Raw genomic sequence first — 115,343 nt, 5'->3', positions numbered from 1 at the left:
GCTTCGGCGCCTTCGACACGCCCACTGAACAGGTCGATCTTGGGTTGGTACCAGAGTTCGAACTCATTGTTCTTCAACGCCCGGCGCAGATTACGCTCCAGGCACAGACGCTCCTGCAGGCGCTCGGTCATGTCCGGGTGATACAGCCGCCAGGCATTGCGCCCGCTCTCCTTGGCCGCATACATGGCGGTGTCGGCATGGCGCAACAGGCGGTCGCAGGTCTGGCCATGTTCGGGGTACCAGGCCAGGCCGATACTGCCCGTGACCAGCGCCGCGTTACCTTTGAGATCGAACGGTAGCTGCAGGGTCTGCAGCAATCCCTGTACCCGCTCAATACAGGCTTGTTCAGTGCCTGTAAGCAAAAAGGCAAATTCGTCCCCTCCCAGACGGCAGAGGCTGTCCGTTTCGTCGAGGAGCTGGACGAAACGCGCGGTGGCCTGTTGCAACAACAGATCGCCCATGGCATGCCCAAGGCTGTCGTTGACCTGCTTGAAACCGTCGATGTCCAGCACCAGCACGGCCAGCTGTTGTTCAGCATCGATGGCCGCTTGCAGGCGTTGATTGAACAACAGCCGGTTTGGCAGGCCGGTGATCGCATCGTAATGGGCCAAGCGTTCCAGCTGCGCCTGGGATTGCTTGAGTTCACGGTTGCGCAGATTGATCAGATGGTTGCTGCGATTGAGCTGGGCAACGAACACACTGAACAACCCGGTACAGGTCAGCGCAAACAGGAACAAGGGGGAGGCGAACAGACTCATCGACGGCCAGCCCCCCAACGGGGTCGCCGCCAGTTGCCAAAGCCCGCCCGGCACATCGACATTGACTGTTACCGCATGCTCCTCGAACAGTTTCGGATTGCCCCAGATCATTGCACCCGCCGAGCCTTTGCCGTCGGCGCCGCGCAGGGCCAGCTCAAAGCCCGGATCCTGGTCCAGACCGGCAGCGCTGAGCAAGCGGTCGATGTCAGCAACGATCGAGACACTGCCCCAATACAGCTTCACGCCCTTGTGGCCCTTGAGAAACACCGGCCGCCGATAGACCAGGCCACGACCGCCCTGGTACAGCTGCACGGGGCCGGCCAGCACCGGGCCGAAATGCTCGCGCGCGCGTTGCAGCATGGCGTACTGGCCCGGCAGGTGACGGTAGTCGACACCGATGATGCTCTGGTTGCCCTTGATCGGATAGACATCGGCAATCACATCGTCAGGCGCCACGGCGATATGGCGGATATGCGCAACCGAAGCGATGGCCTGGCGCGCCATGTCGTGAAAGTGCTCGGGGCTGATCTGGCCATCGGCGCTGATCAATTGGGCAATGCCTTCGGTCTCGCCAAAGGCCGAACGCAACTGCGCCTCCAGGGCGGCGCGCACCCCGGACAAGCGTGCTGCGGCGTTGGCCACCAATTCGCTTTCCTGGCGCTGAATGTCCAGGCGACCAAGCGCCACCGACAAGCCAATGCCGACCAGCGCAAAGCCAATCGGCAGCAAGCGATTGAGGGTGGTGCCCAAGATCGCGGGCAGGACCAGTTTGTCATCAAGGGCGAGGATTCTTGTGCTCATAGGTCCGTTGTTCGCGTCGGCTTACCGCTTTATCGGCGTGTTGGGCGCAATGTTGAGTGAGGCTGGCTTTTTTTAGCGCGCTGGCATTATGCTCGAACTGAAACGTTTCACCCATCATAGAAAAAGAGGTGCTGCGCCTATGGACCGTCTGCTCGATTCGCTGTTTCCCACCGCCAACGAGATCCCCGAGGCCTACCGCCTGGGTCAACCGCTGGTGCAACGCGAGTACCTGGTCAACGGCCAGTTGCAGCGCTGGGACGGGCCGCTGGCCACAGTGCGCAGCCCGGTATGGCTCAAGGAAGGTGATCAAGAGCGCCAGGTGATCCTCGGCAACACGCCACTGCTCGATGCCGACACCGCCCTCACCGCCCTGGACGCCGCCGTGCACGCCTACGACAAAGGCCGCGGTGCCTGGCCGACCCTGCGTGTGGCTGAACGCATCCAGCATGTCGAGACCTTCCTGGGCAAAATGCGCGCGCAACGTGAGGCGGTGGTCAAGCTGCTGATGTGGGAGATCGGCAAAAACCTCAAGGACTCGGAGAAAGAGTTCGACCGCACCTGCGACTACATCGTCGACACCATCAATGCCCTCAAGGACCTTGATCGCCGCTCCAGCCGCTTCGAACTGGAACAGGACACCCTCGGCCAGATCCGGCGCGCGCCGCTGGGCGTGGCACTGTGCATGGGCCCTTACAACTATCCGCTGAACGAAACTTTCACCACCCTGATCCCGGCGCTGATCATGGGTAACACAGTGGTGTTCAAACCGGCCAAGTTCGGCGTACTGCTGATTCGTCCCCTGCTCGAAGCCTTCCGCGACAGCTTCCCGGCCGGGGTGATCAACGTCATCTATGGCCGCGGCCGCGAGACCGTCAGCGCACTGATGGCCAGTGGCAAGATCGATGTGTTTGCCTTTATCGGCACCAACAAAGCGGCCAGTGACCTGAAAAAGCTCCACCCACGGCCGCATCGTCTGCGCGCCGCCCTGGGCCTGGATGCAAAGAACCCGGGGATCGTGCTGCCCGAGGTCGATATTGATAATGCCGTCAACGAGGCGGTAACCGGGGCCCTGTCGTTCAACGGCCAGCGCTGCACAGCGCTGAAGATCCTCTTCGTCCATGAGCAGGTGGTCGACAGCTTCCTCGACAAGTTCCAGCGCAAGCTGGCTGCGCTCAAGCCGGGCATGCCCTGGGAGCCTGGCGTAGCACTGACGCCGCTGCCCGAGGCGGGCAAAATCGACTACCTCAACGGCCTGGTGGCCGATGCCGTCGAAAAAGGCGCACAGGTCATCAATGAGGGGGGCGGCAGCAGCCGTGGTTCGTTCTTCTATCCGGCACTGCTGTACCCGGTGAATGCCCGGATGCGCGTGTACCAGGAAGAACAGTTCGGCCCGCTGGTGCCGGTAGTGCCCTATCGCGACCTGCAGACCGTGATCGACTATGTGCTCGACTCCGACTTCGGTCAGCAGTTGAGCATCTTTGGCAGCAACCCGGCCGAAGTCGGGCGCCTGGTCGACACCTTCGCCAACCAGGTCGGGCGTATCAACCTCAACGCCCAGTGCCAGCGTGGCCCGGACACCTACCCGTTCAACGGCCGTAAAAACTCTGCCGAAGGCACCTTGTCGGTACACGATGCGCTGCGCGTGTTCTCAATCCGCACACTGGTGGCGACCAAGTTCCAGGAAAGCAACAAGCAGCTGATCAGCGACATCATCCGTAATCGTGATTCCAGCTTCCTGACCACCGATTACATTTTCTGACCGCCGTCCGTCCAGCGCCGCAGATTTTGATTTGCCCAATAGCCGAAACTGTACAAACATACAGTTTCGCGCCATCCACCCTGCGGCGCGCTAAGGAGGATCTATAAAATGGCCGTCAAACCAATCCCCGAAGGACAGCACAACATCACCCCTTATCTGTGCATCAAAGATGCCGGCAAGGCCATCGACTTCTACAAAGCCGCGTTCAGTGCGGTCGAAATGTTCCGCCTGGACAGCCCGGATGGTCGGGTCGGGCATGCGCAGCTGAAGATCGGCGATTCGTCGCTGATGCTCGCCGACCCGTGCGACATGGAAGGCGGCCTGGTCAGCAGCCAGTCGCTCGCTGGCGCAGCGATTGGCCTGCACCTGTATGTCGATGATGTCGATGCGCGCTTTGCCCAGGCCCTCAAGGCTGGTGCCAGCCAGGTCAGGGCCGTGGAAGGCCAGTTCTACGGCGACCGTAGTGGCACCTTGAAAGACCCGTTCGGCAATCTCTGGTTCGTCTCGTCCCACGTTGAGGACGTCTCGGTGGAAGAAATCCGCGCCCGCGCCGCCAAGCTGTTCGGCGGACAGTAATCCCGGTGCTTCCCGGCTGGCGAGCCATGGTCGTCAGCCGGGCTTTGCATTAAGGTGGCAGGCATAGGAAGGCTGGCCAGGATCGCTCATGAGAATCATTGAAAAAAACACCACACTGGTACGTACCCTTACGCCTGCCGAAGATGAGCTGCTGCGTGGTTTTGTCCAGGGTACCCTGGCCGGTCCGCAGCTGTTGCAGGTCAATCAGCTGTTGCTCAAGATCCGTGCTGCCGGGCACTGGCTGGCGTGTGATTGCCAACCGCGAGCAATGCCGATTCTCAACGTCAATCTCAACGGCAACACCGGCACCCTGTTTCTCAAAAACAACCCTGGCACCGCCGAGCATGCCCCCGACTGCGTGTTCATCAAAGATGACCGCGAGATGGCTCGCCCCGAGGATGCCGAGGTTCTCCCGGCCGCCTGGTTACCCCCCGACACCCCCTTGCGCCTGATCGGCGATTTTCGCCGCCCCGCCCCGGGAGGCACGGGTGAAAGCAGCAATGGCAACGACAAACGTGAGCAGCATCGATTGCTGTCCTTGCTGCTGACGCTGATCGAAGCCGGTGGCCTGAACGTCTACGCCAGCCACCTGAGAAAAGACCTGAGCGGACAATTCGCCGAGCTGCGCAGCGTCGCCAGCCGTTACCCCTTGATCGAGCGGGTGCCGGCCAGCAACTACCTGGAAACCCGCCTGGACATGAAGCACATGATGATGCTCAAGGCACGGCTGCGTGACTCCAGCGCCTTTGGCAATCATCGTCGCTACGGCCTGATGCTCGACTGCGTCAGCCAGATCAAGGCACGCAAGGTGTACAACGAACGTAATGAAGACGGCTTTGACTTCCAGGGGCATCACCTGTTGTGGGGAGGCAGCAAGACCCCAGGGCCACTACTGGCCCTGGCTATCTATTCACCGGCCAGTGCTGGTAGTCATTTCTATGAATTGATTCATGTTGCAAGCGTCCCGGTGCTGTCGCGTGGGCAGCTGTTTCCGGTGTATCGCGATGAAGAGCGCGAGCCGTTGAAGATGCTCATATCCTTGATCGACTGGATGGCCTGCAAGGGTGTGCGGGTGATCATGCGGCGCCCGGTCATTGGTGGCCAGGGCATGGATGCACTGGTACTGAGCTCCGATCAGGACCGGGTACTTTCCGTCTCGCTGACCGAACAACCGCTGGGACCGGAGCCTGAAGGCGAAACCTTCAAGCGCTACGCCGACTTCAAGGGCCTGGACACCTTTCGCAAGTACGTAGCAGGCTTCTTCATGCGTGGGCGTGAGTAATCGCGGGGCAAGCCCGCTCTCACCCCAGATTCTATTCCCACCTCAAGACACAAGCGGGCTTGCCCCGCGATGATCTTTACCACTGCCGCTTATCCGGCCTGGTCAGGCCAAGCTTCTCGATCCGGTAACGCAACATGTCCCGGCTCAGCCCCAAAAGCCGCGCCGATTTGGTGACATTCCAGTCGGTACGATCAAGCATCTTGCGCACCATATCGCGCTCCACCTCAGGCAAGCTGGTGGAAACAGGAACTTCAGCACTGCCATGATGGTTGTCATGAAACGCCGGCGCCGGCATTTCAAACGGCTCATCAACCAGGCTCATGCAGACATTGAGCTGATGCGGCGCAATCTCCTCGTCAGGCGCAAGCAATACCGTCTGTTCGAGCATATTGCGCAGTTCCCGAACGTTGCCCGGCCAGCTGTAATTGAGCAGCAGCTCTTCGGCCTCCGGGCTGAAATACAGGTGCGACTTGCCATAGCGCTTGCCATGCAGGGCGAGGAAGTGCCGGGCCAGCAGGAGGATGTCTTCGCCCCGGGCATACAGCCTCGGGACTTTGATCGAGATGATACGCAGGCGAAAGAACAGGTCACGGCGAAACTTGCCCTGTTGCACCATCTGCTCAAGGTTGCAGTTGGTGGCACTGATGATGCGCAGATCGACCTTGCGCTCCTTCACCGCGCCAATGCGACGTATCGTCCGGTCTTCCAGCAACTTCAGCAGTTTGGCCTGCAGCAGCAGGTCCATTTCCCCGATCTCGTCGAGAAACAGCGTGCCACCATCCGCCGCCTCCACCAGACCGACCCGACGGTCTTTGGCATCGGTGAACGCGCCCTTCTCATGGCCAAATAGCTCCGCCTCCAGCAGGTTGGCCGGAATCGAGGCGCAGTTGAATTCGATAAACGGCCCCTTGCTACGCGCGCCGTCAAAATGCAGGGCACGGGCCACCAGCTCCTTGCCCGTGCCAGTCTCCCCCTCCACCAGCACCGGCGGCAAATCACCGCTGGCCATGCGCTGCTCGGCATCGAGTAACTGCGTGAGCGTGTGCTTGAGCCCGAGCATCGCCGGCGACTCGCCGATTAGCGACTGGCCACCGGATTTCTGTGCTTCGCGCTCCTGGTAGAACGACAACGTACGTTCCATACGCTCGGTCGCCAGGGCTTTGTCGAGCATCAGTTTTAGCTCGGCCAGCACTACCGGCTTGGTCAGGTAGTGGAAGGCCCCCTCCTTCATCGCCAGCACGGCATCTTCGACGTTGCCGTAGCCGGTCATCATGATCACCTTGAGCTCCGGCGCACGCTCGGCCAAGGCTTTGATCAGCTCATGACCGTTCATGCCGGGCAACGAATTGTCGGTCAGCACCGCATCGGGTTGACACTTGGGCAGTTGCTCCAGCGCCTGCTCGGCGCTATGACAAACGCTGACCTCGAAGCCTTTGCGCTCCAGATAGGTCTGGATATTTTCAGCAAGGATTTCATCATCCTCCACCACCAGGATGCTGTGCCCCATGATCCCCTCCCGCTGCAACATTGAAAGTCAGGCATACGCGGGTTCCTTCCTCTTCGCGACTGGTCAGGCTGACCGCGCCGCCGAAACGCTCCATTATTCGTTTGACCAACACCAAACCGACGCCCAGGCCGCCCTGTTTGGTGGTGAAAAAAGGTCTGAAGACCATCCTCTCCTGTTGCTGGCTCATACCCTTGCCAGTATCACTCAAGGTTAGCCGGACCTTGCCTTCGCCGGTCAGTTCAAGCACCTTCAGGGTCAACCGGCCACCGCCTGGCATCGCCTCAAGGGCATTGGAGAACAGGCTGTTGAGGATCTGCGTGAGCAACACCGGCTGGCTCACCACCAACGCCGTCGGCGGCACGCTGACTTCCAGCTGCACCTTGTTGCGCTCGGTCTGCTGGGCAAAGGCGCTGCAGGTGTCTTCAACCACCGCGATCAGGTCAACGGCTTCGGCATCGTCCTTCAACGGCCGCAACGACACCAGTAGCTCACGCACCCAGCGCGACATACGGTCGACCTGATCGATGATGTCGCCGATATTTTTCTGCGAGCGCTCACTGGCAATGTCCTGAGCCAGTTCAGCACTGGAGCGGATCGTGGCCAACGGATTGCGCAAGCTGTGGGCCACCGCAGAGGACATCTCGCCGAGGGCGACAAAGGTTTCGCTGGCCACCAGTTTGGTCTGCTGCGCTTGCAGCAGGCTCGCCGCACGGCGCACGATCCAGAACAGGCCGAAGTAGATCAGCGCGCCACCGAGCAGGGTCGACGTCCAGATCAGCACATAGCCACGCTGAATGCGCCGCACCAGGTCCCGCGGCTCCTTGTACACTTCCACCATCGACAGCACCTGAGTGCCACTCTCGTCGAACATCGGAATGTAGTTTTCGATGAACAGGTACTGCGGTTCACGCAGGAACTTCTGTTCTTCGCGGTCTTCATCGGCCTTGTGATAACTGGCCGATACCGGTACTTGTGATGTGAACGACTCGTCGAGGTCGTCATCGCCGACGATCTTCTGGCCAATCAGCAAAGGGTTGGTGGACCAGACAATGGTCCGGTCCTGGGCATAGACATTGGTCAGCAGGGTATCGGGCAGGTGCTTGACGTGGTCGAGAAATTCAATGCGCGTGGACGCCGCGAGGTCGGCGCTGATCCCTGGATGCTGTTTGTCCAGGCGCGGATCAAGCAATTGCGCCATGGTGATGCCCGGCGGAATCCGCGAATGGCGCACCTCGGCCTTGGCCATGGCCTGGATGAACTGCGCGGTGAGCATGGCATCACGCTCGACGCTGTCATCGACCACAAACCGCGTCGAGACATAGCCCAACCCCACCGCCACCGAGGCAATGATCAGTAGGCTGACCACAGAGAACCAGCGCAACAGGTTGAACTCGCGCAAGGTCCGCTCAGGTGAAGCTTGGTTTGGGTGACCCTCATCGGCCAATTTTTTATTCAGCACCTGCATCGATAGTTCCTTGCGGGCTGTTTTTTCTTACAACTTATAGCCCAGCCAGGTGACGACGTTTGGAATCAATACTAATGGCCAGTCGCCCACTAATAGTATTTTGCCTTTACTGCGTGCATGGCCACCCGGTTGAACTGCTGATAGAGCGTCACGGCCAAAACATCATGACTTTGCCTTCGGCTCGGGCTTCAGCACCCGCTGTATCTTCAGCCCGCCACTCGCCCCTGGCTCAACCGAAAGCTCAGCTGCACTTTAGTGCCCTCGCCCTCCCTACTACTCAGGCGCACCGTGCCGCCAAAGCGTTCCATAATCCGTTTGACCAGCACCAGCCCTACCCCCAGGCCACCCCGTTTGGTGGTGTAGAACGGTCTGAAGGCCATGCGCAATTGCTCGTCGGTCATGCCCTTGCCACTGTCACTCAGGCGCAAGGTCAAAGTCTTACGGCTCTGACGAACCTGTTCAATGCGCAAGGTCCCACCGTCGCTCATGGCTTCCAGGGCATTGGCAATCAGGCTATTGAAGATCTGCCCGAGCAAGACCGCTTGGCTGATCACCTGGACATTGGACAGCGGGTCAACCCTGACCTCGACGCCTTGGCGCCTGAGTTGCAGGCTGAAAGCCTGCAGGCTGTCCTGCAGCACCCGCTCCAGCTCCACCGCTTGCTCTTCGTCATTGAGCGGACGCAACGACTGCAGCAATTGGCGCACCCAGTGCGACATGCGATCGACCTGGCTGATGATGTCGCCAATATTCTTCTGCGCCGGCCCTTCCTCGATCTCCTGAGCCAGTTCGGCACTGGAGCGAATGCTGGCAAGCGGGTTACGCAGACTGTGAGCCACCGCTGAAGACATCTCCCCCAAGGCGACCAAGGTCCCATTGTTGATCAGACGCTTTTGTTGCTGCTGCAAGTGCCGGTTGGCACGGTACATCAGCCAGTACAGGCCGCCATAAACCAGCGCAGCCCCCACTGCGACAGCCATCCAGATCATCAACAGGCCGTGCTCGATGCGCGCGATCAGGTCATGGGGTTCCTTATAGATTTCGACCATGGCGGTGACGTTCTCACCATCGGCATCGAACAGTGGAATGTAGTTTTCGATGAACAAGCTCTCAGGGGGGGTGATGAATTTCTGTTCGCTGCGCGCCTGATCGACGTTGTGGTAACTGGCCGAGACCCGCACTTTGTTCTCGAAGGCGTGATCAAGGTCGTCGTCCGACTCGATCATCCGCCCCACCAAAGCCGGATTACTTGACCAGATCACCGTACGGTCCGGGGCATAGATGTTGGCCAGGAGCATGTCCGGCAAGTGGGCAATATGGTCAAGAAACTCACCGCGAGCATTGCGCCGCGCCTCGGGGTTGACCTCGGGAAAGCTCTGGTCCAGCCGTGGATCGAGCAGTTCACCCATGGTCCGCACATTGGGAATGGACACGTGGCGCACTTCGGCCGATGCGATGGACTGGATGAATTGCGCGGTAAGCAACGCATCGCGCTCGACGCTTTCGTTGATCACGAAACGGCTGGAAATCAGGCCCAGCCCTACAGCCACCGAGAGGATGATCGCCAGACTGACGAAGGCATACCAACGCAACATATTGAACGGCCGCTTGGCTGGCACTTGGTCATGCGCGGTTTGTTGCACGGAGAGTGAATCCAGGCGTACTTGCAAGTCCATCGCGAACTCCTGGCAAATGACTTCTTAGGTTATAGCCCAGTTACCTTCACTTGCCCCGCAAGCTTGCCCCAATTGCCCCCAACCCTGGGGCATCGCCCCCGCCATTGCTAGCCTCGGGCAGCGCGACATTTCCTTGCAGGGCGCGTCCCATAAGGCTTTTAAAACATTGGTATGGAAGTTGCCCAGCACTGTGCAGACGACCCAACCCCATGGGCCCGATTGCAAGAGGGAAGACTCATGCACCGTCCAACGCCCCACCCATTGGCTTTGCTGATCCTGGCTAGCCTGATTCAAGCGCCGGCTCAGGCCGCGCTGTTTGAAGTAGACCCCGGCCCTTACCTGCCGGCAACTGGTGGATTCGCCGCTTGGTATCAGGACACCCACGGCCGGGTGCTCGACCTATGCCTGTCCAAGGCTGTCAGTTCGCGGGTGGCCGGCGCTCCCGGCGCGCCGTCATACATGTGTGTACTGAACCCGGCGCCTGGGGTGTTCGACGACACCCAGCCAATCAGCTTCCCCACCAACTACCCCGACGAAACGTTCTGGTTCACCGCTGACGCGACAATTGTCGACGCCAACCGCGGCATCGACTTGAGCTACGGCACCGCGATCGAAGCGGCCTTCGCCGCCGAAGATGTCGTTGATGGCGACCAGGTCAGCTTCGCCCGGGTACGGATCCGCGTCGATGTGCCAACTGCCGGCACCTACATCGTCACCCACCCTTACGGTGTGGAAGTCTTCGATGTGCCTGCCGGAGGAGTGCGGGCAATCAACATGACCCGCGACATCGGCATCGGCTCGCCACAAACCTACACCGGTGCACTCAAAGGTGATGTTGGCCCGTTCCTGCGCGGTGTCGGCGGTCCTTACACTGAGACCAATCCGCAAACCGGTGCCAGCGAGCGTTACATCGGCGACCCGAACCTCAATGAAGCGGTGACCGGCAGTCCGTTCAACACCAACTTCGTACGCATCGAGGGCCCCAATGGCCTGGACCTGCGCACCACGCTGTTCTCGGTCTCCGGCAAGCTCTCAGAGGTCGTGCGGCCAACGCCGGTGATTGCCCAGCGCAGCACGTTCTCGCGCCAGAGCGAAAACGGCGACCTGCGCGCCCAGCAGGATGTCTTCGTGCAAGCGCCACCGCCACCCGGCACCGCCACCCTGATCAGCCAGACCCCGACGCTGAACCTCACCGAAGCCAATACCACCGGTGCCTGGTACGGCCAGTCGACACTCAATCCGGCACTGCCATTGAACCTGCAGGTAACCGCCGACAACCAGTTGGCGATCCCCAGCAGCACCCCGACCACGCTGAGCCTGCCGTTGACCGACCTGGTAGTGATCCAGCGTGCCGAGTACAGCCTGGCCTCAGGAGAGCTGACCCTGGTCGCCTCGACTAGCGACGAAACCAGCCCACCGGTGCTCAGCGCCACCACCGGCAATGGCGCTGCCATCGGCACCTTGAGTGGCACTGGCGCAGTCAAGACGCTCAGCACCGGGCAAACGCCAATCCCACCGGCCACGGTCACGGTGACCAGCGCCTATGGCGGTAGCGACAGCGAAGAAGTGGTGCTCGTGCCATGAACATCATCACGCCACGTCCCGTAGCAGGAGGCAGCATGAATAACTGGCCACGCCTGGCGCTCTGCGCAGCCGGGCTTTCCCTCTCGCTGGCCGGCACTGCCTGGGCCGGCCTCAAAGCGGTCGATCCGGGCCCCTACACCCTGGCCACCGGGCGCTACCCAATGTGGTACCAGGACCACAATGACCTGTCCATGGAACTTTGCCAGTCAAGGGCGGCAAGTTCACGGGTGCCCGTGTCGGTGCCACCGGCCTATATGTGTACGCTGCTGCCTGAACCTGGCATCTATGACGATGCACTGCCCCTGGTGTTCCCGGACAACTGGCCGCCAGAGATGTTCTGGTACCTGGCTGAAACATCGATTCCAGCCGTGGGCAACAACGGCTATGAACTGGACGTCTATGTCGCCGGTATCGAAGCGGCATTTGCCAGCGAGAACCCCGTCGACGGCGATCAGCAAAGCTTTGCGCGTATCCGCATCCGCGTCTCGGTGCCCCAGGCTGGCACTTACGTGATCACCCACCCCTATGGTGTCGAGACCGTCAACGTCACTACACCCGGACGGCGAGCGATCAACATCACCCGTGACATCGGTATCGGTGCCCCAGGCGATTTCAGCGGTGCGCTCAACGGCGCCCTGGGGCCGTTCCTGCGCGGTGTGGGGGGGCCTTACACCGAGATCAACCCGGATACCGGCGCCAGCGAAACGTTCATCGGCGACCCGAACATCACCGAAGCGGTTATCGGCAGTCCGTTCGACACCAACTATGTGGAGATCAACGGGCCGGCCGGCACCATCCGCACCGACCTCTTCACTGTGTCCGGCAAAGTCCTCGATGCCCGTGAACAGACCCCCGCAGAGCTGGAGCGTGCCAGCTATCGGCGTACTGCAGACGGTACCCGGGTAGAGGTATTTGCCAAGGCACCGAACAATGCCACCCTGTGTTTCCGCGAAACCCTGGCCCTGGTTCCCGGCACCCCGCCTTCGCCTTGCCAGTTCAACCTGCTGGCCGACAATAATGGTCTGTTCTTTGCCAACCACCTGAGCAGCGCTGCGCCACCGCCGGTGATCGTGGTCACTGCCACCGACCCTAGCGGAGCGACTCGTCCCACCGCGCTGTCGCGCAAGCTCAGCGATGTGGTCAAAGTCACCACTGCGCGCTACGACTGGGCTAACAAGCGCTTGCGTATCGAAGCCAGCTCCAGTGACGAAGTGCAGGTGCCCGATCTGGTCGCCCAGGGCTATGGCCGCCTGTCCAAGTCCGGCACTGTGCAAACCCTGACGGTCAACGATCTGCCACAACCTCCAGCCAGTGTCACGATCAAATCCGCCGCCGGGGGCAGTGATACCGAAGCGGTGGTGATTGTCGGCAATGCGCCGGTCGAGGCCGAGAACCAGGCACCGGTGGCGCAAGCGGACCAGGGCAGCACCAGCTTCGGCGTGCCGCTGACCTTGAACCTGGTGAGCAATGACAGCGACCCGGACAACAACGTGCCGCTGAGCATCGCCGACCTTACCCAACCCGCTGCGGATCAAGGCAGCGTCGCTCTCAGCGGCAGCGCTGCCGTGCTCTACACCCCACCGCCGGTGGTCAATGCACCGATGGTGGCAACCTTCACCTACCGGGCCCAGGACAACAAAGGGCTGAAGTCAGAGGTGACCACGGTGACCATCAACGTCGCTCCGAACCAGGCGCCAACGGTCGTCAACGATAGCGCTGCAACCTTGGGTGTCGCCCTGCCGATCAACGTCCTGCTCAACGACAGCGATCCGGAAGGCAACACCCCCCTGTCGATCGCCAGCGTGTCGCAACCTGTCGACGGGCGCGGCACGGTGAGCACCGATGGCAACCTGGTCACCTACACCCCACCGGCGACGGTCACAGCGACGTTCACCACCAGCTTCACCTACATCGCCCGCGATAACCTCGGGGCCCTGTCGGCGCCTGCCACCGTGACGGTGCAGGTCTCGCCACGGCCGGCGGCAGAGACGTTCACTGTCACCACCGCGACCGTCACCGCGCGCTCCAACAACCGCTTCAACTGGGACCTCTCCGGCACTTCGTCGGTGACCACCGGTAACACCGTCACCGTGCAGGTCACCACCCCCAGCGGGCTGGTCACCCTGGGCAGTACCACAGTACCGCTGACCGGACGCTGGCGGTTGACGGTGAGCAACAGCACCACATTGATCCCGACCGCAGCACCGTCGGCGACCATCCGCACCAGCCAGGGCACTGTCCGTACCGTGCCGGTTACCGTGCGGTAGAACGCAGGAGAAATGACCATGGCGCGCCTGACCACGTTACTGCTGTGCCTGACCCTGCTCGGTCAGGCCGCCCTGGCCGACGACTTGATGGACAACGCCGACCTCGGCCCCGGCGGCGACCTGGGTGAACCGCTGTCGATGCAACCGCTGCCCGTCAGCGCCGGACAGCAGGCGCAGATCGAGCAGCACGGTCAAGCCAACCGCGCCGCCATCGGCCAGGACGGTCAGGCCCTGCTGGGCCGCATCGTGCAGTCAGGCGGCGCGCAGGAGGCGTACATCCTGCAACAAGGCAACGACCTGATGGCGACCATCAATCAACAAGGCTATGGCAACAGCGCCTCAATTGCTCAGAGCGGCAGCAACAACCGCGCGAACATCGAGCAATACGGCAACAGCAATAGCGCCAGCATCGTCCAGGCCGGCACCGGGCTGCAAAGCTCGGTGGTCCAGGCCGGCAACGGTCAGCGCGTGCACGTCAACCAATACCGTTAAAACCTGGAGGCACCACCATGTTCAAGCTCGCTCCCTTAAGCGCCGCCATTGTTCTGTGCCTTGCTGGCCAGGCGATGGCTAACGAAAGCCAGTCGACCCAGAACCAGTCCGGTACCGAGAACATCGCTGAGGTCAAACAGACCGCCGCCGCGTTAAGTGTTACCACCCAGGATCAGGTCGGCCTGGGTAATAACCACGCCGCCAAGCAGGAAGGTGGCAACAGCAAAATCCAGCAGAGCACTGTTGGTGACTACAACGCAGGCTACGCCGAACAGCTGTTCGAGTATGGCAGCCAGATCAAGCAGCAATCGGCCGGTTCCCTGAACAACACCCATGCCAGCCAGTCCCTGGGTACCGAAAACCAGGCCGAACAAACCCAGGAAGGCAACGGCAACTTCTCGTTCGTCTACCAGGACAGCCAGACCGGCAGCACCGGCACTACGGTGCAGTACGGTGACGATAACCGTGCATTCGTCGAGCAACTGAACAGCGGCGGCGCCAACAACGCCTTGAGTATCCAGAGCGGTGTCGACAACTACAGCGCCGCCGAACACATCAACCACAGCGACGGCCAGATTGGCATCTATCAAACCGGTACCAGCAACTGGGCCTATGGCGACCAGCGCGAAGGTCAAGGCGGTACCGTCACCATTACCCAGAACGGCACCGGCAACTCCACCGAAGTCTGGCAGGACACCCAGGCCGGCAGCCACGCCACCCTGACCCAGCACGGCCTGACCAACGAAGGTGTTATCGACCAAAGCTTCGGCGGCAACAACACTGTCAGCGTCTTCCAGGGTGGCAGCCTCAACGCCCTCTATGCCGACCAGTACGAATCGACAGGTTCGCTGGCGACCCTGGCACAGTCAGGTAACGGCAACATCAGCTTCACCTACCAGACCGGCGACAGCCATGTGCTGGAGGTCAGTTCCAGCGGCGATGGCAACAAGGTCCTGGCCAGCAACTGGAAAGGCGATAAAGCCGGTGGCCAGTTCGGCACCAGCCAGACTGCGCTGATCACCCAAAGCGGCAGCGGCAACAGTGCCAACCTGACCCAGAAGGACGTCGCGCAACGGGCCCAGTTGAACCAGTACGGCACCGACAACACCGCCGAAGTGACCCAGGTCGACAGCAACAACGAGCTGTACTTTGAACAGAACGGCACTGACAACCTGCTGATCGCCGATCAGCGCGGCACCACCAACTACGCCACAGGTTCCAGTGCAGGCGAGAGCAACAGCATCAAGCTGGAGCAATCCGGCAGTGGCAACCAGAGCTCCACCTGGCAACTGTACGGTGACAACAACAGTGCCGTCATCAAACAGGCTGATGGCGTCAACGTCGCCTACGTGACCCAGGGTGGTTCCTACAACCAGGCAACGGTCGACCAGAGCGGCGCAAGCATGAACGCGACCGTCCAGCAGTACGGTTACGGCAACCAGGCCACGGTGTTGCAGCAATAGCTTCAGCGCAGGCTTGTGGAAACGGCGGGTGCGACGACTCGCCTTGCCCGGCGATAGCCCTCACTGGATTTTCCCGCTTGGCCGCAGTTACCGATGGGGGTGACTGCGGTCCTTTTTCCTCTCCCCTAGCCCCTGTCAACCCACCCCTCACCGCCAGAACCCTTGATTCAGAGCCTTTGACTGCGACTCGTTAATATTTTATTTTCCGCCTGAACGCTTTACATGCTAATGCTAATCCTTATCATTATCGACGCCTTGAGCGAGACCTGTCAGTCCCAGGCCCCGCTCACCCTTTGTTCAAGGAGACATTTGACATGGCGTCGCGCTTCAACCTCAGCCCCTTGAGTATTGCCCTGCTGGCAACACTGGGCTCCTCGACTCTCACCGCCGCTCCCCTGCAACTGCAACCCGATGAAGTGCAGATCCAGCCCACCGACTTGCCGGTCGCGGGCACTCGCCAGGCCATCGAACTGGAGAACACCAAAGTGCTGGGGACCGCCGAAGAGGAGCTCAAACAAGCCCCCGGCGTGTCGATCATCACAGCTGAAGACATCAAGAAGCGCCCGCCAGTCAACGACCTCTCCGACATCATCCGCCGCGAACCCGGAGTCAACCTCACTGGTAACAGCAGCAGCGGTGCGCGCGGCAACAACCGTCAGATCGATTTGCGCGGCATGGGCCCGGAAAACACCTTGATCCTGATCGACGGCAAGCCTTCCACCTCGCGCAATGCCGTGCGTTATGGCTGGAGCGGCGACCGCGACACCCGCGGCGAAACCAACTGGGTACCCGCCGAGGAAGTCGAACGCATCGAGATCCTTCGCGGCCCGGCTGCCGCCCGGTATGGTTCCGGGGCCATGGGCGGTGTGGTGAACATCATCACCAAACGCCCGACCGAGGACCTGCGCGGTTCCATGACCCTGTACACCATGCTCCCCGAGGACGATGCCGAGGGCACCGGCAAGCGTATCAACTTCAGCCTCAGCGGGCCGCTGACCGACAGCCTGATCTTTCGCGTCTATGGCAACCTGAACAAGACTGATGCCGATGACATGAAAATCAACTCGGCGCACCAGGCCTATGAAGAATCATTGATGGCCGGCCGTGAAGGTGTGCGCAACAAGGACATCAACGGCATGCTGAGCTGGAGGATAGATCCGGCCAACACGCTCGACCTGGAATCAAGTTACAGTCGCCAGGGCAACATTTTCGCCGGTGACACCATGCTCAACGCCGGTGGCGAATTCGTCGAAAGCCAAGTCGGCAAGGAAACCAACGTCATGCAGCGCTCCAGTTTCGCCGCGACCCATCGCGGCGACTATGACTGGGGCACCTCGACCGCATCACTGTCCTACGACCTGACCCGTAACGACCGCCTCAATGAAGGCCTGGCCGGCTGGGGTGAAGGTGCACCCTCAGACAGCGCCGGGCGCTTTGAATCACGCCTGCGCAACACCCGCGCCACGGGCGAGGTCAACCTGCCGCTGAGCGTCGGCCTTGAGCAAGTGCTGACCCTGGGCGGCGAATACCTTTATGAGTCGCTCAACGACCCAGGCTCGTTGCGCCCGCAAAGCTATGACCCAGGCGCCGAACTGCCAGGCTTCGACCGTACCCAGACCAAATCCACTGCACGCAGCTTTGCCCTGTACGCCGAAGACAACATCGAAGTCGGCGCCAACACCATCGTCACCCCCGGCCTGCGCTACGACCATCACGAGGACTTCGGCAGCAACTGGAGCCCGAGCCTCAACGCCTCGCAGCAGATCACCGAGGCCTTGAGCGTCAAGGGCGGTATCGCCCGCGCCTACAAGACCCCGAACCTGTACCAGGCCAACCCCAACTACCTGCTCTACAGTCGTGGCGGTGGCTGCAACTCCAGCGAAGTCAACGAAGGCGGCTGCTACTTGCTGGGCAACGCCAACCTCGACCCGGAAACCAGCATCAACAAAGAGCTGGGCCTGGCTTATGACAAGGGCAGCTGGCGCACCAGCGCCACCTACTTCCGTAACGACTACAAGAACAAGATCGAGGCGGGTAACCAGACCTTGTTCCGCCTGCCCAACGGGCGCCGCATCCTGCGCTGGGAGAATACCGGCAAGGCGGTGGTACAAGGGGTGGAAGGCAACCTGTTCATCGCGCTCACGCCAAGCCTGGACTGGAACACCAACTTCACCTACATGATCGAATCAGAAGACAAGAAAACCGGCGAACCACTGAGCATCATCCCCGAATACACGGTCAACTCCACCCTGGACTGGAATGCCACCGACAAACTCTCGTTCCAGCTCAACGGCACCTACTATGGCAAGCAGGAAGCACCCAGCTACAACGCCCGGGCCAATGAAACGCTGGACCCCAAGGTGCAAAAAGATGTCGACCCTTATGGGCTGGTCGGTGTCAGCAGTGGCTACGAATTCAACAAGCATCTGAGTGTGCGTGTCGGGGTCAACAACCTGTTCGACAAGCGTCTGTACCGCGAAGGCAACTCTGACGAAGCCGGAGCATTGACCTACAACGAAGCCGGACGGGCTTACTACGCATCCATCACCACTTCGTTCTAAAAGCCTATAGGGGCCGCACAACTCCGTGTCGCCCCTGGCTAGCTCCCGCCAGGCGAAAACTCGTCATCTGTAGGATTATTCGTCAAAGCTACCCGATTAATTCAACGCAACTGCACTTCACGTACTATCGTTCCTTGATTCGACGTATCGTTGGCGCCCTTCCGGCCCAGGCCAGAGACGCCCTCCTGAATGATTCGGGAATTTGCTTACATACTCGACAAGGAGCTGAACTTTGACCTCTGTGTTGATCGTTGACGACCACTCCACCGTCCGCTTTACCGTTCGCGTGTTGCTCGAACGCGAACACTACACTATCGTCGGTGAAGCCCACGACGGTGAAACCGCAGCACAGATGGCCAAGGAGCTGCGCCCAGATGTTGTGGTACTCGACATAGGTCTGCCACGCATTGACGGCCTGAATGTGCTGAAGCGCTTACAACTGCTCGACCATAAACCGCGTGTGATGGTGCTGACCGGCCAACCTCCCAATCTGTATGCTCGTCGTTGCCTTGACGCCGGCGCCTCGGCATTCATCCGAAAGGACGAAGAGCTGGAAGCCTTGCTGTCCGCTTTCAAAGCCATGATCAAAGGCTACTCAATCTTTCCTGATCTACCGACGCAGCTCGGCTCACTGCTTAGCGAACAGGAGCGTCTGGATAAACTTTCCGACCAGGAAGTAGCAGTGCTTCGGCTGCTGGCAGACGGACTTTCGAATAACGACATCGCCGATAGCATGCACCTGAGTGCCAAAACCGTCAGCACCTACAAGACCCGGATCATGGAAAAACTGGAGTCGGGTTCATTCGTGGAAACGCTCGATTTGTGGCGCCGTTATCTGCGCCAATCATGAACCTGCTCAAGACCCTGCTGGTGAGTTGTCTGTCAGGCCTAACGGCTCTCCAGGCCCTTGCCATGGACGTAGGTGAGCCGCGCCACCTTCTGCCCCGTTCGATCAGCAGCACAACGTTGGCACTGACCGCCGAAGACCGAAACTGGCTCAAGCACAAGCATCACCTGCTGCTCGGCACCACCATTCCGGATTACCCGCCGTTCGACATCAACGTCAGCCGCAGTGATTATGAAGGTCTGACCGCCGACTACGCCGGGCTGATCAGTGAACTACTCGGTATACAGATTGAGGTCCGGCGCTTTGCCGATCGCGCCCAGGCGATTGCCGCGCTGCATGCCGGCAAGATTGATCTACTGGGCAGTTCCAATGCCTTCGAAGCCGCTGACGCGCAACTGGTACTTAGCCGCCCTTACACCGACGACCAATCGGTGATTGCCATCGGCGCCGGGAAATCCCTGGGGCTCAACGACAAGCTTGCAGGGTTGCGCCTGGCCATGGTCGATCATTACCTGCCAATGTCCGTAGTCACCGCGCTTTACCCGCAGGCCAAGCTGCAACTTTACAACTCCAATCTGGCAGGCCTCTCGGCCGTATCACTGGGACAGGCTGACGAGTTTCTCGGCGACGCGGTCAGCAGTGATTACCTGATTACCCGCATTTACCTGGACAGCGTACAGATCGATCATTTTATCAGGGATCTACGCGGCACCTTCGCCTTTGCCGTGTCCCGCGACAACCCCAACGTACTGCGCCTGGTCAATCAGGCGCTGGACCGCATCGGTGACAACGATCGTTTGAATATTCTGCGACGCTGGACCAGCGGCAGCACCCGAGTGCTGCTCAACCGCAGCAGCCTGAGCCTGAGCGCCGCTGAGCGCCGCTGGATCGAGCAGCATCCACGCGTGCGGGTGGCGATCAACAAGTATTTTGCGCCCATGAGCTTTTACGATGACCATTATCAGTTTCGTGGAATCACTGCCGATATCCTTGACCAGGTCAGCCTGCGCACCGGCCTGAAGTTCGACATTCAAGTGGTCGATTCGATAGCGCAAATGATCAAACAGGTCGAACAAGGTAATGTCGATATCGCTGGTGTGCTACCGCCCACCCCGGCTCGCGAAGGCACTTTGCGCTTCACTCGCCCTTACTTGATTACCCCGCGAGTACTGGTCACACGTACTGATAGCCACAGTCTGAACAACGCCGAACAACTCAACGGCAAGCGCCTGGCGTTGATACGTAACGTCTCCCCGGTCGAAGCCGAACTGCGTCTGCGCTACCCGCAAACCACATTGGTAGCCGTCGATGACCCGCTGTCGCTGATGGAGTCTGTTGCGCAGGGCAAGGCCGATGTGGCCTTGAGCTCGCAGATCAACGCCGCCTATTTTGTCAGCCGCATGTTCAAGGATCGTCTGCAGATCGCCGCGATTTACGGTGACCAACCCGGCATTTACTCGTTTGCCGTGGGCCGTGACGCCACACACTTGCATTCGATCCTCGACAAAGTCCTGCTCAGCATCCCCCCCGACGAAATGACCGAACTGACCGGGCGCTGGCGAACCAATGCACTGATCAGTGACAGCCTCTGGTACAACTACCGCAGGCTTATCCTGCAGATCCTGCTGGGCGCCGGGGTAGTGATCGCGGCGGTGATCCTCTGGAACCGCTACCTGCGCAAACTGATCCAGCAACGCAGCGAGGCCGAGCAGGCCCTTCAAACGGAACTGGGCTTCAGCAAGCATCTACTCGAAGAGTTGCGCGTGGCCAAAGAGCAGGCCGAAGACGCCAGCCGCGCAAAAAGCACCTTCCTGGCGACCATGAGTCATGAAATCCGTACGCCGATGAACGCGGTCATCGGCCTGCTCGAATTGGCCGTCAAAGATGCTGAACAGGGCCGTGCCGACCGCGCTTCTCTACAGGTAGCGTTTGAATCAGCCAATGGCATGCTGGAGCTGATCGGCGACATTCTCGACATCGTACGTATCGAATCCGGGCACATGACCCTGGCACCGCAGCCGACTGACCTCAATGCCCTGGTCAACTCCACCGTGCGGGTATTCGAAGGCAACGCCAGGCTCAAGGGACTGAAACTGGAAAGCGATATGCAACCCACGCAGCATCTGGTCCTGGTCGATTCGCTGCGTCTTAAACAGATCCTCTCGAACCTGGTAAGTAATGCGATCAAATTCACCGATCAGGGCAGCGTCAAGGTCAGCCTTCGGCATCTGGTCCACGGGGATGGACAGCTGCAGGTGACGCTCGAAGTCAAAGACAGCGGCATCGGCATCAGCATTGAAGATCAGCAACGCCTGTTCCGGCATTTTGCCCAGGTCGGTGCGCAAACAGCGCGCCAGGGCACGGGGCTGGGCCTGATCATCAGCCGTACCCTGTGTGAGCTCATGGGTGGAAAATTGAACCTGCACAGTGCCCCGCACCAAGGCACATGTGTCCAGATCACACTGAACCTGGCCCTGGCCGAATCCGCCGCTGATACTGACAGCGAGCCGCAAGCCAGCGACGACAGTATGCCGACGCAGTCTATTCTGGTGGTGGATGATTACCCCGCCAACCTGATGCTGCTCGAACGTCAGCTCACGGTACTTGGCCACCGAGTGATTCAGGCCAGCAACGCTCAGCAGGCCCTGGTACTGTGGCAAGAAGGCGACTTCGATACAGTGATCACTGATTGCCACATGCCAGACATGGACGGGCATCAATTGGCCCGCCAGATCCGCGCACAAGAGCATCGGCTGCAGCTACCCGCCTGCCTGATTCTCGGCCTGACCGCCAATGCCCAGGCCCAGGAGCGCGAGCGCTGCCTGTCCAGTGGCATGAACGATTGCCTGTTCAAACCGATTGGCCTGGCTGAGCTGCGTCGTCATCTGCAGGCGGGTACTTGCCAGGCGCCACTGCCGCAAACCACCGACGATGACGGACACGCCAGCGGCTTCGACATCGACAACCTCCAGTACCTGACCTTGGGCGACCCAACGCTGGTCCGTCGCCTGGTAGGCGAACTGACACGCAGCAACCATGAAGACCTCAATGCCCTGCGCGCCCTGGGCCCGCAGCCTTCGCGCAGCAGCCTGCGCGCCCTGGCTCACCGGATCAAAGGCGGCGCCAAGATGCTCAAAGCGCGCGCTGTGGTGCGCAATTGCGAAGCGCTGGAGCAGGCCAGTCTCGGTGATGCCACGGATGAGCAGCTCAAAGTACTGCTCGATACCCTGGAGCACAGTTTACTGACCCTGGAAAAGCAACTCACCCAAAATCTGGTGCTTTGAAAGCAGCCTCTACGGTGGGAGCGGGCTTGCCCCGCGATTGCGATCTTTCAATCACATCGCATCGCGGGGCAAGCCCGCTCCCATCGTTCAGCTGCTCTCACGGACCACCAGTTCAAAGCCCAGATCCTGGTTGTGCACGGTGCCACGCTTGCCATCGAGCAAGCCCAACAAGGCCTGGGCGGCACAACGGCCAATGGCGGCGCGCGGGGTGCGGATCGAGGTCAGACGCGGGACCATGTGCGCCGAAGCCGGCAGATCGTTGAAGCCGACCATGGCCACTTGTTGCGGCACCTTTACGCCCAGGCGCAGTGCCTCAAGAAGCGCGCCCTGGGCCAAGTCGTCGTTACAGAAGAAAATGCCGTCGACATCGCCATGCTCAGTCAACAACTGCCTGAACAGCTCACCGCCCAGACCAATGGACGACGGCTGCGGCGACAGCACCTGTAGTTCACTGGCAAAGCGCCCCGCTTCGACCAGAGCCTGCCGGAAACCTGCGGCACGCTGCATCACCCGTGGGTCGAGCTGCGCGGCGATGAAACCCAGGCGCTGGCAGCCGCGCTCAAGCAGGTGACGTGCCGCCGCCGCCCCGGCTTGCTGCTGGGAAAAGCCCACCGACATGCCCTGCTCCTGCAGCCCCAGCTCCATCATGTGCACACAGGGCACGCCACTGGCGCTGAGCATTTGCTTGGACGCCTCACTGCGATCGAAACCGGTGAGCAGCATGCCACGTGGCTGATAGGCGAGGTAATTGCGAATCAGGTTCTCTTCTTCGGCGATATCGTAGTGATAGTTACCGATCAGCACTTCAAGGCCGCGCGGGCGCATGACCTCGTGGACGGCCTCCAGAGTCTCGATGAACAGCTGGTTGGACAGCGACGGAATCAACACCACAATCGACTCGCTCTGCGCCGAGGCCAGCGCCCGGGCAGCCGGGTTGGCGACATAACCGAGGGTGGTTGCAGCCAGCTTGACCTTCTCGACCAGCTCCGGGGCAACCGTGCTGATCCCGCGCAAGGCGCGCGAAGCGGTAATCGGGGAGACCCCGGAAAGCCTGGCCACTTCAGCCAGCGTGGGACGACCGGTAGTACGGGAGCCGATGCGGGTCATGGGCGATTTTATTTTCGACTTGCAAAGAATGGGGAATGGGCACTAAGGTAGCGCTGTCTCAGCACACAGGCAATGCATAACTGCAGGTGGCCTGAAATGAGCGTCCAGACTGCTGAATACAAGATCAATAACATCTGGGAAAGAAGCGCCCGAGGCTAATTCAGTCGCGGCCAAAGATAGCGCTATCTTGCCCTGCAGGAGGTACCGATGAACCCACCCCTATCCGCCATCGTGGTCATGGGCGTAGCTGGCTGCGGCAAAAGCTACGTCGGTGCCGCCATTGCCGGTTTGAGCGGCGGTCGCCTGATCGAAGGCGACGACTTCCACCCTGCCGCCAACATCAAAAAGATGAGTGCCGGCATTCCCCTGGACGACGACGACCGTGCCGGTTGGCTGATCCGCCTGGGTGAAGAGATGCAAGCAACCCTCAAGGCCGGCGAACGTCCGATACTGACCTGTTCGGCGCTGAAGAAGCGTTATCGCGACGCCTTGCGCCATGCCGTGCCGGACCTGGGTTTCGTGTTTCTCGATCTCACCCCTGAACAAGCCAGCCGCCGGGTGCTTGCCCGCCCAGGGCACTTCATGCCGGCCAGCCTGATCGACAGCCAGTTCGCGGCCCTCGAACGCCCCAATGGCGAAGCCCTGACCCTGCCCCTGGATGCCACACTGCCGGTGGCGCAACTGGCGGTGCAGGTCGACCTGTGGCTAAAGCCTTGCGGTGAGCCGGTGCTGGCGCGAACGGCCTGATCGGGCGGTTTTCCGGCTCACCAAAGATAGCGCTATCTCAACACCTAAACGCTGCAAATGCTCCGCCCACAACAATGACAAAATGAGGCACTGAACCATGTTCGGTTTGGCAACTGATACCTACCTGCTGCTCGATGCAGTGGTCACCATCGTCGGCTTGGTGCTGCTGATCACCCACTTCAAGGTCCACCCCTTTGTCGCCCTGACCCTGGCCGCCGGTTTTCTCGGCCTGACCTCGGGCATGCCGGTGGCCAAAGTCATGAAATCCTTCCAGGACGGTTTTGGTGGCGTGCTTGGCTTTGTCGGTATCGTCCTCGCCCTGGGTACCATGCTCGGCAAGTTGATGGCCGACTCAGGCGGCGCCGACCAGATCGCGCAGACGCTGATCCGTGCCTTCGGCAAACAGAAAGTGCACTGGGCAATGATGTTCGCTGCGTTCCTGGTGGGCATTCCGCTGTTCTTCGAAATCGGCTTTGTGCTGCTGATTCCGCTGGTGTTCATCGTCGCCCGGCGTTCCGGGGTGTCGCTGATCAAGATCGGTATTCCGCTGCTCGCCGGGTTGTCTGTGGTCCATGGCCTGGTGCCACCGCATCCGGGGCCGCTGTTGGCCATCGGCATTTTCAATGCCGATATCGGCAAGACCATTTTCTATGGCCTGATCGTCGCCCTGCCCACCGCGATCATCGCCGGTCCGTTGTACGGCAACTTCATCTCCCGTTACATTCCGGGATCGCCGTCCCAGGAACTGATGGACCAGATCGCCCGCGAATCCGAGCAAAAGAACCTGCCCAGCTTCAGCGTCACCCTGATCACCGTGCTGCTGCCAGTGTTCCTGATGCTGCTGAAAACCTTCGCCGATGTGGTGTTACCGGCTGAACACATCGTGCGCCAATGGATGGACCTGATCGGCCACCCGATCACCGCACTGCTCGCCGCACTGCTGCTGGCGTTTTATACCTTTGGCGCAGCCCGGGGCTTCTCGCGCCAGCAGATTATGAAACTGCTCGACCAGAGCCTGGCGCCGACTGCCGCGATCGTGTTGATCGTTGGCGCTGGCGGCGGTTTCAAGCAGATGCTGGTGGATACCGGCGTCGGCAACGTTATCGGCCAGATGGCCGTGCACGCGCAGATTTCACCGATCATGCTGGCCTGGCTGGTAGCGGCAGTGATTCGTATTGCCACGGGGTCGGCGACGGTGGCGACCATCACCGGTGCCGGAATCGTGGCACCGGTGATCGGCATGATACCAGGGGTCAACCGTGAGTTGCTGGTGCTGGCTACCGGTGCCGGTTCGTTGATTCTGTCGCACGTCAACGACGCCGGGTTCTGGCTGGTGAAACAGTACTTCAACATGACCGTGGCCGAGACCTTCAAAACCTGGAGCATGATGGAGACCATCCTTTCGGTGGTTGGCATCATCTTTATCATGCTGTTGTCGTTGGTGGTCTGAGGGTCTTATCGCGGGGCAAGCCCCACCAGTCTCCGGTGGGAGCGGGCTTGCCCCGCGATGCTGCTAAAAGGCAGCCTTGAAAATACCTTCAATCTCCTCCTGACCAGCCACCCTTGGGTTAGTCAGGCCACAGGCATCCTTGAGCGCATTGCTGGCCAACGTCGGCACATCCGTTTCTTTTGCGCCCAACACCGCCAACCCCACCGGAATATCAATGTCCCGCGACAGGCGCTCAATCGCCGCAATCGCCGCATCACTGCCCTGCTCTGCACTCATGCCGGACACCTCCACCCCCATCGCCTTGGCTACATCACGCAAGCGCGCGGCGCTGACCTTGGCATTGAAGCGCTGCACATGCGGCAGCAGCACCGCATTGCACACACCATGCGGCAAGTCATAGAAACCGCCCAGCTGGTGCGCCATGGCATGCACATATCCCAACGAGGCGTTGTTGAAGGCCATGCCGGCAAGGAACTGCGCATAGGCCATGTTTTCCCGCGCCTGCAAATCGCTGCCAACGGCCACGGCCTGACGCAGGTTCTGGCTAATCAGCTCGATGGCCTTGATGGCACAGGCATCAGTGATCGGTGTGGCGGCCGTGGAGACATAGGCCTCGATGGCGTGGGTCAGGGCATCCATACCGGTCGCTGCGGTCAAGCCCTTGGGCATGGCCGCCATCAGCGCCGGGTCATTGACCGACAGCAAAGGCGTGACGTTGCGGTCGACGATGGCCATTTTCACATGGCGCGCCTCGTCGGTAATGATACAGAAACGTGTCATTTCACTGGCTGTGCCAGCCGTAGTGTTGATGGCAATCAACGGTAGCTGTGGCTTGGCCGAGCGATCGACGCCCTCATAGTCGCTGATCTTGCCACCGTTGGTAGCGCACAGGGCAATGCCCTTGGCACAGTCATGGGGAGAGCCGCCGCCCAGGGAAATGACACAATCGCAGCGCTCGCGCTGCAACTGTGCCAGGCCTTGCTCGACATTGGCGATGCTGGGGTTGGGTTTGGCGCCGTCGAAAATCGACGAGTCGATGTCACGCATTGCCAGCAGTTCGGCAATACGCTCGGCGACCCCGGCCTTGGCCAGACCGGTGTCAGTGACGATCAGCGCCTTGCGCAATCCGTAACCGGCGATGGCGGTCATCGCTTCGTCGAGGCAGTCGATGCCCATGATGTTGACGGCGGGGATAAAGAAGGTGCTACTCATGGCGAAACCCTCGTGCAATATTCCATTGCTTTCAGGATCCGCCTCTATGCCCGGCCCCGTGTTGATCTGGGGCAAGCCTTGCTCAGCCGAGGAACAATCGATAGGCCGGGTTGTCGGTTTCATCCCAGTAGCGATAACCCATGGCATCGAGGGCCGCGGGCAAGCCGGCCTGTTCCTCTTCAGGCACCTCCAGCGCTGCGAACACCCGTGCCTCAGCCGCACCGTGGTTGCGATAGTGGAACAGGCTGATGTTCCAGCGCTTGCCCAAACGTTCCAGAAAGCCCAGCAAAGCACCTGGACGCTCCGGGAACTCAAAGCGCATCACCCGCTCGTTCGCCCCCGGGCCTGCATGCCCGCCTACCGTGTGGCGTACATGCAGCTTGGCCAGTTCATTGTCGGTCAGGTCAAGCACGTTGTAGTCTTGCGAGCGCAGGCTGGCCAGCAACTGATCACGCGGGTCGTGCTGTGGGTGAGTCTGCACGCCGACGAACAGACGCGCTTCCTTGCCCGGGTAGTAGCGGTAGTTGAACTCAGTGATCTGGCGTTTGCCCAGGGCCTGGCAGAAGGCACGGAAACTGCCGGGCTGCTCCGGGATGGTCACGGCGATGATCGCTTCGCGCTGCTCCCCCAGCTCAGCGCGCTCGGCGACATGGCGCAGGCGGTCGAAGTTGACGTTGGCCCCCGAGTCGATCGCCACCAGGGTCTTGCCCTGCGCCTGCTCGCGAGCGACGTACTTCTTGATCCCGGCCACAGCCAGAGCGCCGGACGGCTCGGTGATCGAGCGGGTGTCGTCGTAGATATCCTTGATCGCTGCGCACAATTCATCGTTGCTGACGGTGATCACCTCGTCCACATAGTGTCGGCACAGCTCGAAGCAATGCGCACCGATCTGCGCCACTGCCACGCCTTCGGCAAAACTGCCGACCTGCGCCAACACCACCCGCTCACCGGCCAGCATGGCGGCCTGCAGGCAGTTGGAGTCCTGGGGTTCGACGCCGATGACCTTCACTTCAGGGCGCAGGTATTTGACGTAGGCAGCGATCCCGGCGATCAAGCCGCCGCCCCCCACGGGAACGAAGATCGCATCCAGTGCGCCCGGCTGCTGGCGCAGGATCTCCATGGCCACCGTGCCTTGGCCGGCGATCACGTCCGGATCGTCAAAGGGCGGGACAAAGGTGGCGCCCTGGCTGTCGGCGAGTTTCAGCGCATGGGCCAGGGCATGAGGAAAACTGTCGCCATGCAGCACCACTTCACCACCGCGCGAGCGTACCCCGTTGACTTTCAATTCCGGGGTGGTGGTCGGCATGACGATGGTGGCGCGCATGCCCAGTTCACGGGCGGCCAGGGCCACACCCTGGGCATGGTTGCCGGCCGATGCTGTGATCACCCCACGGGCTCGCTGGGCCGGGTTCAGGCGGCTGAGACGATTATAGGCGCCGCGGATCTTGAACGAGAATGTCGGTTGCAGGTCTTCACGTTTGAGCAACACCTGATTGCCCAGGGCCGCAGACAAAGCTGGCGCCAGCTGCAGGGGTGTCTCGATTGCCAGGTCGTACACCGGTGCAGCAAGAATGCGCCGCACGTAATCGGACAGCAGGTTCAGCGACGCGGAGGGTGTACGAGGGCTAACGGCAAGGCTGGTCATCAGTGACTCCTGGTTTTTTAAAGTGCCCAGGAGAGAGAGAAAGAACCCGCCTCCAGGGCGGGTTCGGTGCAAGTGCCAGCTAGCCCGCCAAAACGATAATGGCGGTAATAATGCTGTGCTGAGGCGACTGCAGGAATGTGTTCATGACGAGGAAACTAGCGCAGGGCTGCAGTCAAAGTCAAGCGGGCTTGCCTCGCGATCAGGCCCGACTGGACATCCCTGCCTTCGGCTGCTTGTATCTACACTCTACAAAACCGCAGAAGCACACAACGATGGCCTACACAGTCATGCTGGTGTTTGGCACCCGTCCCGAAGCCATCAAGATGGCCCCCTTGGCGCAAATATTGCGGCTGTGGCCAGGCATCGAGCTGAACATCTGCGCCACCGGCCAGCACCGGGAAATGCTTCAGCAGGTGCTCCGGGATTTTGGTCTGAGTGTGGATGAAGACCTGCGGGTAATGGCGCAGAACCAGACCCTCAACAGCCTCTCGCAGCAATTGCTGGCACAGCTGGACGCCACATACGCCCGGATCCAGCCAGATATCGTCCTGGTCCATGGCAGCACCACCACCAGTTTCATCGCCGCCCTCGCCGCCTTCAACCGCCAGATCCCCATCGGTCACGTCGAAGCCGGGTTGCGCTCCGGCGACCTCAAGTCGCCCTGGCCTGAAGAAGGCAACCGGCGCCTGACCTCAGTGATTGCCAACTTGCACTTCCCGCCCACCAACCGTGCGCGCGACAACCTGTTGCGCGAAGGCGTGGCGCCAGAGCAGATCGAAGTCACTGGCAACACCGTCATCGATGCCTTGCTGTGGATGCGCGAGCACTTGATCAAGAGCCGCTGGAAGCCGGGCGCAGGCTCCCCGCTGGCGCAGTTGCGCGATGACCAGCGCCTGGTGCTGATCACCGGCCACCGTCGGGAAAACTTCGGCCAGGGCTTCGAGCGCATCTGCCTGGCCCTGGCGGAACTGGCCCTGCGCTACCCGGACGTACAGTTCGTGTACCCGGTGCATCTCAATCCGCAAGTGCAAAAAGCGGTGTACGCGTTGCTCTCGCACCGATCGAATATCCTCTTGGTGGCGCCTCAGGATTACCAGCATTTCGTCTGGTTGATGGACCGCGCCTACCTGATCCTCAGCGACTCCGGTGGCATCCAGGAGGAAGCACCGGCCCTGGGCAAGCCACTGCTGGTGCTGCGTAAAGTCACTGAACGGCACTCGGTGCTCGAAGGCGGCACTGTGAAGCTGGTGGGCACCCAGACCGAACGGATCGTCAAGGAAACCAGCCTCCTGCTTGACGACCCTGCAGCCTACAAGCAGATGAGTCATGTCTTCCTCCCCTATGGCGATGGCCATGCCAGCGAGCGTATCGCTGAGCGCCTGAGCCGCTGGCTTGAGGAAAAAACCCTGGAGCGCGACGCCCCATGAGGCGCCGATGACCGAATGCGAGTACGCACGGCTGGGTGGCAATGCCCTGATCAATGCCGATGAAGCCCTGTACCAAGCCAAGCATGAGGGCAAGCACCGCTATGTGCCGTTCAGCCCCGCGGCAGACGAATTCTGAACTGTGCGCCCCCCAACGCCGACTGGCTCACGGTCAACGTCCCACCCTGCCCTTCGATCGCCCGCCGACTGATCGCCAGCCCCAGGCCAAAGCCGCCGGTGGCGCGATCGCGGCTACGGTCCAGGCGGTAGAACGGCTGAAAGATCAATTCACGCTGATCAGCCGGAATACCGATACCGTCATCCTCGACGGTCAACAGGCAATGTCCTTCGGCATCCAGGCTCAGGCGCAGCAACAGTTGCCGGTCGCAATAACGCATGGCATTGCGCACCAGATTTTGCAAAGCCCGAGCGGTGAGCCTAGGGTCAAGGATGAAGCGCGGCAGGTTGTGTTCGGCAAGCACCTGCCATTCGATGCCGCGGCCATCGAGCTCTTCGGCAAAGCTGCCAAGGATGCTATCGACCAGCTCCAGCAACGACACCTCGACGCGTTCACGCGCCTGGTCGGCGTTCTGCAAACGGCTGTAGGACAACAACTCAAGCACCAGTTCGTCCAGCTCACGCACATGCCCGACCAGCTCCAGCAAGCGCTTGCGGCAGTGCGGCGGTACTTCGTCAAACAGCAGCACCAAGCCAAAATCAAGCCGGGTCAAGGGGGTACGCAGCTCATGGGAAACGGCGTTGAGCAGTTCACGTTGCTGGGTCAGCAAACCCTCGACATCCTGGGCCATGGTGTCGAACACCTCGGCCAGTTCACCGATGTTCGAGCGCGCCGGGATCTGCGTACGCTCCGACAAGCGCCCCTGGCCCAGGCTCCGGGCGGTTTCCTTGAGACGCTCGAGGTCACGCCAGTGCGGCCAGACCCAGAGCAGCAGACAGCCGAGCAAGGCGGCAACGATCAGCACCGTGACGCCCCACGAGATCAAGTTGATATCCAGTGGATCCGGGGGATTACGCAGCTCCACCGCCCAGGTTGCGTCCAGGGGGGCCAGGGCCGAGTTGTAATAACCCCAATCTCCCAGGCGTACGACATTCTCGCCGGCCGCCAGGCGCGCCCGGTCGGCATGCGCCAGGCCGATCTGGTCCTGGCGCCGAAGCTCGATCTGCAGAGGGGCAAAATCCGCTGCCAGCTCGCGCTCAACTGCCGGCCACTGCTCCACTGGTACCTGCTGAAAGCGTTCGACAATGAGCTTTTGCACGCCCTTGGCCTGGTTCAGGTTGTAGGCGATGAAGCGCTCATGAAACGCCCCGACAATGGCGTCGGGAATCAGCAACAGGGCACCGGCATATGCGGCGATGATCACCAGGTACAGGCGAATCAGGATCTTCAACATACCGCTGTCAGAACTCCCACTCGAGGCGGCTGAACAGGTAGCCCTTGCCCCACACGGTCTTGATCTTGCGCGCTTCGCCGGCGCTGTCGTCGAACTTGCGCCGCAGTTTGGAGATCGCCACATCCACCGAACGGTCGGTGCCATTGAACTCGATGCCGCGCAGTTGTTGCAGGATGCGGTCGCGGCTAAGCACCACACCGGCATTGCGCGCCAGTACCACCAGCAGGTTGTACTCACCGCTGGACAGTTCCACCCATTGCTCGCGCCAGAACACATTGCGTTCGGCCAGGTCGATGCGCAGGCCACCGACCACGATCAGGTCACTTTCCAGGCGCGGCTCATTGATGCTGCTGCGGCGCAGCAAGGTCCGCACCCGGGCCAGCAGCACCCGTGGTTCGCAGGGTTTGGTGACATAGTCGTCGGCACCCATCTCCAGCCCGAGCACCTGATCATGACTGTCATCTCGGGCGGTTAGCATGAGGATCGGCAAGGACTGCGACTCGGCGCGCAACAGGCGGCAGACCTGCAGGCCATCAAGGCCGGGCAGCATCAGGTCGAGGATCACCAGGTCCGGTTTGCTGCGGCGGGCCTCGGCCAGCACGTGATCACCACGGGCAATCACCGTAACGCAGAAATCATTGCGCTGCAGGTAGCTGGCGATCAATTCGGACAAGGCGCAGTCGTCTTCGACCAGAAGGATATTCGGCATGGCTAGTTTGACAGGCTGGGAAAGTCAGGCAAGGATATAGGACCTTGCGCGCAGCCAGCGCAACCCTTCACACTTTTTCACACTCGGCCTACACAGCTTAACAGTTGGACGTTGGCCTCCTGCCTTAGCATTGCCGGGTCATTTATGGAAGATCCGCATGTTCAGTTCAAGCCCCCTCCGTCTGCGCGCCCGGCTGCCGCTGTTTGCCATCGTGCTGTCCCTGAGCGCGTGCAATGACAGCGCCCTCGAAGAAGAGCAGGCGCCGCCCAGCACCGTCAGTATCGAGACGGTGAAGATCCAGCCCCTGTCCATCAGCACCGAGCTCAATGGCCGCATTCTCGCTCCGCGCTCTGCCGAGGTCCGTGCCCGTGTGGCCGGCGTGGTACTCAAGCGTGTGTACCGTGAGGGTAGCGACGTCAAGCAGGGCGACGTGCTGTTCCGCATCGACCCGGCACCGTTCCAGGCAGACTATGACAGCGCCCGCGCAAGCCTGGCCAAAGCCGAAGCCAGCCGCTACCAGGCACGCCTGCAGGATCAGCGCTACCGTGAACTGATCACCATCAACGCCGTCAGCCGCCAGGACCACGACAACGCCCGCGCCGCGCTGATGCAGGCCGACGCTGCCGTCGCCGAAGCCAAGGCAACGCTGGAGCGCGCGCGGCTGAACCTGGGCTACGCCACCGTCACCGCGCCGATCTCCGGACGCATCGGCCGCGCCTTGGTAACCGAAGGTGCCTTGGTGGGAGAGAACGAGAGCACGCCGCTGGCGACCATCCAGCAACTGGACCCGATCCACGCCGATGTGACCCAGTCGACCCGCGAGCTCACCGCCCTGCGCCGCGCCCTGCGCGCCGGCGAGCTGCAACAGGTGGGCCAGGACCAGGCCGGCGCTACCCTGATCCAGGATGACGGTACACCCTACCCGCTGCCGGGCAAGCTGCTGTTCTCCGACATCAGTGTCGACCCGAGCACCGGGCAGATCACCTTGCGCAGCGAGTTCCCCAACCCGGACCTCGACCTGCTGCCCGGCAGCTTCATTCGCGTACGCCTGGAGCAGGCTATCAAGCAGCAAGGTATCAGCGTGCCGCAGCGCGCCATCTTGCGTGACAGCGCCGGCAACCCACGGGTATTGCTGGTCGATGCCCAGCAGCGCATCAGCGAGCGCCCGGTGGTGCTCGGCGGCGTGCAACACAACCGCTGGATCGTCAGCGAAGGTCTGGCGCCCGGGGACCGGGTGGTGATCGAAGGACTGCAGCACGTCAATCCAGGCGACCAGGTACAGGTCGACAACGCGGGCAAGGACGCCCCTTCCATCGTTCAGACCACTGGCCAGTGAGGGCCTGATTCATGCCGCAGTTTTTCATTGATCGCCCGGTATTCGCCTGGGTGGTCGCCCTGTTCATCCTGCTGGCCGGCGCCCTGGCGATTCCGCAGTTGCCGGTCGCCCAATACCCCGACGTGGCGCCACCGCAGGTAGAAATCTATGCCGTCTATCCGGGCGCCTCGGCGCAGACCATCGATGAAAGCGTGGTCAGCCTGATCGAAGAGGAGCTCAATGGCGCCGACAACCTGCTCTATTTCAGCTCGCAAAGCAGCCTGGGCAGCGCCACCATCACCGCCACCTTCGAACCCGGCACCAACCCGGACCTGGCCCAGGTCGATGTACAGAACCGCCTGAAAGTGGTCGAGTCGCGCCTGCCGCGGCCAGTCACCCAGCAAGGCCTGCAGGTGGAAAAAGTATCCACCGGTTTCCTGCTGTTGGTGACCCTCACCGCCGAGGACGGCAACCTGGATGAAGTGACGCTGAGCGACTTCCTGGCGCGTAACGTGATGAACGAAATCCGCCGCCTCAAGGGCGTCGGCAAGGCCCAGCTGTATGGATCCGAGCGGGCCATGCGGATCTGGCTCGACCCGCAGAAGCTGATCGGCTTCAACCTCACCCCGGATGATGTCAACGAGGCAATTGCCGCCCAGAACGCCCAGGTCGCTCCCGGCAGCATCGGCGATCTGCCCACCACCGGCAGCCAGGAAATCACTGCCAACGTGGTGATCAAGGGTCAGCTGAGCACGGTGCAGGAGTTCGAAGACATTGTCTTGCGCGCCAATCCGGATGGTTCGCGGTTGACCGTCGCTGATGTCGCCCGGGTCGAGATCGGCAGTCAGGAGTATCAGTACGGCACCCGTCTGAACGGCAAGCCCACCAGTGCCTTCAGCGTGCAGCTGTCGCCCGGTGCCAACGCCATGGAAACTGCGACCCTGGTGCAGGCCAAACTTGCCGACCTGTCGCGTTACCTGCCTGCGGGCGCCAAGTTCGATATCCCTTACGACACCTCGCCGTTCGTCAAGGTTTCGATCCAGCAAGTGATCACCACCCTGCTCGAAGCCATGGCCCTGGTGTTTGCGGTAATGTTCCTGTTCCTGCAGAACATCCGCTATACCCTGATCCCGACCCTGGTAGTGCCGGTGGCCCTGATGGGCACTTTCGCAGTGATGATGGCGCTGGGTTTCTCGGTCAACGTCCTGACCCTGTTCGGCATGGTCCTGGCCATCGGTATCCTGGTGGATGACGCCATCGTGGTAGTGGAGAACGTTGAGCGGATCATGAGCGAAGAAGGCTTGCCGCCACGGGACGCGACGAAAAAAGCCATGGACCAGATCAGTAGCGCGATTGTCGGCATCACCCTGGTGCTGGTAGCGGTATTCCTGCCCATGGCCTTCATGAGCGGTTCGGTCGGGGTTATCTACCAGCAGTTCTCGGTGTCCATGGCGGTGTCGATCCTGTTCTCGGCGTTCCTCGCCCTGAGCCTGACCCCGGCCCTGTGCGCCACATTGCTCAAACCCATCGCCAAGGGCGAGCACCACGAAAAACGCGGGTTCTTTGGCTGGTTCAACCGCCGCTTCGAAAGCCTGAGCGATGGCTATCAGCATTGGGTGGTCCAGGCCCTCAAGCGCAGCGGACGCTACCTGATGGTGTACCTGGTGCTGGTGGCAGGCCTGGTCTACGGTTTCAGCCAGTTGCCCTCCTCGTTCCTGCCCACCGAAGACCAGGGTTACACCATCACCGACATCCAGCTGCCGCCAGGGGCCAGCCGGGCGCGTACTGAAGCGGTGGCGGCACAGATCGAGGCGCACAATGCCACTGAACCGGGAGTTGGCAACAGTACGCTGATTCTTGGTTTCAGCTTCTCCGGTAACGGCCAGAACGCGGCACTGGCCTTTACCACGCTCAAGGACTGGTCCGAGCGCGGTGCCGACGACAGTGCCCAGTCGATTGCCGACCGCGCCAATGCGGCCTTCAGCCAGCTCAAGGACGCCATTGCCTACTCCATACTGCCACCACCGGTGGACGGCCTGGGTACCTCCAGCGGTTTCGAATTCCGCCTGCAGGACCGTGGCGGCCTGGGCCATGCGGCGCTGATGGCCGCGCGCGACCAACTATTGGCCAACGCCGAAAAGAGCCCGGTGCTGGTCAACGTGCGTGAAAGCGCCCTGGCCGAAAGCCCGCAAGTGCAGCTCGAAGTTGACCGCAAACAGGCCAACGCCTTGGGCGTATCCTTTGCGGATATTGGTGATGTGCTCAATACCGCAGTGGGCTCCAACTACGTCAATGACTTCCCGAACCAAGGACGCATGCAGCGCGTGGTGGTCCAGGCTGAAGGCGACCAGCGCGCCCAGGTCGAAGACCTGCTGAAGATTCATGTGCGCAACAACAGCGGCAAGATGGTCCCGCTGTCCGCCTTTGTCCAGGCCAAGTGGGTCACAGGCCCGGTACAACTGACCCGCTACAACGGTTACCCGGCGGTCGCGGTATCCGGCGAGCCGGCGCCAGGCTACAGTTCGGGCCAGGCAATGGATGAGATCCAGCGCCTGGTCGATCAGCTGCCGCTGGGAATGGGCCTGGAATGGACTGGCCTGTCGTTGCAGGAACGTCTGTCAGGCACCCAGGCACCGATGCTCATGGCGTTGTCGCTGCTGGTGGTGTTCCTGTGCCTGGCGGCGTTGTATGAAAGCTGGTCGATTCCGACCGCAGTGCTGCTGGTAGTGCCGTTGGGCGTGCTTGGCGCAGTGCTTGCCGTGAGCCTGCGCGGCATGCCTAACGACGTGTTCTTCAAAGTCGGCTTGATCACCCTGATCGGTCTGTCGGCAAAGAACGCGATCCTGATCATCGAGTTCGCCAAGCGCCTGGTCGATGACGGCCATGACCTGGTGGACGCGACGGTACAGGCGGCGCGCCTGCGCTTGCGGCCGATTGTCATGACCTCGCTGGCGTTCATCCTCGGCGTGGTGCCACTGGCAATTGCCAGCGGCGCCAGCTCGGCCAGCCAACAGGCGATCGGCACCGGGGTGATCGGCGGCATGCTCAGCGCCACCCTGGCGGTGGTGTTCGTACCGGTGTTCTTCGTCGCGGTCATGCGCCTGACCGGCAAGCACCAGGCGCGGATGCAGTCAGCACCAGCGGTGGTTGAAGGGCACTGATCTGGACAGTTGGCGGCGCGCATGGGAAGGTAATCGGCTGACACTGCCAGGAACCATACCCATGCCCGCCGTCATCCCACCCTGCTCCATTCTTCTGCTGGCTGGCGGTCGCGGCCAGCGCATGGGCGGCCAGAACAAGGGTTTGCTGCCCTGGCAGGGCAAGCCACTGATTGCCCATATCCAGGCGGTCGTGCGGCCACTGACCGATGACCTGATCATTTCCTGCAACCGCAACCAGGACCAGTACAGGCCTTATGCCGATCAACTGGTCAGTGACCCCCTGGCCGACTTCCCCGGGCCGCTGGCCGGCGTGCTGGCAGGGCTTGCAGTTGCACGCCATCGCTGGCTGCTGGTACTGGCCTGTGATGCACCGTTGATCGACAGTGCGCTGATAGTTGATCTGCTCAGTCAGGCCAATGACCAAGGGCAACCGGCAATGATTCGCCAGGGAGGTTACTGGCAGCCGATGTTCAGTCTGATTCCCTGCGCGTTGCGCGATGACCTTGAACAGGCCTGGCAACAGGGCGACCGAGGGATTCAGCGGGCGTTGCTCAAGCATCCGCTGCGGGCGCTGGAATACCCCGAGGATGACCGGCGCTTGAGCAACTTCAATACGCCGGAGTTTCTTCAGCGCTGATCAGGCCTTATCGCGGGGCAACCGTGAACGAATCCGCTGGCACACATTCAGCACCTGCTGCACCTCACTCTCGCCAAGATCGATCTTGCAGGCCATGTTATTGAACACCTTGGCCGCTTCAGCCTTGAGTTCGCGGCCCTTGTCGGTCAGCAGCAGATTGCGCCGCCGACGATCGTTCGGGTCAAGGTAGACGGTGATAAAACCGTTATCGGCCAGGCGTTTGACAATCGGCGTCAAGGTGCCCAGATCGAACAGGGTCAATTCACTCAAGGCGCTGATCGAGACATCGTCCTTACCCCACAGACCTGCCATCACCAGCAATTGCGGATAGGTAATGCCACGCTGCTTCAACGGCTCGGCGTAATCGCGAACCATAGCATTGGCAGTCGAATACAACGAAAAGCACAGCATCTTGTCAAAGTCGAAGGTCGGGTCAAGCATGCCCACCCCCCTCGACTCGACTGAACGCCTGCAAGGTGATTTCGATAGTGTTATGCAAGGACAGGTAACTCATGGTGGATTCGCGAGAATCGTGGGTAAGTCCGCTTATTATCAGTTGCGGTCGGTCACACCGTCAGCAATCTTGCGGCGCAATGCCGAGATCGTGTCGCGGTAGTTGTCTTGGGCGAAGATTGCCGTACCGGCGACGAACATGTCTGCGCCTGCCGCAGCAACCTGACCTATGGTTTCCAGGTTGACCCCGCCGTCCACTTCCAGGCGAATGCTGCGGCCACTGTCATCAATCAGCTTGCGCGCTGCGGCAATCTTGGGCAACACCTGGGGGATGAAACGCTGGCCACCAAAGCCTGGGTTGACCGACATCAGCAGGATCAGGTCGAGCCGATCAAGCACGTATTGAGCCGCGTCCAGGGTGCTGGCCGGGTTGAATACCAAGCCGGCCTTGCAGCCCAGATCCTTGATCAACTGCACAGAACGGTCCAGGTGCAGGGTTGCCTCGGGATGAATCGAAATGTAGTCGGCGCCCGCTTCGGCGAAGGCCTGGATCATGCTGTCCACCGGCGTCACCATCAGGTGCACATCAATCGGCGCGCTAATACCGTGACTGCGCAAGGCCTTGCAGAACTGCGGACCCATGGTCAGGTTGGGCACATAGTGGTTATCCATGACATCGATATGAATGACGTCGGCCCCGGCGGCCAGCACCTGTTCAGCCTCCTCTCCCAGCCGGGCGAAATCAGCCGCCAGTATCGACGGTGCAATCCAGAACTCTTTCACGTACGTACTCCATTACTCATTGACTAAGCGTTGCTGCGGCCCCGATTCACCCCGCCCCAGCGCTGCATTGAGCTGTTCGATCAGCGCAGGCGTGGGGGTATCCAGATGAAAATGATGACCGCCGTCGTGCCAGTGCACCCGGGTATCCGGGGGCAAGGCGTTTTTTCGTTTGTCGAAGGCATTACCCGTGAACAACCCCTGGCGCCCGAGCAGCACATGTAAAGAGCAACTGATCTGCTGCAGGAACTCACAAGCCTGACGTTCGGTCAGTTGCAACGGTTCGGGGAGCACCAGGCGTGGATCATGGCGCCAACGATAACCATGGCCCAGATTGAGCAGGTCACGCAGGGCCAACAAGCGAGCCCCTTCTGCACTGAGGCTGCCGTCAATACTGTTACGCCGCTCGCTGATCGCTGTCTCCAGGCTGCTGAACTGGGCCTCTTCCGGCCCGCTGAAGCCGTGCAGGCGGGTGCGTAACGCCAACCGCAACAAGCGTTGGGCCTTGCGCATGTGTTCGACGGTGTTGCCATCGTCCACGGTAAACGGTGCGCCCATGCCATCGATAAACACCATACTGTCGATGCTCCGGTTCATTGCCGCGAGAATCGACGCCACGCCGGTGCCCATGGAATGGCCGAGTACTGAAAAGCGCTTCCAGCCCAGGCACTCGACCAGGGCGTTCATATCATCGGCGTGTTCCCACAAGTAGTAACCGCTGTCGGCCCGGCGATGTTGAGAGCGCCCGTGACCGGCCAGATCCGGGGCGACCACAAAGCAATCGCGCAACAACGGCGCGATGCGCTCGAAGGACGCTGCATTGTCCAGCCAGCCATGCAGGGCAAGCACCGGATGCCCGCGTTCATTACCCCAGGTTCGCAAGGCAATGTGGTTGCCATTGACGTCCAGCGATTGGTCGCGACCGCTGTGGCCCGGACTCATGGATAGCGCTCCCTGTGGAGCCGCCGGGTACGGGCTGTCATCCGGCCACCAGCGGCTGTGCATTGCGTGCCGAGTGCTGCAACTGCAACAGGTCGATCTTGCCGTTGGCGGTGCGTGGCAGACTGCTTTCGATGCTGATGGACAGCGGCACCTTGTGCGCCTCCAGGCCATGGCGGCAGCGTTCCAGCAGTTGCTCGGCGCTAAGATTCACACCTTGCCCCAAGGTGATGAACGCGCACAGCCCCTCGCCGACCGAGGCGTGTTCGACACCGACCACGGCGGCGGCTTCCACCCCGTCGATGGCGTAGAGAAAGCCCTCTACTTCATTGGGGCTGACCTTCATGCCCCGCGACTTGATCATATGGTCCATACGGCCGCGAAAATACAAATAACCGTCCTCGTCGAGACTGCAGTAATCACCGGTGTACAGCACGCTCTCACCTGGATAGCGCCCTGGCTTGAGCTTGAGCGCAGTGGCCGCGGGGTTGCGCCAATAGCCGGCCATGACCGTCGCGCCGCGAATCACCAACTGCCCCACCTGATGAGGCTCATCGATACGCTGATCCTGATCGTCCACCAGCCACAACTCGGTGTTGGGAATGGCGATACCGACGCTGCCCGGCTTGCTGTCGATGTCTTCAGAGGGCAAATAGGTGCAGCGCTTGCATTCGGTCAGGCCGTACATCGAGAAGATCTGCGCCTGGGGAAACAGCGCCTTCATCTGGGCGATATGCGGCGCCTTGAGCGCGGCGCCAGTGTTGGTGACCATGCGCACATCAGCAAAGATCGCCTCATGTTTGCGCGCATACTCATGCAACAGCGTCAGCATGGTCGGCACGAACGGGATCACCGTCACCTGGTACTGGCGGATCTTCCTGATCAGGAAAATCGGCCAGGTGAATTCCTTCTCCAGTACCAGGGTAGCCCCGGCACTGATGGCCATGATCATCTGGTACAAGCCGTAGTCGAATGACAGCGGCAGCGAGCAGAGCACCTTGTCGGTGTCGTTGTAGCCCAGATAAGTGTGCAGTGAGGTCAGGGCTGCAAGCATGTTGCGGTGCGTCAGCATCACGCCTTTGGGGGCGCCGGTGGAGCCTGAGGTGTAGATGATCGCCGCCAGGTCGAGGTCGAGATTACCGCACGGCAGCGGCTCCCCGCCGCCCTGCCCGAGCAGGCTTTCAAAGGTCTGCGCCACGGTCGAGCCGGCGTCGCCATCGAGCAGTACGATCAGTTTGAGGTGCGCGAGGTCGGCGGTGCTGGCCGGCAGGCTGGCGATTTTCTCGGTGGTGGTGATCAATACCGAGGCCTCGGCATCGCGAACGATATAGTCGAGGCAGTCGGCCGGGGTATCCAGGCCGACATTGACCACTACGCCACCGGCCTTGAGGATACCCCAGAAGGCACACACCGTTTCGACCCGGTTGCCCAGGCACACCACTACCCGTTCCTGGCGCTGCAGGCCATTGACCTGCAAACCCGCCGCCAGGCGCGCGCTGGCTTCGTCCAGCTGCGCATAGGTGTAGGTTTCATCGGCATAGATGATTGCGGCTTTGTCCGGATGCAAATCGTTGCGGGTTTCCAGCACATCCTGCAGAAGGACTTCACGCACGCTCATGCTGCACCTCGACAACACCCAGCGGGCGCCCCACCGAACGGCTCTGCCGATGAGCATCGATGTAACCGGCCAGGGTCGCCACGGTGTTGAAATGCCCCGGGACAATGGTATCCGGGTTGACGAAAAAGCCTTCGATATCGTCCTCCAGGCTGATCAGCAGCTCCATGGAGGTCAACGAATCCAGCCCCAGGTCATCACGCAAGTGAGAGTCGGCGGTGATGACCGTACCTTCCGGCAACTTCAGTACCACCCGCAGGATGTCACTGAGCTGACGCTGGGTAGCAAGCTGGATTTCAGCAGCAGGTTCGATTGCGGCGGCTGTATTGAGCATCGCTTCAAGCGGCACATCGGCATGACTGTCGCGAATATCCACGGCCGTTTGCCGCGCCCTGGCAAGAAACAGCTGATTGTTGCTGACCACAACTTCGGCCGGGTGACCATGACTGTGGAACAGGGTCGGCGAGGCCGAAGGACCGTAGGCGCCCGAAGCGGTCACGGCCAGAACATCGCCTTCGTGCAGGGTTTCCAGGCGCACATCGCGCCCGAGCAGGTCATCGGGACTGCAGAGCGGTCCGGAAATATGGTACTCGCGCAGCGGCGCACCGTTGTTGCCGGTGGCCTTGATGATACGGAAGTTGCGCTTGAGCACCTGACCGCTGCCCGCCGCCGCACCGTGGCAGTTGGTGCCGCCATCGGTGACGGCAAAGGTCTTGCCGTGGTTCTCCTTGATATTGTCGACCGTGACCAGCAAGGCACCGCACTTGCCGGCAATGAAGCGCCCCGACTCAAGGATGATGCGCGTACGCGGGAATTGCTGGTGGAAATCATTGAACAGCGGCGCAAGCAACTGTTTGAGCTGGGCGGTATCGAGCTCTGATTCGTTTTCGTAGTACTTGATACCCAGGCCGCCACCAACATCGACCATGCGCATGTCCAGTTTGTGGCGTTCAGACAAGGTGCGGAACAAGCCGAGAATGTACGCGGCGTTATCGTAGACCGATTGCGCATCGAGGATCTTGGTGCCGTTATAGACGTGAATACCCTTGATCCTGATGTTGGGCTGGGCCAGGTACTCGGCGAAGTTGGCCACTGCGGTGTCTTCCTGAATACCGAAGTGAGTAGGCCGCCCGCCCATCTTCCAGGGAGAGCCGGCAGCCGAGAAATTCGGGTTGATGCGAATCGCAACCGGTGCGTCGCAGCCCAGCTCCCCAGCCAGGGCCGACAACTTGCGCAACTCGCTTTCAGATTCGACAACGATGGCGAACACCCCGACTTCCAGGGCGCGGCGGTGCTCTTCAGGCTTCTTGTAGGGGCCTAAGAAAATAATGTCCTGCGGCGCCACCCCTGCCTTGAGGGCAATCTCCAGCTCGCCCAATGAGCACACTTCAGTGTTGCCACCGTATGAACGGATCAACTTCACCAGAGACAGATTGGGATTGACCTTCAACGCATAGAAGATATCCACGCAGTCCGGCAATGCCTCACGTAACTCGTTGAAACTGCTGCGCAGCACCGCTTCATCGTAGAGGTAGGTCGGTGTCCCGAACGTCGCTTTTGCCTGGATGACGAGTTCCTTGGAAAGCTTCATCTGTTGCTCCCATCGTTCTTATAGTGTCCCGCTCTGGCGGCAGTGCTTGTCTCGGCGTGTAAGCACCGTCGCACACGCTCGATGGCGGATTGGCTTCATTATTCATTGCGCATCACTGACACGATCTTGCGGGTCAAGCGTAAAACTTTGCGCGCAAAGTTTATAGAAATTTTGCGGGCGCCCTGAAGGTGATGTCAAGGTAATTCCACTGGCACAGAGATGTGGCAGAAAGCCACGGCGTTTTAGGAATTTTCGGACAGAACAGAGATAAATCGTCGCACCTGGTCCATATCAGATGGAATTACCCCCAGCAAATACTGGGCTTCTATCTGATCCGGTGTTATGCCCAGTTTCTGAGTCTGTTTTGAATATCGGCAGGTTCCTACAGTCTGCGCCGGTGTCCTGCCCCTTTTGGTAGGACGAGCCTTAAAGGAATTGTGGAAACTAGCCATGAGCACACATCAACAGGCCCTGGCCTATAACTACAAGGTGGTCCGGCAATTCGTCATCATGACGGTGTTCTGGGGCATCGTCGGCATGGCGATGGGCGTCTGGATCGCCTCGCAGCTGGTCTGGCCGGAACTCAATCTTGAACTGCCCTGGACCAGCTTCGGTCGCTTGCGCCCCGTGCATACCAGCCTGGTGATTTTCGGCTTTGCCGGCAGCGCGCAGTTTGCCGCCAGTTACTACGCGGTCCAACGCACCTGTCAGGTGCGCCTGTACAGCGACAAACTGGCAGCCTTCACCTTCTGGGGTTGGCAGGCGACCATCCTCATCATGCTGATCAGCCTGCCCCTGGGCCTGACCACCACCAAGGAATACGCCGAGATCGAGTTCACCGGTGCGGTGTGGATGGCAATCGTCTGGGTCGCTTATGGCATCGTGTTCTTCGCCACTCTGATGCGCCGCAAAGCCAGGCACATCTATGTCGGCAACTGGTTCTTCGGCGCCTTCATCGTGGTGATCGCCATGCTGCACGTGGTCAACCACCTGTCGATTCCGGTCAGCTGGTTCAAGTCCTACCCGGTCTACTCCGGTGCAACCGACGCGATGGTCCAGTGGTGGTACGGCCATAACGCCGTGGGCTTTTTCCTGACCACAGGCTTTCTCGGCATGATGTATTACTTCGTGCCCAAGCAGGTTGGCCGGCCGGTGTACTCCTACCGCCTGTCGATCGTGCACTTCTGGGCGCTGATTACCCTGTACATCTGGGCAGGCCCCCACCACCTGCACTACACCGCCCTGCCCGACTGGGCGCAATCGCTGGGCATGGCCATGTCGCTGATCCTCCTGGCGCCAAGCTGGGGCGGCATGATCAACGGCATGATGACTCTCTCGGGTGCCTGGCATAAGCTGCGCAGCGACCCGATCCTGCGCTTTCTGGTGCTGTCGCTGGCGTTCTACGGCATGTCGACCTTCGAAGGGCCGATGATGGCGATCAAGACCGTCAACGCCTTGTCGCACTATACCGACTGGACCATCGGCCACGTACATGCCGGCGCCTTGGGATGGGTGGCGATGATCACTTTCGGATCGCTCTATCACATGATCCCGAGGGTCTTCGGCCGCGAACAGATGCACAGCATCGGCCTGATCAACGCGCACTTCTGGCTGGCCACCATCGGCACCGTGCTGTACATCGCCTCGATGTGGGTCAATGGCATCGCCCAGGGCCTGATGTGGCGCGCCACCAACGAAGACGGCACCCTCACCTATTCCTTTGTCGAAGCGCTGGTGGCCAGCCATCCGGGCTTCCTGGTGCGCTTCATCGGTGGAGTACTGTTTCTCACTGGCATGCTGCTGATGGCTTACAACACCTGGCGCACGGTACGCGTGGCAGATGAAAAGCTGGCGTTGTCCAACGCGCAGATGGCCTGAGGACACAACCATGGATCAGTGGCTGTATGCGCTGTATTGCCTGACTGGCGTAGCGTTCTTCTACCTGGTCACCAGCGCCTGCCTGCGCGGCCACAGCCGCGAGGTGGACGACCGGGTCAGCCTGATGCCGTTTGCCGATGACCCGGCAGCGGCGCAGCGAGTCGAGGAGGCAATCGGCAAACCGGTGCCGGCGGTTAAGCCGGATGCGGCGCTGAAAGCCTGATCGCGGGGCAAGCCCGCCCACAGGAGGAGTTAAATTCCCTGTAGGAGCGGGCTTGCCCCGCGATTTTCACTCCCGACCATCTTCAAAAAACACCTTGCGCCCATCCACCTGGCTCGATGCCCGAGGCAGGTTGGCCGCCTCGCCCGTGGGCTTCTCCACATACCAATAGCAATGCTTTGCCGCACGGGTAATGGCCACATAAGCCAAGCGCAGTACTTCATCCTTCTGCGCGTTATCGAACGCCAGTGGATCCCCCGCACGCCCCAACCCCGCCTGACGGTACACCTGGTTCTTGTACGGTGAACTGCTCAGGTGCTGGCAATCACCAAGCATGAACACAGCATCTGCCTGCAGCCCTTTGGCGCTGTGGTAGGTCAGCTGGCGGAATCGGCGCTGACTCGCCGGCAGCCCGGCCTCGTGACTAACCAAAGGTTTAATATGCTCTGATATCAGTAACTTATCGCTACCTTTTCGAAACAAAATCATCACTGATTCGCCACGTCGGTAATGTTCCATCAACGTCTGCGCCAGTGCCGCTTCGTCACGCTCAAGCACTTTGATCGGTAGCGGATCCTCTGCCGCCGGTCCGCAGGCTCTGGCCTTCTTGCCAGTGATCGCCGGTGCCGACTTCACGATATGCTCGGCCGCATCGATGATGTGCTGATGGCTGCGGTAGTTGTCAGCGAGCATCACCCGGGTGTTGCTTGGGGACACGAACTCCTTGCTGAACTCCATGAAAAATTTCGGCGAGCTGCCACGCCAGCCGTAGATCGACTGCCAGTCATCCCCCACGCACAGCAGCGAGGAATGCTGGGCTACCCGCCCGACGTTGAGGCTTGGGCCGCGCCTGCGGATCTCGCGCAGGCAGGCCCGCAGCCAGGAGACGATCTGCGGCGAGACGTCCTGGAACTCATCAATCATCAGGTGTGCCAGTGGCCGCAACAGAGGGTCAGGCAGCAAACGCAGGTTCTCCGGGTTGTTCTCGCCGAACAGGGCAAACATGCGGTTGTAGCTCATGATCGGTGGCGACTGAGCGAGCAGGTGCGCCTCAAGCGCCCTCCAGTACAGGCTCAGGGCTTCGAAGAACTGCGCATCGCTGTCGCCTGCGGGAAAGCTCATGGCGCCCACCGCCTGGTTTACCTCGAGCCCGAGGTTCTCGATAAAGCCTGCAGCAGCGACGAAGGCATCGAGCAGCGGCACCGCTGACAGCTCACCCTTGACCTTGTAATCAAAGCCCGGCCCGGCCACAGCATCACCCGCCAGGGAGGATGTCAGACGCTTGGCCGCGGCATAATTTTCTAACCAAATCACTGGCTTATCGCAGAAAGCTTGAAACAGAGTGCGCTTTATCACCCACTCCGCCCAGACCGGAAGCTTGGCCCCTGGACGCTTGTACTGCTGGTTTTCACCCGGATCGAAGCCCAACACCACCCAGGCATCCAGCTCGGCGATATGGCCATGGAAGTGAAAGCGACTGCCGTTGATCTCGACCGTCTCGCGGCTCGGTTCGATGCCCTTGATCGGCCAGGCGCCGGCGGCAAACCAGAGATCTTCGAGAGTGTCACAGAGCTCTTCGTCACGGCTGGCGGAAAGCTGGGTGACTGCCACACGCTTTTGCACATCCGGGTGATCGCGGTCCAGGGCCTTGAGCTGCAGGGCTTCGCGACGCAGCCCGGCAATCAGCTCGGCAAACCGCAGGCTGCTGTTGAGCAGGTCGCGGTAGCACAGGTTGAGTTGCTGACGCTGGGCGTCGTTGATGCGCAGGTCGAACGGATTGCTCTCGGCATTGGCTTCGCTGCCCCCCGGCATCTCGCTGCCCAGGGTCTCGAACGCCCGCACCTGGCTGAAGCCCGGCAGGCTACGCACCAGCGGCAGGATGCGCGAGTGAAAGGTACGCACCAGTTCGCGGGCCTGGGCGGGACTGAGGTCGAGCTGCCAGAGGCCGAAAACCTGCACCAGGCGGGCAATGAAATCCTTGCGCGACTCACGGGTGAAGGTCACCACGGTCATGGCGTCCAGCTCGTAGCCCAGGTAATGACGCAACAACAGAATGCGCAGTACCAGCGAAGTCGACTTGCCAGCCCCGGCACCGGCGATCACGCAAGTGGAAGGCGTGTCGCTGAAGATCATCTTCCACTGCGCCGTGCTTGGCTGAGCATAGGCTGGCAAACGCTGGGCGACGTCAGCTTTGAAACGCTTCTTCAACTCGGCCGTCAATGGCAAGCGCCAGTCGTCGAACAGGTGGTCATCCTGCCCCGGCACACCATGGCCGTCAGGACGCGTATCACGGATCACCAGCACCTGGCGCCCGGCTTCATAGCCGTCTACCCGCCCTTCTTCGTAGCCTTTGCGTAAACCGTCGGCGTGCCCGGTGCGCTGGCCAGTGGCATGGCCCTGGAACCAGGAATCGCGGTGCTGGGCCTGCAAACGGCTCAAGCCTCGACCCAGCAGGCGCGCCGCCAGGCGCCGGATCCAGGGCAGTTGCGCAGGTGGAGTCAACTCCAGGGATAGCTTGGGACGCTCTTCAGACACACTGACTCCAACAAGAAAAAACCTGCGCTCATGTTCGCTCCATCGGACATAAATCACCAGCTGAATGCTTGCAGATCAGTGAATTAGACGATGAAGCGTATAAAGCACCGCAGCTGTATACATCCATAAAATCGATGGGAATCAGCCGAAATTTACGCTTATTTTCGATCATAGATTCAGCGATGATCACTCCATCAAACGACTCACCAGGAGAGCCCATCATGCTGCAACTGCGCCCGTTCAAGAGCCTTGGCCATGCCAACCATGGCTGGCTCGACGCCCACCATCATTTTTCCTTTGCCGAATACTATGACCCGCAACGGATGCACTGGGGCAACCTGCGGGTCTGGAACGACGACCTGATTGCGGCAGGCAGCGGTTTCCCACCGCATCCGCACCGCGACATGGAAATCATCACTTATGTGCGTGAAGGCGCCATCAGCCACCAGGACAACCTGGGCAACAAGGGCCGTACCGAAGCCGGTGATGTGCAGGTGATGAGTGCCGGTACCGGCATCACCCACAGTGAGTACAACCTGGAAAAAGTCGATACGCGGATCTTCCAGATCTGGATCGTGCCGGAGCACGTCGGACAGGCGCCTTCGTGGGGCACTCGGCCCTTCCCGAAAGGCGAGCGCGGCGAGGGTTTCGTGACCCTGGCCAGCGGCCGTGAAGGGGACGAAGACAGCTTGCGCATTCGCGCCGATGCGCGTCTGGTGGCAGCCACCCTGCAGGCTGGAGAAAGCGCTGAGTATCGCTTTGAAGCCGGACGGCGCGGCTATCTGGTGCCGGCCAAAGGGCTGATCGAGGTCAACGGTGTACGGGCCGAAGCGCGCGATGGTGTTGCCATTGAGGATGAGCAGGTACTCAGGGTGACCGCGTTGCAGGACAGTGAGATCGTCCTTGTGGATGTGGCATAGCTTTAAGTCTGATCGCGGGGCAAGCCCGCACCCACAGGGTGACTCAACACCCTGTGGGTGCGGGCTTGCCCCGCGATGCATTTCACGCCATCAGGCGATAGCAGCATCCACCAGCGCCTGGGCCTCAGCCACCAGGCGTTGCAGATGCGCTTCATCAACGAAGCTTTCCGCGTAGATCTTGTAAATGTCCTCGGTACCCGACGGCCGTGCGGCGAACCAGCCGTTGGCAGTCATCACCTTCAGGCCGCCAATGGCCTGGTTGTTACCCGGGGCATGGCTGAGGATCTGCTCGATCGGCTCACCGGCAAGCTCGGTCGATTTGACCTGCTCTGGGGCCAACTTGCTCAGCAGCGCCTTCTGCTGCGCATTGGCCTTGGCCTCGACCCGCGTGGCAAAGGGTTCGCCCAGCTCAGCGGTCAGTTCGGCATATGCCTGACTTGGATCACGACCGGTACGGGCGGTGATCTCTGCGGCCAGCAGCGCCGGGATCAGGCCATCCTTGTCAGTGGTCCAGACGCTGCCATCCTTGCGCAGGAACGAAGCACCGGCGCTTTCCTCACCGCCAAAACCCAGGCTGCCATCGAACAGACCATCGGCGAAGAACTTGAACCCTACCGGCACTTCATACAAGCGGCGGCCCAGGCGTGCAGTGACGCGGTCGATCAGGCCACTGCTGACCACGGTCTTGCCGACTGCAGCATCCTGACGCCACAGCGGACGGTGCTGGAACAGGTAGTCGATGGCCACGGCCAGGTAATTGTTCGGTGCCAGCAGGCCGCTCTTGGTAACGATGCCATGGCGGTCATGGTCCGGGTCGCAAGCAAAGGCCACGTCGAAACGCTCACGCAGGCCGATCAGGCCCTGCATGGCATAGGGTGAGGACGGGTCCATACGGATTTGACCATCCCAGTCTACCGACATGAAACGGAACGTCGGGTCGACCTCGGTGTTGACCACTTCCAGATTCAGCTTGTAATGCTCGGCAATCGCCGACCAGTAACGCACGCCCGCCCCGCCCAGTGGATCAACGCCCAGACGCAGCTTGGCGCTGCGGATGACGTCGAAATCAATGACGTTTTCCAGGTCGGCGACATAGCTGGCCACGTAGTCATGGCGGTGAGTAGTACTGGCTTGCAGGGCCTGCTCATGATCCATGCACTTGATGCCTTTGAGACCATCAGCCAGCAGCTCGTTGGCTTTGGCTTCAATCCACTTGGTCACATCGCTGTCGGCCGGCCCGCCATTGGGCGGGTTGTACTTGAAGCCACCGCTTTGCGGCGGGTTGTGCGAAGGCGTAATGACGATGCCATCGGCCAGGCCACTGCTGCGGCCACGGTTGTAGCAGATGATGGCGTGGGACACCGCCGGCGTCGGCGTGTACTCGTCATCCTTGGACAGCATGACTTCAACGCCATTGGCCGCCAGGACCTGCAAGGCACTGGCTGCAGCAGGTGTCGATAGCGCATGGGTATCAGCGCCAATGAACAGCGGACCATTGATGCCCTTGGCCTGGCGGTACAGGCAGATCGCCTGGCTGATGGCCAAGACATGATTTTCGTTGAAGCTCAGGTCCACCGAGCTGCCCCGGTGCCCGGAAGTGCCGAACGCGACGCGTTGGCTGGCAATGCTGGCATCGGGCTGGCCGGTATAGTAGGCGGTCAACAGGCGCGGGATATCCACCAGCACGGAGGCTGGAGCCGGTTTGCCCGCCAAAGGACTGAGCTTCATGCAAAACCTCAAGAAAGGATGTTCAGGGTAATGAAAACACGCAGTTTACTGGCACTTTGACAAGCACGCGATGCCAATGCTCCCCGGCGCCGTGATTATTTCTGCTGCGATGCCCACCAGGTCGGAAGCATGCCCTGCACCCGCGACTCGGCAAAGCGGTCGTCGATCAGCATGACCATGCCCCTGTCGTCAGTACCGCGAATCACCCGCCCCGCCGCCTGGATGACCTTCTGCACCCCAGGATACAGGTAGGTGTAGTCGAATCCGGCGCCGAACAAATGGTCCATACGTTGCTTGATCTGCTCGTTCACCGGGTTGACCTGAGGCAGCCCCAACGTGGCGACAAAGGCCCCGATCAAGCGTGTTCCAGGCAGATCGACACCCTCGGCAAAGGCACCGCCGAGTACAGCGAATCCAACACCGCGCCCCTGGGCCTCGAAGCGCTGCAGGAAAGCCTGACGTTGTGTCTCATCCATAGCCCGCGACTGGCACCACTGAACAATGTGCGGATGGCTTGTGGCGAGCAACGCCGCCACCTGTTGCAGGTACTCGAAGCTGCTGAAGAACGCCAGGTAATTGCCAGGCTCGGCGGCAAACTGTGCGGCAATCAGCTCGGTGATCGGCGCCACCGAGGCGGCGCGCCGCTGATAACGGGTCGAGACATGACTGATTACCTGCACGCGCAATTGCTCGGCGGCAAAAGGTGAAGCCACATCAAGCCAGGCGCTGTCGGTCGGCATCCCGAGCAAGTCGGCGTAGTAGTGCCGCGGGCTCAGGGTCGCGGAAAACAATGTGACGCTACGGGCGCTTGCCATGCGCGGGCCGATCCGTGCCGCCGGTACCACATTGCGCAGGCACAGGGTCGACAGGCTACGTTTGCCCGGCCCCTCGCGCTTGCTGATATCGAAGAGAAAATGGGCGTCGAACAGTTCACTGACGCGAATGAACTGCAATGCATCGAAGAAGAACTGCAACAGCGCCGGATCGAGCCCGGTGGGTTGCTGGTTGAGTTGCTCCTGAATCAGGCCGACACATTGCTGCAACGCCTTGAGGAACGCCTCCGGTAACGCCTCGACCACTTGATAAGGCACCGCCTGCGCCTTGTGCAGGGCATTCCACTGGCGGTTAAGGCGCTCCAGCGCACTGCCCATGCCCGCCGGTTTGCTGCGGCGCAAGGCTTGCAACTGCCATTGATCGAGGCTGGCGCTGTACATCTGCCGTGCCCGCTCCACCAGGTTGTGTGCCTCATCCACCAGCACCGCCACACGCCACTGGTTGACCTGGGTAAGGCCATAGAGCAAAGCACTCTGGTCGAAGTAGTAGTTGTAGTCGGCTACCAGCACATCGACCCAACGCGCCATCTCCTGCCCCAGGTAATAAGGGCAGACCTGATGAGCCAGGGCAATCTCGCGCAATGCGGCCTTGTCGAGGATGGTCAGCGCCTGGGCGGCCTGACGAGCAGCCGGCAGGCGGTCGTAGAAACCTTTGGCCATGGGACAGGCTTCACCATGGCAGGCCGTGCCCGGGTACTCACAGGCCTTGTCGCGGGCCACCAGCTCCAGGCTGCGCAGGGCAAGCTCTGGCGCACTGGCGTGAACCTGGTGCAGGGCTTCCAGGGCCAGGGCACGGCCCGGTGTCTTGGCGGTGAGGAAGAAAATCTTGTCCAGCTGCTGTGGGACCATGGCCTTGAGCAGCGGAAACAGCGTGCCAAGGGTCTTGCCGATGCCGGTGGTGGCTTGCGCCATCAGGCAGCGACCGGTACTCACTGCCTTGTACACGGTCTCGGCCAGTTCGCGCTGGCCACGGCGCATCTGCCCATAGGGGAAGGCCAGTGCCTGCAGCCCGGCGTCGCGCAGGGCCTCCCGTTGCACTTGCTGTTCGGCCCAGCGCAGGTAGATCCCGCACTGGGTATTGAAGAAGTGCTCGAGCGCTATCGCACTGCAATGTTGTTCGATCAGGGTCTGGGTATCGCTGTCGACATCCAGGTACACCAATGCCAGGTTGATTTCTGCCAGCTGGCGCTGCTGGCAGAGCAACCAGCCGTAAACCTTGGCCTGGGCCCAGTGCAACTGCCGATGATTGTCCGGCTGGCGCGCCAGATCGCCGCGGTAGGTTTTGATCTCCTCCAGGCGATTGAGCTGTGGGTCATAGCCATCGGCCCTGCCGCGCACCTGCAAGACCCCAAACTGCCCTTCAAGGCTGATCTCGGCCTCAAACCCCGGGCCACGCCGGGCCGCCACCCGCTGATGGCCACTGATGCCCTCCTGAGCGGTGGGCGAAGGGGTAAAGCGCAAGTCCAGGTCACCAACCTTGGCGCTGAACTCACACAGTGCCCGCACTGCCACGCGATAGCTCATGGCGTCGGCGTTATCCAGCGCACATGGCACACCACGACCGGCAGACCATGTTCGGTACAGAAGTCGATCCAGCGCAGCTGGTTATCCTGCAGGCGATCCCCCGGCCCCTTGACCTCGATCATCCGGTAACGCTGCTGTTCGGGCCAGAACTGGATCAGGTCGGGCATACCCGCGCGGTTGCTCTGGATATCTTCGAGCAAACGCTCGAAACAGCGTTTGAGGTGCAGCGCTGGCAGACAGGCCAGGGCCTGTTCGAGTAAGGTTTCGTCGAGCACCTGCCAATAGACAAAGGGCGACTGCAAGCCCTGTTTGCTGACAAAGTGCCGGCGGATGGTCTGTCGGTAGCGACCATCCTCCAGTTGCTCCAGGCAGTCGGCGAACAGGGCACTGCGCCGCGCCTGAAACTCGGGATCGTGCAGGTCCTGCGGGGCGCTCTGGAACGGGTGAAAGAACGCGCCCGGCAGCGGCGCGAAAATGGCTTCCCAACACAACAGGCCGAACAGACTATTGAACAGGGTGTTCTCCACGTAATGCACCTGACCGCCCTGCTCTTCCAAGTGCAGTTGCGCTGCCTGCTCCACCCCCAGCGCTGCCTGCTCCAGCGGCAACTGCAGTTCGATCAGATCGATTTGTGTTTTTACCCGCCGCGGTTGTGGCGGCCCACCCAGTTTGCGCTGCAGGCGTGGCAGGATCCGCGTCAACGCCTGGACTTCAATGGGGCTGGCGGGTTGCAAGGCAACTTCCGTGGCCAGCGCATGGGCCTGGTCCCACTGCTCGCTGCGTTCGAGCACCCGAATCCGCCGAATCCGTGCTTGCGGGTGCTGGCTACGCGGGTAAATCCGCAGCGCCAGGTCCCAGTCGCCCAGGCGCTCGCTGTGCTGGCCAAGCTGATACAGCAGGCGCGAGCGACGACGTAGCAGCCACGGGTTATCGCTTTCCAGTGACTCGACCTGGTCCAGCACCTGCGACACTGGCGCGCCCTGCTCGAGCAACTCGGTGCAATTGTGCAGCGCCAGGGCCAGGTCAACATCGCTATGTTGACGCAGCGCCCGCGATTCTTCACTGAACGCCACCTGCTCGTAACGCAGCAGGCCAAGGTCCGCCAGGACGAACTCTGACCAGTCCTGGTACAGGTTGCCGAAAAACAGCAGGCGAAAGCGATCGCAGAGCGCTTGCAGCTGCAGGGTAATGATCGGTTCGGCGAAGCCTGGCAACCAGTCTTGCAAGGGCCTAGGCGGCAGTGCGAGTGCTTGCAACTGGGCAAAAAGCTCGCCCTTGGCCGCCCTCGGACGAGTCAGTTGCGGCGCAAAACCATTGGCGATTTCTTCCTTGCGCAACACCTGAAACAGCTGCTCGAGACTCAAGGGGCTATCGTCGGTGACCCAGCCCCGCTCCAGCAAAGGCTGCAAGGCTGGCAGCGGCGGCCCGATTTCTTCATAGACCAGCTTGCTGGGGCGAAACAGCTCGCCTTTGCGCATCACCATGCGTACCAGCAGCGCCCGGGAAGCATGCGGTTGCTCAGGGAGCTGCGCAATGAAGGCGCGTTCGCTGTCGTCCAGCAGGTCGGCATAGCGCAGCGCGATCCATTGCAACACTTGCTCGAAGTTGTGCAGGTAATAGAACGGCTCGTCGACAGAATGGGCGATCACGGTAAAGTTACTGGCAGGAATTAGTGGCACTGGTTATACATACAGACCAGCCCCCTTGGCAACCAGCCCGCTGACCACTGATCGCCTAGCGTTGCTCCCGGGCGTACTGGAATGCTTCGTCTAGGTAGTCGATCAGCACCCGCCGAAGGCAACAATCCCCACTGTGACGCAAGCATCACCACCACACCATCGACCGGGGACCATGCGGGCAACAGGCCATTTAGGGCCGCTGCAGCGCCTCACGCAACACACCCAACCCACCCTGGAGATCATCGTACGGCGTCGGCGGCCAGCCCAGACGCATATGCTGACAATAATCACCCTGCAGACTGAACAGTTCACCTGGCGCGATCACCAGCCCCTGATCCAGCATGCGATGAAACAGGGCGGGGATGTCCAGCGGTGACCGCGCTTGCGCCCAGATCGTTGCCCCGCCCGCCGGCATCTGAAAGCGCAAATGAGCGCCCAGTTGCACCTGCATCTGCCGATACAGGTGGGTGACGCGCTCATGCAGGCGCAACCGCGCCTGCTCCAGATGGAGGTCGATCCGCCCCTTGGCATACAGCCGGGCCACCGCTTGTTGACGCAAGGGCGGCAAGCGAAAGCCCCGGGCCAAAAATTGATGCTGCAGTTGCCCCGGGCAATGGCGAGACAACAGGTAGGCATACGGTGCTTCGGCCCCCACCGTACGCTCCAGTGACGAGAACACCAGCAGTCGCTGCGGGTCGACCATTTCGCGCAGGCACCGCTGTGGCGGTGCGGCAAAGCAGTACTCGGTTTCCAGGTCGTTTTCCAGCAGCCATACCCCATGTTCAGCCAACAGCTGGGCAATCGCCTGATGCTGTGCCTGCGACACAAGGCTGCCGTGAGGGCTGTTCAAGCGCGAGGCGAGCATGACCATGCGCACAGGCTCACGCTGCAAAACGCTGGCAAAACGCTCAAGATCCAGCGCCCCATCACTGCCCAAAGGCAGCTCGATGACCCGTAATCCGATGGTCTGCAAAATCCTCAGCAAACGCCAGGAACACGGCGAGGTCACCACAATCGTGCAGCTTTGCAGCTCCAACGCAGCCAGCAACGTCTCGAACAGCGAACGCAGGTCCAGCGCCAGATAAACATCCTCGGCGTTCCAATACAGCTGCACGGAACGGGTATAGCGTGCGGCCAGCGCCGTGCGCAGTTCGAGCTCGCCACACGGATGCACATGCCCGGCAGGCCGTGGACTCTGGCGCAACAGCTGGCGCTCGATAGCCAGTAAGTTCGACTCCAGTGAAGGCAGGGATTGCGCGCCACTGAACTCGAGTAATTGCGGGCTGCCGGCATGCTGCTGCAGGTTTTGCAACAAGTGCTCATCCGCCAGTGCCTGCACTACCAGCGCCCCACCCCTGGCAAAATAGCCGGACTTGGGCACTGACTGTACGCGCCCCTCGTGCTCAAGCAATGAATAGGCGTACTGGATGGTCGAGATTGAAACATTCAATCGCTGCGACAGATCGCGTAGCGAGGGCAGCTTGTTGTAACTGCCCGGCGCCATCTGGGCAATCAGTTCAACCAGGTAGCGATACACCGCTTGATAGGCAAACACGCTGGTTTTTGTCGGTCGTTTCATCAAGGACTGCCAACCTGATCACCCCTGAACCGTATGCCGTTCGCAGTGTCAATCTGCAGATGACGCAGATCGGCACCCCGTACTCGCAATCGGGATAACAGCCAGTCGGCCAATGGCTCGCGGCCATAGAGCTGCTGCAGCATAACCAGCGGCAAGCCACTGATATCCACCAACCACTGCACCACGGGTTCCGGCGCCGGTTGCCCGCCCAACGCCTTGCGCAAATAAGGGAGGGCAACCAGCATCCCGGGGTGGCAGCGACGCAGAAAAGCTTCCAGCCTCAGACCCTGTTCGACAAAAGGGCTGAACAATTGGCAAACCAGTTGCGCCTCGCTCAGGCCATAAGCTTGCAGGGCGAAATCATTCGCCTCGCTACGTCGCTGTTCCAACCCCCCCGGTTGCCAGTGATTGAACAGCCGAGTCTGCAACGATTGCGGCACTGCTTGGCGCTGCATCAACTGGCGGGTTTGCTGCAGATAGCACTCGACACCATCGCGATAGTGCGTGTCGTTGACGAATTCCGCCTGCAACCCTTGCAGGTGGGCCAACAGCACGGGATTGGCATTCCCCACGCGCTCACAGGGAAAGACCTGTTCGTCGAAACGAAAGCCCAGAAAGCGACTCAGGCGTCCACCTTGGGGTGAATCACGATCAGACACCAAGTCATCAATGGCGATAAAACGCAATGCCGGCCGACAGTCCGCATCAGCGTCAGGCAGCCCCGGGGCCGCGAGCTCTCGCCCCTGCAACAGGCTCCAATAGCGGGCGCGCAGCGCGCTCATCCTTTCCAGTAACGAGACGGCACAGCTGTGGATCGGGCGAACCCCAAGCATTCCGGCATTGCGCAATGAGCGCCGGCTCCAGGCCAGGTAGCGTTTACGATCAGCGAGTGACTCGGCACTGATAATGGCATCTACACCGCCCTTGCAACGCAGTGCCTGCAGGGCAAGGTCAGCCAGGTGCAGGTAACCATGGCTGGCAAAATTCACCAACAAAGGCCCATCACTCGACAGATGCCCGCACAGCAACCACTCCTGTCGCTCAGCCTGCTGCTGCTCACTGGACGGTGCTCGACGGTTGTCGTAAGGCAACAGCTCGCCAGCGTCGAGCACCAGCAAATCGATGCGCGGGTCATCATGCATAAACAACTTGGAGAACGTGCTTTCAATGTTTGCCAGGGCAGTTGCACTCATCCCGGCTTGCCAGGCAGTTGCAATGCACAGGTGAAAAGTCGCTGGGGACCGTGCGGCAATACTCAGTTGCGCCGCGCGCAAGCAGGCAAGGGCCTGGGCGCTGGACAGGCTGGCATCGAGCACGAACATCAAGCGTAATCCCTTCATACGCTCGACTCCGCCGGCGGCCACAATCAGCCGCTGAATCAATAGCTGCAGCGAGGCCTTTTGCGCCTGCGACAAATGTTCAAGCAATCGTTGCAATACTTGCTTATATACATACTGCATGGCCTGCTCGTGAATACTGCCCATAACGCCCACCTGAATTTCAGTTACGGCCGCCTGAAAAAAATCGCTCCTGCGAAATCATTCAACCAGCAGAAATAAAGACCCACCTAATGTCCTAGGAAACTTCCCACAAGTTCCTACAGAAACTTGCTGATATGCCAATCCAGCCGGGTGCATCCACACGGAACCTTGCCACCGACAGCCTGAACAACCCGACCTTGTTTCATCACGCCTCACTCCTTGAGTTCACAAGCGACAGGTTATTATCGGGTGTTGGCTGATGAATAAAAGATACAGAACCCGGTAAAAAATCCGTTCAGATTCAAACAGCTTCCCGTTTGTATTCAGTCAGCAAAAGTATATTTTCCGACACACTTGAACATAACGAATTTACCGGCATTGCGCAGGCAATGTGCTTGATTGAAATGTCCTAAATTTACTTAGGAAAGAGGCACAAAAAAGCCCGAGCACAGCTCGGGCGGGTTTTCTGCTTGCAACCTCAGACGCTGGCTACTTCCAGCACCAGACGTCCACCGCATGGACATTCGTCCATATAGCGATGAGCTTCAACAACACGTTCGAAAGGATAAGACTTGATGATCTGTGGTGTCAGCAGCTTGTCGGCGGTGAACTGGTTGATATCGCGCAGTGCCCGTTGCAACGCCACCTGGTCCTGGCTGATACCCAGCTCCGGTTTGCCGGTGAAGTTACCAATGCAATGTACAAAGAACTGGATGTTCTTCTGAAACGCGGCGCACGCCGGGAACGGTGTCTGATTGCCACCCTGCAGGCCATACAACACCAGGCTGCCACGCGGTGCCAGCACATCGCCAAGTAACGACATCTGTGGACCGCCCAGGCCATCGAGGACCATGTCGACGCCACGGTTGCCGGTGTACTTGTTGACCTGCATGAGCAAGTCCTGCTCCTCGGTGGCGATGACCTTCTCGGCCCCAAGCGAAAGCAGGTAGTCACGCTCATCGGCGTCCTTGGTCGCAGCGAAAACCCTCAGGCCCAGCGCCTTGCCCATCTGCACGAAGGCCGGCCCCGCACAGTGGCTGGCATCGGTGACCAGGGCCGTCTGCCCGGCCTTGGCCCGGGCCAGGTCGACGTAGGCGAAATAAGCCATCAGCAACGGTGTGTAATGCACGCTGGCTTCGATCGGGCTGAGGATCTGCGGATAGCGGGTCACGGCATTGCGCGGCAACACGATGACCTCACCGTACACCGGATAGTCGTTGGCGCTGGCGGCGGGAAAGCTGGCCACCTTGTCACCTACTTCCAGGTCATCGACGCCCTCGCCTACCGCGCTGACCACGCCCGCCATTTCATGACCCATGCCGGCTGGCAAACGTGCCTGGGACGGCGCCAGGTTCTGGCGCCAGAGCACGTCGTACCAGCTGATACCGATCGCTTCAACGCGGATCTGCACCTCGCCGGCAGCCGGCTGCGGCGCGGCCTGCTCTTCGATCTTGAGCACCTCGGCCGGGCCAAACTTGTGGAAACGGATCATGCGGGACATCGCAAACCTCGCCTAGTGAACCTCTAATACCCTGAACTCTATCCGGGCTTTTGCGGTTAGACCATCCGTGGCCATTAATAGTCGACATGCCTGTCATTGATTGATGGTAATGCCGCTGGCGGCAAATAATGCGGTGCAGGGTAGCAGCCTTTACCCGTAAGATTCACCCTTGCCCCAAACGTCCAGTGAAGCCGAGCCGATGAACCGTAATGACTTGCGTCGCGTCGACCTGAACCTGCTGATCGTCTTCGAGACGTTGATGCACGAACGCAGCGTGACCCGCGCAGCCGAAAAACTGTTTCTCGGCCAGCCGGCGATCAGCGCTGCGTTGTCGCGCCTGCGCAACCTGTTTGACGACCCGCTGTTCGTGCGTACGGGTCGTAGTATGGAGCCCTCGGCGCGCGCTGTGGAAATCTTCGCCCTGCTGTCCCCGGCCCTTGACTCGATATCCACCGCGGTCAGTCGTGCCGCCGACTTCGATCCGGCCACCAGCACCACGGTGTTTCGCATCGGCCTGTCGGACGACGCCGAGTTCGCTCTGCTGCCGCAGCTGCTCAAACGCATACGGGCTGAAGCGCCGGGTGTTGTCCTGGTGGTACGCCGGGTTAACTACCTGCTGATGCCGGCCTTGCTGGCCAGCGGTGAGATTTCGGTAGGCGTCAGCTGGACCAACGACCTGCCCGCCAACGCCAAGCGCAAAGTGCTGCGCCGCAGCAAACCCAAAGTGCTGCGCGCCGACAGCATGCCGGGCAGCCTGAGCCTCGACGACTTCTGCGCCCGCCCCCATGCTTTGGTGTCCTTTGCTGGCGACCTGGGCGGCTTTATGGACGACATACTGGAAAAACTCGGGCGCAAGCGTCATGTGGTCCTGGCGGTGCCGCAGTTCAACGGCCTGGGTAGTTTGCTGACCGGCACCGACATCCTCGCCACCGTGCCCGACTATACCGCCGAAGCGCTGACAGCGGCTGGCGGCTTGCGTGCCGAGGATCCACCGCTTGAAGTGCAGAGTTTCGAGCTGCACATGGCGTGGCGTGGGTCGCAGGACAATGATCCGGGTGAGCGCTGGTTGCGGTCGCGGATTCAGATGTTCTTTGGCGATCCTGAGAGTCTCTAGGCGTTTTCTGTCAGGCTATTCATCTGATCATTTCTGCCTTAGACCGTGGAGATCCTTTCACTTCCAGTGGATTGCTACATTCGGGGGCATATTTGAGGGCATGCTTTGGATGGTTTGAAAAGGATGCCCACAGCCTAAGGTCCAGCAGCCCCCGTCTCGAACTTACGCGGACGCGCCCCCTTACTTCGCCAACACGCCCCTATCGCCTGACCTCAACCTTGTAAAACAGATTCTCAACCAACACCCCCGCCTTCAACGGCGACCGCTGCCCGAGTGACCGTGGTGTAGCAGAGCGACGTTCTGATCGATGCGGCCTTGGACCGTGCGCAAGGTGTCTCGAGTAATAACCTGTGGGTATAGGCTCTCGACGATGGTTGCAAACCGGCTCGCTACATCACAAATGAGGTCAATCACTCTGCCTGCAGCGTCAGGGGGCACCTCGGCTTCCTCGGCAAGCCGAAGCAATTGCGTGCGGGAAATCGACAGGGCCTCCCCCATCACATCCATCTGATGGTATCCACTTGGCCCTTCGCAGAAGGTCACGTCGTAAGCCGGCGACAGTCTCCACCGACCGTCTTGCGACATGATGTAGGCAAAGTTCTTGGGATGATCGTCTCTGTTGTTGAACGCAACATTGAAGACGGCACGTTCGAAGGCCACCGCCATCTCTCGCACGTCGTTGGTACACATCTGTGTTGCCCGCAAGAAGTTTACGTAGTCCAACACCCCCGGAGACCGGTAATCTGCCCCCGTAAACGCCGCGAGGCTTTGCATGGGTACGCGCAGACCATCCCGGCGGTCAAATCGCTTACTGGCAAACGCTGCCAACCCATCAGGCAGACTGAAGTACTGCGTGTCAGGGGTCTCGATACCGCACATGCGCAGGCACTCGGCGTAGACCATTTCGATAGCGCACACCTCGGCATGTTCGTCTTTGGCCGGGAACTTAATCAACCATGCTTCAAAGCCCGGCGTGACGGCAGTGGTAAACCCGCCAGTTTCGGGATCGCGATAGACGAGAGCCTTAGGCCTTGCACCTTGAGGCGAGCCGCCCACCAGCAGCAACCTCTGCAGGAACTCGCCACCGTCTCCATGGAGCACTTCCTGCACTTCGGCGGCCAGCTGTTCCAGCGGGATGTGGACTTCAGATTCCTGCCCTTCGGGTGCCACGGGCTCAAACCTCATGGCACCCATCGCATTGCTACCGCTGTAGGCCAGCCGTTCCAGTGAGCCGATGCGCGCCGTGGTGAGCCCGCGGCGCCTGGACATACGGTCCATCAGCAACATGCCCCACCCATCCGGCAACGAGTCGTAAACAGGCCCTGGCAAGTACAGTTGGTGGTCTGGAAAATCTCGGCGCAACCGAGCCCCCTCCAACGGCAGCGTGTAGGAGGACAGTTCCAAGCCCCTTTGCCTGGTTTCATTGCTGTACTCGAACACGATCAGCGGGCGACCGGTCAGGGCGGTCGTGGAGACCAGCGTGCCCCATTGCCATCGCTCACCCCAGCCCTCGTAGAAGACGTTCACCTGCTCAAGCATTGCCGGACTTCCTCTTTGTACGGAGACGATTGGCGCTGTTTTCGTAGCGCCGAATATCCTCGATGCTTTCCAGCTTTGGCAGGAACAGGCCTTCGAGTTCCTTGGTTCGGCCAAGGGCCATCGCCACCCGGACTACGTTCTCGAACCCGACATTGCGCCCGGCTTCAAGGTTGGACACGGTGTTGATGCCGATGCCGGCACGCCCGGCCAAGTCGGCTTGTGTCATGTCCTGCGCCAAGCGCTCTGTGCGCAAGCGATCGCAGAGGCGCTTGACGACCTCACTCGGTTTGCTGAAGCTTAAATCCAACATAGTGTGGACTCAGCCCATTCTGTGCCAATTAGCCCCCAAAATTAAAGAATTAACGCCAAGCCCTATACGGGTCCGTACGTCCATGTATGTGAGAGGACGGCGGCTGTGAAGCCGCCGCCTACCCGATTGGGATTACCCCAAATTGCGCTTCAGCTCGACAATGTGCTCCGGGCCAATGCCGCAGCAGCCACCAATCAGGCTGGCACCGCGCTGACGCCAGTCCTGAGCCCATACCAGGTATCCTGGCGGGTCGAGGTCTTCGCGCAGCTCATCCAGACCGTCGTTGGCCGTAGCCTCTTTCGGTTGCGGCGGGAAGGCGTTGGCGTAGGCGCCGATGGCGATGTCGGCGTTCAGACTCTCGAACACTGAGCGCGTCACGTCCACCGCGGCGCCAATGACTTCAGGCTGACTGCAGTTGAACAGCACGGCGGCTACACCCAGACCTGCCACGGCTTCGATGGCCTTGGCTACCGGCTCGCCGGAACGCAGACGAGGTGTTTCGTCGACTTCTTCGTCTTGTAATGTGAAGGACACCCAGAAAGGCTTGCCGTCTGCCGGCAGGTGAGCATGGATCGCCCGCACCTCAGCGATCGAGCTCTGGGTTTCCGCCAGCCATAGGTCGACGTGCGGGGCGAGGCCTTGCAGCAGCGGGGTTAGCACCTCAGCCACCCGCTCGTGCTGGAACAGGTCAGGCCGGTAGGAGCCGAACAGCGGCGGCAGGGAGCCCGCCACCTGCACCGGTTGCGCACTGGCATCTACAGCGCGACGTGCCAATCGACCTGCGGTGTCGGCGAGCTGCTGCCCCTCTCGGGCAAAGCGCTCCTCGCCAATATGGAACGGCACCACCGCATAGCTGTTGGTGGCGATGACCTGGGCACCGGCGGCGATAAACGCGGCATGCACCCCCACCACCGCTTCGGGCGCTTCACTCAGGGCCAGCGCCGACCACTCGGGCTGACGGAACGGCGCACCACTGCGCTGCAACTCACGCCCCATGCCACCGTCTAGAACCACCATCGATCGCTGTTTCATATAACTTCTCTAAAGGTTCTTATAAATAAAATTCACTATGAACAGTGCTTTTATAGCTATTAAATAGCTGAACTCCATTTTGGCCAACTTTTTCAGGTATTTACATGCGTTTTCCTGCTTTGCTCGGCGCGGGCCTCGTGCTTCTCGCAACTGCTTCCCACGCCTTGGCCGGCTCCACTCTGGAGCGGCTTGAGTCGCGCAAGGAAATGGTCAACGTGCTGATGGAAAGCTATCCGCCGTTCTCCTTCCTCAACGACCAGAACCAGCTGGATGGTTTCGACGTCGATGTGGCCAAGGCAGTGGCGGAAAAACTGGGCGTCAAGCTGCGCCTGGAAACGCCGTCGTGGGATGTGATCGCCGCCGGCCGCTGGAACGGGCGCTACGATATCTGCATCTGCTCGATGACCCCGAGCAAGGCTCGCGCCGAGGTGTTCGACTTCCCGGTGGAGTACTACGCTTCGCCAGCTGTGATCGTGGTCAACGCTAAGGATGACCGAATCCATACAGCCAAGGACCTGGACGGCCGCAAGGTCGGCCTGACCAGCGCCTCCAGCTACGAAAGCTACCTGAACAAGAACCTGGTGATCGAAGGCAACGAAGACAAGAAGATCGACTACCCATTCGATTTCGTCCAGATCGCCCCTTATGACACAGACAACGTGGCCTTCCAAGACCTGGGCCTGGGCGCCGGTGTGCGCCTGGATGCGATCCTGACCAACCTGGTAACCGCAAAGCCACGCCTGGACCAGGACAAGCGCTTCAAACTGGCCGGTGCCCCGCTGTATGAAGAACCGAACTCGGTGGCGATCGAGAAAGGCGATCCCGAGTGGGACGCCAAGGTGCGCCAGGTGTTCGCTGAGCTGAAGGCCGACGGCACACTGGCCAAGCTCTCGCAGAAGTGGATCGGCGCCGACATCAGCAAATGAGTGCCTGCCAACCATCCTCCAAGCCCGTGGCCAAGACCACGGGCGCACGCCTGTTCGGCTTTCGCACCCGGTTGTACCTGACCTGGCTGACCCTGTTCGCCCTGTTCATCGCCTTCTTCCTGAGCTTCGACCTGAAGTTCTCGATCATCCTGGAGAAGCTTCCAAACCTCGCTGGCTTCAAACTGGGACCGAACGGCTTTTTACAGGGCGCGGCGCTGACCCTGTTCCTGTGTCTGTGCTCGATGGTGGTGTCGGTGCTGTTCGGCTTTGCCGCCGCCTTGGCGCGACTGTCGAGCAGTGCGGTGCTGGTCGGAATCGCCAGCTTCTACACCTCGTTCTTCCGCGGGACGCCGCTGCTGATCCAGATTCTCCTCATCTACCTGGGTTTGCCGCAGCTGGGCCTGGTACCGGGCGCCATCAGCGCCGGCATCATCGCGTTGTCGCTCAACTACGGTGCGTACCTGAGCGAGATCTTCCGCGCCGGCATCCTCGGCGTCGTTCGCGGCCAACGTGAGGCGGCGCTGGCCTTGGGCATGCGTACCCGGCAGACCTTCTGCCATATCATCCTGCCCCAGGCCATGCGGGTGATCATTCCACCGACGGCCAACCAGTTCATCTCGATGCTCAAGGACTCTTCGCTGATCTCGGTGATGGGGGTATGGGAGGTTATGTTCCTCGCGCAATCCTACGGACGCTCCAGTTATCGCTACCTGGAGATGCTGACCACGGCGGCAGTGATTTACTGGGTGCTGTCGATCCTGCTGGAGCTGGTTCAGGCACGCTTGGAGCGACACTTCGGCAAGGCCTATCAGCGCTAGCCGATACCTGTTGCGCAGGTGAGCAACGACGGCAGCGTTGTTGCGTCGCTCGATGCAAGCAGGCCAATCAACTATCGTCGTTCGGGTTTTCAGTTCTTCGTGACATGCGGAATTCGGCCAGGAGCGGACGTTCATCCGATGGCCACATTCGCTCAAGGCGCTCGGCCTGCGCCTCCCTCAGCACGCATTTCAATGTCATGAAATGAGAGATAAAACGCATATTCTGTATCCAAAAAGTTGCATGCTCCACTTCCACTACTAGGCTCCTTCTAGTCATAGCCGGGCTGGGCGTACCTTTACACGGCAGTTCTCGACCAATTCGAGACGATACCTAAAACTCATTGGGCGCCCATGTACTGGAAGTGCTGTGATCTTTACATTTAGCAGAGGATGCTCAATGAAGGATACCGGTATACGTACCGCGCGTAGGGTCTGCGCGGCAGTTCTGACTTCTGGGTTGGTACTGTCGGGCACCCATGCAAATGCCGGTGGCCTCTTCATTTATGAAGCAGGCCAGGAAGGCGCCGGGCTGGCCAACTCGGGTTCCGCCGCACTGGCGACCGATCCCAGTGTGCTGATGAGCAACCCGGCCGGGATCACCGGACTCAAGGGCACCCAGGTCAGTGCCAACGCCCAGGTGATTCTCGGCCACATTCGATTCTCCCGCGATAACAATAACGAGTTCGATGGCAACGAAGGCGGCAACGCGTTGCAATGGTTACCGGGCGCCAGTCTGTTCGTCAGCCATCAACTCGACGACCGCTCCGCGGTCGGCTTTGGCATGTACGGTAACTTCGGTTTAGCACTGGATTACGACGATGACTGGGCCGGCCGCTACTTCAGCCAGGAGACAGCGGTTATCGGGGTGTCCTTCCAGCCGACCATCGCTCATCAGTTCACCGACCAGCTCTCTGTCGGTATTGGTCCGCGCATCCTGTACGGCTACTACCGAACCGAAGTCGCCATCAACAATAACCTGCTCGGCCTGCGCGACAGTCCGGACGGGCAACTGGAATACAAGGACACCGATGTCGGCACCGGGGTCAATCTGGGTTTGCTCTACAAGCTCGACGAGCGTACTCAAATCGGTCTGGCCTACACCAGCAAGGTGAAGCTGGAGTTCGAGGACAGCCCTGACGTACGCAACGTCAGTAACCCGATCATCAATGCCGGCCTGCGTCGGCTGGACGCGGACTCGCTGGAACTGGACATGAATGTCCCGCAGACCGTGCTGTTAAGCGTCGCGCATCAGCTCGACCCGCAATGGAAGCTGCTCGGCAGCCTGGGCTGGCAAGACTGGAGCGATTTCGGCGAGATCGGCGTGGAGGTGGATGCCAATGCGGCTGGCGTCGACCGCACTATCGACCGCCAGTACAAAGACACCTGGCACGCCTCCCTCGGTGCGCAGTTCCAGGCCACAAGGCAACTTCGCTGGAGTATGGGCCTGGGTTACGACAGCTCGGCGGTCGACGACAAAGACCGCACCGTCGACAACCCCATGGGCGAAGCCTGGCGCTTGGCAACCGGGATCAACTACCTGCTTGAAGAAGGCCTCGATCTGCACCTGGCGTACACCTTGGTGTGGCTAGGTGACATGGACGACGACCAGACCAAATCGCGCTCAGGCACCACGCTCTCCGGGACCTACAAGAATGCCGCACTGCACATTGTCGGCGGCGGTGCGACCTGGCGTTTCTGAGCCTGGTGACCGCCCCCCCCTGCACCATTCGCTGAATTGACCACAAGGAGTTCCACCATGCAATTGAAACCGCTCGCAATTGTACTGTGTGTAGCCACACTGGGGATCACAGGGTGTACCAGTAAGTACGTAGCACCCGAGGATTACTCAGGGTTCCTCAAGAACTACCAGGCCCTTAAGGAAGAAAAGTCGCCCTCTGGCGCAGCAGTGATGCGCTGGATCGAGCCGGGCGTGGACGCTAACCAGTTTACCAGCGTCTATGTTGAACCAAGCCAGCTCTATCCAAAGCCGCAACCGACCGAGAAGGTGCCGCAGAATACACTGCAAGGCATCACCACTTATTACGATCAGGTGCTTCAGACCCAGTTCTCCAAAGCGCTACCTCTGGCCAGCGGCCCCGGTCCGAAGGTGCTGATAGTACGTCCGGCGATCACCGCAGTGAGTGCCAAGACCAAAGGCCTGCAACCATATGAGGTGATCCCGATTGCCCTTGTAGCCGCCGGCGTCAGTGCGGCCACCGGCATCCGTGACCAGGACACCAGCATCGCCACCGAGGCGGCCTTCATTGACGGCAGCAACAACAAAGTAGTGGCACAAGTGGTGCGCAAGGGCGCAGGCGCCGAACTCGACAACTCATCGCAGGTCATGACCGCCAACGATGCAAAGGCCGTGCTCGATGGTTGGGCGCGGGACATGGTGAAGTCGTACGACTCTCTGAAAACGAGATAACTCAACTGTGCCGAGAAGCCTCCTGTCACTGCTCAGAGGCACGGCCGTCAAGCTATAGGACCAGGCCCCCACCAACGGAGGGGATATAACCAGAAACAGGCTGGTAGTTGCCTCGAAGGGTACAGCGCATCAAGTAAGAAGGAGCTTTACATGAAAGCGATTGTTCGAGCCTCATCCCTCAAGGCTGATAATGCATCAACGGGAATTTGGAAACTCAGCACCTCGGTCCTGCTTGCAGCGGCCATCGCTATGAATAGCCATGCATGGGCCGCCGAATCACCCAAACCAGCCACAGAGGCCACCAAAGCGGCCAACGATGCACTGCTCAAAGAATTGCCGTTCAACGACAAGGCCTCGTTCGAACTGGCGCACAAAGGCTTCATCGCGCCGTTGCCCTCCGAGCCGATCAAGGGGCCGAATGGCAACATGATCTGGGACCCGAACAAGTACGGTTTTATCAAGGAAGGCGAGACCGCACCGGCCAGCACCAACCCCAGTCTGTGGCGGCAATCGCAGTTGATCAACATCTCCGGGCTGTTCGAAGTTACCGATGGCATCTACCAGGTGCGTAACTACGACCTGTCGAACATGACCATCGTCGAAGGCAAGGAAGGCATCACCATCTTCGACCCGCTGATTTCCAGCGAGACCGCCAAGGCGGCGCTTGACCTCTACTACAAACACCGTCCGAAAAAGCCTGTCGTCGCGGTGATCTACACCCACAGCCACGTCGACCATTACGGTGGTGTGCGCGGCGTGGTCGACGAGAAGGACGTCAAGGCCGGCAAGGTGAAGATCTATGCACCCAAGGGCTTCCTGGAGCATGCGGTAGCCGAGAACGTCATGGCCGGTACCGCCATGAGCCGGCGTGCCAGCTACATGTACGGTAACCTGCTACCGCCGAACGAAACCGGTCAGTTGGGCGCCGGATTGGGCACCACCACCTCTGCCGGTACCGTGACCCTCATCCCGCCGACTGACATCATCGAGAAGACCGGCGAAAAGCATGTAATCGACGGTCTCACCTATGAGTTCCTTTACGCGCCGGGCAGTGAGGCGCCGGCCGAGATGCTCTACTACATCAAGGAGAAAAAGGCCCTGAACACGGCCGAAGACTCCACCCACACTCTGCACAACACCTACTCGCTGCGGGGCGCGAAAATCCGCGAGCCGCTGCCATGGTCCAAGTACCTCAACGAAGCGCTGAAGATGTGGGGCGACGACGTCCAGGTGATGTACGCCATGCACCACTGGCCGGTCTGGGGCAACAAGGAAGTGAAAGACCAGCTGTCGTCGCAGCGCGACATGTATCGCTACATCAACGATGAAACCCTGCGTCTGGCCAACAAAGGGTACACCATGACCGAGATCGCCGAGCAGGTGAAACTGCCCAAGTCGATTGCCAACCGTTTCTCCAACCGAGGCTATTACGGCTCACTGAACCACAACATCAAGGCCACTTACGTGCTGCACCTGGGCTGGTTCATCGGCAACCCCGCCACGCTGTGGGAGCTGCCACCGGAGGAAGAGGCCAAGCGCTATGTCGACATGATGGGCGGTGCCGACGCCGTATTGAAAAAGGCCAAGGAATACTACGACAAGGGTGACTTCCGCTGGGTCGCCGAGGTGGTCAACCACGTCGTCTTCGCCGACCCCAACAACCAGGCGGCGAAGAACATGCAGGCTGACGCCCTCGAGCAACTGGGCTACCAGGCCGAAAGCGGGCCATGGCGCAACTTCTACCTCACCGGTGCTCAGGAGCTTCGCAACGGCGTACAGAAACTGCCAACGCCCGACACGGCCAGCCCCGACACCGTCAAGGCGATGGACCTGGACCTGTTCTTCGACTACCTGGCCATGCGCCTGAAAGGGCCTGAGGTGGAAGGCAAGCACATCACCCTCAACCTGGACTTCACTGACCTGAAACAGAAGTACGTGCTGGAAATGGTCAACGGCGTGCTGAACCACACCGAGGGCATGCAGGCGAAGGACGCCGACGCGACCATCAGCCTGACCCGCGACACCCTAAACAACCTGATGCTCAAGCAAACCACGTTGAAAGACGCGACAAGCTCGGGCGAGCTCAAGGTTGAGGGCGACGAGGGCAAACTGGAGGAGTTGATGAGCTACATGGATAACTTCGACTTCTGGTTCAACATCGTCACCCCCTGACGCTCCTACTGATGCTTGATTGCATCAAGGCAAGCCATTGGCAATTGCCGGTGGCTTGCCTCGTTTTCTGGACCAAGGAATGATAGATCTGCCTTGCACCAGCTAGGTTTGCCCGTAGCACCTGACTTCTTCGGACGTGCCGGGCTCCTTCGTACCGGTCCGCCAACCTTGCGTAGTCCGTCCCCCTTCCCTGCTTGGCGGCAGTCGGTGGCGGATCCTTTCTACGAAGGAGCACCACTCAAACCAGCACCACCTTCGGCTTCTGCAATGGCAGCCACGATCCACTGTTCGCCGCCCGCGCCGGTGTCTCATCAGAAGACGCCCTGATCCACACCTCCATCCGGCTCAAAAGCGCCTACCAGACCAACGCCCACGCCTGTGACATGGTCAATGCCGAGGTGCGCGGTTTGCTCTGGGCTACGGAGCAATCACTGGAGATGAGCGGCGGAGTGATCGCCAGCGATTGGCCTGGGCCGCCGATGCGGCTCTATCAACTACCGTCGTTCGGGTTTTCAGTTCTTCGTGGCGTGCCGAATTCGGCCAGAAGCAGCCGATGGTCGTTGCAATTCGCTTGTCGTCGACGTGTGACTAAGCTTAATAAATCGGGACAAATTGAAAGTTGGGTGATAGCGGCTATCAGTGGACCTGGATTGGCATCAAGACGCTGCGCCCAAAGGAGACGAACATGTACGCGGTTATAAGAACCTACCTGGGTGCTGGAGCAAATCAGCTTTTCGAGCTTTTAGAAGAGCGCAGAGCCGACGTCGAAGCCACCCTGCGGACAGTGCCTGGCCTGGTAAGCTACACACTGCTCAATACCGGTGATGGTGGTACGTCGGTGACTGTTTGCACGGACAAGGCCGGCAGCGATGCGAGCTTGAAAGTCGCACGTGACTGGATTCAGAAAAATGCAGCACATATCCACGCGGAACCGCCGATCGTGACGGAGGGTCCGGTCATTGTGCAGATCAATTAGCCCGCCCTTCCCTTCCGATTGATCTGACAGCCCTATCGCTGTCGCAGGTCTTGTATGTTTGCTTCGCAGCGATGTGATCGTGCGCAAACATAAGATTGGGTTTGCGCTCTGGGCCCATAGCTGCAAGTAGCGACAGGCAAAAATCGGCCAGAAGCAATGGGATGGACTCCTCCTCACCTCGGCATCTTGAGTGCCAGACTGAAAGTGCGAACCACAGTCAACAGTGAGAAGGAGTCCACACATGAAGCTTATGCGCATTGGGGTCGACCTGGCCAAGAACGTGTTTCAGATCCACGGCGTGGATTGTCATGAGCGGCCAGTCTGGCGGCAACGTTTACCTCGTGATCGCTGGCTGCAAACGGTGCTGGAGAAGATCGAACCCGGCTGTGAGATCGGCATGGAAAGTTGTGGCGGTGCGCACCATTGGGCGCGGCAGCTACAGGCACGCGGTTTTCAGGTGAGGCTGATCGCGCCGCAGTTCGTCAAACCGTACGTCAAGAGCAACAAGAACGACGCCAACGATGCCGAAGCAATCTGTGAAGCGATGAGCCGTCCCAGCATGCGCTTCGTCGCCATCAAGACCATCGAGCAACAGGATATCCAGGCGACGCATCGCATCCGGGCCGGCTTAATCGAACAGCGAACGGCCAAAGCCAATCAGATTCGTGGACTGGTCGCCGAGTACGGTCTAGTCGCCCCGAAGGAGTTACTGATGCTGCGTCGTGCGATACCGTGCTGGCTAGAAGATGCGGATAACGGTTTGACGGTTCGCTTGCGTCGGCTACTGAATGGCTTGTGGGGCGACCTTCGCGCACTGGATGAACGTGTTGGCGAACTCGACAGCGAGATATCTGCAATCGCGGCAAGCGAGCCGAGTGCCGTCCGTTTGCAGCAGCTGCGCGGGGTTGGCCCGATGATCGCCACCGCACTTATTGCTGCCATCGGTGATGCCCGACAGTTTGCCAATGGCCGACAGTTAGCCGCCTCGTTGGGGCTGACGCCGAAGCAACACAGCTCTGGTGGTAAAGATCGGCTACTTGGCATCAGCAAACGTGGCGATGCTTATCTGCGAACACTGATGATCCACGGTGCGCGCTCGGCCCTGCGTACAGCCAAATCCAAAGACGATCGGCTCAGCCAGTGGGCTGTTCGTTTGGCCGAGCGATCACATCCCAATGTGGCCGCTATAGCGCTGGCCAACAAAACCGCACGCATGGCTTGGGCGATGCTGCGCAACGGGACCGATTACCAACCGGATCGGGCTGCGGCCTGATCCACCAAACCGTCACGTCCAACGAGTAAACAAACCGTCTACCCAGATTGCTAAGCAACCCGAACGATGGCAAACCGGTCGAACCGGCGTCGGCAAAACCCTCAAATGTCCAGGTGCGTAAAGCACGTAGAAGCGATTGGGAGCCGACGCGCGAATAGCCCATCATGGCCCTGCATCGAATCGATGCCAAAGTCAGAGGCCGAATATACGTGTGCAGTCGGCACGGGGGCCAAAGCGAAGGGGCTTGCAATGAGGAAGAGTCCATATACGGACGGTCGAACGCTTACTATTCTCGACGGCTATTGCAAAGGCTGGATTGCTGCGCTCCGGGTACCGGCGAACGCACTCGTGCCCAGCCAGCGCCACAAGTTTTCCGCATCCTGCACAGCGCCGTCTACACGCAGCTCTCGCGACTGAAGAACCTCCCTTGGTGTGCGGTCGCCGGTCCACACCTCGGTCAACGCGCGCACGCTAGAGTGCACAACGAGCGTGAGTTCGCGTCCGGGGTCGTCGCGACATAAATCTGCCACACCCTGTTCGACAACAAGCCACCACTGTTGCTCGCCGGACCGCGCGTCGCGGAACTTGAAGTGAATGACCACCGATCGGGACGGGAACTTCTCGAGGCGCACGAACCGGCGCACGTCCCACATGAGCAGGCCCGCGTCGAGTTCGTTATCGCGAAGGCGACTACCTATCCAACGCGCGCCCCAATGGCCTAGCGCCATTATGATGGGGCGCAAATCCTCGCCGGCTTCGGTCAGGCTGTACTCCCAGACCTTGCCTACGGCCGTGCGATGTACGACACCGATATCTTCCAAGTGGCGCAGCCGCTGTGCCAGCAAGCTGGTGGACATCCGTGGTACGCCACGGTGCAGTTCATTGAAGCGCTTGCTGCCGCATAGCAGCTCGCGCACGACCAAAGGCGTCCAGCGCTCGCACAGTGCTTCAGCACCGCGCGCGACCGTGCAGAACTGACCATAGCTTTCATCCATCGCCTGTACTCCGCAACTACAACGCTTCAGATTCTGAACTAGCCTCGCGACTTCGCCACGTGCACGCTGAAACCTGCGAAAACCACCGTCTCAGGAGCACGCCATGACCAAGATAGCCATCATTCAGCGGCCGCCCGTGCTGCTCGACCGCAGCAAGACGATCGCCCGAGCCGTGCAATCGGTCGCTGAGGCGGCAGCGGCGGGAGCCTCGTTGATTGTTTTACCCGAATCGTTCATTCCAGGTTACCCGTCGTGGATCTGGCGGCTGGCAGCGGGAAAAGACGGGGCTGTAATGGGCCAGTTGCATACGCGCCTGCTGGCCAACGCCGTCGATATCGCGAACGGTGACCTGAACGAATTGTGTGAGGCCGCCAGCGCCAACGCCGTGACAATCGTATGCGGCATCAATGAATGCGAGCGGCGTAATGGAGGCGGCACGCTCTACAACAGCGTAGTCGTTATCGGTACGAACGGCGAAGTGCTCAACCGACATCGCAAGCTGATGCCAACGAACCCCGAGCGCATGGTCCATGGTTTCGGTGATGCGTCAGGGTTACGTACGGTCGATACACCCGTCGGCCGCATTGGTACGCTCATTTGCTGGGAAAACTACATGCCCCTGGCGCGCTATTCGCTGTATGCCCAAGGGGTGGAAATCTACGTCGCCCCCACGTACGACGCCGGCGAGGGCTGGATCAGCACGATGCGTCACATTGCACTCGAAGGTCGCTGCTGGGTGCTCGGCAGTGGCACCGCGCTGCGCGGGAGCGACATTCCCGATGACTTTCTGGGTCGCATGCAACTGTTTCCCGAACCGGACGAATGGATCAACGACGGCGACTCGGTGGTGGTAAACCCTCAAGGCCAGATCACAGCCGGTCCATTACACCGGGAAGCAGGCATTCTGTATGCGGACATCGACGTCTCACTCGTGGCGCCAGCGCGGCGGACGCTCGACGTCACCGGGCACTATGCGCGCCCTGACATTTTCGAACTGCAGGTGCGACGCACGCCGGCGACAGCGGTGCACTTCATCAACGGGTGAAGCTAAGCAACGCACAGGCGATCCATCCCAGCTTCGGCGATAAGTGTAAAAACTGATGAAGGAGTTACTCCATGAGCATTCAAAGGTCTTACAAAGGCAGTTGTTTTTGCGGCGCAGTCGAGTTCACCGTCAGCGGTGAGCCGACCGCAATGGGCTATTGCCATTGCGAGTCGTGTCGACATTGGTCAGCAGCGCCGGTCAATGCCTTCACATTGTGGAAACCCGAGGCGGTGCAAGTGACTCGAGGGGCTGACAACATTGGCACCTACAACAAGACTCCGTTGAGTTATCGCAAATGGTGCAAGCGTTGCGGTGGGCACCTCTTCACCGAACACCCCGGGATGGGGCTCATCGACGTGTATGCCGCTGTCATCCCGGACCTTGCGTATTCGCCAGGTGTTCACGTCCACTATCAGGAGACCAGGCTGCGCATCAAAGACGGTTTGCCCAAGCTGAAGGATGTCCCCAGCGAGTTAGGGGGATCGGGCGTCAGCGTGGACGAATAGCGCTGGCACGCTAGCGTGTGGCGCTCCGACCTCGTTCGATTACGCCAGTTGCCACCTGTTCGGTACTGTCCTACAGAAAGGCTTCGAACAAATGAAGCAGCATCGCAAGCGACCCAACGGCTTCAACATCTGAACCTGGTCGTGCAATGGAATCAGCCAAAGAACCGTCACGGACTTCAGGAAACACTCATTGAATCAAGCCCGTTTCTCTAGATGCTGCGACGGTTTTCGGTGTTGAGGTTTCTAGACCTGGAGCTGGAGCTGGAGACGATCAGTTTCGCCCCTGACGTCCCGTCCTGCGTTGAAGCGGAGAACCGAAGGAGTAGTAGGTGGGGATTGGGATGGCAAAGCCCTTTTAGCTCGCCATGATGAGCCCACTTATTTGATCGAAGTCAAATCATCGGCTGCCTGGCAGGCTAGACTGGAAGTGCTAGGGACTAACAAGTCTGTGGAGCACGTCATGTACTGGTTCCGTCATCACTATCGCAATCTATTGCAACTCACCCTCGGGGTGTGGGTGTTGGCTGTGATCGTGACGGCATTTCACGGCTGCCTGGTGCAGCCGGAGCACAATCTGACTGCAACGCACGCGACGCTCTCCACACTGCAACAATTAGATGACCATGCCCGGCACGCCAGTGGCTGCCTTAAGCACTGTGAAGATGCAGTGAAGGCGATCAGTCCCGCATCGAAGATCCCGACAGTAGACCTCGCCAGTCTGGCGCTTGCCTTGCTGTTACCGGCGATTCTGCTGCTTACCCTCAGACCCATCGCCTTCGCTGCACTTGCACTGGGGCGCCCCGCACCATCGGGGCCACCAGCCCGCCTGTTATTCGTCCGCTTCAACGATTAATCCGCCTCTCAGGGCGGCCACGCCGTGGCCGTTCTGCTCCAATGCGTCGATTTGGCGCGGTTTAGTAATTCCTACTTATTTCTGAGTACCTGGAGTTCAACATGCAGACAAAAATGAAATTCGTTATCGCCGCAATTTTGGCCAGCAGCGTTTTCATGGCGAATGCCGAAGACGAGCGTCACCCTGCCGATGCACCTGCCAACGCAACGGCTGCCAGCACACCGTCCGAGTCGGCAATGAACAAAGCGATGAGCGAACAAATGCAGAAAATGCAAGCTGCCCATGCCAAAGCCGCTGCGGCGAAAACCCCAGGCGAGCGGCAAGCAGCTATGCAGGAGGGCATGAAGACGATGAGGGAAAGCATGGCCATGATGAGTAAGCAGCATGATGCTTCGGGTTGCATGGGCATGGGCATGGGCTCCCAGATGGGGATGTCTGGCGCCAAGGACGGCATGGGAAAAGAAATGATGGAGATGATGATGAAAATGATGGATCAGCAGTCATCGATGATGGATATGCCAATCAAGAAGTGACGGTTGCTACTCACTAGTGCTCGCGGCACTGGTGATGAGCAAGTGATTCAGGCAATAGCGTTGCAAATGCAACGGCGGTTTCATCTTAGCCAGCATTTCCAGGATGACACCGCCGAACATTGAACCTGGATGACGTATTACTAGACAGCACTCCCAAAGGAGTACAGAGCCATGGTGAATTCATCACATCCAGCTAACACCTCTCCCCCAGTGTGGTGGAGCAAAACCGGCATAGTGCTGGGCATGTTACTGGTGATTGCGCTGTTCTATCTGGCCAGAGAACATTACGGCCATATGTTGGGCCTACTGCCGTATTTGATTTTGCTGTTATGCCCGCTGATGCATATTTTCGGGCACCACCACGGTGGTCACAGTCATCACGCAAAGACCTCAGACTCCGTAAAGGATGCGGACAGGAGGTAGCGCATGCACAGCCCTGACATTCACCAGGAGCACAACCCAATACGGCGACTTGAGCCCCAGGCTGTCGGCACCCATGACCCGGTCTGTGGCATGGCCGTCAGCAACGATAGCCCGTTCAGCACGCAGTTTGAGGGGCGAACCTACCGGTTCTGCAGCCAGAAATGCCAAACGGCCTTCCGTGCAGAGCCCGAGCACTATCAAATATCTCCGACTGAAATTGAACAAGTCCATCAGGCACCAACAGAACCGTTAACGACTGCCACTGAATACACCTGCCCCATGCATCCGGAAATCCGCCAGATCGGCCCCGGTACCTGCCCCAAGTGCGGTATGACCCTGGAGCAGGTGTATCCCGAGCTAGAGGAAGAAGAGAACCCCGAACTCAAGGACTTCACCCGGCGCTTCTGGTGGACATTACCACTGACCGTGATCGTCACCTTGCTGGCCATGGGCGGCCATGCCCTGATGCTGTTCCACGGTACTACGCAAAACTGGGTTGAGCTAGGACTGGCAACACCCGTGGTGCTTTGGGCTGGCTGGCCGTTTTATGTACGTGGCGTGCGTTCGGTGATTCAGCGCAGCCCGAACATGTGGACATTGATCGGCCTCGGTACAGCGGCGGCTTTTTTTTACAGCGTTGTGGCCACCCTGGCCCCCAGCGCATTCCCCAGCAATTTCATGATGGACGGCCGCATCGGCGTGTACTTTGAGGCTGCGGCGGTGATCATCTCACTGACCCTGCTCGGCCAAATGCTCGAACTCAAGGCTCGCTCGCAAACCTCTGCGGCAATCAAGTCGCTACTCGGCCTGGCACCCAAAACTGCCCGACGAATCAATGCCGACGGCACGGAAGAAGACATCCCACTGACACACGTACACAGCGGCGACACGTTACGTGTGCGACCCGGTGAAAAAGTGCCTGTCGATGGCCAGGTACTCCAAGGCGAAAGTGCAGTGGACGAGTCGATGCTCACCGGTGAGCCCATACCGATAATGAAGAGGCCTGGTGATGCATTGATCGGCGCGACCCTCAACACCCATGGCAGCCTGGTGATGCAGGCGCAGAAGATAGGCTCAGCCACCTTGCTCGCGCAAATTGTACAGATGGTTGTACAGGCACAACGCTCAAAAGCGCCGATGCAACGCCTGGCAGATGTGATTGCCGGTTACTTCGTGATTGTGGTGATTACCATCGCCGTGCTGACGCTACTCGGCTGGGGGTTGTGGGGACCCGAGCCAAGCTGGGTGTTCGGACTGATCAACGCTGTCGCGGTAATGATCATCGCCTGCCCTTGCGCCCTTGGCCTGGCAACACCGATGTCGGTGATGGTCGCCACCGGCAAGGCTGCTGGCAGCGGCATCTTGTTTCGCGATGCCGCCGCCATCGAAAACCTGTGCAAGATAGACACCTTGATCGTCGACAAGACCGGCACCCTCACTGAAGGGCGGCCAGCGTTCCATAGCGTCGAGGCTGTCCCCGGATTTACTCAGGATGAAGTGCTGCGCCTGGCCGCGAGCCTCGATCAGGGCAGCGAGCACCCGTTGGCCCGCGCTATTACCGAACAGGCTCGCGCCGCCGGCCTGACACTAAGCCCACCTGAAACCTTCGAATCGGCCTCCGGCATTGGTGTAAGCGGTCAGGTTGAGGGGCGCCACCTGAAATTGGGCAATACCGCGCTGATGCAGGAGGCCGGCGTCGTCACCGAGCGCTTGCAAGCGCAAGCCGAGACGTTACGCAGTGACGGTACGAGCATCATGTACTTGGCCGTCAATGGCGCTCTGGCGGGTTTGCTGGCTGTTGCCGACCCCATCAAGCCCACCTCGAAGCTGGCAGTCGAGCGTCTGCAGGCGGATGGCGTCAAGGTCATCATGGCTACGGGTGATGGTCTTACCACTGCGCGCTCGGTCGCTCTGCGGCTGGGTATCGAGGAGGTACATGGAGAGGTCAAACCGCAAGACAAAGAACGTCTGGTCGCGTCTGTTCAACAAGCCGGACACCGCGTGGCGATGGCCGGCGACGGCATTAACGATGCCCCCGCGCTGGCTCGCGCTGATGTCGGTATCGCCATGGGCACTGGCACTGACGTAGCGATGAACAGCGCTCAGGTCACTCTGGTCAAAGGCGATCTGCTCGGCATCCTGCGTGCACGCAGCCTGTCAGTAACAACGGTGAGAAATATGCACCAGAACCTGACCTTCGCCTTCCTTTACAACGTCATGGGCATCCCGCTGGCCGCCGGCTTGCTCTACCCGCTTACCGGTCACCTTCTGTCACCGCTAATTGCCGCACTGGCCATGAGCGTGAGCTCGGCGTCGGTGGTATTCAACGCGTTACGCCTGCGCCAGGCTTCCATTGATTGAGTGAAAACGACCGCTTGACCTTGCCATGACAGCAAGGTTGAAGATAAGACAACGTCGCAGAAAAGCCGAATGCCCCAGTCTTTGCATGATGCATTTTGTTATGAGGAGTCACCGATGAAAACCGTTGAACTGCAAGTCCAAGGCATGAGCTGTGGCTCATGTGTCAAACATGTCACCGAAGCGCTGCGCCCACTTGAAGGCGTCAGTGACATAGCCGTGGATTTACAAGCCGGACGGGTGAAGGTCAGCGGCGATTCGCACAGCGATGCACTGCTTGCAGCCCTGCAGGACGCTGGCTATCCAGCACAGCTGGCGACAATCGAAAACGTAACGAGTAAGAAACCCTCAGGTTGTGGCGAGAGCGGCGGCGGTTGCTGCTGTCGGTAAGCGCTATTTTTAAACGGAGATTGACGATTACGTCAGGGCTAACCGGACACGGCCTATCACAACAAGACAACTCTATCGGTGCTGCTCAATCGCAGCGCAACCAAATTGCCGTTGCCAACCTGACGGAAATGTAATCACGCGCCGCCTGATGATGTGACATCTTGCTTGGAAAATGGCGCGGGCACTGAATTTCTGAAACGAGCCCTAGCCTCACTGTGGCAGCGGATCCGTATCTGCCTGGATTCTGACTTATTGGATACCCCTCCATGCATTCCAGAACATCAAGACGCACTTTCGTGAAAGCCCTGGCGGCAGGCGGAGTGCTTGCGGGCTTTGGACTGTGGCGCAGCCCGGTGTGGGCAATCACCAGCCAAGGCCAGCCGAATGTGCTCGCTGGCACCGACTTCGATCTTTCCATCGGTGAGATGGGGGTGAACTTCACGGGCACACCGCGTACCGCCATGACCATCAACGGCAGCCTTCCTGGCCCGATATTGCGCTGGCGCGAAGGTGATACGGTGACGTTGCGTGTCAGGAACCGGCTCAAGGAAGACACGTCGATCCATTGGCATGGAATCATTCTGCCAGTGAATATGGACGGTGTACCGGGTCTGAGTTTTCACGGCATCGAACCGGGCGGCCTGTACGTTTACTCGTTCAAGGTCAAACAGAACGGTACCTACTGGTATCACAGTCACTCCGGGTTCCAGGAGCAGCTCGGGGTCTACGGCCCCCTGGTCATCGATGCAAAAGATCCCGAACCCTTCCGCTATGACCGCGACTATGTGGTGATGTTGTCCGACTGGACGGATGAAGACCCTGAGCGAGTCATGAAAAAGCTCAAGAAACAATCCAGTTACTACAACCAGCACAAACGCACCGTCGGCGACTTCATCGATGACGTCAGCAAGAACGGTTGGTCTGCCACCATCGCGGATCGGAAAATGTGGGCTGAAATGAAGATGAACCCCACGGATCTTGCCGATGTCAGCGGCGCCACCTACACCTACTTGCTCAACGGGCAGGCTCCCGACAGTAACTGGACAGGTATTTTCAGACCCGGAGAACGGCTGCGTCTGAGGTTCATCAATGGTTCGGCGATGAGCTACTTCGACGTGCGCATTCCTGGCCTGAAGATGACTGTCGTCGCAGCAGACGGACAGTACGTCAAGCCGGTGAGCGTCGAAGAGTTCCGCATTGCCGTGGCCGAAACCTTCGATGTCATCGTCGAACCCACCGAAAATGCCTACACCTTGTTCGCCCAGTCGGTGGACCGCACAGGATTCGCGAGAGGCACGCTGGCTGTACATGAGGGGCTCTCGGCCCCTGTTCCCCCCCTGGATCCACGTCCGTTGATCACAATGAGCGACATGGGCATGGGTGATATGGCCGGCATGGATCACAGCGATATGACCGGCATGACCCAGGACTCGATGCAAGGTATGCAGGGTATGGATCACAGCCAGATGCCAGACTCGGCAAGCATGTCTGGCCACTCGATGCACGGCATGAGCGGCATGGGCTCGATGGAGCCGCACCCGGCCTCGGAAGCGAATAACCCACTGATCGACATGCAGGCGATGAGCCCCACGCCGAAACTCAATGATCCTGGCATGGGACTGAGAAACAACGGTCGCCGGGTACTGACCTATGCAGACCTCAAGAGCACCTTCCAGGATCCCGATGGCCGGGAGCCTAGCCGCACCATCACCCTGCACCTGACCGGGCACATGGAAAAATTCTCGTGGTCTTTTGACGGCGTCAAATTCGCGGATGCCGAGCCTCTTCATCTCAAATATGGAGAACGCATCCGAGTGGTTCTAGTGAACGACACCATGATGATGCACCCCATTCATCTGCATGGCATGTGGAGTGATCTGGAGGATGAAAACGGTGACTTCATGGTCCGCAAGCACACCATCGACATGCCTCCAGGCAGCAAACGCAGCTACCGCGTGACCGCCGATGCCCTGGGGCGATGGGCGTATCACTGCCACCTGATGTACCACATGGAAATGGGCATGTTCCGCGAAGTCCGTGTGCAAGAGTAGGAGCCAGACATGAACTTCGAACGAACCGCTAAACCGATACTCACCGGTCTGGCCATCCTTGGAGTGGCTGTCATGCCGCTTGCGTATGGGCAAACCGAGCCGATGCAAGGTATGGACGGCAAACAGATGCAGGGTATGGATCACTCCCAGATGCAGGGTATGAAACCCGCGGGGCCCCAGCAAAGCCGTACGCCGATCCCAGCGCTCACCGATGCCGATCGCGCAGCGGTGTTTGAAAGTCATGCCGGCCATCAGATGCACGACCGCTCGATCAACTCGTTTTTTCTGATCGATCAACTCGAATGGCAAGACGCCAATGAAGGCAGTGCACTGCGTTGGGAAGCCAACGGCTGGATCGGCGGCGACACCGATCGTCTCTGGCTACGCAGCGAAGGCGAACGAACCAACGGTGTGACCGAAAGCGCCGAGCTTCAGGCACTCTGGGGACACGCCATCAGCCCTTGGTGGGATGTGGTCAGTGGTGTGCGACAAGACTTCAAACCTGGCTCACCCCAGACCTGGGCCGCACTTGGGTTGCAAGGCATGGCCCTCTACGACTTCGAAACGCAAGCCACCGCCTATTTGGGCGAGGCTGGCCAGACCGCGCTGCGGCTCAAGGGCGAATATGACATTTTGCTGACCAACCGTTTGATTCTGCAGCCTACAGCTGAAATGAATGTCTATGGCAAAAACGACCCACAACGTGCCACAGGCTCCGGACTGTCAGACACCGAGGTTGGCCTAAGACTGCGTTATGAAATACGCCCCGAGTTCGCCCCTTATATCGGCGTAACCTGGAACCGTTCATACGGCAAGACAGCAGATTACATCCTTGAAGAAGGTGAAGACCGCAGCGATACGCGGTTTGTCGTCGGTGTGCGGATGTGGTTCTAAACCTGAGGGATACGTGTATCTCAACGCAATTAAAACAATAAACCCCCATCCACGGCTCAGGCCGTCAGGAGCTTTGCATGTCACCTCTGAAAACCTTCATCACTGTTGCAGCTCTCAGCACCAGTCTGTTGTTGAGTGCTGGCGCCCAAGCACATCCAAAACTGCTGTCCTCTACCCCGGCCGAAGGCGCTACGGTGACCGCACCGGCAAAAATCGAACTTAACTTCTCGGAAAAGCTCACCACCCAGTTTTCCGGCGCGAAACTGATCATGACAGAGATGCCGGGGATGTCTGCGCACTCCCCCATGGGTGTCAAAGCGAGTGTCACGGGCGCTGCCGATCCAAAAATGATGGTTATCACCCCGACAGCACCGCTGACACCGGGTACCTACAAGGTTGAGTGGAGGGCCGTTTCTTCCGACACCCACCCAATCACAGGTACCGTGACTTTTAAAGTCAACTGATCATGGGTGACACAATCAACATAACCCTTCGCTTCGCGCTATACATCGACCTGATGCTGCTCTTTGGCTTGGCCCTTTTTGGTATCTATAGCCTCAAAGGAAAAGAACGGATTGGCGGGGCCGTTTTAAATTTTGAGTCGCTTCTGGTCGGCACTGCAATCACTGGTGTTCTGTTGTCGATGGCAGCGATGCTGAATATGGCCAAGACGATGAGCGGTGTGTCCAGCGTCATGGAGCTGCATCACCACATCCTGCAAATGCTGCTGATGGACACGGACGTCGGGTTGACCTGGATGGTTCGAATAGCCTCATTGACGGTGGCGGTCATCGCCGCGCTCCTCAATCGGCAGGCCCCCTCAATGAGCCTCTGGCTGGTCACACTGTGCGGGGCTATCGCCCTGGCGACGCTGGCCTGGACGGGACATGGAGCCATGAGTGAAGGCAGTCGGCGGTACCTGCACTTCACCAGCGATATCGTTCATCTTCTGGGTGCCGGCAGCTGGCTGGGCGCTATCGCCGCGTTCGCGCTTTTATTGCGTACAAACAACCTCACAGGTGATCTGCAGATTAATTTGCTGGCTCGAACGTTGACGGGTTTCGAATCAGCGGGGATGCTCATTGTTGCCACCCTGACCATCACCGGAGTCGCCAACTATTTACTGGTCGTTGGGCCAGCATTCGAGACATTGACAACCAACACTTACGGGGCCTTGCTGTCTTTGAAAGTCTTCTTGTTTGTGGTGATGCTGGTGTTCGCAGCATTGAACCGCTTTCATCTGAGCCCGCTACTCGAACGATCCATCAAGACAGGCACACACAAAATCGCTATCAACGCCTTACGACGCAGCATGACTCTAGAGCTCTCGGTCGCGGTGATCATTATGGCCTTGGTTGCCTGGCTCGGCACCCTCAGCCCAGAGATGGAGATGGAGATGGAGATGGAGATGGAGATGTCAGTGCAGTAGACCGTGAAGTGAATGCAAGCAGTGCTTTCCAATTTTATATGCTGAACACAACCAAACCCGTTCCCGACCCACCCCTCACCACCCAAACCAGCACCACCTTCGGCTCTTGCAATGGCAGCCACGATCCACTGTTCGCCGTCCGTGCCAGTGTCTCATCCGAAGCGCCCTGATCCACACTTCCATCCTGCTCAAAAGCGCCTACCAGACCAACGCCCCGCCTGTGACATGGTCAATGCCGAGGTGCGCGGTTTGCTCTGGGCTACGGAGCAGTCGCTGAAGTGATCGCCAGCAATTGTCCTGGGCCGCCGATGGTCGTTGCATTTCGCTTGTCGTCGATTAATAAATCGAGAGGAATTGAAACTTGGCTGATAGCGGCTATCCGTGGACCTGGATTGGCATCAAGACACTGCTCCCAAAGGAAGGCGAAAATGTACGCGGTTATAAGAACCTACCTGGGTGCTGGAGCAAATCAGCTTTTCGAGCTTTTAGAAGAGCGCAAAACCGACGTCGAAGCTACCTTGCAGACAGTGCCTGGGCTCGTAAGCTACACACTGCTAAATACCGGTGATGGTGGTACGTCGGTGACTGTTTGCACGGACAAGGCCGGCAGCGATGCGAGCTTGAAAGTCGCACGTGACTGGGTTCAGAAAAATGCCTCGCATATCCACGCGCAACCGCCGATCGTGACGGAAGGCCCGGTCATTGTGCAGATCAAATAATCACGCTGGTGCGGGCTACTGTAATTGACCTGTGCGCATTTTCCAGGCACGGTTGATCGGACTCTCAGGCTTCAAGGCAAGGCGCTCGGCAACCAGAGCCTCGGCAAGTGCGCGGTTGCCAAGGCGAATAGCGGCTTCGGTCAGCGTCCATGAGAAGACATCCCGCTGCGCGTGACTACCGCCGAAGCGGTTAGCTTTGGCGCGGAGCGGCATCAATGACGCTATTGCTTGGGCGTAATCCCCACGACCAAACGCCATCAACCCTTCGCACGCTGGTACACCAACCTCTCTACTCATCATGGCGTTGGTACCACTGCCAGCAGCGGCCCGTTTCAGGGCATCCAACTGCTTAGCTTGTGCGCGACTGTTTCCAGAACCCACGAATGACATCATCGCGTTCACGTCGTTAAAGGCGTAGAAGCCGTCTTCACAACGGGACAGCCATTTTTTGTCCAGCGCTTTCCACCGATCTCCGACGTCATGACCAAGCAGAGAGAGTCTCCAGAGCAGCGCGGACCCATCAAGCAGTTCAAGCGCTTGAGCAAATCCACCCGCTGAAATGTCCTCATCAAAACGACGAAGCGCGCCAGCCACGTCATTGGCCTCAACTAGGAATAGTGCGTTGTGCCACCACAAATGGAAGGCAAACATACTATTGGGTGCCCAGGCATCGGCGCTGGATGTAAGGTACTTCACCCCCTCCTCGCTACGACCCTGCATTTCCATGACATGAGTGACGGCATGCACTGCCCAGCCATCCTGCGCGTTCAAGGCAACCGCCTCGCGCCCCTGCTCTTCGGCCTGCCGGTAATCCCCTGACTCTTCCAGGCCAAAGGCATACATCCCTTTCACAAAGCCAACGCCAGGAACGTCCTTATCCCAGCGCGGCATCACCCGCGCTATGCGGTCACGGAGCATGTGCGAGTAACCCAGATAGAAGTCTCCCAGATGGGCGAACTGCAGTGCCAGCAGATCGCGGGGGTACTCGATCGAAACACCCCCCCAGATGTCGATTGCCCGCTCCCAGTCACCGTCGAACCAGGCACGTACTGCATGGATATGCTGGCGCTCACGATCGTTCGCTTTCGCTGCCAATCGCTCAGCTGCGTCCAGGCTCTTGAACAGCTCCGGGTCAAACGCTTTGTCGGTCGCAGTCGCTATTGCGCCAGCGCGGAAGGCGTAGGCAAGCGCAAAATCCGGGTGCTCCACGATAATTTTGTCAGCTGCAGCCAGGGGATCGGCCTGGTAGGCATGCAGCAAGTCGCAAGCGCAATCCAGCGCATCGATTGCCTCCTGCGAGCCATAGGAAACAGGATTGCCACGCTTGTCGCGTTTGCTCATGGCCTCCTCCTGACCACGCCCTGAGGGCATACATGATCGAGATGTGAAGATCGCTCTCGATTGTCCCTCCGAATTTGGCTCAGAGACACTTTTCCGACGAAACGTGAACACTAGCCACTGCTTGCCATCCGAAAGCACAAGTTGACGGTTGTCCCTTTATTTTTGCTACTGGTCAGGCTAGCGTGACCGCCAAAGCGTTTCATTATCAATTTCACCAACATTAACCCGACTCCAAGCCCTCCATGCTTGATGGAACAACGAGGCCGAAACAACGCTTTCTGTTGGGCTGTGGTCATGCCTGTGCCGGTGTCACGAAGTATTATGCTCAAGCGCCTGAATGAGCTCTGATTTATTGCTATGTACAGACTCCCCCCGTCTGGCATCGCATCAATAGCATTGGATACCAGACTGTCTAACATTTGAACAAGCAGCTGGTGATGACCTGTTACTGGCGGAGTGCAGGTTGCTGAAAACTCCACATGCACATTGGCATTGCATAATGGCAGTTCAAAATTCCGCAAGGTCTCAAGTACGGCCTCTACCGGATCGACCTTTCCGATTTCACCCTTGAGCGATGTGGATGCAATATGCAACTCTTTGATCCATTTTGACATGCGATCGACTTGACTGATGATATCCCCGATGTTTTTACAGGCGGCTTGGCTCCCGACCTCCAAGGCCAGTTCGGCACTAGAACGAACAACGGCGAGGGGATTGCGTAAGTTATGAGCCACTACTGTAGACACTTCGTTAAGCAGGGCCGCCATTTCGATGTCAATGTTTTGTTGGATCCTTGAAGGGAATACGCCGCCACGTTTGTCAACAAAGGAGAGAAGGCCTAGATAAATCAAAGCTCCGCCAATGGAGCAGGCTAGCCATACCACCAGATAACCCGATCGAGTCTTGATGAGCCAGCTGGTTGGTTCTGTATAGAACTCAACGACTGAAGGTACCTTCCCCGCTGAATTTACCAGCGGAATGTAATGCTCAACAAAAATATTGCTTGGCTTTCGAGCGAACTGCTGCTCCTCACGGCTTTCCTTTACTTCGTGGTAGCTGGTAACGACTCCATCCTTAGTAGATTCAGCCCCATCAAGTTCCTCGTCGCCAGGGAAGCTCTGACCGATTAATTTCGGATTGCTCGACCAAATAATGACATTGTCAGGTGCATAAACATTAATCAATAACGTCTCTGGCTGACTAGCAATACTATTCAGGCTCTCAAAAAATATGTGCCGTGACTTCTGGCGATTAACCTGGATTTCTGCAGGCAAACCACTATCCTCGCGCGCGTCAAGTACGTCGCTTGTTTGATACCCAGCCAACCCCATGCTGCTCGCACCCACGGATCCCAAGGCCTGGATAAATCTGGCGGTGAGTGCTGTATTTCGCTGGGCACTTCCACTAACAATAAAGATGGTAGCAACAAGCCCTAGGAAACTCGCGACCAAAACAATACTTAGCCCGGTTAGCAACGAGTATCTTCGGGCTGCTTTGAGTTCCGCCAAACGCAAGGCAATACTTTTGATAGGCCGCAAGTTGAGAGTCCATGGCACACAGCTTTTAAAGGAAGCTATTATTATTTGCATTTGATAGTCCAATCCGTCTTTTGAGAGAGGAATTGCTATTTACCTTATGGAATAAGCACGCTTCATGCCAAGCCTGATAGCCCCACGATTCCTGAGCGCAGACCCAGTCGCGCTCAATTCGTGCCCCAGCCCCCCCTCATTTGGGTGTGTTTGGGTTTATTCACCACCCGCTCGGAGTGACCATTTCGGTGTACACGCAAGACCACTCGATAAAGTGACGAGAACGTCGAAAGCTGCCGGGCAGAAGCAGTCTTCAACCGGTGGGGCGGGCTTGCCCCGCGATGGGGTCATGGCAGTATGACAGACAATCTCCATAGCCAGAATCGCGGGGCTAGCCCGCTCCCACCGAGCCTCTAAGCACCGGCGGTCTGTGTACCGATTTAGCTGGTAACAGACTGGCTAACCACTTTCCTGGAAAATGTCTTGCCAAAAGCAATCCACCATTTTTCATAGTAGAAAGTCGAGATATGCGCAGTGATGAGAACTGCAGCAAACAACAGAGGCCGCTTCAAATATTTGATGATGGTATCTCCGCTACCCAGCCAGGTCTGCTCCAGCAGCGGGTGAACAACGTAGAGCGCATACGAGATAGTGGCGATATAAAACAGAATGCGAGTATTCAGAAGCTGGGCAACCAGCGTCCGCCCATTGAATAACGTGCTCCCCACCATTGCAGCGGCAAAATACGGGCGCAAGTAGTTCATGAAGCCCGAATCGGGATGACTGGACACGACAAACAGGATAAATAGAATTATTTGCGCGACCCACATCTGTTTCGAATATTGCGCAAGGGTGTCGCCCAGCCTACCGTTGTATATCAGTGCAAGTATGCACCCAGCCAATATCTCATCAATGCGGTAATATGTATTGATTGCGACATGGACTTCATTCATGACTCGGTACATCGTCACGGCGATGCAGAAAAAAGGGACCAGCAACATCCACTTGTTTCTCATCAGCACGACCAACAACGCGATGGCCAGATAAAACTGGACCTCCATGCACAAACTCCACAGGTGCCCGTTTGCACTGCCAAGCCACATAGGCGGCCAGTTGGCAACGAACAGAAAGTTCGTGATGTAGAATTCCGAAGGACTGTTCATGACAAACAAAGCAATCGCCATATACAACCAGGCGAGCGGCACAATCCTAAAAATTCTGCGGATTAAAAAATCAACGACGCTGCTGTTACTGAGCAGAAAACTTGTTATCAGGAAACCCGACAGGGTAAAGAATATCGCCATCCCCATAACGCCTGCGGCGGAATTCAATTGCCAGAGCTTTGGGCCAAGTGGCAGCAGGTGGCATGCCAAGACCAGCAAGATGCTGATGCCACGCCATCCATCAAGTACGCTTAATCGAGAGCCCGCTGCGGAACTATCATTCATATTCGCACTCACTCTTTGAGTCATCGCAGCGGTGAAATTTTTATGCGGTCAAACCCTTTAAACCTGAAGTCTAGGACACCTTTTGCACTTTACACTTCAGGTCACGAAAAAATCGTGCCCTTTATCTGCGCCAACCAATAGTCCACATCCACTTCATCGATCTGCTCGGCACGCAGGAACCGCTCACCATACTGACGATACACGCCGCTGCTCAGGAACAGCTGCAGCAGTTGCCCATCGATGTGGTTGTCGCGGGCCATGAAGACAAGGATCTTCACCGACTCGGACAAGGTTTTCGGCGCTTTGTACGGCCGGTCAGCGGCCGTCAGCGCTTCGAAGATGTCGGCAATCGCCATCACTCGCTCGGCGATGCTCAGCTCATCCTGGGCCAGGCGACGCGGATAACCGCTGCCATCCATCTTCTCGTGATGGTTGCCGGCGATGGCCGGGACGCGCCTGAGCTGGCGCGGAAACGGCAGGGACTCGAGCATGATGATGGTCTGCACGATGTGTTCGTTGATCTTGAATCGTTCCTCGTCGTTCAGGGTACCGCGTCGGATCGACAGGTTGTACAGCTCGCCGTAATCGCTGGCGTTGGCCGGCAGGCGCATGTCGAAGCCCCAGACGTTGCGCGGGTCGTCCCTGGCCACCGGCGGCTTGCGTGCCCCCCAGGGCACCCGGTGCTCGCAGCGGTCGGCCAGTAGCGGCTCATCCACCGGTAACGGCACCTGCGGTACACCGGCAAAGCGCTCTTGTTCGTCGCGCGAGATGCCCAGCCGGTTGTCGAAGTGCCGCCGCCAGCGGCGCTGGCCGATCCGGCGCAAACGCTCGACGTCGTCCTCCTGCATGAACTCACCACCGATATTGGCCTTGGCGACGAAGGCGAACTCCTCCTGCAGTTCGGCCCGGCAGTGCTCCAGTGTCCGTTGCAGCGTCTGCTGATCGGCGCCGCTGGCCAGGCCTTGCCAGTAAGCCAGTTCGGCATCGCGCCAGAGCACCTCAAAACGCATGCGTACCTCATGGATGCGGTTGTACAGAGTCTCCAGCTTGGTCGCCTTGTCCACCACATATTCGGGGCTGGTGACCTTGCCGCAATCGTGAAGCCAGGCCGCCACACGGAACTCGTAGCGCTCAGCCTCGCTCATGCTGAAGTCGGAATAGGGGCCGCTCTCGGCCTGCACGGCCTTGTCCAGCAGCATCTGCGCCAGTTGCGGTACCCGTTCGCAATGGCCACCGGTGTAGGGACTCTTGGCGTCGATGGCATCGGCCAGCAGCTTGATCATGGCATCCAACAGGCGTTGCTGGGCCTCGACCAACTGGCGCGTCTCGATGGCTACGGCGGCAGCGCCGGACAACTCCTCGACAAAGCGCCGGAACGGTTGGCGCACCTCGTCGCGTGCATGCTCATTGTCCAACTGCAAGACCAGGATGCCGAGCAGCGCCTGGCTACGGTCATTGAGCACCACTGCGAGGCTGTGTCCCTGTAGCGCCAGGGCTTGGGTCACAGCAGTCACCAATTCCTCATGATTGCATTCGCCGATCCCTAGCTCCTCAGGGTAGCCCTCGCCACGGCAGGACGCGGCCAGGCGCAGATGAGCGCGCTCGACATCAAAGAGGTACACCGCGCCAGCGCTGACCCCGGCAGCGGCCACCAAATGTGTGAGCACCCCGTCGAGCATGCGCTCCAATTGGCTCTCACGGCTGAGTGTGAGGGTGATCGCCTGGAAGTGGCGGATGGCTCCGGACATGCGGCTCAGCACCCGGCTCAGTTCACGCACCTCGGACACCCGCGACGTTACCCCCATCTCGCGGCTGAAATCGAAGCCGGCCAAGGCTCGCACCTGGTCGGCCAGCAGGCGCAGCGGGCGGCCAATACGCTGGCCGAGCAGGCCGCCGAGCAGCAGTAACACGCCCATCAGCGCCACCGTCCACAGCAACTGCTCGAACAGCACCTTGCGCGCACCGGCCAGCAGCTCGTGGGCAGGTACGGCAATCAATACCTGCAGATCCTGTCCGGCCAGAGTCGTCAGCTGCACACGCATGCCATACCAGGTTTGCCCCTCCACTTGATAAGGCTGTGGCCGGGTGTCCTGGGGCAGATCGGCGTAAAGACGTTCCAGGCTGGGAATGCCCAGCTCGGTGATGCGCGACAGGCGCACAGCCTCCCCCTCATGCACGATGACCCGCTGCAGGTCCGGATAAGCCACCACACGGCCTTGATCGTCAACCACGGCGATCTCGGTGCCTGCGGTCATGCGCAGGTCCCGGCTCTCACTGGCCAGGTCGTTGACCGAGACATCCATGCCGATCACCGCCGCACCGTCGACGCTGCGCTGCGCCATGGTCAGGCCGATCTCGCGGGTGGTGAAAAACACGTAAGGGCGGGTCAGTACGGTGGTGGGCCGCCCGGCGGCTTCGACGAACCAGGGGCGCTGGCGTGGATCGAAGTGATAGTCCGGCTTGACCTGGGTCTTGAGCAGGGTCAACGCCTGGTCGTAGAAACGCCACTCGCCCAGCATCGCACCCTGGTTGCCTGCGCTGATGCTCTGCACCAGGAACGTAGTGCCTGGCGGCGCGGCGAAGTGCTGGAGCAGTTGCGGGTCACGTAGCCGGCGAACGAGGAGGAACTCGCCGTTGGAATAGCCGACGTAAGCGGCACTGAGCATCCGGTTGGCATTCAGGTTCTCGACCAGTTGCGCAAGCTGCTCCAGACGCTGCGTCAGGTTGCCAGCGGCCGGGTTGAAGGCGAGCAGGCGGATGCTGCTCTGCACCGGATCGACCAGGCGCCGGGCGCGTTCGTCGATTGTTTTACCGAACTGCTGGGCGGCATCGCCAGCGGCGGCCACAAGCGTTTGCTGTATTGCGCGATAGCCCTGCCAGGCCAGGCCGGCGCCGAGCAACAGCATGCCCAGCATGATGGCCAGCGCCACCAGCCACTGCAGCGAGATGCCACGTCCCTGGTTGTTCATGGCTGACTATCCCTGCCCCGCGAAAGCTCGATGGCGCGAGCCGCAAAGACCTGGCACGCCAACAGGCGGCCAGCCACCAGATCATCATGATCAATCAACACGCAGCCCATTCCAGATACTCGATGTGTGGCGGTTTCAACAGTGTAATCAGCCAGAGCGATCATGCCGGCCTGATTTCGACCTGAAAAATCATTGCGAGCAAATGCAAATAGCAACGCCTCTTATTTACATGCAATGGACAACTATTTAAGCTTGCCAGCGCGACCAGCCCCGTCGTATCACAGAGCAGCCCGATCATGCCGATTACCCCCTCCTCCCTGCCAATCCCCGGAGCCCGTCGTTGAACTGGCAAGGCATCGACCTGCGCTGGGCCTACAGTGATCTGCTGCTCAGCCTCAGCCGCCAGACGCGTTGCGTACAGCGCGCCTACGACGTACTGCATGACGCCCTGCTGCGCTTCGCTCTGGCCCAGCATCCTCAGCCACTGACTCAGCCCAACGCCTACCTTCGGCGGGTCGCGCAGTCGGTGTTGATCGACCATTTCCGCCGTAACGCCCGGCTGCAGCCGCTGCCCGAGCACCACGAGGAAACCGGCGACGGGCATTTCGCCCCGTCTGCCGAACACCTGCTGGACATCCAGCAGCGGCTGACTGCCCTGCAACGCATCCTCGACTGCCTGCCGGCGCGCTGCCGCGAGGTGTTCTGGCTGGCGCGCATCGAGGGCTGCGCGCAGAGCGAGATCGCTCAGCAACTGGGCATCAGCCTGAACATGGTCGAACGCCATATGGCCCGTGCCATGGTCAACCTGCGCAACGCCCGCGAGCTGCTACATCCGTGAGTGCCCCCCGCGAACAGGCTGCGCTGTGGTATGCGCGCATGTACAACGCTGCTGCCGACCACCCGCAACGTGCGCAGTTCGACGCCTGGCTAGCCGCCGACCCGCGTCACTCGGCCGAATACCGGGCTTTCGTCGAGCTGTGGGGCGACTTCGCCTCCACCCAGCGCACCGAAGCGTTGGCCCAGGTCATGGAGCAGAACCGTCAGCGTCGGCGTCGCCGGCTGCTGCAGGGCGGCGTGCTGAGCGTGTTGCTGACGGTAGGCAGCGCGCTCGGCTGGCAGGCCCACCGCTACGGCCCGCTGGAGCTCAATCTGCAAACCGGCATCGGTGAACGGCAGATACAGCACCTGCGTGACGGTAGCGAACTCATACTGGATGCCGACACACACCTGCACCTGCGCTACGACACCTCACAGCGCCAGGTCGAACTGCTGCGCGGCGAGGCGATCTTCTCGGTGGCGCGCCAGCCGCAGCGACCCTTCGTCATCGACAGCGGCCTGGCCCGGGTTCGCGTACTGGGCACTCGCTTCGTGGTCAACCGTCTACCGGACCGGCTGAGGGTCAGCGTCGACCATGGCCAGGTGCAGGTGGACAGCCTCGTGCACCCCGGCGAAAGCGTGCAGCTGGAGGCCGGACAGGTCGCCGAGGTGAGCGCCGATGGGCGCCTGCAACGCCTGACGCGCCCCGCCAGCGATGCCTTTGCCTTTCAGTCCGGCAGCCTGGTATTCGACCAAGCCGACCTGGCGGAGATCGCCGCCAGCCTGTCGCGCTATCACCCATCGCCGCTACGCGCTGGCGCAGGCACGAGCCCGCGAATCAGCGCGGTGGTGCAGCTTGCCGACGTCGAAGGCTTCCTTCAGTCGCTGCCGCGGATCGTCCCGGTGCGTCTGCGCGAGGAGGCTGGTACCACCGTCCTGCAGCCCCGCTAGGTCTGAGCGGCCAGCGGTAGGAATACCGCTCGTCGGCATCGCAAATAATTCGCAATCACGACATCAGGGTAAAGCCACCCTCGCGCGTTAGTGCTGGAGCAAACACACAAGAAGGATACTCTGCATGCCGATCCAACCGACCCTGCGCGCCCTGTCGGCCGCGGTGGCCCTGACTCTGGCCAGCCAGGCCTTGGCCGCGCCAATGGATCTCGACCTGCCGGCCCAGCCGCTGGCCACCTCATTGCGTCAGCTCGGCGAAGCCGCCGGCCTGACCATCGCCGTCGACAGTAGCCTGGTCCAGGGCCGCCAAGCCCCGGCGGTCAGCGGCCAGCTGGACGCACGCGACGCCCTCACCCTGCTGCTTGCCGGCAGCGGCCTGAGCTACCAGCAGAGCGGCAACACGCTGATCGTCAGCCAGCCAAGCACAGACGCCCTTGAGCTGGGCGCCACCAGCATCAATGGCTTCGCCCTCGGCGCCACCACCGAAGGCACCGGTTCCTACACCAGTGGCTCGACCGCCACGGCCACCAAGCTGCCGCTCTCGATCCGTGAAACACCGCAGGCAGTCAGCGTGATGACCCGCCAGCGCATGGAAGACCAGAACCTCACCCAGTTGCTCGACGTGGTCAAGCAAGCCCCAGGCCTGAGCGTCAACCAGGGCGGCAACGCCGGTTCCGACTCCAGCCTGATCTACTCGCGCGGTTTTCAGGTGGAGAACTATCAGGTCGATGGCCTGCAACGCCTGGACAGCAACTACAAGTCCGTAGCCCAGAGCAACGACATGGTCCTCTACGACCGCGTCGAGATCATCCGCGGCGCCACCGGTCTGACCAATGGCGTGGGCACCCCGGGGGCCACCGTGAACCTGATCCGCAAGCGTCCGACTGCTGACCTGCAGAGCAGCGTCTCGGTCGCCACCGGCTCGTGGAACTACCAGCGCACCGAAGTCGACGTCGGCGGCCCGCTGAACGACAGCGGTACCTTGCGCGCCCGTGTGGTCGGGGCCTACCAGGATAACGAGTCGTACATCGACCGCTTCAACGAGCGCAAGAAGGTGTTCTACGGCATCGTCGAGGCCGACCTGACACCCGACACGCTGCTGAGCTTCGGCATGGACTCGCAGTCCCACGATGCCGACGACCACGCCCGCAGCGGTCTGCCACTGTTCAACAAAGACGGCTCGCGGGCCAAGTGGTCCAGGTCGGATTCGGCGGCTGCCAGCTGGGCCTACTCCAACCGGCATTTCACCACCGGATTCGCCACCCTCGAACACAACCTGAGCGAGCGCTGGAAAGCCAAGCTGACGCTGAACCGCGACCGCTACGAATACGACGAGGTGCTCGGCTATGCCGCCGGCGGCAACCCCGACCCGGCAACCGGTGCCGGGGTCAACCTGTGGGCCGGACGCTGGGCCGCCAAGCCGGTGCAAACCAGCGTCGACCTGAACATCGCCGGCAACTTCGACCTGTGGGGCCTGGAACATGATGCAGTGCTCGGTTACACCCGCCAGCATACCGAGTTCCGCACCAACGGCTATCCGCTGTGGTGGTTCGACGGCTGGAGCAACGCCATCCCGAACATCTATACCTGGAACGGCGACATCCCTGGCAAACCGCCGCTGCCAGCAACCAGCCGCATCGACTACCAGGAAGACCAGACCGCGGTGTATGGCAGCACCCGTCTGCGCGTCACCAACGACCTGTCGCTGATTCTCGGCGCCCGTGTCAACGACTGGAAGAACACCGTCAAGACTGACTACTACGACGCGACACCGGACACCGACGAGCGCCGCCAGGAAACCGGCGTGGTCACGCCGTTCGCCGGTGTGGTCTACGACCTCGACCAGCACTGGTCGCTGTACGCCAGCTACACCAGCATCTTCAAACCGCAGAGCAACAAGGACATTAGCGGCAAGTACATCGACCCGCTCGAAGGCGAAGGCTACGAGGTGGGCAGCAAGGCGGCCTTCTTCGACGACCGCCTGAACCTCGGCCTGGCGCTGTACGAGATCAAGCAGGACAACCTGGCCGTGCTTATCCAGCCCAACGTCCCGGTGCCCGGCGGTGGTTTCGCCTACCGTGCCGAATCCGGCACCAAGACCCGCGGATTCGAGCTGGAGATCGCCGGCGAACTGGCCCCCGATTGGCAGGCTGGCGCCAGCTTCAGTCGTAACATTGTGCAGAACGCCGATGGCAACAAGCTCAACACCAACGTGCCGCAAAACACCTTCAAGCTGTTCAGCACCTATACCCTGCGCCAGGTCGGTAACGGCCTGACGGTGGGCGGCGGGGTGAACTGGCAGAGCGAAATCTACAGCGACAACCAGGGCCCGAACAAGGTGCGCTTCACCCAGGGCGACTACGCCGTGGTCGACCTGATGGCGCGCTACCCGATCACCCGCCAGCTGAGCGCGACACTCAACCTCAACAACCTGTTAGACAAGGAGTACTACACCAACACCGCCGGCAGCAGCTACTACGGCACCCCACGCAACGCGACGCTGGGCCTGAAGTACGCCTTCTGACCTGATCCTCGTCCAGGCCTTCAGGGAGCGAAGGCTGCGGATGCGCAACTTACAGCAGGTTCAACACACCGCCAGACCGAGCAGGAAAGGCGCCAGCAGCAACACCCGGATCAGTTTGCCGCCCAACGCTTTCTCTTCAGCCAGGGCGAACGTCATTGCGTATTGCGGTGATCGAGCGCGTCGCTAACCGTGGCCTCGGCGCAAGGGATTAGCACATAGCCTTGCGAAGCAAATGTCACCGCCCTTGTGCTCAGTCCAATCCCGGTTGCATGATCCGTTTGTCAGATGGCGCGAGACTAGGCCGCAATGGCGCGCAAGTCCATTTACAGGCGCAGCGCAAGCCTGCAGGATTGCTTGCCGCCGCCCTGCGCGGTCACGCTATGATCAAGCTATTTGAACCGGACATCCTGGCCTATGCCCGTTGACCTGCAAGCGCTCTACCCCAAACTGATCCATCTGATGCTGGACACGGTGTTCGTGGTCGATCGGGACAACCAGATTGTATTTGTCAGTGATGCCTGTGAAACCCTGCTCGGTTACCGTGCCGACGAGCTGACCGGCACCCCGATCACCGACTACATCCATCCTGACGACCTGTCGGTGACACGGGCCTCCATCATCCGGATCATGAATGGTCATTCTCACGTCGATTTCCGCAACCGTTATATCCGCAAGGATGGCGGTGTCGTGCACATCCTCTGGGCGGCCTTCTGGTCCGATGAGGTAGGGGCGCGGATCGGTGTCGCGCGGAACGTGACGGCCCTCAGGCAGGCCGAGGAAGAATTACGCTTCATGGCCCATCATGATCCGCTGACCGCCCTGACCAACCGCTCACTGTTCAGCGATCGCCTGGACTCGGCCCTGCGCGCCGCACACCGCCACAACAGCACGTTGGCCTTGCTGTTTCTGGATATAAATGACTTCAAGGGCATTAATGATGTGTATGGGCATGCAATGGGTGACCGAGTGCTCTGCATGGTTGCCCGACGGCTGCAAGCCTGCGTACGTGAGACGGATACCGTGGCGCGGATGGGGGGTGATGAATTCACCGTTCTGTTGACGGAGGTCCAGTCGCAGGAAGCCGTTGCCGAGAAGGTGGCGCAGATTCTCGCGGCCATGGCTGAGCCGCTGAGTGCGGAGTTTGGCGCGATCAACATGCCGTCCTGCAGTATCGGCGTGGCCTTTTATCCTGCGGACGGGGAAGATGCCGATACGCTGCTCAGCCATGCGGATGGCGAGATGTATCGGATAAAAAGACAACGCTCTGCGGCTGGGTAGCCGGGGCGTACACCGACCCGGCGATCGCGCTTCTGGTCTGGGTCAGCGCCACGAGTTCGAATGGGGTTACCCAGGGCAGTACCAAGCAGCTACCGGTCACGAGTAATGCTGCAGCCGCTACCACTGCGCGTTTGCGAAGGTCCTGTCGATGAGGCCTGCGGCTGGGGGGGTGTCAGCAACGCAGTGACACTAGCAAGACTCATTACCAGGCCAATGCTCGCAGGTTTCCACTGGTGCACCGCCAGCAGGTAGATGGCCAGATAAGGTCACAGTCCGTCGCGCACATCAGCGAGAAATAACTCAACCCGTCAAGCGATGTTCCAATTGCATTCTCTCAAAATGGCATTTGTGTGCGCGAGTCAGCTTGAGCGAACAGCCAAGCAGTTGCGGCCACTTTGCTTTGCGCTATACAGCGCCTTATCTGCGCTATCCAGCAGCGATTGCAAGCGATCCAGCGTTGTCGCCGAACCAACGGTAATGCCTATACTCACGGTAATATGCCCAAAGGGGCTGCTTTCATGAAGAATATTCTGTCTATTCAGACGGTCGAGCATCGATTGAGCGACTACTTTTGCTCCTTCTACGTCAGTATTCGGTAGGATTGCAGCCAATTCTTCACCGCCATAGCGTGCTAATAAATCGGTGGTGCGCCGAAGACTCGCAGACAAGAGCTTGGCAACTTCCAGGAGGCACGTATCACCACCAGGATGCCCGTAGGTGTCGTTGAACAATTTAAAGTGATCAATATCGATCATTAGCAGTGCTAGCGGGGTATTGTTCCGCTGCGCTCTATGCACTTCCACTGCGAGTGTTTCGTCAAAGCAGCGTCGATTGGCAAGCCCTGTCAATGCATCATTCATCGCCAAACGCTCTAGCTGCTGATTGCTATCGAGCAACTGCTGCTGCGCTACTCGCAGCTCGCCTTCAGCGGCGATCCGCCGACGGATGTCGCGGATCAGCATCCAACCAATTCCCCCCGTGACTACCAGCATGACGGTCACCACCATGAAGGACAGCAACGCTTCGAACTTCCATGCAGCTAAAGCCTCGCGTTTGCCCAGTGCGACAGTGGTGACCAGCGGCAGCGTGTCGCTCTTGCGAAAGGCGTACAGTCGTTCCACACCGTCCAGGCTCGACGTAAAAGAGGCGGTGCCTACCGATCTATCGACCAAGTACTTGGCGTAGATAGGCGATTTGGAGAAGTTGCGCCCCATGTCCTGCTCTCGGAACGGGTAACGCACCAACATTGAACCATCGGTGTAAGACAGGCCGATCGCACCTTCCTGTCCGACATCAAATTTGCCAAATAGCCTAAGAAAGTTTTCAACTCCCAGTGTCACTGCCACGACGCCGGCGAAATTGCCAGTTGCGTCATTGAATCGACGGCTAATAGTGATTACCCATTCTTGATTCGAGCGGCTGCGGATCGGAGGGCCGATAAAGGGTTCTCGGGAAGGGTCGGCACGATGGTGAATGAAATAGGCTCTATCGCTGCTGTTGGCGCTCGCTGGAATCGGACGGTTGGATGACATCAACCAGCGCCCGTCTCCGTCGTAGATAGTGATTCCGCTGAGCTGAGGCATCAATGGTTGTTGACGGCCAATCAGTTTTTTCAGCCGTTCAATTTGAGCGGGGCCACTTCCCTCAGTTTCCAAGCGCTCTACCAGGTCGAGCAGAATCAAAGCGCTTTGCCGGACAATACCTTCGGAATAGGTAGACAGTGCTTGAGTCAAATTGAGGCTATGGGTGTTGATATCTTCCAGCACACGTTCTCGCGAAGTGATCACCTTCCAAAGTGTAAGTGATGCGAGCGAACAGCCGATGACGAGTAACAGGAGGAAAACGAGGTGGGTGGCACGCTTCACGTCAGTACCTAATGGAAAGTCCAGATTCCTGTGTTGGCGATCATTATCTGACGGCCATAGCAAAGGCCATTCCTAGCCTGGGTCAAAGAATACAATGCATGGGAGGGGAAAGCATTAGTGAGCGCCCGAGTTCACAAGCTATCAGTAGCGCTTGACTCTACCCCTTAGGGCAACCCGCATTCTGTCTTATCTGTTTCAGGTTCCGTCGTCAGCGGATAAGGCAACCCATGAAAATGCAATCGATGGTCACTGGTGCCAATGAGCATCTGGGCAACACATTGGTCCGGGCACTCCTCGCCCAGGGGCAGCACGTGCGCGCAGGGGTGCGTGATCCCGAGCGAAGCACAGCCCTGGGCGGGCTCGACTGCCAGATTGTACGCGCCGAACTGCAAGCACCTGACTCGCTGCGCCAGGCCCTGCAAGGGTTGGCCAATCTGCATGCTTCATCACGGGCTGAAGTGCTCGAGGCGCTCAACACGCTTAGTCCCGGCCATCGCCTGCCGCCTCGCGCACCCAAAGCCTTGCTGCCACTGATCGCCTGGCTGCAAGAACAGCGGGCGCGGTAAACCGGTCAGCCAACCCAATTACTGCTCAGCCATCCGGTGCGCGTGATCGACGTCTTTGTCGACAAACTTGACCTGGTAAAGCTGGGCTTTGAAGGTGCCATACCGGCAGATACTGGCCGGCCGGCTTACCATCCCGCGGTCCTCCTGAAGGCCTACATCTACGGCTACCTGAACCGCATTCAGGCGAGCCGACGCCTGGAACGAGATTGCCTTGATGAAAGCGTTAAGGCGCAAAACCAGTCTTTTTTTACCCCACCCAAAGGCCTTCAAGAGGCTGCTGTGCCGTTTTAACTGTTCCTGGAAACGTCGTGACCTTGATCGGTTTGCGAAACGTAACCTCGGTTCCCTGGCGTCGATATAGAAAACCCAATCTGACGTTTCTACACAATCTGGACCAGAAACAGACATCGATACAGTTCCTCCTGACGACTACCATCAGAAGGTATAAGCCACACCTGCCTGGACCGTGCGCGGCGCACCCGGGTAGACATAGTTGTTCCAGCCCGCTTCGTCGAACCCTTTGTTGAACAGGTTCTTCACATCCAGGTTCAGGCGCACATGCTCGTTGACTTTGTAGTAGCTGAGCAGGTCGACCACCGTGTAGCGGTCCATGGTGTAGGTGACGGTTTCGGTCTGACCCTTGCGGTCGTCGACATACTTCAGACCGACCCCCAAACCCAGGCCTTTAGCGAAGCCGTCCTGGAACTCATAGGTGTTGACCAGGCTGAAGCTGTTGCGCGGAATGTTCGCCAGGCGCGTGCCGCTGGGCAGGCGGTTGTCCTTGGTCACCTCGGCATCGACATAGGCATAACCACCGATCACCTTCCATTGCGGAGTGATGTTGCCGGCGATGTTCAGGTCCAGGCCACGGCTGCGCACCTCGCCGGCCGCCAGGCTGTAGCTCGGGTTGGCTGGGTCCAGGGTGAGCACGTTTTCCTTGACGATGTGGTAGAGGGCCGCGTCGACGCTCAACTGTCGCTCCAACGCCTCCCATTTCACCCCCACCTCATAAGACTTGCCCTTCTCCGGATCGAAGCCGCCGCCACTGGCCGGGGTATCGCTGTTGGGCTTGAACGAGCGCGCGGTGTTGGCGTAGATCGCGACGGTGTCGGTCAGGTCGTAAATCAGGCCCAGGCGCGGGGTGACGCTGTTTTGCGCCTTGGTAAAGTCGCCAGTGTCGTTAAGCTTGTTGTCGTAGTCATGCTCGAAGCGTTCGAAGCGCAGCGCGGCCAGGGCCTTAAGGCGCTCGGTCAGGCTTACCTGGTCCTGGATGAAGGCTGCCCAGGTCTGCAGGTTCTCCTTGTTCCAGGTGGTCGGCTTGATCAGTGGCGGACGCGGTTGACCGAGCACAGGTCGGTAGATATCGATCGGATAGGTGCCTGACGTGTACGAAGAGCGCTGGATGATCGAGTTGTAGTCGTAGTTCTCGTACTCCACACCCGTCAGCAGGGTGTGGCTGAGGCCACCGGTATCGAAGTTCCCGGTCAGGTTGAGCTGCCAGTCGCGGTCGGTCCACTCCAGCTTGCGATAGTTGAAGTTACGCTGCAGAGTCCGACCATCGGCGGGCGCGCCATTGGCCTCCACCGCATTGCCCTTGAGCGAGCCGTCCAGGAACTGGAAGCCGCCGCCCAGCGTCCAGCTGTCGTTGAGCAGGTGCTCGAAACGCAACTGGGCCATGTTGTTGTCGTTGTGCAACAAGTTGTCGCTGCCCTTCTCCCACAGGTAGGTGTCGCGCGACAGGCTGCCGGTCTGGGTCTGATAGCGCGGCAGGCCGCGGTCCAGCGGGCGGTTGTTGCGCATGAAGTCGCCTTCGAAGATGACCTTGGTGCTGTCGTTGACCTGCCAACTGAGCACCGGCGCCACATCGTAGCGCTCGCCACGCACGTCATCGCGGAAGCTGTCGCCGCCTTCGCCGAGCACATTCAGGCGGTAAGCGAGCGAGCCGTCGTGGTTGAGCGGACCGCCAGCATCCAGCGTCGCCCGGTGCATGCCCTGGTCGTCGAACTGGCTGCCCAGGGTCACTTTCTGCTCTGGGAGCGGCTGCTTGCTGACCACGTTGAAGGTGCCACCGGGGTCGCCACGGCCATACAGCGCGGTGGCCGGGCCGCGAATCACCTCCAGGCGCTCGACGGTATTGGCGTCCGGCGCGTTGGGATAGCCGCGGTTGACGGGGAAACCGTTGCGGTAGAACTCGCCAGTGGTGAAGCCACGCACGGTGAAGGTGGTCAGGCCCTGGCCGCCGAAATTGTTGGCACGGCCCACGCCGCCGGCGTAGTCCAGCGCATCCTGCAGGCGAGTGGCGCCGATGTCGTCCAGGACATCCTTGGGCACCACGCTGATCGATTGCGGCGTTTCGTGCAGGGCAGTGTCGGTGCGCGTGGCCGAAGCCGAGCGGCTGGCGCGGTAGCCCTCGACCGGGCCGTCGGCGCGTTCGTAATCGCCCGCCTCGGCATTGATGTTGACAGCTTCCAGTTCGACATTGCCGGAAGCGGCCAGCACTTCGGCGGGCATGGCGAACAGGGGGACAGCTTGGAGCAGACACAGCGAAGCGATCATGCGGCGCATTAATTTAAGCCCAACGAAAAGACCAGAGGGTTTGAAAGCGCGCAGATACTATCTGCTAATGCATCTCATTGCCACTCGAGCTATTTCCGAGCCAACGCGGCCCCTCATGACACTTCACTGGCCTGGCACCAGCGCTGATGATTACGTCTAGAAGTGAACACTAATGCGCGGAGTTTCATATACGCCAACGCGTCTACTCCAAATCGAAATCACCTTTCAACAGACTCTGCTCGATAGCGAGTCCGTGGCCTGATCCGATCAAGCACGGATCGAACTCGAGCTGGCCGTGAAAGTAGCTCAGGCGCAGCTGCTTGCTGACTGCGTAGTCGGCGCCGGCGAACGTGAAGTTGCCGGACTCGGCGCCACCATAGCCATCCAGGTACAAGCCAGTGCTGTCGGACGAGTCACGCTGCTTGAAACGGTCCAGATGGCCGGCGGTCAGGGTCACCCCTCGATATCGGTGCTGGTCAGCTGTGTGCCTTGATTGGTTTGCGGCAGGATTCACGCGTCGTTGTAGACCAGCACCGGCGTCCTGGGCAGCAAGGTGACTTGCGTTCGGCCTCTCCTTCAATAAATCGCTTCATGATCGACCCCGCTACGATCTCGACGATCAGAAAATTAGACAATCGCGGGTGTTTTCACACAGTCTGGGCCGATTTATGCCTGCCGCGATTGCCCATGGGTGCCCGCTTGATGGTGCGAGTCAGCTTCTATGCTTGTATATAGCCCCACCCTTGCCGGGGTCCTCCACGTTCGTTAGCGAGATGCCAACCCCTTGTACATGCGCATTGTAGTGCTGGCCCTGATGCTGACGCTGCTCGGCTGCGCTACCGCGTCGGCCCCGCCAAGGGACGAAGGTGGCGATTGGCGGTCCTTCTATGTAGTCAATCATGGCCTGCATACCGGGTTGGCAATTGCGCGCCCGGATCTACTTCAGGTGCTTCCCGCACTGGCCGAAGAGTTCGGCGACGGCGACTTCGTTGAGTTCGGCTGGGGTGACGAGGACTTTTACCGAGCCCCCCAGGCCACCTTGAGCCTCGCCCTGCGAGCCTTGTTCGGGTCGACGGCAACCGTGCTGCATGCGGTCAAGATTGACGGGGACCCCAGGCGGCGTTTTGCCACAAGCGAGGTCATCGAGGTGCGGGTGACGGAGGACGGCTACCGGCGACTGCTCGCGTTCGTGGCCGGGACCTTCACCCACTCAGCGACGGGCACCTTGGCGGTGCTCGGGCCTGGCCTGTATAGAGAGAGCCGGTTCTACCAGGCCGAGGGTCGCTATTCGCTGTTTTATACCTGCAATACCTGGGTCGCAGAGGCGCTGGCCGCGAGCAGCTGCCCAATGTCGCCTACAGCGGTAATTACGGCGGGGAACGTCATGTCGCAGCTGCGCCGGGCGACAGCGGTTGGTGCATCCTGCCTGGTTACCCGCTAACCCGCGCTGACGATTGGGGGTGTATCCAACCTTGTGTCGAATGACACTAACGCGCAACGGAGTCAGCACCTGCGACAGATTCACGCGACGACATACTAAATACCTTACGGCAAGGGTCCGAGAGGGTGTCGCATAACTCAGGAATAAGGCGACAGTTGCGGTCTGGCCTGGGGACAGTCAGTAGCGAAAGACAGATATCGGCCAAAGTGCTCATGGCTGTCTCACTTTTGATCGTCACGAACGCAATTGGGACGATCATGACGCGGTCAGTGAAGGCAGACGAACAAGACTCTTGCTGACATCAAGGCCTGATCGTACAGATGTGCTCGGTTTATATCTGCGATTACTTTTCTAGTGCCAAAGCTCGCGCTGGGTGAGAAAGCAGTCGCCGCAGTGGAATATCGAGTCGATTTTCAATAACGACACATAGCGGGATCATCATTATGAAGAAAACTATACCGCCCCATCCTGAATGGATACCCCCGAAGAACTTTCCAGAAATCATTGCAAACATGCCAGCCAAGGGGATGTGCAAGATATAAAGTGGATAGCTCGCTGATCCGAGATAGTTGAGTATTCGGGCGCCACGTACTGGCTCGCGCGACGCACAGGCCATCACCATGATCGGGAACAGGAGCAGCGCACAGGATAGGTCGAACAGGACGTCGAACCTCGACGTCCAACTTGGAACAAACATCGCGGCCATAGCAACTATCATGGCCAGCCAGGGTGATAGTTGGGCTGGGAGCCGCTGGATGAGTCGATCCTGATGCCGGTACAGTACGGCGCCCAGCAGTACCCCGTAGCTGGCGCGGGCCAGGCCGGACAGAAATTCCAGGCTTCCCCAGTTGGGGCCGTGGTTCAGTCCGGATTGCGCCAAGGATAGGCCGATCAGCGCGACGCCGGACAGTAGCGCCAACTGGCCAATCCTCCTTGATGGGTCAGGGAGGCGGAATACGAGTAACGCGAATACCAGGTTTGCCAAGATCTCGAACATCAAGGACCAAGCAGGGAAATTGGTTGGGTAGAGGTCAGGATTATCCGGAATATGGGCCGGAAGGAACACAAGGTTCAGTCCGAGCGCCTCTAATAGAGGCCAAGTCAGCACATACCTGCCGCTTAACACATTAGCCGCCAGTAAGAGCGCCGCTGTACAGATGCCCAGCGCATACACTGGATAGAGTCGCAGCATTCGGACTTTCACGAACCCCAAGACACTTAGCCCGCCGGTGGCCAGCTTCTCCCCATAGGCGCGTGCAATCACAAAGCCGCTGAGCAAGAAAAATAGGTCGACGGCGAGGTAAGCTCTGGGGATTTTCCAGCCCAGCATCCAGGAAAGGTGATAGGTCGCAACGGCCAGTGCGGCTATCCCTCGCATTCCATCGAAAAAATAATATCGCCTAGACTTTTGCAATGGAACACCCCTGCTTTATCTCTGTTGGCTTAATCTGAGACAGTGGCGTTGTGCAGGCGAATGGCCAAACCCCGCACAGGGAAAAGGATAGGTCACTCTTCGGGGTTCTGGTGTCCTACAGGCACAAAAAGCCCTCGACCGGTTGAATCCACAACCCAAAGCTGCCGTTCGTGGAGGGCAGCTCACGGCCAAAAGCGGGCGATCATCCTGGTATTTTTTATTTTTCGCTCCCTTGGGGATCGGGCGATCAATCGTACAGATGGCATAATCGCAAGCTGTTTATAACAGGGCCGTATAAATGACCGTCGAAAGCTATGACCAGCTAGCGATCTTCTCAGCTGTGGCTCAAGAGCGCAGTTTCACCCGCGCCGCCGCCCGGCTCGGCATGTCTCAACCGGCCTTGAGCCGGGCGATTCGTCAGTTGGAGGAGCGACTGGGGGTCAGATTGCTTGCTCGTACCACACGCAGCGTCTCCCCCACCGAAGCCGGCGAGCATTTGCTGCGGGTGATCGCCCCCACGGTTTGAAGAAATCGACAGTGAACTGGCCTTGCTCAGCGAATTCCGCGACAAACCAGCCGGCAAATTGCGCATCACGGCAGGTGAGCACTCGGCGATCACGCTGTTGCATCCGGTGCTAGCGAAACTGCTGCCCGACAATCCCGATCTCAATATCGAAATCATCGTCGACTATGGGCTGACCGACATTGTGGCGGAGGGGTTTGACGCGGGCGTACGGCTGGGTCAGCAAGTAGCCAAGGACATGATCGCGATGCGCATCGGCCCTGACATGCGCATGGCGGTAGTTGGCTCCCCGGCATATTTCGCCCGATACCCCAGGCCGGTCATCCCCAGTGATCTCATGGTGCACAACTGCATCACCCTGCGCATGCCGACTTACGGAGGCCTGTTCCTCTGGGAGTTTGAAAAGGACGGGCAAGAACTGAAAGTGCGGGTCGAAGGCCAGTTGGTGTTCAACAACATCGCCATGCGCCTGGAGGCGGCTCTCCAGGGACTGGGACTGGCCTATATGCCGGAGGACCTGGTGCAGGCGCATGTGGCGCAAGGTCGATTGATTCGGGTACTCGAAGATTGGTGCGAACCGTTCTCTGGCTACCACCTCTACTATCCGAGCCGGCGCCAGAGTTCACCGGCTTTCACGTTGCTGCGCGAAGCCTTGCGCTACTTGGGATGATTGGCCTGGACGGTGGCCAATGCTTCGTCGGCGCGCTTGGCCGCAGTAGCATCGCCTTGGTCGGCCAGCAGTTGGGTCAGTTGACGCAACTGTGAAGCGGTCAAACCGACCCGCAGACTGGCAGCCATGTGCGAGCGCAGTTGCGGCTCGACACCAGGAGTGACAGCTAAAGCAGCGACAGTGGCCAACTCACGACTTTGCCAGTCCAGGTTGTCGCGCTCGAAGATGTCGCCGAACAGATGCGCCTGCAAGTACTGGTTGATGACCGGAACGAAGTCGAACAACGGGCCCTGGACAGGCGCACCGGCGATTCGCGTCTGATTGGCTTTGCCCGCAGCCAGGAGTTCATCACCAACGGGAATGACCCGACCGGGCTCGCGCCCCGGATCGTCCTGAAGGCCGCGTTGCTTGCGTGCCTCGACCACATTCATCAACTCGCCGAGTGCATTGAGACTGCGTGGAAAACCGCTGTAGGCATAGAGTTGCACCAGAATTTCCTTTGCCTCGCTGATCGTCAGGCCTGCATCCAGCCCTTGATTCAACGCGGCATTGAGCCCGGACATGTTGCTCGTGGCCATGGCGGCGGCCATCAACGGGATGGCCTGTTGCTTGGCAGACAGCGTCTCGGACACCAGTTGCGTCGCAGGCTCGGCTTTCGGTACTTGCGAACCTTGGGCGTTGTCGTTGTATTGCTCGTCGCTCACTTTCTCCAGCCATTGCACACTCTTGCCATCCACCAAGCCAGTCACGGCCAGATGCGTCATGGCGCTCGTCGCAGTGGCGCCATGCCAGTGCTTGACGCCTGGAGGACAGACGATCACGTCGCCCGGACGGATTTCCTGCATCGGCTTGCCCCATTCCTGGACCAGTCCCACGCCGGAAGTTACCACCAATCGCTGTCCTGCGGGGTGGGTATGCCAGGCTGAGCGTGCGCCCGGTTCGAAGCTTACATAAGCGCCGGAAGCATTGATCTCGTCCGTGGCGGGAAACAAGGGGTTGACGCGTACCCGCCCGCTGAAATGATCCGTAGGTCCCGCAACCGAAGCCTGATTGCCCGCCCGGCTGATCTGCTGCGCGATCCGGGACTCACTGGCATTGTCTGCACCGGCGTCGGCAAAAGGGGCCGCCGCGCACACCGCGATGCCTATCAAGGTGTTCTTCATAAGGACGTATCCCTTCAAGTCAGAGCGTTCTGGCGTAAAACGCGGTCAACTGGCCCATTGCGACGTCCACATATGCAGGCACCCAGTAGGTGTCGATATGGGTCGCGCCATCGATGGTGAACAATTTTTTGTCCTGGGTACCGGTGGCCTTGGCAAAGGCTTGTTGCGACATGTACAGGCTGTCGGCCTTGCTGCCCGCGATCATCAGCAACGGCTTGTCGATCAGCTCAATCTGATCCGTGGCATCGAAGCTCATCAGGTCCATCAGGCTGCTCTGGGTGTAACGGAAAGTCGAGTTGGGATGCGCGTGGGTCTTGCCGTAGTACTCGAAGCCCTGTCGATACAGTTCAAACGGCAGCTTGGCGATCTGCTCATCAGTCAACTTGGCATCACCGACGTAGAGCACTTCCCCACCCGCCGCTTCCTGGGCACGGGCCGCCGACGCCTGCTGCAAGCGTTCCTGAATCGTCGACAGCTGCGAATCCTGATAGCCATTACGGCGAACCAGCCCAGAGTTGAACATACTCAAGGTCGCAACCGACTGGAAGCGCTTGTCGGTTTGCGCCGCCGCCAATGAATAACCGCCACCTCCGCAGATACCGAGCAAGCCCAGACGCTTGCTGTCGACGCCGGGATAGCTGGTAATGAAATCCGCCATGCCATGGATGTCTTCAATGCGATGCACCGGTTTGTCCACATGGCGCGGCTCACCACCACTGGCCCCTTGATACGCCGCATCCGCCGTGATTGTGATGTAGCCCTGATCCGCGAGCCGCTGGGCATACAGGCCCGCGACCTGCTCCTTCACCCCACCATTGGGGTGCGCCACGACGACGACCGGGTATTTTTTCGCCGCATCATAGTTCGCCGGGGTGTAAACGTTGGCGGCAATGTCCAGGCCATTCAGCTTGTAGGTTACCGGATGGATGTTGACCTTACCCGGTTCGTTCCTGGTCAGGGCTCCACCGTAAGTCAACGTGAATGGATTCTGCTTGTAGTCCGCAGCCTCGGCTTCGACGCCCGACATCCCGATCATGGTAGCCATCAACGTGGCCTTTAACGTGGTTCGTATCATAGAAATATTCCTGGCATTTCAAGTGTGTGAGAGGGGTGGCCGATATCGTCACGCTCTTGATCAATCAAGATTTTTTTCAGCGAGAAACTGCGAAACCAGATCAGCGATCTCGACGTTGTTCATGTCCGAAAAAGGAAAGTGGCTATTGCCCTTGATACCGATCTCCGGCAGGTGAACGAGCCTGACGTCACCGCCATGGCGATTCACCGTATCGCGCCATAGGCGCGCCATCTCGAGCCGCGCGCGCCAACTGTCCTGGGCCGGTAACGGAACCGGTTGGTCAGGGATGTTGTCGCCGTAGAAAATAACGATGGGGATTTGGGTCAGTGCTTTGAACTGTTCCGCCGATACGGCCTGCCCCGAAAGTGTGTCGAACGCACTGGCAATCGGCGCGGGCACCTCCCCCTCTGGAAACACGAAGCTGCTGCCCGGTTCGAATGCCACGATGGCCCGCACATTTGCGCTTTTGATCGCCGTCAGCCAACCGGGGCCGCCACCCTGAGAATGTGTGAACAAGATAGCCGGCCCGGTTTCTTCCAACAGCGCGAAAACGCCATTGGATACGACGTCAATGTCGTAAGGCCCGGTATTGGGCGTCATTGACCGGAAGAACTGCTCCAGTGCTGCCTGCCCACGAGGAAACTGGCTGCCCTTGAAGCTTTCCGGCCACAGGCCGATGCGGAATTGGTTGAACCACAGCTGCTCGTCCGGCACTGGTTTGATCGTCGTTTCAACCAGGCTGCGTCCCGCATCGCCACGGCGCGGCTGGTCGATCAGATACGTAGAGAATCCTCGCCGCAGGAAAATGTTCTGGAACCCTTCACGGCCGTCGGCCGTTGTCTCCCAGGACTTCGCAGACTGCCCCGCACCATGCAGCATGAGAATCGGCAGCGCACGAGCGTCGACGGGAACCTGATAGAACGCATACGCATGGTCGCCGTGATAGGTCTGGCCGTCAGGCATCAACGGTTTGTAGGGGTCGAAGGTTCCCGGCTGGGAGATCAATCCACCGCCGGCAATGAGGCTGCCCTGATCCTTGATGATCAGCGGGGCGTGATCGTCAGCGCCGACAAACGCACTGGCACCTAGCGCGAAACAAAGGCTGCCGACCTTTGCAGCGGCGGGCATGTTCTGGCGGATGAAGCTGTGAATCATGGCTTGCTCTCGATTTGATTTCACCGAGAAGAAAATTACCTTTCAACGATTAATCGATAAACCGCGCCAATCACATAGCACTAATACCAGATTCACATAAGTTCGATGAGTAAATCGAAAAGATCGCCACTTGCAGAAGGGGCAGCGTAGGGCCAGAAGCAGACATTTCGGGCTATATATTCTGAGGTAGATCGTGCTTTAGATTGTCGGCGGCAATACATCTTCGATCAAAAGCGAAATCGCGGTAGCAGGCGTCGCTAGTACGCCCCGAGGTGTAGCGGATTTCTCTCAGTTGCACTTTCGCCTATCTGACGCGCCTTAAGATCATCTTAACCACGTGAGGCGGGCCGTTCAGTTTGGTTTCAGGCTGGCCGGTTAAGGTCGAACCATCCCTTCTGGAGAGGTTCGCCATGCACAAGACCGCCATCACCCTAGCACTGGCCGGCGCCACCGCGCTGCCGGTCGCCGCCCAGGCTCGTGAAATCACCCTGCAGACCGCTCTCAAGGAGTACCGGGGCAACGAAGCCTATCTGGCCATCTACGTCACTGATGCCCAGGGCCATTATCAGCGCACCCTCTGGGTGGCCGGCAAGAAGGCCAAGTACTACAAGCATCTGCCTGACTGGGTGCGTTCAGGCAACCAGCGCTCTGAATACGACGGTCTCACCGGCGCCAGCGTCGGCAGCGGCGAAACTCTGGAAGTAGTCGTCGAGCTCGAAGATGCCCTGATCGACGCCGGATACGAGATCCGCATCGACAGCGCCGTCGAGGACAAGCGCGACAACCGCGCCGAGATCAGGCTGCCGCTGACCAGTCAGGCCAGCTCGGTGGAAGGCAGTGCGCAGGGCTATGTCGACCGCTTCGGCTATCGGTTCTGAGGAGGCTGGTCATGTCGCAGCGCATCCATCTGCTCGCCAGCCTCGCACTGGGGCTTCTCCTTCTGATCTCGGCCGTGACCGGCCTTGGTCTTGCCAGCAGCCAGCTGCTCGAACAACTGCAGGCATCGACGTCCGCTGACAGCGTGGCGCAGGTTGCCGAGCGCATCGCTGCAAGCGTGCCGGGTATCGAGCGCATCGAACGCGCGCCCAGTGGCGAGCTGCACGTGGCCTACAGCACGGCCGAGGACAGCGGCGTGCTGCGGGTCGATCCGGCCAGCGGCGCGGTGATCGGGCCCTATGAGCCTTCCGCCCTGATGGGCTGGATCCGCGATCTGCACCGCGAGCTGCTGCTTGGCGCGGCCGGACGCTGGGTGAGCGCCCTGCTCGTGCTCGGCCTGCTGCTGCTCAGCCTGAGCGGGGCCTGGCTGCTGGCCCGCCGCCTGGGAGGCTGGCGCCGTCTGCTGCTGCCGATCGCACCGGGCAAGGGCCTGGCCCACTGGCACACGGTGGTGGCGCGTTGGGCGCTACCGGTCCTGGCGCTTCTGGCGCTGAGCGGGCTGTACCTGTCGGCCAGCAGCCTGGAGCTGATCGGCGGCGATGAAGAGACCGGCCCGGACTACCCCGAGGCCGCCTATTCGGCACCGGCTGCCGCCCTGGGCAGCCTGGCGGCGCTGCGCCATCTGGCGTTGGAAGACCTGCGCGAGCTGGAGTTTCCCAGCGACAGCCAGGAGGCCAGCTACTACAGCCTGCGCACGGCGACCGGTGAGGGCTTCGTCAATGCCGCCAGCGGCCAGTGGATCAGCTATCAGCGTTACGGCCTGACCCAGCGCCTGTATGAAACCGCCTACACGCTGCACACCGGCGCCAGTTCGCCGCTCTGGTCGCTGATGCTCGCGGCCAGCAGTGTGGCGCTGCTGTTTCTCACCGGCTCGGGCCTGCTGGCCTGGTGGCGGCGCAAGCGGCTGATCGGCGATCTGCACGGCATTACCCCTGCCGATCAGGCGCAGGTCATCCTGCTGGTCGGCAGTCAGGGCGGGAGCACCTGGCACTACGCCCGCCAGTTGCATGCGCAGCTGCAGGCTGTCGGCCTACCGGTGCACGTCGCCAGCATGAACCAGTTGCAGGCGCACTACCCGCAGGCCAGTCACCTGCTGCTGCTGGCCTCGACCTATGGCGACGGCCAGGCGCCCGAGTCGGCCAGCGAGTTTCTCGAGCGGCTCAAGCGCAGCCGGCCGTCGAAGGATCTGGAAACCGCCGTGGTGGGCTTTGGCGACTCGCATTTCCAACATTTCTGCGGCTTTGCCCAGCAGGTGGCGCAGCAGCTCGAACGGCAGGGTTTTGCGTCTTCGCTGGCGCTGCAGTGCATCGATCGTGCTGAGCCGGCGGCGCTCCAGAAACTGGCGCAGAACCTGGGCGAGTGGCTGGGCTGCGCGCTGCAGCTCGTTCCGGCGCAGCCGCGCGTGGCCCTGCAGCGCCTGCAGTTGCTCAGCCGGGAACTCTATGGCGAGCAGAACGAGGCGCCGGCGGCCATCCTGCGCTTTGCGCTGCAGTCCGAGCCGCGCCCGCGTGGCCTGGCGCGCCTCTGGCAGCGTCGTGCCCGCTTCATGCCGGGCGACCTGCTGGCGATCAGCCCGGGTGAAGGCCAGGCGCCGCGTTTCTACTCGATCGCCAGCAGCGACGAGGACGAGGCCGTGGAAATCTGCGTGCGCAGGCAACCGGGCGGGCTCTGTTCCAGCCGCCTGCACAAGCTGCGGCCGGGCGACTGGCTTGAGGGTTTCATCCAGCCGCACCCGGACTTTCGCCCCGCGGCGGGTCGGCACCCGGTGATCCTGGTCGGCGCCGGCACCGGGCTTGCCCCGCTGATCGGCTTCGTGCGCAAGAACGCCAACCAGCGCTTGATTCACCTGTACTGGGGCGGCCGCCATCCGCAGTCGGACTTCCTCTACGAACGTGAGCTGGAAGCATACCTGGCCGATGGCCGCCTGACCGAGCTCGGCCTGGCCTTTTCCCAGGGGCCGCAGCCGCGCTATGTGCAGGATCGCCTGCGCGAGGACGCACAGCGTCTGGCCACGCTGTTTCAGCAGGGCGCACAGGTGCTGGTCTGCGGTTCGCGGGAGATGGCGGCCGGCGTTCGCGAGGTAATCGAGCCGTTGCTGCAGGGGCTGGGCAGCAGTGTCGAACAGTTCCGCCTGCAAGGGAGGTATCGTGAGGATGTCTACTGAACAGCTGCGCTACAACCTGAGTGGAGCCACCATGGGCACGCGCTTCAGCGCCGTGCTGCAGGCTCCGGCCGGGCTCGATACCGCCGCCATCGGTGCCGCGCTGCAGGCGGCGGTCGATAGCGTCGACCGACAGATGTCGACCTGGAATCCGGACTCCGACCTGATGCGCCTGAACGCTGCGCCCTGCGGGCAGTTGCTGGCAGTGCCCGACGAGCTGCTCTGGGTTCTCGTCAGCGCACTGCAGGTGAGCGTCGCTTCCGGGGGCGCCTTCGAGATCGCGGTCGGCGAACTGGTCAAGGCCTACGGCTTCGGCCCGCAGCCGTCCAGTGGCCGCACTCCAGGCCGACCCGTGCGCGCCAGCGAGGCGCTGGAAATCGACCCTGCGCTCAAGCGGGTGCGCAAGCATGCCCCGCTGACCCTGGACCTGAACGGCATCGCCAAGGGCTTTGCGGTGGACGAAATGGCGCGCTGCCTGGAGGCCCACGGCATCGACGCGTACCTGGTGGGTATCGACGGCGAGATGCGCGCCCGTGGCGTGAAGGCCGACGGCAGTGACTGGAAGGTGGCGCTGGAGCGGCCAGTCAGGGGGCGGCGCGAGGTGCTGGGCGCGCTCGACCTGTCCGACATCGCCATCGCCACCTCCGGCGATTACCGGCACTGGCGCGAGCGGGACGCAAAGACCTACTCGCACACTATGGACCCGGCAGCCGGCGAGCCCCTGCAGAGCAACCTGGCCTCGGTCTCGGTGCTGTGCACCAGCTGCATGTACGCCGATGCCTGGGCCACGGCGCTGATGGTGCTGGGGCTGGAACGCGGCCGGGCGCTGGCCGAACGCCAGGGCCTGGGCGCCATCTTCGTGCTGCGCGAGGGCGATGAGTTGCGCGAAGTGGCCGTCGGGCTCTGAATCGTCCTTTGGCCATCGGCGCCAAGCCAGCGCAAGCGCACTCAGCCGAAGGCTTCCATAACCACTTGAACCAGTTGGCCGCCCTCAGGCGTGGCCCAGCTGCCTGCCAGCTCGGCAATTACCTGGTTGGTGCTGGTAAGCGTGGCACCGGCCTTGTCCATACGGCGAAGTGCAATGTCATCTGCCCTGGCCGTCGGTGAGGCACCGGCATCCGCAACCACTTGCACCTCATGGCCCTGGCTCAACAACGTTAGCACTGGGTACACGGTGCAGACGTCATTAGTCACCCCAGCGACGATAAATTTCTTGCGACCGCTCGCTTTTACCGCAGCGGCGAAGTTTTCGTCGTCCATTGCGTTAACGATGCCCAAGCGTTTTACGCGGCCCGCAAACTCTGCAGGGAGGATCTGTTCCAGTTCGCTCAGCAGCGGGCCTTGGGCATGTTCTTCCATGCTCGATGTCAGCACGACGGGCAACTTCAAGATGCGCGCTGCCTTCGCGAGCATCAGAACGTTGCGCTTGAGCTCTTCGAAAGGCATCGACTTAGCCCACCCCATGGTCCCGACCTGGTGGTCGATCAAAAGGAGGGCAGCATTCTCAGCACTGAATTTTTCGTAGGTCATGGTGATTCTCCTGGCGATTGCGTGGAGTAAACACCCCGGTGGTGAGTCAACGAGCTTGCAGCGTTCCAAATGCGCCGCGCTGGATACCATTTACTGCCTTGGCCAGCGCACCTTGTGAAGCAAGGGCCAGCGGTCCTTGCCAGTACACGGGCTGATTCAATGGTGTGCCGGAAAACACCACGGCTTTGGCCGTTGCTTTTTTCGCGTGCAATGTGACCAACCGATCAGGGCCTTGGGGTAGGTTCACCGGCACCTGCGGGTCAGCCAGATCAAAGGCGTGGCCGTCAACGTGAACCTCGCCATCAATCAGCATCACGAACGCGACATGCCCTTGCGGAACAGGAATCTGCACCTCACTTCCCTGCTCAAGCGTGATATCCAGCATGCGCACGTCCGTGGGTGGCGATAAAGGCGACACCACGTCCGCAAAACCACCGAGGGGCACCCGGATTTTTGCACCGGGCCAGCGAACGACCGGCACGTCCTGCGGTTCCAGGGTGAGGGTGAAAGGCGCATTCGCCTGGTGGTCCTCTGGCAGGTTGATGAAGATCTGCAGCATATGAACGGTTTTGCCCGGTTCGGCCGGAATCTCTTCATGCACCACACCTTCACCCGCCGCCGTCCAGTGCAGGCCACCGGGTTGAATCAGGTTGCGGTTCCCCAGGGAGTCGCGGTTGTCGATACCGGTTTGTGAGTCCAGGAACAGGTAGGACACCACCGAAAAGCCGGCATGCGGGTGAGGTGGGAATGTCGGCCCGTTGATCCACGCATGGTCTACGCCCAGGAATGGGTCGATGGGTTTCGCGTACCGGTCCCCTCGGAGGTTGAAGGCTCTGAACTGGCTACCGTGGCTCATCCGCTGCAGACGTGCGACGGCTGGCATGGCGTGCTCCTCAAGCCCCTTGGGACATGGCTGGATAGTCGATGTAGCCTTCAGCGCCGGGGGCGTAGAAGGTGTCCTTGTTCAGGATGTTCAGCTCAGCGCCTGCACGAAATCGCTCGGGCAGGTCCGGATTGGCGAGAAATGCGCCGCCAAACACCGCAGCATCCGCATGGCCATTGGTAATCAGTGACTCGGCGCTGTCCTTGCTCAGGCCGCCGCCGATCAGATAGCTGCCATCGAACAACGGGCGCAATGCGGCGTGGTAGTCGAACGAAGCGCCGAACAGCGCCACATGCAGATACGCCAGGTCAAGACCGCGCAGTTGCTTGACCAGATGGGTATAGGTCTCTTGTGGGTTGGCATCGACGATGTCGTTGAAGTTCATCTCCGGCGAGATCTTGATGCCTACCCGGTCTGCCCCCACCTCCTCCACCATGGTGGTGAGCACTTCCAGTACGAAACGAACGCGTTTATCAACCGTGCCACCATACTCATCGTCGCGCATATTGCTGCCGGTGGAGAGGAATTGTTCGGGCAGGTAGCCCGAGGCGGCATGCAGTTCGACGCCATCGAAACCCGCCTCGATCGCCCGGCGCGCAGCCTGTCGATAGGCTTCGACCACGGCAGCGATCTCGACGATGGTCAGCGCATGCGGGGTGATGAAATCCTGCAACCCGGTGGCGGTGTAAGCCTGGCCCGCAGCCTTGATGGCGGAGGGTGCCTGCGGCAGAGCGCCTTCAGCGAGCAGTGACGGATGGGAGACGCGACCACAGTGCATCAGTTGCATGAAGATCCGGCCACCGCGTGCATGCACGGCTTCTGTCACCTTCTTCCAGGCGGCAACCTGCTCCTCGGTTTCGGCGCCCGGCGTACGGACATAGCCCTTGCCGATCGCAACCGGGAATACTCCTTCAGAAATGATCAGTCCGGCGCCGGCACGCTGTGCGTAGTAGGTAGCGACCATGTCACTCGGCACACCCGCATCGTCAGCGCGTGAGTGGGTCATAGGGGCCATGACCATGCGGTTGGAAAGTGTGTAGCGGCCTACCTGGACTTCGGAAAACAGGGTGTTCATTTGTGGTTCCTCAGTGGTGATGGGATGATCATGGATCAATCCGCACTCGGGATAAATCCGGTAAAATTGAATTTACTGATCCATTGGTGGAGCAATACTTTGGAATACCTCAACGACATGGCGCTGTTCGTCGAAGTGGTAAAGATGCGTGGTTTTCGTGGGGCAGCGGAGTCGCTGGGCATGCCGAACTCGACGTTGTCGCGGCGCATCAGCGGCCTGGAAAAGCAGATCGGCCTGCGCCTGTTGCACCGCACGACACGCAGGATCGAGCTGACCGAAGCGGGCCAACTCTA

General features: G+C 60.0%; 89 protein-coding genes and 4 pseudogenes (2 of these 93 only partly in view). 52 read left to right on the top strand and 41 right to left on the bottom strand.

The window, feature by feature from the left end; all coding sequences use genetic code 11:
* A protein-coding gene (locus C6382_RS04095; protein WP_107023258.1) for a bifunctional diguanylate cyclase/phosphodiesterase crosses the window boundary here: on the bottom strand, positions 1 to 1,559 show its 5' portion. It extends 682 nt beyond the left edge of the window; the window shows 1,559 of its 2,241 coding nt (coding positions 1–1,559); its start codon is at positions 1,557 to 1,559; the stop codon falls past the left edge of the window.
* 139 nt (positions 1,560 to 1,698) lie between these two features.
* On the opposite strand from C6382_RS04095, the gene C6382_RS04090 reads away from it, so the two are divergent.
* The 3 genes from C6382_RS04090 (at position 1,699) to C6382_RS04080 (ending at position 5,176) form a co-directional block, all read left to right on the top strand.
* A complete protein-coding gene (locus C6382_RS04090) occupies positions 1,699 to 3,318 on the top strand; it encodes an NADP-dependent glyceraldehyde-3-phosphate dehydrogenase (RefSeq protein ID WP_107023257.1) in 1,620 nt (539 codons plus the stop codon).
* Positions 3,319 to 3,426: 108 nt separating this feature from the next.
* Positions 3,427 to 3,894 (top strand): VOC family protein, encoded by a 468-nt coding sequence (locus C6382_RS04085; protein ID WP_107023256.1) that lies wholly within the window; start codon positions 3,427 to 3,429, stop codon positions 3,892 to 3,894.
* A gap of 88 nt (positions 3,895 to 3,982) precedes the next feature.
* Positions 3,983 to 5,176, top strand: coding sequence for a hypothetical protein (locus C6382_RS04080; RefSeq protein ID WP_107023255.1), 1,194 nt, complete (start codon positions 3,983 to 3,985; stop codon positions 5,174 to 5,176).
* A 76-nt stretch (positions 5,177 to 5,252) separates the two neighbouring features.
* Here C6382_RS04080 and C6382_RS04075 read toward each other — a convergent pair whose 3' ends face one another.
* From C6382_RS04075 to C6382_RS04065, 3 genes are all read right to left on the bottom strand, one after another.
* The gene (locus C6382_RS04075; protein WP_107023254.1) at positions 5,253 to 6,683 is read right to left on the bottom strand and encodes a sigma-54 dependent transcriptional regulator; all 1,431 of its coding nucleotides are present in this window, start codon (positions 6,681 to 6,683) and stop codon (positions 5,253 to 5,255) included.
* Positions 6,652 to 8,148, bottom strand: a complete 1,497-nt coding sequence (locus C6382_RS04070; protein ID WP_107023253.1) for a HAMP domain-containing sensor histidine kinase — start codon at positions 8,146 to 8,148, stop codon at positions 6,652 to 6,654. The genes C6382_RS04075 and C6382_RS04070 overlap by 32 nt, the downstream gene beginning before the upstream one ends.
* Before the next feature lie 206 nt (positions 8,149 to 8,354).
* Positions 8,355 to 9,824 carry an ATP-binding protein gene (locus C6382_RS04065; RefSeq protein ID WP_107023252.1) on the bottom strand — a complete coding sequence of 490 codons (1,470 nt, stop codon included), beginning with the start codon at positions 9,822 to 9,824 and terminating at the stop codon, positions 8,355 to 8,357.
* Positions 9,825 to 10,061: 237 nt separating this feature from the next.
* Here C6382_RS04065 and C6382_RS04060 point away from each other — a divergent pair, with 237 nt between their 5' ends.
* The 7 genes from C6382_RS04060 (at position 10,062) to C6382_RS04030 (ending at position 22,322) form a co-directional block, all read left to right on the top strand.
* Positions 10,062 to 11,408 (top strand): hypothetical protein, encoded by a 1,347-nt coding sequence (locus C6382_RS04060; protein ID WP_107023251.1) that lies wholly within the window; start codon positions 10,062 to 10,064, stop codon positions 11,406 to 11,408.
* Positions 11,409 to 11,443: 35 nt separating this feature from the next.
* On the top strand, positions 11,444 to 13,675 hold the full coding sequence (locus tag C6382_RS04055) for an Ig-like domain-containing protein (protein ID WP_107023250.1): 2,232 nt from the start codon (positions 11,444 to 11,446) through the stop codon (positions 13,673 to 13,675).
* A gap of 18 nt (positions 13,676 to 13,693) precedes the next feature.
* On the top strand, positions 13,694 to 14,167 hold the full coding sequence (locus C6382_RS04050) for a curlin (protein ID WP_107023249.1): 474 nt from the start codon (positions 13,694 to 13,696) through the stop codon (positions 14,165 to 14,167).
* A gap of 17 nt (positions 14,168 to 14,184) precedes the next feature.
* Complete coding sequence (locus C6382_RS04045; protein ID WP_107023248.1) at positions 14,185 to 15,630, top strand: curlin; 1,446 nt, start codon at positions 14,185 to 14,187, stop codon at positions 15,628 to 15,630.
* 314 nt (positions 15,631 to 15,944) lie between these two features.
* Entirely contained in the window at positions 15,945 to 18,191 is a 2,247-nt protein-coding gene (locus C6382_RS04040; RefSeq protein ID WP_107023247.1) for a FepA family TonB-dependent siderophore receptor, read from the top strand.
* A 232-nt stretch (positions 18,192 to 18,423) separates the two neighbouring features.
* Complete coding sequence (locus C6382_RS04035; protein ID WP_107023246.1) at positions 18,424 to 19,041, top strand: response regulator; 618 nt, start codon at positions 18,424 to 18,426, stop codon at positions 19,039 to 19,041.
* Positions 19,042 to 19,103: 62 nt separating this feature from the next.
* Positions 19,104 to 22,322, top strand: coding sequence for a transporter substrate-binding domain-containing protein (locus C6382_RS04030; RefSeq protein ID WP_256588959.1), 3,219 nt, complete (start codon positions 19,104 to 19,106; stop codon positions 22,320 to 22,322).
* Between the two features lie 87 nt (positions 22,323 to 22,409).
* Here C6382_RS04030 and C6382_RS04025 read toward each other — a convergent pair whose 3' ends face one another.
* Positions 22,410 to 23,429: a LacI family DNA-binding transcriptional regulator gene (locus C6382_RS04025; protein WP_107023244.1), complete on the bottom strand. Its 1,020-nt coding sequence runs from the start codon at positions 23,427 to 23,429 to the stop codon at positions 22,410 to 22,412.
* Between the two features lie 207 nt (positions 23,430 to 23,636).
* On the opposite strand from C6382_RS04025, the gene C6382_RS04020 reads away from it, so the two are divergent.
* Together C6382_RS04020 and C6382_RS04015 are read left to right on the top strand one after the other, a co-directional pair.
* Positions 23,637 to 24,176: a gluconokinase gene (locus C6382_RS04020; RefSeq protein ID WP_107023243.1), complete on the top strand. Its 540-nt coding sequence runs from the start codon at positions 23,637 to 23,639 to the stop codon at positions 24,174 to 24,176.
* A 97-nt stretch (positions 24,177 to 24,273) separates the two neighbouring features.
* Positions 24,274 to 25,626, top strand: a complete 1,353-nt coding sequence (locus C6382_RS04015) for a GntP family permease (RefSeq protein WP_107023242.1) — start codon at positions 24,274 to 24,276, stop codon at positions 25,624 to 25,626.
* Positions 25,627 to 25,689: 63 nt separating this feature from the next.
* Here the strand turns inward: C6382_RS04015 and yiaY are convergent, their stop codons facing one another.
* Positions 25,690 to 26,838, bottom strand: a complete 1,149-nt coding sequence (yiaY, locus tag C6382_RS04010) for an L-threonine dehydrogenase (RefSeq protein WP_107023241.1) — start codon at positions 26,836 to 26,838, stop codon at positions 25,690 to 25,692.
* Between the two features lie 82 nt (positions 26,839 to 26,920).
* Complete coding sequence (gene ilvA / locus C6382_RS04005) at positions 26,921 to 28,483, bottom strand: threonine ammonia-lyase, biosynthetic (protein ID WP_107023240.1); 1,563 nt, start codon at positions 28,481 to 28,483, stop codon at positions 26,921 to 26,923.
* Between the two features lie 272 nt (positions 28,484 to 28,755).
* Here ilvA and wecB point away from each other — a divergent pair, with 272 nt between their 5' ends.
* Positions 28,756 to 29,910: a non-hydrolyzing UDP-N-acetylglucosamine 2-epimerase gene (gene wecB / locus C6382_RS04000; protein ID WP_107023239.1), complete on the top strand. Its 1,155-nt coding sequence runs from the start codon at positions 28,756 to 28,758 to the stop codon at positions 29,908 to 29,910.
* A gap of 7 nt (positions 29,911 to 29,917) precedes the next feature.
* Entirely contained in the window at positions 29,918 to 30,046 is a 129-nt protein-coding gene (locus C6382_RS24285; RefSeq protein WP_256588957.1) for a hypothetical protein, read from the top strand.
* Here the strand turns inward: C6382_RS24285 and C6382_RS03995 are convergent.
* Complete coding sequence (locus C6382_RS03995; RefSeq protein WP_107023238.1) at positions 30,021 to 31,319, bottom strand: ATP-binding protein; 1,299 nt, start codon at positions 31,317 to 31,319, stop codon at positions 30,021 to 30,023. The two genes, C6382_RS24285 and C6382_RS03995, sit on opposite strands and share 26 nt — an antisense overlap.
* Positions 31,320 to 31,326: 7 nt before the next feature.
* The gene (locus C6382_RS03990; protein WP_107023237.1) at positions 31,327 to 32,028 is read right to left on the bottom strand and encodes a response regulator transcription factor; all 702 of its coding nucleotides are present in this window, start codon (positions 32,026 to 32,028) and stop codon (positions 31,327 to 31,329) included.
* Between the two features lie 157 nt (positions 32,029 to 32,185).
* On the opposite strand from C6382_RS03990, the gene C6382_RS03985 reads away from it, so the two are divergent.
* The 3 genes from C6382_RS03985 to mobA all read left to right on the top strand — a co-directional run bounded on the left by C6382_RS03985 (position 32,186) and on the right by mobA (position 37,141).
* Complete coding sequence (locus tag C6382_RS03985) at positions 32,186 to 33,364, top strand: efflux RND transporter periplasmic adaptor subunit (RefSeq protein WP_107023236.1); 1,179 nt, start codon at positions 32,186 to 32,188, stop codon at positions 33,362 to 33,364.
* Positions 33,365 to 33,375: 11 nt separating this feature from the next.
* The gene (locus C6382_RS03980; protein ID WP_107023235.1) at positions 33,376 to 36,504 is read left to right on the top strand and encodes an efflux RND transporter permease subunit; all 3,129 of its coding nucleotides are present in this window, start codon (positions 33,376 to 33,378) and stop codon (positions 36,502 to 36,504) included.
* A gap of 61 nt (positions 36,505 to 36,565) precedes the next feature.
* Positions 36,566 to 37,141: a molybdenum cofactor guanylyltransferase MobA gene (mobA, locus tag C6382_RS03975; RefSeq protein ID WP_107023234.1), complete on the top strand. Its 576-nt coding sequence runs from the start codon at positions 36,566 to 36,568 to the stop codon at positions 37,139 to 37,141.
* Here mobA and C6382_RS03970 read toward each other — a convergent pair whose 3' ends face one another.
* From C6382_RS03970 to lysA, 5 genes are all read right to left on the bottom strand, one after another.
* Positions 37,142 to 37,582, bottom strand: coding sequence for a MarR family winged helix-turn-helix transcriptional regulator (locus tag C6382_RS03970; protein WP_107023233.1), 441 nt, complete (start codon positions 37,580 to 37,582; stop codon positions 37,142 to 37,144). It abuts the gene before it with no gap.
* 111 nt (positions 37,583 to 37,693) lie between these two features.
* Complete coding sequence (gene rpe, locus C6382_RS03965; protein WP_107023232.1) at positions 37,694 to 38,377, bottom strand: ribulose-phosphate 3-epimerase; 684 nt, start codon at positions 38,375 to 38,377, stop codon at positions 37,694 to 37,696.
* A gap of 12 nt (positions 38,378 to 38,389) precedes the next feature.
* Complete coding sequence (locus C6382_RS03960) at positions 38,390 to 39,316, bottom strand: alpha/beta fold hydrolase (RefSeq protein ID WP_107023231.1); 927 nt, start codon at positions 39,314 to 39,316, stop codon at positions 38,390 to 38,392.
* Positions 39,317 to 39,353: 37 nt separating this feature from the next.
* On the bottom strand, positions 39,354 to 40,931 hold the full coding sequence (locus C6382_RS03955) for a class I adenylate-forming enzyme family protein (protein ID WP_107023230.1): 1,578 nt from the start codon (positions 40,929 to 40,931) through the stop codon (positions 39,354 to 39,356).
* The gene (gene lysA / locus C6382_RS03950; RefSeq protein WP_107023229.1) at positions 40,918 to 42,519 is read right to left on the bottom strand and encodes a diaminopimelate decarboxylase; all 1,602 of its coding nucleotides are present in this window, start codon (positions 42,517 to 42,519) and stop codon (positions 40,918 to 40,920) included. The genes C6382_RS03955 and lysA overlap by 14 nt, the downstream gene beginning before the upstream one ends.
* Before the next feature lie 450 nt (positions 42,520 to 42,969).
* Here lysA and ccoN point away from each other — a divergent pair, with 450 nt between their 5' ends.
* Together ccoN and C6382_RS03940 are read left to right on the top strand one after the other, a co-directional pair.
* The gene (gene ccoN, locus C6382_RS03945; protein WP_107023228.1) at positions 42,970 to 44,397 is read left to right on the top strand and encodes a cytochrome-c oxidase, cbb3-type subunit I; all 1,428 of its coding nucleotides are present in this window, start codon (positions 42,970 to 42,972) and stop codon (positions 44,395 to 44,397) included.
* Between the two features lie 10 nt (positions 44,398 to 44,407).
* On the top strand, positions 44,408 to 44,620 hold the full coding sequence (locus C6382_RS03940) for a CcoQ/FixQ family Cbb3-type cytochrome c oxidase assembly chaperone (RefSeq protein ID WP_107023227.1): 213 nt from the start codon (positions 44,408 to 44,410) through the stop codon (positions 44,618 to 44,620).
* Positions 44,621 to 44,686: 66 nt separating this feature from the next.
* On the opposite strand, the gene C6382_RS03935 is transcribed toward C6382_RS03940, so the two are convergent.
* Positions 44,687 to 47,152, bottom strand: coding sequence for a UvrD-helicase domain-containing protein (locus C6382_RS03935; protein WP_107023226.1), 2,466 nt, complete (start codon positions 47,150 to 47,152; stop codon positions 44,687 to 44,689).
* 221 nt (positions 47,153 to 47,373) lie between these two features.
* On the opposite strand from C6382_RS03935, the gene C6382_RS03930 reads away from it, so the two are divergent.
* Entirely contained in the window at positions 47,374 to 48,072 is a 699-nt protein-coding gene (locus tag C6382_RS03930) for a pirin family protein (RefSeq protein ID WP_107023225.1), read from the top strand.
* Positions 48,073 to 48,162: 90 nt separating this feature from the next.
* Here C6382_RS03930 and pgm read toward each other — a convergent pair whose 3' ends face one another.
* The 6 genes from pgm to C6382_RS03900 form a co-directional block, all read right to left on the bottom strand.
* Entirely contained in the window at positions 48,163 to 49,800 is a 1,638-nt protein-coding gene (gene pgm, locus C6382_RS03925) for a phosphoglucomutase (alpha-D-glucose-1,6-bisphosphate-dependent) (protein WP_107023224.1), read from the bottom strand.
* Positions 49,801 to 49,895: 95 nt separating this feature from the next.
* Complete coding sequence (locus tag C6382_RS03920; RefSeq protein ID WP_107023223.1) at positions 49,896 to 52,157, bottom strand: ATP-dependent DNA helicase; 2,262 nt, start codon at positions 52,155 to 52,157, stop codon at positions 49,896 to 49,898.
* Positions 52,154 to 53,806, bottom strand: a complete 1,653-nt coding sequence (locus C6382_RS03915; RefSeq protein ID WP_107023222.1) for a VRR-NUC domain-containing protein — start codon at positions 53,804 to 53,806, stop codon at positions 52,154 to 52,156. Before C6382_RS03915 ends, C6382_RS03920 begins: the two co-directional genes overlap by 4 nt.
* 220 nt (positions 53,807 to 54,026) lie before the next feature.
* The gene (locus tag C6382_RS03910; RefSeq protein WP_107023221.1) at positions 54,027 to 55,415 is read right to left on the bottom strand and encodes a PLP-dependent aminotransferase family protein; all 1,389 of its coding nucleotides are present in this window, start codon (positions 55,413 to 55,415) and stop codon (positions 54,027 to 54,029) included.
* The gene (locus tag C6382_RS03905; protein ID WP_107023220.1) at positions 55,415 to 56,899 is read right to left on the bottom strand and encodes a hypothetical protein; all 1,485 of its coding nucleotides are present in this window, start codon (positions 56,897 to 56,899) and stop codon (positions 55,415 to 55,417) included. Before C6382_RS03905 ends, C6382_RS03910 begins: the two co-directional genes overlap by 1 nt.
* Positions 56,900 to 57,374: 475 nt before the next feature.
* A complete protein-coding gene (locus tag C6382_RS03900; protein WP_107023219.1) occupies positions 57,375 to 58,397 on the bottom strand; it encodes a zinc-dependent alcohol dehydrogenase family protein in 1,023 nt (340 codons plus the stop codon).
* Between the two features lie 199 nt (positions 58,398 to 58,596).
* Here C6382_RS03900 and C6382_RS03895 point away from each other — a divergent pair, with 199 nt between their 5' ends.
* A complete protein-coding gene (locus tag C6382_RS03895; RefSeq protein WP_107023218.1) occupies positions 58,597 to 59,511 on the top strand; it encodes a LysR family transcriptional regulator in 915 nt (304 codons plus the stop codon).
* Positions 59,512 to 59,763: 252 nt separating this feature from the next.
* Here the strand turns inward: C6382_RS03895 and C6382_RS03890 are convergent, their stop codons facing one another.
* The 3 genes from C6382_RS03890 to C6382_RS03880 all read right to left on the bottom strand — a co-directional run bounded on the left by C6382_RS03890 (position 59,764) and on the right by C6382_RS03880 (position 62,377).
* The gene (locus tag C6382_RS03890; protein WP_107023217.1) at positions 59,764 to 61,050 is read right to left on the bottom strand and encodes a type II toxin-antitoxin system HipA family toxin; all 1,287 of its coding nucleotides are present in this window, start codon (positions 61,048 to 61,050) and stop codon (positions 59,764 to 59,766) included.
* The gene (locus tag C6382_RS03885; RefSeq protein ID WP_107023216.1) at positions 61,043 to 61,360 is read right to left on the bottom strand and encodes a helix-turn-helix domain-containing protein; all 318 of its coding nucleotides are present in this window, start codon (positions 61,358 to 61,360) and stop codon (positions 61,043 to 61,045) included. The genes C6382_RS03890 and C6382_RS03885 overlap by 8 nt, the downstream gene beginning before the upstream one ends.
* A gap of 132 nt (positions 61,361 to 61,492) precedes the next feature.
* Complete coding sequence (locus tag C6382_RS03880; protein ID WP_178082747.1) at positions 61,493 to 62,377, bottom strand: homocysteine S-methyltransferase family protein; 885 nt, start codon at positions 62,375 to 62,377, stop codon at positions 61,493 to 61,495.
* A 119-nt stretch (positions 62,378 to 62,496) separates the two neighbouring features.
* On the opposite strand from C6382_RS03880, the gene C6382_RS03875 reads away from it, so the two are divergent.
* Both C6382_RS03875 and C6382_RS03870 read left to right on the top strand, forming a co-directional pair.
* Positions 62,497 to 63,318 (top strand): ABC transporter substrate-binding protein, encoded by an 822-nt coding sequence (locus C6382_RS03875; RefSeq protein WP_107023214.1) that lies wholly within the window; start codon positions 62,497 to 62,499, stop codon positions 63,316 to 63,318.
* The gene (locus C6382_RS03870) at positions 63,315 to 64,136 is read left to right on the top strand and encodes an amino acid ABC transporter permease (protein ID WP_107023213.1); all 822 of its coding nucleotides are present in this window, start codon (positions 63,315 to 63,317) and stop codon (positions 64,134 to 64,136) included. Before C6382_RS03875 ends, C6382_RS03870 begins: the two co-directional genes overlap by 4 nt.
* 67 nt (positions 64,137 to 64,203) lie before the next feature.
* On the opposite strand, the gene C6382_RS03865 is transcribed toward C6382_RS03870, so the two are convergent.
* Positions 64,204 to 64,392 carry a hypothetical protein gene (locus tag C6382_RS03865; RefSeq protein WP_107023212.1) on the bottom strand — a complete coding sequence of 63 codons (189 nt, stop codon included), beginning with the start codon at positions 64,390 to 64,392 and terminating at the stop codon, positions 64,204 to 64,206.
* A gap of 141 nt (positions 64,393 to 64,533) precedes the next feature.
* Between C6382_RS03865 and C6382_RS03860 the strand changes: the two genes are divergently transcribed.
* The 5 genes from C6382_RS03860 to C6382_RS03835 all read left to right on the top strand — a co-directional run bounded on the left by C6382_RS03860 (position 64,534) and on the right by C6382_RS03835 (position 70,985).
* Positions 64,534 to 65,835 carry an OmpP1/FadL family transporter gene (locus tag C6382_RS03860; RefSeq protein ID WP_107023211.1) on the top strand — a complete coding sequence of 434 codons (1,302 nt, stop codon included), beginning with the start codon at positions 64,534 to 64,536 and terminating at the stop codon, positions 65,833 to 65,835.
* A 57-nt stretch (positions 65,836 to 65,892) separates the two neighbouring features.
* The gene (locus C6382_RS03855) at positions 65,893 to 66,564 is read left to right on the top strand and encodes a DUF3313 domain-containing protein (RefSeq protein ID WP_107023210.1); all 672 of its coding nucleotides are present in this window, start codon (positions 65,893 to 65,895) and stop codon (positions 66,562 to 66,564) included.
* 150 nt (positions 66,565 to 66,714) lie between these two features.
* Positions 66,715 to 68,736, top strand: a complete 2,022-nt coding sequence (locus tag C6382_RS03850; RefSeq protein WP_178082738.1) for an alkyl/aryl-sulfatase — start codon at positions 66,715 to 66,717, stop codon at positions 68,734 to 68,736.
* A 685-nt stretch (positions 68,737 to 69,421) separates the two neighbouring features.
* Positions 69,422 to 69,712 carry a hypothetical protein gene (locus tag C6382_RS03840; protein ID WP_107023209.1) on the top strand — a complete coding sequence of 97 codons (291 nt, stop codon included), beginning with the start codon at positions 69,422 to 69,424 and terminating at the stop codon, positions 69,710 to 69,712.
* A gap of 241 nt (positions 69,713 to 69,953) precedes the next feature.
* Complete coding sequence (locus C6382_RS03835) at positions 69,954 to 70,985, top strand: IS110 family transposase (protein ID WP_107023208.1); 1,032 nt, start codon at positions 69,954 to 69,956, stop codon at positions 70,983 to 70,985.
* Positions 70,986 to 71,284: 299 nt separating this feature from the next.
* Here the strand turns inward: C6382_RS03835 and C6382_RS03830 are convergent, their stop codons facing one another.
* Positions 71,285 to 71,980: a helix-turn-helix domain-containing protein gene (locus tag C6382_RS03830; protein WP_107023207.1), complete on the bottom strand. Its 696-nt coding sequence runs from the start codon at positions 71,978 to 71,980 to the stop codon at positions 71,285 to 71,287.
* Positions 71,981 to 72,083: 103 nt separating this feature from the next.
* Between C6382_RS03830 and C6382_RS03825 the strand changes: the two genes are divergently transcribed.
* The 12 genes from C6382_RS03825 to C6382_RS03775 all read left to right on the top strand — a co-directional run bounded on the left by C6382_RS03825 (position 72,084) and on the right by C6382_RS03775 (position 83,181).
* Entirely contained in the window at positions 72,084 to 73,025 is a 942-nt protein-coding gene (locus C6382_RS03825) for a carbon-nitrogen hydrolase family protein (RefSeq protein WP_107023206.1), read from the top strand.
* Positions 73,026 to 73,096: 71 nt separating this feature from the next.
* Positions 73,097 to 73,531 carry a GFA family protein gene (locus tag C6382_RS03820; protein ID WP_107023205.1) on the top strand — a complete coding sequence of 145 codons (435 nt, stop codon included), beginning with the start codon at positions 73,097 to 73,099 and terminating at the stop codon, positions 73,529 to 73,531.
* 460 nt (positions 73,532 to 73,991) lie between these two features.
* Entirely contained in the window at positions 73,992 to 74,384 is a 393-nt protein-coding gene (locus C6382_RS03815) for a hypothetical protein (RefSeq protein ID WP_107023204.1), read from the top strand.
* Between the two features lie 101 nt (positions 74,385 to 74,485).
* Positions 74,486 to 74,917 (top strand): hypothetical protein, encoded by a 432-nt coding sequence (locus C6382_RS03810; RefSeq protein WP_107023203.1) that lies wholly within the window; start codon positions 74,486 to 74,488, stop codon positions 74,915 to 74,917.
* A gap of 171 nt (positions 74,918 to 75,088) precedes the next feature.
* On the top strand, positions 75,089 to 75,340 hold the full coding sequence (locus tag C6382_RS24280) for a DUF2933 domain-containing protein (RefSeq protein ID WP_256588949.1): 252 nt from the start codon (positions 75,089 to 75,091) through the stop codon (positions 75,338 to 75,340).
* Positions 75,341 to 75,343: 3 nt separating this feature from the next.
* Positions 75,344 to 77,701, top strand: a complete 2,358-nt coding sequence (locus C6382_RS03805; RefSeq protein ID WP_256588948.1) for a heavy metal translocating P-type ATPase — start codon at positions 75,344 to 75,346, stop codon at positions 77,699 to 77,701.
* Between the two features lie 114 nt (positions 77,702 to 77,815).
* Positions 77,816 to 78,088: a heavy-metal-associated domain-containing protein gene (locus tag C6382_RS03800; RefSeq protein WP_107023202.1), complete on the top strand. Its 273-nt coding sequence runs from the start codon at positions 77,816 to 77,818 to the stop codon at positions 78,086 to 78,088.
* A 266-nt stretch (positions 78,089 to 78,354) separates the two neighbouring features.
* The gene (locus C6382_RS03795) at positions 78,355 to 80,139 is read left to right on the top strand and encodes a copper resistance system multicopper oxidase (protein WP_107023201.1); all 1,785 of its coding nucleotides are present in this window, start codon (positions 78,355 to 78,357) and stop codon (positions 80,137 to 80,139) included.
* 72 nt (positions 80,140 to 80,211) lie between these two features.
* Positions 80,212 to 81,033, top strand: coding sequence for a copper resistance protein B (locus tag C6382_RS03790; protein ID WP_256589003.1), 822 nt, complete (start codon positions 80,212 to 80,214; stop codon positions 81,031 to 81,033).
* Positions 81,034 to 81,110: 77 nt separating this feature from the next.
* Positions 81,111 to 81,497 carry a copper homeostasis periplasmic binding protein CopC gene (gene copC, locus C6382_RS03785; RefSeq protein ID WP_107023199.1) on the top strand — a complete coding sequence of 129 codons (387 nt, stop codon included), beginning with the start codon at positions 81,111 to 81,113 and terminating at the stop codon, positions 81,495 to 81,497.
* A gap of 2 nt (positions 81,498 to 81,499) precedes the next feature.
* Positions 81,500 to 82,462, top strand: a complete 963-nt coding sequence (gene copD / locus C6382_RS03780; protein ID WP_107023198.1) for a copper homeostasis membrane protein CopD — start codon at positions 81,500 to 81,502, stop codon at positions 82,460 to 82,462.
* Positions 82,463 to 82,890: 428 nt separating this feature from the next.
* On the top strand, positions 82,891 to 83,181 hold the full coding sequence (locus tag C6382_RS03775; protein WP_107023197.1) for a hypothetical protein: 291 nt from the start codon (positions 82,891 to 82,893) through the stop codon (positions 83,179 to 83,181).
* 15 nt (positions 83,182 to 83,196) lie between these two features.
* Here the strand turns inward: C6382_RS03775 and C6382_RS03770 are convergent, their stop codons facing one another.
* The 4 genes from C6382_RS03770 to C6382_RS03755 form a co-directional block, all read right to left on the bottom strand.
* Positions 83,197 to 84,522, bottom strand: coding sequence for a tetratricopeptide repeat protein (locus tag C6382_RS03770; RefSeq protein ID WP_107023196.1), 1,326 nt, complete (start codon positions 84,520 to 84,522; stop codon positions 83,197 to 83,199).
* A 110-nt stretch (positions 84,523 to 84,632) separates the two neighbouring features.
* Complete coding sequence (locus tag C6382_RS03765) at positions 84,633 to 86,060, bottom strand: ATP-binding protein (protein ID WP_256588944.1); 1,428 nt, start codon at positions 86,058 to 86,060, stop codon at positions 84,633 to 84,635.
* 431 nt (positions 86,061 to 86,491) lie between these two features.
* Positions 86,492 to 87,499, bottom strand: a complete 1,008-nt coding sequence (locus C6382_RS03760; protein WP_107023194.1) for an acyltransferase — start codon at positions 87,497 to 87,499, stop codon at positions 86,492 to 86,494.
* Between the two features lie 101 nt (positions 87,500 to 87,600).
* Positions 87,601 to 90,468: an HD domain-containing phosphohydrolase gene (locus tag C6382_RS03755; RefSeq protein ID WP_107023193.1), complete on the bottom strand. Its 2,868-nt coding sequence runs from the start codon at positions 90,466 to 90,468 to the stop codon at positions 87,601 to 87,603.
* Positions 90,469 to 90,808: 340 nt separating this feature from the next.
* On the opposite strand from C6382_RS03755, the gene C6382_RS03750 reads away from it, so the two are divergent.
* The 4 genes from C6382_RS03750 to C6382_RS03735 all read left to right on the top strand — a co-directional run bounded on the left by C6382_RS03750 (position 90,809) and on the right by C6382_RS03735 (position 96,037).
* Positions 90,809 to 91,306 (top strand): sigma-70 family RNA polymerase sigma factor, encoded by a 498-nt coding sequence (locus C6382_RS03750; protein ID WP_107023192.1) that lies wholly within the window; start codon positions 90,809 to 90,811, stop codon positions 91,304 to 91,306.
* A complete protein-coding gene (locus C6382_RS03745) occupies positions 91,303 to 92,235 on the top strand; it encodes a FecR domain-containing protein (RefSeq protein ID WP_107023191.1) in 933 nt (310 codons plus the stop codon). Before C6382_RS03750 ends, C6382_RS03745 begins: the two co-directional genes overlap by 4 nt.
* 124 nt (positions 92,236 to 92,359) lie before the next feature.
* Complete coding sequence (locus C6382_RS03740; RefSeq protein ID WP_256588942.1) at positions 92,360 to 94,759, top strand: TonB-dependent receptor; 2,400 nt, start codon at positions 92,360 to 92,362, stop codon at positions 94,757 to 94,759.
* A 414-nt stretch (positions 94,760 to 95,173) separates the two neighbouring features.
* On the top strand, positions 95,174 to 96,037 hold the full coding sequence (locus C6382_RS03735) for a sensor domain-containing diguanylate cyclase (protein ID WP_107023190.1): 864 nt from the start codon (positions 95,174 to 95,176) through the stop codon (positions 96,035 to 96,037).
* On the opposite strand, the pseudogene C6382_RS24275 reads toward C6382_RS03735, so the two are convergent.
* Positions 96,036 to 96,342 (bottom strand): annotated as a pseudogene (locus C6382_RS24275) (MFS transporter); the annotation flags it as partial. The gene C6382_RS03735 and the pseudogene C6382_RS24275 overlap by 2 nt on opposite strands.
* 54 nt (positions 96,343 to 96,396) lie before the next feature.
* Positions 96,397 to 97,902: a sensor domain-containing diguanylate cyclase gene (locus C6382_RS03725; protein ID WP_107023189.1), complete on the bottom strand. Its 1,506-nt coding sequence runs from the start codon at positions 97,900 to 97,902 to the stop codon at positions 96,397 to 96,399.
* Positions 97,903 to 98,129: 227 nt separating this feature from the next.
* On the opposite strand from C6382_RS03725, the gene C6382_RS03720 reads away from it, so the two are divergent.
* Both C6382_RS03720 and C6382_RS03715 read left to right on the top strand, forming a co-directional pair.
* Complete coding sequence (locus C6382_RS03720) at positions 98,130 to 98,468, top strand: SDR family oxidoreductase (protein ID WP_256588941.1); 339 nt, start codon at positions 98,130 to 98,132, stop codon at positions 98,466 to 98,468.
* Positions 98,469 to 98,498: 30 nt separating this feature from the next.
* Positions 98,499 to 98,675 (top strand): annotated as a pseudogene (locus tag C6382_RS03715) (transposase); the annotation flags it as partial.
* 228 nt (positions 98,676 to 98,903) lie between these two features.
* Here the strand turns inward: C6382_RS03715 and C6382_RS03710 are convergent.
* Together C6382_RS03710 and C6382_RS03705 are read right to left on the bottom strand one after the other, a co-directional pair.
* Entirely contained in the window at positions 98,904 to 101,033 is a 2,130-nt protein-coding gene (locus C6382_RS03710; RefSeq protein WP_107023188.1) for a TonB-dependent siderophore receptor, read from the bottom strand.
* Between the two features lie 274 nt (positions 101,034 to 101,307).
* A pseudogene (locus C6382_RS03705) lies at positions 101,308 to 101,600 on the bottom strand (OprD family outer membrane porin); the annotation flags it as partial.
* Positions 101,601 to 101,814: 214 nt separating this feature from the next.
* Between C6382_RS03705 and C6382_RS03700 the strand changes: the two are divergent.
* The gene (locus C6382_RS03700; RefSeq protein WP_107023187.1) at positions 101,815 to 102,465 is read left to right on the top strand and encodes a DUF2459 domain-containing protein; all 651 of its coding nucleotides are present in this window, start codon (positions 101,815 to 101,817) and stop codon (positions 102,463 to 102,465) included.
* Positions 102,466 to 102,808: 343 nt separating this feature from the next.
* Here the strand turns inward: C6382_RS03700 and C6382_RS03695 are convergent, their stop codons facing one another.
* Complete coding sequence (locus tag C6382_RS03695) at positions 102,809 to 103,879, bottom strand: acyltransferase (RefSeq protein WP_146146886.1); 1,071 nt, start codon at positions 103,877 to 103,879, stop codon at positions 102,809 to 102,811.
* 298 nt (positions 103,880 to 104,177) lie between these two features.
* Here C6382_RS03695 and C6382_RS03690 point away from each other — a divergent pair.
* Positions 104,178 to 105,072: pseudogene (locus tag C6382_RS03690) on the top strand (LysR family transcriptional regulator).
* Here C6382_RS03690 and C6382_RS03685 read toward each other — a convergent pair.
* Genes C6382_RS03685 through C6382_RS03675 form a run of 3 tightly spaced genes read right to left on the bottom strand, consistent with a single transcriptional unit; the run spans position 105,060 to position 108,465 of the window.
* Positions 105,060 to 106,235, bottom strand: coding sequence for a carboxymuconolactone decarboxylase family protein (locus tag C6382_RS03685; protein WP_107023185.1), 1,176 nt, complete (start codon positions 106,233 to 106,235; stop codon positions 105,060 to 105,062). The pseudogene C6382_RS03690 and the gene C6382_RS03685 sit on opposite strands and share 13 nt — an antisense overlap.
* A gap of 19 nt (positions 106,236 to 106,254) precedes the next feature.
* Complete coding sequence (locus C6382_RS03680) at positions 106,255 to 107,310, bottom strand: alpha/beta hydrolase (RefSeq protein ID WP_107023184.1); 1,056 nt, start codon at positions 107,308 to 107,310, stop codon at positions 106,255 to 106,257.
* A gap of 60 nt (positions 107,311 to 107,370) precedes the next feature.
* Complete coding sequence (locus tag C6382_RS03675; protein ID WP_107023183.1) at positions 107,371 to 108,465, bottom strand: alpha/beta fold hydrolase; 1,095 nt, start codon at positions 108,463 to 108,465, stop codon at positions 107,371 to 107,373.
* Positions 108,466 to 108,875: 410 nt separating this feature from the next.
* On the opposite strand from C6382_RS03675, the gene C6382_RS03670 reads away from it, so the two are divergent.
* The 3 genes from C6382_RS03670 to C6382_RS03660 are packed head-to-tail and all read left to right on the top strand — an operon-like array spanning position 108,876 to position 112,469.
* Positions 108,876 to 109,343 carry a DUF2271 domain-containing protein gene (locus tag C6382_RS03670; protein ID WP_107023182.1) on the top strand — a complete coding sequence of 156 codons (468 nt, stop codon included), beginning with the start codon at positions 108,876 to 108,878 and terminating at the stop codon, positions 109,341 to 109,343.
* An 11-nt stretch (positions 109,344 to 109,354) separates the two neighbouring features.
* Positions 109,355 to 111,565: a PepSY domain-containing protein gene (locus C6382_RS03665; protein WP_107023181.1), complete on the top strand. Its 2,211-nt coding sequence runs from the start codon at positions 109,355 to 109,357 to the stop codon at positions 111,563 to 111,565.
* Entirely contained in the window at positions 111,555 to 112,469 is a 915-nt protein-coding gene (locus tag C6382_RS03660) for an FAD:protein FMN transferase (RefSeq protein WP_107023180.1), read from the top strand. Before C6382_RS03665 ends, C6382_RS03660 begins: the two co-directional genes overlap by 11 nt.
* Positions 112,470 to 112,510: 41 nt before the next feature.
* Here the strand turns inward: C6382_RS03660 and C6382_RS03655 are convergent, their stop codons facing one another.
* Genes C6382_RS03655 through C6382_RS03645 form a run of 3 tightly spaced genes read right to left on the bottom strand, consistent with a single transcriptional unit; the run spans position 112,511 to position 115,050 of the window.
* A complete protein-coding gene (locus C6382_RS03655; RefSeq protein ID WP_107023179.1) occupies positions 112,511 to 113,092 on the bottom strand; it encodes an isochorismatase family protein in 582 nt (193 codons plus the stop codon).
* 46 nt (positions 113,093 to 113,138) lie between these two features.
* Positions 113,139 to 113,975, bottom strand: coding sequence for a pirin family protein (locus tag C6382_RS03650; RefSeq protein ID WP_107023178.1), 837 nt, complete (start codon positions 113,973 to 113,975; stop codon positions 113,139 to 113,141).
* A gap of 10 nt (positions 113,976 to 113,985) precedes the next feature.
* Positions 113,986 to 115,050 (bottom strand): alkene reductase, encoded by a 1,065-nt coding sequence (locus tag C6382_RS03645; protein WP_107023177.1) that lies wholly within the window; start codon positions 115,048 to 115,050, stop codon positions 113,986 to 113,988.
* Between the two features lie 99 nt (positions 115,051 to 115,149).
* On the opposite strand from C6382_RS03645, the gene C6382_RS03640 reads away from it, so the two are divergent.
* Positions 115,150 to 115,343: the start of a LysR family transcriptional regulator gene (locus C6382_RS03640; RefSeq protein WP_107023176.1), read on the top strand. The gene runs 688 nt beyond the window's last position; 194 of the gene's 882 nt are visible here — the first part of the coding sequence; it begins with the start codon at positions 115,150 to 115,152; its stop codon lies beyond the right edge, outside the window.

This window comes from Pseudomonas sp. BBP2017 (assembly GCF_003024385.1).
In the GTDB taxonomy this organism is placed as follows: domain Bacteria; phylum Pseudomonadota; class Gammaproteobacteria; order Pseudomonadales; family Pseudomonadaceae; genus Aquipseudomonas.
Note: the sequence above shows the minus strand (reverse complement) of the source record. Positions and strands in the feature narration are given on the sequence as shown.

Bases quoted from the DNA above. Each gene is read 5' to 3' on its own strand.
- C6382_RS03790 (WP_256589003.1), top strand. From the start codon at position 80,212: ATGCCGCTTGCGTATGGGCAAACCGAGCCGATGCAAGGTATGGACGGC.
- copD (WP_107023198.1), top strand. From the start codon at position 81,500: ATGGGTGACACAATCAACATAACCCTTCGCTTCGCGCTATACATCGAC.
- ilvA (WP_107023240.1), bottom strand. From the start codon at position 28,483: ATGACCAGCCTTGCCGTTAGCCCTCGTACACCCTCCGCGTCGCTGAAC.
- C6382_RS03840 (WP_107023209.1), top strand. From the start codon at position 69,422: ATGTACGCGGTTATAAGAACCTACCTGGGTGCTGGAGCAAATCAGCTT.
- C6382_RS03875 (WP_107023214.1), top strand. From the start codon at position 62,497: ATGCGTTTTCCTGCTTTGCTCGGCGCGGGCCTCGTGCTTCTCGCAACT.
- C6382_RS03805 (WP_256588948.1), top strand. From the start codon at position 75,344: ATGCACAGCCCTGACATTCACCAGGAGCACAACCCAATACGGCGACTT.
- C6382_RS03740 (WP_256588942.1), top strand. From the start codon at position 92,360: ATGCCGATCCAACCGACCCTGCGCGCCCTGTCGGCCGCGGTGGCCCTG.
- C6382_RS03810 (WP_107023203.1), top strand. From the start codon at position 74,486: ATGCAGACAAAAATGAAATTCGTTATCGCCGCAATTTTGGCCAGCAGC.
- C6382_RS03720 (WP_256588941.1), top strand. From the start codon at position 98,130: ATGAAAATGCAATCGATGGTCACTGGTGCCAATGAGCATCTGGGCAAC.
- ccoN (WP_107023228.1), top strand. From the start codon at position 42,970: ATGAGCACACATCAACAGGCCCTGGCCTATAACTACAAGGTGGTCCGG.
- C6382_RS04015 (WP_107023242.1), top strand. From the start codon at position 24,274: ATGTTCGGTTTGGCAACTGATACCTACCTGCTGCTCGATGCAGTGGTC.
- C6382_RS03850 (WP_178082738.1), top strand. From the start codon at position 66,715: ATGAAAGCGATTGTTCGAGCCTCATCCCTCAAGGCTGATAATGCATCA.
- C6382_RS03870 (WP_107023213.1), top strand. From the start codon at position 63,315: ATGAGTGCCTGCCAACCATCCTCCAAGCCCGTGGCCAAGACCACGGGC.
- C6382_RS03680 (WP_107023184.1), bottom strand. From the start codon at position 107,310: ATGATACGAACCACGTTAAAGGCCACGTTGATGGCTACCATGATCGGG.
- C6382_RS03775 (WP_107023197.1), top strand. From the start codon at position 82,891: ATGTACGCGGTTATAAGAACCTACCTGGGTGCTGGAGCAAATCAGCTT.
- C6382_RS03910 (WP_107023221.1), bottom strand. From the start codon at position 55,415: ATGAAACGACCGACAAAAACCAGCGTGTTTGCCTATCAAGCGGTGTAT.
- C6382_RS03980 (WP_107023235.1), top strand. From the start codon at position 33,376: ATGCCGCAGTTTTTCATTGATCGCCCGGTATTCGCCTGGGTGGTCGCC.
- C6382_RS03895 (WP_107023218.1), top strand. From the start codon at position 58,597: ATGAACCGTAATGACTTGCGTCGCGTCGACCTGAACCTGCTGATCGTC.
- C6382_RS04025 (WP_107023244.1), bottom strand. From the start codon at position 23,429: ATGACCCGCATCGGCTCCCGTACTACCGGTCGTCCCACGCTGGCTGAA.
- C6382_RS03940 (WP_107023227.1), top strand. From the start codon at position 44,408: ATGGATCAGTGGCTGTATGCGCTGTATTGCCTGACTGGCGTAGCGTTC.
- C6382_RS03990 (WP_107023237.1), bottom strand. From the start codon at position 32,028: ATGCCGAATATCCTTCTGGTCGAAGACGACTGCGCCTTGTCCGAATTG.
- pgm (WP_107023224.1), bottom strand. From the start codon at position 49,800: ATGAAGCTCAGTCCTTTGGCGGGCAAACCGGCTCCAGCCTCCGTGCTG.
- C6382_RS04070 (WP_107023253.1), bottom strand. From the start codon at position 8,148: ATGCAGGTGCTGAATAAAAAATTGGCCGATGAGGGTCACCCAAACCAA.
- C6382_RS03880 (WP_178082747.1), bottom strand. From the start codon at position 62,377: ATGGTGGTTCTAGACGGTGGCATGGGGCGTGAGTTGCAGCGCAGTGGT.
- C6382_RS03835 (WP_107023208.1), top strand. From the start codon at position 69,954: ATGAAGCTTATGCGCATTGGGGTCGACCTGGCCAAGAACGTGTTTCAG.
- C6382_RS04030 (WP_256588959.1), top strand. From the start codon at position 19,104: ATGGACGTAGGTGAGCCGCGCCACCTTCTGCCCCGTTCGATCAGCAGC.
- C6382_RS03825 (WP_107023206.1), top strand. From the start codon at position 72,084: ATGACCAAGATAGCCATCATTCAGCGGCCGCCCGTGCTGCTCGACCGC.
- C6382_RS04020 (WP_107023243.1), top strand. From the start codon at position 23,637: ATGAACCCACCCCTATCCGCCATCGTGGTCATGGGCGTAGCTGGCTGC.
- C6382_RS04055 (WP_107023250.1), top strand. From the start codon at position 11,444: ATGAATAACTGGCCACGCCTGGCGCTCTGCGCAGCCGGGCTTTCCCTC.
- C6382_RS03760 (WP_107023194.1), bottom strand. From the start codon at position 87,499: ATGAATGATAGTTCCGCAGCGGGCTCTCGATTAAGCGTACTTGATGGA.
- C6382_RS03960 (WP_107023231.1), bottom strand. From the start codon at position 39,316: ATGAGTCCGGGCCACAGCGGTCGCGACCAATCGCTGGACGTCAATGGC.
- C6382_RS04085 (WP_107023256.1), top strand. From the start codon at position 3,427: ATGGCCGTCAAACCAATCCCCGAAGGACAGCACAACATCACCCCTTAT.
- C6382_RS03890 (WP_107023217.1), bottom strand. From the start codon at position 61,050: ATGCTTGAGCAGGTGAACGTCTTCTACGAGGGCTGGGGTGAGCGATGG.
- yiaY (WP_107023241.1), bottom strand. From the start codon at position 26,838: ATGAGTAGCACCTTCTTTATCCCCGCCGTCAACATCATGGGCATCGAC.
- C6382_RS04040 (WP_107023247.1), top strand. From the start codon at position 15,945: ATGGCGTCGCGCTTCAACCTCAGCCCCTTGAGTATTGCCCTGCTGGCA.
- C6382_RS03670 (WP_107023182.1), top strand. From the start codon at position 108,876: ATGCACAAGACCGCCATCACCCTAGCACTGGCCGGCGCCACCGCGCTG.
- C6382_RS03710 (WP_107023188.1), bottom strand. From the start codon at position 101,033: ATGCGCCGCATGATCGCTTCGCTGTGTCTGCTCCAAGCTGTCCCCCTG.
- C6382_RS04060 (WP_107023251.1), top strand. From the start codon at position 10,062: ATGCACCGTCCAACGCCCCACCCATTGGCTTTGCTGATCCTGGCTAGC.
- C6382_RS04050 (WP_107023249.1), top strand. From the start codon at position 13,694: ATGGCGCGCCTGACCACGTTACTGCTGTGCCTGACCCTGCTCGGTCAG.
- C6382_RS03855 (WP_107023210.1), top strand. From the start codon at position 65,893: ATGCAATTGAAACCGCTCGCAATTGTACTGTGTGTAGCCACACTGGGG.
- C6382_RS03815 (WP_107023204.1), top strand. From the start codon at position 73,992: ATGTACTGGTTCCGTCATCACTATCGCAATCTATTGCAACTCACCCTC.
- C6382_RS03685 (WP_107023185.1), bottom strand. From the start codon at position 106,235: ATGAAGAACACCTTGATAGGCATCGCGGTGTGCGCGGCGGCCCCTTTT.
- C6382_RS03920 (WP_107023223.1), bottom strand. From the start codon at position 52,157: ATGAGCTATCGCGTGGCAGTGCGGGCACTGTGTGAGTTCAGCGCCAAG.
- C6382_RS03650 (WP_107023178.1), bottom strand. From the start codon at position 113,975: ATGCCAGCCGTCGCACGTCTGCAGCGGATGAGCCACGGTAGCCAGTTC.
- C6382_RS03860 (WP_107023211.1), top strand. From the start codon at position 64,534: ATGAAGGATACCGGTATACGTACCGCGCGTAGGGTCTGCGCGGCAGTT.
- C6382_RS03700 (WP_107023187.1), top strand. From the start codon at position 101,815: ATGCGCATTGTAGTGCTGGCCCTGATGCTGACGCTGCTCGGCTGCGCT.
- C6382_RS03795 (WP_107023201.1), top strand. From the start codon at position 78,355: ATGCATTCCAGAACATCAAGACGCACTTTCGTGAAAGCCCTGGCGGCA.
- C6382_RS04090 (WP_107023257.1), top strand. From the start codon at position 1,699: ATGGACCGTCTGCTCGATTCGCTGTTTCCCACCGCCAACGAGATCCCC.
- C6382_RS03655 (WP_107023179.1), bottom strand. From the start codon at position 113,092: ATGACCTACGAAAAATTCAGTGCTGAGAATGCTGCCCTCCTTTTGATC.
- C6382_RS03755 (WP_107023193.1), bottom strand. From the start codon at position 90,468: ATGAACAACCAGGGACGTGGCATCTCGCTGCAGTGGCTGGTGGCGCTG.
- C6382_RS03885 (WP_107023216.1), bottom strand. From the start codon at position 61,360: ATGTTGGATTTAAGCTTCAGCAAACCGAGTGAGGTCGTCAAGCGCCTC.
- C6382_RS03665 (WP_107023181.1), top strand. From the start codon at position 109,355: ATGTCGCAGCGCATCCATCTGCTCGCCAGCCTCGCACTGGGGCTTCTC.
- C6382_RS03660 (WP_107023180.1), top strand. From the start codon at position 111,555: ATGTCTACTGAACAGCTGCGCTACAACCTGAGTGGAGCCACCATGGGC.
- C6382_RS03675 (WP_107023183.1), bottom strand. From the start codon at position 108,465: ATGATTCACAGCTTCATCCGCCAGAACATGCCCGCCGCTGCAAAGGTC.
- C6382_RS03900 (WP_107023219.1), bottom strand. From the start codon at position 58,397: ATGTCCCGCATGATCCGTTTCCACAAGTTTGGCCCGGCCGAGGTGCTC.
- mobA (WP_107023234.1), top strand. From the start codon at position 36,566: ATGCCCGCCGTCATCCCACCCTGCTCCATTCTTCTGCTGGCTGGCGGT.
- C6382_RS03985 (WP_107023236.1), top strand. From the start codon at position 32,186: ATGTTCAGTTCAAGCCCCCTCCGTCTGCGCGCCCGGCTGCCGCTGTTT.
- C6382_RS03995 (WP_107023238.1), bottom strand. From the start codon at position 31,319: ATGTTGAAGATCCTGATTCGCCTGTACCTGGTGATCATCGCCGCATAT.
- C6382_RS04045 (WP_107023248.1), top strand. From the start codon at position 14,185: ATGTTCAAGCTCGCTCCCTTAAGCGCCGCCATTGTTCTGTGCCTTGCT.
- C6382_RS04080 (WP_107023255.1), top strand. From the start codon at position 3,983: ATGAGAATCATTGAAAAAAACACCACACTGGTACGTACCCTTACGCCT.
- C6382_RS03905 (WP_107023220.1), bottom strand. From the start codon at position 56,899: ATGGGCAGTATTCACGAGCAGGCCATGCAGTATGTATATAAGCAAGTA.
- C6382_RS24280 (WP_256588949.1), top strand. From the start codon at position 75,089: ATGGTGAATTCATCACATCCAGCTAACACCTCTCCCCCAGTGTGGTGG.
- C6382_RS03770 (WP_107023196.1), bottom strand. From the start codon at position 84,522: ATGAGCAAACGCGACAAGCGTGGCAATCCTGTTTCCTATGGCTCGCAG.
- C6382_RS03955 (WP_107023230.1), bottom strand. From the start codon at position 40,931: ATGAGCGTGCGTGAAGTCCTTCTGCAGGATGTGCTGGAAACCCGCAAC.
- C6382_RS03830 (WP_107023207.1), bottom strand. From the start codon at position 71,980: ATGGATGAAAGCTATGGTCAGTTCTGCACGGTCGCGCGCGGTGCTGAA.
- C6382_RS03930 (WP_107023225.1), top strand. From the start codon at position 47,374: ATGCTGCAACTGCGCCCGTTCAAGAGCCTTGGCCATGCCAACCATGGC.
- copC (WP_107023199.1), top strand. From the start codon at position 81,111: ATGTCACCTCTGAAAACCTTCATCACTGTTGCAGCTCTCAGCACCAGT.
- C6382_RS24285 (WP_256588957.1), top strand. From the start codon at position 29,918: ATGACCGAATGCGAGTACGCACGGCTGGGTGGCAATGCCCTGATCAAT.
- C6382_RS03800 (WP_107023202.1), top strand. From the start codon at position 77,816: ATGAAAACCGTTGAACTGCAAGTCCAAGGCATGAGCTGTGGCTCATGT.
- lysA (WP_107023229.1), bottom strand. From the start codon at position 42,519: ATGAAGCTTTCCAAGGAACTCGTCATCCAGGCAAAAGCGACGTTCGGG.
- C6382_RS03970 (WP_107023233.1), bottom strand. From the start codon at position 37,582: ATGCTTGACCCGACCTTCGACTTTGACAAGATGCTGTGCTTTTCGTTG.
- C6382_RS04065 (WP_107023252.1), bottom strand. From the start codon at position 9,824: ATGGACTTGCAAGTACGCCTGGATTCACTCTCCGTGCAACAAACCGCG.
- C6382_RS03820 (WP_107023205.1), top strand. From the start codon at position 73,097: ATGAGCATTCAAAGGTCTTACAAAGGCAGTTGTTTTTGCGGCGCAGTC.
- wecB (WP_107023239.1), top strand. From the start codon at position 28,756: ATGGCCTACACAGTCATGCTGGTGTTTGGCACCCGTCCCGAAGCCATC.
- C6382_RS03645 (WP_107023177.1), bottom strand. From the start codon at position 115,050: ATGAACACCCTGTTTTCCGAAGTCCAGGTAGGCCGCTACACACTTTCC.
- C6382_RS03735 (WP_107023190.1), top strand. From the start codon at position 95,174: ATGCCCGTTGACCTGCAAGCGCTCTACCCCAAACTGATCCATCTGATG.
- C6382_RS04075 (WP_107023254.1), bottom strand. From the start codon at position 6,683: ATGGGGCACAGCATCCTGGTGGTGGAGGATGATGAAATCCTTGCTGAA.